At 74.1% G+C, this 103,956-nt stretch carries 85 protein-coding genes, 1 pseudogene and 1 riboswitch; of the genes and pseudogenes, 39 read left to right on the forward strand and 47 right to left on the reverse strand.

All coding sequences use genetic code 11. The annotated features are described in order from the left end of the window. Nucleotides 1–42: 42 nt before the first annotated feature. The 3 genes from ACI782_RS16210 to ACI782_RS16220 form a co-directional block, all read right to left on the reverse strand. Entirely contained in the window at nucleotides 43–489 is a 447-nt protein-coding gene (locus ACI782_RS16210) for a DUF7144 family membrane protein (RefSeq protein WP_456910997.1), read from the reverse strand. A 184-nt stretch (nucleotides 490–673) separates the two neighbouring features. Beyond that, nucleotides 674–1,069: a hypothetical protein gene (locus ACI782_RS16215; protein ID WP_456910999.1), complete on the reverse strand. Its 396-nt coding sequence runs from the start codon at nucleotides 1,067–1,069 to the stop codon at nucleotides 674–676. 100 nt (nucleotides 1,070–1,169) lie between these two features. Continuing rightward, complete coding sequence (locus ACI782_RS16220; RefSeq protein ID WP_456911001.1) at nucleotides 1,170–3,863, reverse strand: LuxR C-terminal-related transcriptional regulator; 2,694 nt, start codon at nucleotides 3,861–3,863, stop codon at nucleotides 1,170–1,172. Between the two features lie 306 nt (nucleotides 3,864–4,169). Here ACI782_RS16220 and ACI782_RS16225 point away from each other — a divergent pair, with 306 nt between their 5' ends. The 5 genes from ACI782_RS16225 to ACI782_RS16245 all read left to right on the forward strand — a co-directional run bounded on the left by ACI782_RS16225 (nucleotide 4,170) and on the right by ACI782_RS16245 (nucleotide 8,042). Beyond that, nucleotides 4,170–5,510, forward strand: coding sequence for a hypothetical protein (locus ACI782_RS16225; protein ID WP_456911003.1), 1,341 nt, complete (start codon nucleotides 4,170–4,172; stop codon nucleotides 5,508–5,510). Continuing rightward, entirely contained in the window at nucleotides 5,507–6,016 is a 510-nt protein-coding gene (locus ACI782_RS16230) for an RDD family protein (protein ID WP_456911005.1), read from the forward strand. Before ACI782_RS16225 ends, ACI782_RS16230 begins: the two co-directional genes overlap by 4 nt. Before the next feature lie 61 nt (nucleotides 6,017–6,077). Then, nucleotides 6,078–7,319, forward strand: coding sequence for an AI-2E family transporter (locus ACI782_RS16235; RefSeq protein ID WP_456911007.1), 1,242 nt, complete (start codon nucleotides 6,078–6,080; stop codon nucleotides 7,317–7,319). A gap of 20 nt (nucleotides 7,320–7,339) precedes the next feature. Continuing rightward, nucleotides 7,340–7,534, forward strand: a complete 195-nt coding sequence (locus ACI782_RS16240; RefSeq protein ID WP_456911009.1) for a hypothetical protein — start codon at nucleotides 7,340–7,342, stop codon at nucleotides 7,532–7,534. A 64-nt stretch (nucleotides 7,535–7,598) separates the two neighbouring features. Then, nucleotides 7,599–8,042, forward strand: coding sequence for a TIGR03618 family F420-dependent PPOX class oxidoreductase (locus ACI782_RS16245; protein ID WP_456911011.1), 444 nt, complete (start codon nucleotides 7,599–7,601; stop codon nucleotides 8,040–8,042). Nucleotides 8,043–8,054: 12 nt separating this feature from the next. Here the strand turns inward: ACI782_RS16245 and ACI782_RS16250 are convergent, their stop codons facing one another. Further along, nucleotides 8,055–8,879 carry a DUF5602 domain-containing protein gene (locus ACI782_RS16250; RefSeq protein WP_456911013.1) on the reverse strand — a complete coding sequence of 275 codons (825 nt, stop codon included), beginning with the start codon at nucleotides 8,877–8,879 and terminating at the stop codon, nucleotides 8,055–8,057. A 443-nt stretch (nucleotides 8,880–9,322) separates the two neighbouring features. Beyond that, nucleotides 9,323–10,852, reverse strand: coding sequence for an APC family permease (locus ACI782_RS16255; RefSeq protein ID WP_456911015.1), 1,530 nt, complete (start codon nucleotides 10,850–10,852; stop codon nucleotides 9,323–9,325). A 293-nt stretch (nucleotides 10,853–11,145) separates the two neighbouring features. Here ACI782_RS16255 and speB (ACI782_RS16260) point away from each other — a divergent pair, with 293 nt between their 5' ends. Together speB (ACI782_RS16260) and ACI782_RS16265 are read left to right on the forward strand one after the other, a co-directional pair. Further along, nucleotides 11,146–12,180, forward strand: coding sequence for an agmatinase (gene speB, locus ACI782_RS16260; protein ID WP_456911018.1), 1,035 nt, complete (start codon nucleotides 11,146–11,148; stop codon nucleotides 12,178–12,180). Beyond that, nucleotides 12,177–14,057 (forward strand): primary-amine oxidase, encoded by a 1,881-nt coding sequence (locus tag ACI782_RS16265; protein ID WP_456911020.1) that lies wholly within the window; start codon nucleotides 12,177–12,179, stop codon nucleotides 14,055–14,057. Before speB (ACI782_RS16260) ends, ACI782_RS16265 begins: the two co-directional genes overlap by 4 nt. 90 nt (nucleotides 14,058–14,147) lie before the next feature. Here the strand turns inward: ACI782_RS16265 and ACI782_RS16270 are convergent, their stop codons facing one another. Then, nucleotides 14,148–14,648, reverse strand: a complete 501-nt coding sequence (locus ACI782_RS16270) for an Lrp/AsnC family transcriptional regulator (RefSeq protein ID WP_456911022.1) — start codon at nucleotides 14,646–14,648, stop codon at nucleotides 14,148–14,150. Nucleotides 14,649–14,801: 153 nt separating this feature from the next. On the opposite strand from ACI782_RS16270, the gene ACI782_RS16275 reads away from it, so the two are divergent. Together ACI782_RS16275 and ACI782_RS16280 are read left to right on the forward strand one after the other, a co-directional pair. Beyond that, on the forward strand, nucleotides 14,802–16,193 hold the full coding sequence (locus ACI782_RS16275; protein ID WP_456911024.1) for an aspartate aminotransferase family protein: 1,392 nt from the start codon (nucleotides 14,802–14,804) through the stop codon (nucleotides 16,191–16,193). A 326-nt stretch (nucleotides 16,194–16,519) separates the two neighbouring features. Next, a complete protein-coding gene (locus tag ACI782_RS16280) occupies nucleotides 16,520–17,437 on the forward strand; it encodes an NADP-dependent oxidoreductase (RefSeq protein ID WP_456911026.1) in 918 nt (305 codons plus the stop codon). A gap of 286 nt (nucleotides 17,438–17,723) precedes the next feature. On the opposite strand, the gene ACI782_RS16285 is transcribed toward ACI782_RS16280, so the two are convergent. Next, the gene (locus ACI782_RS16285; RefSeq protein ID WP_456911028.1) at nucleotides 17,724–18,101 is read right to left on the reverse strand and encodes a response regulator; all 378 of its coding nucleotides are present in this window, start codon (nucleotides 18,099–18,101) and stop codon (nucleotides 17,724–17,726) included. Nucleotides 18,102–18,440: 339 nt separating this feature from the next. On the opposite strand from ACI782_RS16285, the gene ACI782_RS16290 reads away from it, so the two are divergent. Then, entirely contained in the window at nucleotides 18,441–18,902 is a 462-nt protein-coding gene (locus ACI782_RS16290) for a nuclear transport factor 2 family protein (RefSeq protein ID WP_456911030.1), read from the forward strand. Nucleotides 18,903–19,023: 121 nt separating this feature from the next. Further along, on the forward strand, nucleotides 19,024–19,239 hold the full coding sequence (locus ACI782_RS16295; protein WP_456911032.1) for a hypothetical protein: 216 nt from the start codon (nucleotides 19,024–19,026) through the stop codon (nucleotides 19,237–19,239). Between the two features lie 522 nt (nucleotides 19,240–19,761). On the opposite strand, the gene ACI782_RS16300 is transcribed toward ACI782_RS16295, so the two are convergent. From ACI782_RS16300 to ACI782_RS16330, 7 genes and pseudogenes are all read right to left on the reverse strand, one after another. Beyond that, on the reverse strand, nucleotides 19,762–20,493 hold the full coding sequence (locus ACI782_RS16300; protein WP_456911034.1) for a GAF and ANTAR domain-containing protein: 732 nt from the start codon (nucleotides 20,491–20,493) through the stop codon (nucleotides 19,762–19,764). A gap of 413 nt (nucleotides 20,494–20,906) precedes the next feature. Further along, complete coding sequence (locus ACI782_RS16305; RefSeq protein ID WP_456911167.1) at nucleotides 20,907–21,365, reverse strand: cupin domain-containing protein; 459 nt, start codon at nucleotides 21,363–21,365, stop codon at nucleotides 20,907–20,909. A 255-nt stretch (nucleotides 21,366–21,620) separates the two neighbouring features. Beyond that, on the reverse strand, nucleotides 21,621–21,938 hold the full coding sequence (locus ACI782_RS16310; RefSeq protein ID WP_456911036.1) for a hypothetical protein: 318 nt from the start codon (nucleotides 21,936–21,938) through the stop codon (nucleotides 21,621–21,623). A gap of 584 nt (nucleotides 21,939–22,522) precedes the next feature. Continuing rightward, nucleotides 22,523–23,137, reverse strand: a complete 615-nt coding sequence (locus tag ACI782_RS16315; protein ID WP_456911169.1) for an NAD(P)/FAD-dependent oxidoreductase — start codon at nucleotides 23,135–23,137, stop codon at nucleotides 22,523–22,525. Beyond that, nucleotides 23,083–23,694, reverse strand: a pseudogene (locus ACI782_RS16320) (NAD(P)/FAD-dependent oxidoreductase); the annotation flags it as partial. The gene ACI782_RS16315 and the pseudogene ACI782_RS16320, both read right to left, overlap by 55 nt. Nucleotides 23,695–23,704: 10 nt before the next feature. Further along, nucleotides 23,705–24,130, reverse strand: coding sequence for a universal stress protein (locus ACI782_RS16325; RefSeq protein WP_456911038.1), 426 nt, complete (start codon nucleotides 24,128–24,130; stop codon nucleotides 23,705–23,707). Further along, the gene (locus ACI782_RS16330; protein ID WP_456911040.1) at nucleotides 24,127–25,635 is read right to left on the reverse strand and encodes an APC family permease; all 1,509 of its coding nucleotides are present in this window, start codon (nucleotides 25,633–25,635) and stop codon (nucleotides 24,127–24,129) included. The genes ACI782_RS16325 and ACI782_RS16330 overlap by 4 nt, the downstream gene beginning before the upstream one ends. Before the next feature lie 109 nt (nucleotides 25,636–25,744). Here ACI782_RS16330 and ACI782_RS16335 point away from each other — a divergent pair, with 109 nt between their 5' ends. Both ACI782_RS16335 and speB (ACI782_RS16340) read left to right on the forward strand, forming a co-directional pair. Next, complete coding sequence (locus ACI782_RS16335; RefSeq protein WP_456911042.1) at nucleotides 25,745–26,953, forward strand: saccharopine dehydrogenase C-terminal domain-containing protein; 1,209 nt, start codon at nucleotides 25,745–25,747, stop codon at nucleotides 26,951–26,953. Nucleotides 26,954–26,993: 40 nt separating this feature from the next. Further along, the gene (speB, locus tag ACI782_RS16340) at nucleotides 26,994–27,947 is read left to right on the forward strand and encodes an agmatinase (protein WP_456911044.1); all 954 of its coding nucleotides are present in this window, start codon (nucleotides 26,994–26,996) and stop codon (nucleotides 27,945–27,947) included. Between the two features lie 50 nt (nucleotides 27,948–27,997). Here the strand turns inward: speB (ACI782_RS16340) and ACI782_RS16345 are convergent, their stop codons facing one another. Continuing rightward, nucleotides 27,998–31,141 (reverse strand): NAD-glutamate dehydrogenase domain-containing protein, encoded by a 3,144-nt coding sequence (locus ACI782_RS16345; protein WP_456911046.1) that lies wholly within the window; start codon nucleotides 31,139–31,141, stop codon nucleotides 27,998–28,000. After that, complete coding sequence (gene gabT, locus ACI782_RS16350; RefSeq protein ID WP_456911048.1) at nucleotides 31,138–32,496, reverse strand: 4-aminobutyrate--2-oxoglutarate transaminase; 1,359 nt, start codon at nucleotides 32,494–32,496, stop codon at nucleotides 31,138–31,140. Before gabT ends, ACI782_RS16345 begins: the two co-directional genes overlap by 4 nt. A gap of 134 nt (nucleotides 32,497–32,630) precedes the next feature. On the opposite strand from gabT, the gene ACI782_RS16355 reads away from it, so the two are divergent. After that, complete coding sequence (locus ACI782_RS16355; RefSeq protein WP_456911050.1) at nucleotides 32,631–34,145, forward strand: PucR family transcriptional regulator; 1,515 nt, start codon at nucleotides 32,631–32,633, stop codon at nucleotides 34,143–34,145. 114 nt (nucleotides 34,146–34,259) lie between these two features. On the opposite strand, the gene ACI782_RS16360 is transcribed toward ACI782_RS16355, so the two are convergent. From ACI782_RS16360 to ACI782_RS16400, 9 genes are all read right to left on the reverse strand, one after another. After that, entirely contained in the window at nucleotides 34,260–36,548 is a 2,289-nt protein-coding gene (locus ACI782_RS16360) for a N,N-dimethylformamidase beta subunit family domain-containing protein (protein ID WP_456911052.1), read from the reverse strand. Further along, on the reverse strand, nucleotides 36,548–36,949 hold the full coding sequence (locus ACI782_RS16365; RefSeq protein ID WP_456911054.1) for a hypothetical protein: 402 nt from the start codon (nucleotides 36,947–36,949) through the stop codon (nucleotides 36,548–36,550). Before ACI782_RS16365 ends, ACI782_RS16360 begins: the two co-directional genes overlap by 1 nt. Nucleotides 36,950–37,151: 202 nt before the next feature. Then, the gene (locus ACI782_RS16370) at nucleotides 37,152–39,470 is read right to left on the reverse strand and encodes a N,N-dimethylformamidase beta subunit family domain-containing protein (RefSeq protein ID WP_456911056.1); all 2,319 of its coding nucleotides are present in this window, start codon (nucleotides 39,468–39,470) and stop codon (nucleotides 37,152–37,154) included. Continuing rightward, nucleotides 39,463–39,861 carry a hypothetical protein gene (locus tag ACI782_RS16375; RefSeq protein ID WP_456911058.1) on the reverse strand — a complete coding sequence of 133 codons (399 nt, stop codon included), beginning with the start codon at nucleotides 39,859–39,861 and terminating at the stop codon, nucleotides 39,463–39,465. The genes ACI782_RS16370 and ACI782_RS16375 overlap by 8 nt, the downstream gene beginning before the upstream one ends. Before the next feature lie 161 nt (nucleotides 39,862–40,022). Further along, the gene (locus ACI782_RS16380; RefSeq protein ID WP_456911060.1) at nucleotides 40,023–41,399 is read right to left on the reverse strand and encodes a PucR family transcriptional regulator; all 1,377 of its coding nucleotides are present in this window, start codon (nucleotides 41,397–41,399) and stop codon (nucleotides 40,023–40,025) included. Between the two features lie 166 nt (nucleotides 41,400–41,565). Then, a complete protein-coding gene (locus ACI782_RS16385) occupies nucleotides 41,566–42,612 on the reverse strand; it encodes an LLM class flavin-dependent oxidoreductase (RefSeq protein WP_456911062.1) in 1,047 nt (348 codons plus the stop codon). Beyond that, complete coding sequence (locus tag ACI782_RS16390; RefSeq protein WP_456911064.1) at nucleotides 42,609–44,150, reverse strand: APC family permease; 1,542 nt, start codon at nucleotides 44,148–44,150, stop codon at nucleotides 42,609–42,611. The genes ACI782_RS16385 and ACI782_RS16390 overlap by 4 nt, the downstream gene beginning before the upstream one ends. A 157-nt stretch (nucleotides 44,151–44,307) precedes the next feature. Next, the gene (locus ACI782_RS16395; protein WP_456911066.1) at nucleotides 44,308–45,024 is read right to left on the reverse strand and encodes a cache domain-containing protein; all 717 of its coding nucleotides are present in this window, start codon (nucleotides 45,022–45,024) and stop codon (nucleotides 44,308–44,310) included. Next, nucleotides 45,021–45,794, reverse strand: a complete 774-nt coding sequence (locus tag ACI782_RS16400) for a FadR/GntR family transcriptional regulator (RefSeq protein ID WP_456911068.1) — start codon at nucleotides 45,792–45,794, stop codon at nucleotides 45,021–45,023. The genes ACI782_RS16395 and ACI782_RS16400 overlap by 4 nt, the downstream gene beginning before the upstream one ends. Nucleotides 45,795–45,923: 129 nt before the next feature. Here ACI782_RS16400 and ACI782_RS16405 point away from each other — a divergent pair, with 129 nt between their 5' ends. From ACI782_RS16405 to ACI782_RS16420, 4 genes are read left to right on the forward strand one after another with little or no spacing between them, the layout of a single operon-like run. Further along, the gene (locus ACI782_RS16405; RefSeq protein WP_456911070.1) at nucleotides 45,924–47,426 is read left to right on the forward strand and encodes a (Fe-S)-binding protein; all 1,503 of its coding nucleotides are present in this window, start codon (nucleotides 45,924–45,926) and stop codon (nucleotides 47,424–47,426) included. Nucleotides 47,427–47,428: 2 nt separating this feature from the next. Continuing rightward, the gene (locus ACI782_RS16410) at nucleotides 47,429–48,994 is read left to right on the forward strand and encodes an FAD-binding oxidoreductase (protein WP_456911072.1); all 1,566 of its coding nucleotides are present in this window, start codon (nucleotides 47,429–47,431) and stop codon (nucleotides 48,992–48,994) included. Next, nucleotides 48,981–49,337 (forward strand): hypothetical protein, encoded by a 357-nt coding sequence (locus tag ACI782_RS16415; protein ID WP_456911074.1) that lies wholly within the window; start codon nucleotides 48,981–48,983, stop codon nucleotides 49,335–49,337. Before ACI782_RS16410 ends, ACI782_RS16415 begins: the two co-directional genes overlap by 14 nt. A 40-nt stretch (nucleotides 49,338–49,377) precedes the next feature. Then, complete coding sequence (locus tag ACI782_RS16420) at nucleotides 49,378–50,823, forward strand: gamma-aminobutyraldehyde dehydrogenase (RefSeq protein WP_456911076.1); 1,446 nt, start codon at nucleotides 49,378–49,380, stop codon at nucleotides 50,821–50,823. Between the two features lie 100 nt (nucleotides 50,824–50,923). Here ACI782_RS16420 and ACI782_RS16425 read toward each other — a convergent pair whose 3' ends face one another. Continuing rightward, the gene (locus tag ACI782_RS16425; protein ID WP_456911078.1) at nucleotides 50,924–52,363 is read right to left on the reverse strand and encodes an aldehyde dehydrogenase family protein; all 1,440 of its coding nucleotides are present in this window, start codon (nucleotides 52,361–52,363) and stop codon (nucleotides 50,924–50,926) included. 394 nt (nucleotides 52,364–52,757) lie between these two features. After that, the gene (locus ACI782_RS16430) at nucleotides 52,758–54,299 is read right to left on the reverse strand and encodes an MFS transporter (protein WP_456911080.1); all 1,542 of its coding nucleotides are present in this window, start codon (nucleotides 54,297–54,299) and stop codon (nucleotides 52,758–52,760) included. Between the two features lie 74 nt (nucleotides 54,300–54,373). On the opposite strand from ACI782_RS16430, the gene ACI782_RS16435 reads away from it, so the two are divergent. Continuing rightward, nucleotides 54,374–54,949, forward strand: a complete 576-nt coding sequence (locus ACI782_RS16435) for a TetR/AcrR family transcriptional regulator (RefSeq protein WP_456911082.1) — start codon at nucleotides 54,374–54,376, stop codon at nucleotides 54,947–54,949. 12 nt (nucleotides 54,950–54,961) lie between these two features. On the opposite strand, the gene ACI782_RS16440 is transcribed toward ACI782_RS16435, so the two are convergent. Further along, a complete protein-coding gene (locus tag ACI782_RS16440; protein ID WP_456911084.1) occupies nucleotides 54,962–56,584 on the reverse strand; it encodes an amidohydrolase in 1,623 nt (540 codons plus the stop codon). 16 nt (nucleotides 56,585–56,600) lie between these two features. Next, nucleotides 56,601–58,079, reverse strand: a complete 1,479-nt coding sequence (locus ACI782_RS16445; RefSeq protein ID WP_456911087.1) for an APC family permease — start codon at nucleotides 58,077–58,079, stop codon at nucleotides 56,601–56,603. A 133-nt stretch (nucleotides 58,080–58,212) separates the two neighbouring features. On the opposite strand from ACI782_RS16445, the gene ACI782_RS16450 reads away from it, so the two are divergent. From ACI782_RS16450 to ACI782_RS16480, 7 genes are all read left to right on the forward strand, one after another. Next, the gene (locus ACI782_RS16450; RefSeq protein ID WP_456911089.1) at nucleotides 58,213–58,851 is read left to right on the forward strand and encodes a TetR/AcrR family transcriptional regulator; all 639 of its coding nucleotides are present in this window, start codon (nucleotides 58,213–58,215) and stop codon (nucleotides 58,849–58,851) included. 101 nt (nucleotides 58,852–58,952) lie between these two features. Next, entirely contained in the window at nucleotides 58,953–59,105 is a 153-nt protein-coding gene (locus tag ACI782_RS16455) for a hypothetical protein (RefSeq protein WP_456911091.1), read from the forward strand. Nucleotides 59,106–59,171: 66 nt separating this feature from the next. Next, on the forward strand, nucleotides 59,172–59,915 hold the full coding sequence (locus ACI782_RS16460; RefSeq protein WP_456911093.1) for a (2Fe-2S)-binding protein: 744 nt from the start codon (nucleotides 59,172–59,174) through the stop codon (nucleotides 59,913–59,915). After that, a riboswitch (cobalamin riboswitch) is annotated at nucleotides 59,913–60,085 on the forward strand. It overlaps the preceding gene by 3 nt. A 35-nt stretch (nucleotides 60,086–60,120) precedes the next feature. Beyond that, entirely contained in the window at nucleotides 60,121–60,324 is a 204-nt protein-coding gene (locus tag ACI782_RS16465) for a CbtB domain-containing protein (protein WP_456911095.1), read from the forward strand. A gap of 12 nt (nucleotides 60,325–60,336) precedes the next feature. Beyond that, nucleotides 60,337–61,101: a CbtA family protein gene (locus ACI782_RS16470; RefSeq protein WP_456911097.1), complete on the forward strand. Its 765-nt coding sequence runs from the start codon at nucleotides 60,337–60,339 to the stop codon at nucleotides 61,099–61,101. 247 nt (nucleotides 61,102–61,348) lie between these two features. Further along, nucleotides 61,349–63,067, forward strand: a complete 1,719-nt coding sequence (locus tag ACI782_RS16475; RefSeq protein ID WP_456911099.1) for a peroxidase family protein — start codon at nucleotides 61,349–61,351, stop codon at nucleotides 63,065–63,067. A gap of 11 nt (nucleotides 63,068–63,078) precedes the next feature. Then, complete coding sequence (locus tag ACI782_RS16480) at nucleotides 63,079–64,032, forward strand: UDP-glucuronic acid decarboxylase family protein (RefSeq protein ID WP_456911101.1); 954 nt, start codon at nucleotides 63,079–63,081, stop codon at nucleotides 64,030–64,032. 73 nt (nucleotides 64,033–64,105) lie between these two features. On the opposite strand, the gene ACI782_RS16485 is transcribed toward ACI782_RS16480, so the two are convergent. Further along, the gene (locus ACI782_RS16485) at nucleotides 64,106–65,023 is read right to left on the reverse strand and encodes a hypothetical protein (RefSeq protein WP_456911103.1); all 918 of its coding nucleotides are present in this window, start codon (nucleotides 65,021–65,023) and stop codon (nucleotides 64,106–64,108) included. Nucleotides 65,024–65,071: 48 nt separating this feature from the next. Further along, entirely contained in the window at nucleotides 65,072–65,950 is an 879-nt protein-coding gene (locus tag ACI782_RS16490; protein WP_456911105.1) for a sulfotransferase domain-containing protein, read from the reverse strand. 202 nt (nucleotides 65,951–66,152) lie between these two features. On the opposite strand from ACI782_RS16490, the gene ACI782_RS16495 reads away from it, so the two are divergent. Genes ACI782_RS16495 through ACI782_RS16515 form a run of 5 tightly spaced genes read left to right on the forward strand, consistent with a single transcriptional unit; the run spans nucleotide 66,153 to nucleotide 72,319 of the window. Next, entirely contained in the window at nucleotides 66,153–67,571 is a 1,419-nt protein-coding gene (locus ACI782_RS16495; protein WP_456911107.1) for a hypothetical protein, read from the forward strand. Beyond that, entirely contained in the window at nucleotides 67,568–68,950 is a 1,383-nt protein-coding gene (locus ACI782_RS16500; RefSeq protein ID WP_456911109.1) for a lipopolysaccharide biosynthesis protein, read from the forward strand. Before ACI782_RS16495 ends, ACI782_RS16500 begins: the two co-directional genes overlap by 4 nt. Next, nucleotides 68,950–69,876 carry a sulfotransferase family protein gene (locus ACI782_RS16505; protein ID WP_456911111.1) on the forward strand — a complete coding sequence of 309 codons (927 nt, stop codon included), beginning with the start codon at nucleotides 68,950–68,952 and terminating at the stop codon, nucleotides 69,874–69,876. The genes ACI782_RS16500 and ACI782_RS16505 overlap by 1 nt, the downstream gene beginning before the upstream one ends. Next, on the forward strand, nucleotides 69,873–71,078 hold the full coding sequence (locus ACI782_RS16510) for a glycosyltransferase (protein WP_456911113.1): 1,206 nt from the start codon (nucleotides 69,873–69,875) through the stop codon (nucleotides 71,076–71,078). The genes ACI782_RS16505 and ACI782_RS16510 overlap by 4 nt, the downstream gene beginning before the upstream one ends. Then, nucleotides 71,075–72,319 carry a glycosyltransferase family 4 protein gene (locus ACI782_RS16515; protein ID WP_456911115.1) on the forward strand — a complete coding sequence of 415 codons (1,245 nt, stop codon included), beginning with the start codon at nucleotides 71,075–71,077 and terminating at the stop codon, nucleotides 72,317–72,319. Before ACI782_RS16510 ends, ACI782_RS16515 begins: the two co-directional genes overlap by 4 nt. Here ACI782_RS16515 and ACI782_RS16520 read toward each other — a convergent pair. Both ACI782_RS16520 and ACI782_RS16525 read right to left on the reverse strand, forming a co-directional pair. Then, nucleotides 72,273–73,478, reverse strand: coding sequence for a glycosyltransferase (locus tag ACI782_RS16520; protein WP_456911117.1), 1,206 nt, complete (start codon nucleotides 73,476–73,478; stop codon nucleotides 72,273–72,275). The genes ACI782_RS16515 and ACI782_RS16520 overlap by 47 nt on opposite strands. After that, the gene (locus tag ACI782_RS16525) at nucleotides 73,475–74,398 is read right to left on the reverse strand and encodes a sulfotransferase family protein (RefSeq protein WP_456911119.1); all 924 of its coding nucleotides are present in this window, start codon (nucleotides 74,396–74,398) and stop codon (nucleotides 73,475–73,477) included. Before ACI782_RS16525 ends, ACI782_RS16520 begins: the two co-directional genes overlap by 4 nt. Before the next feature lie 149 nt (nucleotides 74,399–74,547). On the opposite strand from ACI782_RS16525, the gene ACI782_RS16530 reads away from it, so the two are divergent. The 5 genes from ACI782_RS16530 to ACI782_RS16550 all read left to right on the forward strand — a co-directional run bounded on the left by ACI782_RS16530 (nucleotide 74,548) and on the right by ACI782_RS16550 (nucleotide 83,540). Beyond that, the gene (locus ACI782_RS16530; protein ID WP_456911121.1) at nucleotides 74,548–76,068 is read left to right on the forward strand and encodes a sugar transferase; all 1,521 of its coding nucleotides are present in this window, start codon (nucleotides 74,548–74,550) and stop codon (nucleotides 76,066–76,068) included. 50 nt (nucleotides 76,069–76,118) lie between these two features. Then, nucleotides 76,119–77,717: a glycosyl hydrolase family 28-related protein gene (locus tag ACI782_RS16535; protein ID WP_456911123.1), complete on the forward strand. Its 1,599-nt coding sequence runs from the start codon at nucleotides 76,119–76,121 to the stop codon at nucleotides 77,715–77,717. A 165-nt stretch (nucleotides 77,718–77,882) separates the two neighbouring features. Then, nucleotides 77,883–79,445 carry a glycosyl hydrolase family 28-related protein gene (locus ACI782_RS16540; protein WP_456911125.1) on the forward strand — a complete coding sequence of 521 codons (1,563 nt, stop codon included), beginning with the start codon at nucleotides 77,883–77,885 and terminating at the stop codon, nucleotides 79,443–79,445. A gap of 240 nt (nucleotides 79,446–79,685) precedes the next feature. Continuing rightward, nucleotides 79,686–81,686, forward strand: a complete 2,001-nt coding sequence (locus ACI782_RS16545) for a multicopper oxidase domain-containing protein (RefSeq protein ID WP_456911127.1) — start codon at nucleotides 79,686–79,688, stop codon at nucleotides 81,684–81,686. A gap of 210 nt (nucleotides 81,687–81,896) precedes the next feature. After that, nucleotides 81,897–83,540 (forward strand): fibronectin type III domain-containing protein, encoded by a 1,644-nt coding sequence (locus tag ACI782_RS16550; RefSeq protein WP_456911129.1) that lies wholly within the window; start codon nucleotides 81,897–81,899, stop codon nucleotides 83,538–83,540. 232 nt (nucleotides 83,541–83,772) lie between these two features. Here ACI782_RS16550 and ACI782_RS16555 read toward each other — a convergent pair whose 3' ends face one another. After that, nucleotides 83,773–84,837 (reverse strand): EamA family transporter, encoded by a 1,065-nt coding sequence (locus ACI782_RS16555; protein WP_456911131.1) that lies wholly within the window; start codon nucleotides 84,835–84,837, stop codon nucleotides 83,773–83,775. A 70-nt stretch (nucleotides 84,838–84,907) separates the two neighbouring features. Here ACI782_RS16555 and ACI782_RS16560 point away from each other — a divergent pair, with 70 nt between their 5' ends. Then, nucleotides 84,908–85,792, forward strand: a complete 885-nt coding sequence (locus ACI782_RS16560) for a LysR family transcriptional regulator (protein ID WP_456911133.1) — start codon at nucleotides 84,908–84,910, stop codon at nucleotides 85,790–85,792. A 49-nt stretch (nucleotides 85,793–85,841) separates the two neighbouring features. Here ACI782_RS16560 and pabB read toward each other — a convergent pair whose 3' ends face one another. From pabB to ACI782_RS16580, 4 genes are read right to left on the reverse strand one after another with little or no spacing between them, the layout of a single operon-like run. Next, complete coding sequence (gene pabB / locus ACI782_RS16565; RefSeq protein WP_456911135.1) at nucleotides 85,842–87,665, reverse strand: aminodeoxychorismate synthase component I; 1,824 nt, start codon at nucleotides 87,663–87,665, stop codon at nucleotides 85,842–85,844. Then, complete coding sequence (locus tag ACI782_RS16570) at nucleotides 87,662–89,014, reverse strand: bifunctional folylpolyglutamate synthase/dihydrofolate synthase (protein WP_456911137.1); 1,353 nt, start codon at nucleotides 89,012–89,014, stop codon at nucleotides 87,662–87,664. Before ACI782_RS16570 ends, pabB begins: the two co-directional genes overlap by 4 nt. A 44-nt stretch (nucleotides 89,015–89,058) precedes the next feature. Continuing rightward, on the reverse strand, nucleotides 89,059–89,907 hold the full coding sequence (gene purU / locus ACI782_RS16575) for a formyltetrahydrofolate deformylase (protein ID WP_456911139.1): 849 nt from the start codon (nucleotides 89,905–89,907) through the stop codon (nucleotides 89,059–89,061). 10 nt (nucleotides 89,908–89,917) lie between these two features. Then, nucleotides 89,918–91,291 (reverse strand): L-serine ammonia-lyase, encoded by a 1,374-nt coding sequence (locus ACI782_RS16580; RefSeq protein ID WP_456911142.1) that lies wholly within the window; start codon nucleotides 91,289–91,291, stop codon nucleotides 89,918–89,920. A gap of 85 nt (nucleotides 91,292–91,376) precedes the next feature. On the opposite strand from ACI782_RS16580, the gene ACI782_RS16585 reads away from it, so the two are divergent. Next, the gene (locus ACI782_RS16585) at nucleotides 91,377–92,102 is read left to right on the forward strand and encodes a GntR family transcriptional regulator (protein ID WP_456911144.1); all 726 of its coding nucleotides are present in this window, start codon (nucleotides 91,377–91,379) and stop codon (nucleotides 92,100–92,102) included. Nucleotides 92,103–92,199: 97 nt separating this feature from the next. Here the strand turns inward: ACI782_RS16585 and folP are convergent, their stop codons facing one another. The 9 genes from folP to glyA all read right to left on the reverse strand — a co-directional run bounded on the left by folP (nucleotide 92,200) and on the right by glyA (nucleotide 103,434). Beyond that, a complete protein-coding gene (gene folP, locus ACI782_RS16590; protein WP_456911146.1) occupies nucleotides 92,200–93,060 on the reverse strand; it encodes a dihydropteroate synthase in 861 nt (286 codons plus the stop codon). Next, on the reverse strand, nucleotides 93,057–93,902 hold the full coding sequence (locus ACI782_RS16595; protein ID WP_456911148.1) for a bifunctional 5,10-methylenetetrahydrofolate dehydrogenase/5,10-methenyltetrahydrofolate cyclohydrolase: 846 nt from the start codon (nucleotides 93,900–93,902) through the stop codon (nucleotides 93,057–93,059). The genes folP and ACI782_RS16595 overlap by 4 nt, the downstream gene beginning before the upstream one ends. After that, complete coding sequence (locus tag ACI782_RS16600) at nucleotides 93,899–94,519, reverse strand: cyclodeaminase/cyclohydrolase family protein (RefSeq protein WP_456911150.1); 621 nt, start codon at nucleotides 94,517–94,519, stop codon at nucleotides 93,899–93,901. The genes ACI782_RS16595 and ACI782_RS16600 overlap by 4 nt, the downstream gene beginning before the upstream one ends. A gap of 99 nt (nucleotides 94,520–94,618) precedes the next feature. Further along, on the reverse strand, nucleotides 94,619–97,084 hold the full coding sequence (locus ACI782_RS16605) for a GcvT family protein (protein WP_456911152.1): 2,466 nt from the start codon (nucleotides 97,082–97,084) through the stop codon (nucleotides 94,619–94,621). A 27-nt stretch (nucleotides 97,085–97,111) separates the two neighbouring features. Beyond that, nucleotides 97,112–97,702 (reverse strand): sarcosine oxidase subunit gamma, encoded by a 591-nt coding sequence (locus ACI782_RS16610; RefSeq protein WP_456911154.1) that lies wholly within the window; start codon nucleotides 97,700–97,702, stop codon nucleotides 97,112–97,114. Further along, nucleotides 97,695–100,565, reverse strand: coding sequence for a 2Fe-2S iron-sulfur cluster-binding protein (locus ACI782_RS16615; RefSeq protein ID WP_456911156.1), 2,871 nt, complete (start codon nucleotides 100,563–100,565; stop codon nucleotides 97,695–97,697). The genes ACI782_RS16610 and ACI782_RS16615 overlap by 8 nt, the downstream gene beginning before the upstream one ends. Beyond that, nucleotides 100,562–100,840 carry a sarcosine oxidase subunit delta gene (locus ACI782_RS16620; protein ID WP_456911158.1) on the reverse strand — a complete coding sequence of 93 codons (279 nt, stop codon included), beginning with the start codon at nucleotides 100,838–100,840 and terminating at the stop codon, nucleotides 100,562–100,564. Before ACI782_RS16620 ends, ACI782_RS16615 begins: the two co-directional genes overlap by 4 nt. Nucleotides 100,841–100,855: 15 nt before the next feature. Next, nucleotides 100,856–102,109, reverse strand: a complete 1,254-nt coding sequence (locus tag ACI782_RS16625; protein WP_456911161.1) for a sarcosine oxidase subunit beta family protein — start codon at nucleotides 102,107–102,109, stop codon at nucleotides 100,856–100,858. Next, nucleotides 102,106–103,434 (reverse strand): serine hydroxymethyltransferase, encoded by a 1,329-nt coding sequence (gene glyA / locus ACI782_RS16630; RefSeq protein ID WP_456911163.1) that lies wholly within the window; start codon nucleotides 103,432–103,434, stop codon nucleotides 102,106–102,108. Before glyA ends, ACI782_RS16625 begins: the two co-directional genes overlap by 4 nt. Nucleotides 103,435–103,628: 194 nt before the next feature. Between glyA and ACI782_RS16635 the strand changes: the two genes are divergently transcribed. Then, nucleotides 103,629–103,956 (forward strand): alcohol dehydrogenase catalytic domain-containing protein (locus ACI782_RS16635; protein ID WP_456911165.1); only part of this gene is annotated, 328 nt, incomplete at its 3' end.

Below are 103,956 nucleotides of genomic sequence, written 5' to 3' on the forward strand. Positions count from 1 at the left end.
GCCCGTCCCCCCGGGGGGACGGGCACCCGCGCCTCCAGAGGTTCAGCGGTAGTCGCTCTTGAGCTCGCGCCCGTGGACGATGATCGCGTAGATCACGATCACGTCGAGCGCGATCAGGATGACCGACCACACGGGATAGGCCGAGATGAACGCCAGGTTCACCAGGGCGCTCAGGAACGCGATCCCGACACCGACGACCCGGGCCGCCATGTTCCCGGCCAGCAGGCCGATCCCGGCCAGGACGCCCACGACGCCGATGATGATGTGGGCCCATCCCCACGCGTTGTAGTCCACGTTGACCACGAGGCCGCTCTCGCGGACCAGGTAGAAGCCATCGTCGAACACGGCGATGAGCCCCTCGATCGCCTGGAACGTCCCCAGCATGATCAGCATGACGCCGCCGAAGACCACCCAGCCCGCCCAGGCGGTGGGTCCCCGTTCGTAGCTCTCGTCGGTCACCGGCGAGCGGCGGTTCGAGGTGTCCGTCATGTGCCTGTCCTCCTTGGTCCGGCCTCGGTTCCGGGCCGCCCCGGGAAGGGGGTGACGGGCGGGCGAGGTCCTGGGTACTGGTGCGTCAGCAGCGTGCGGCCGGTGAGGGCGGCCCGGCATCGTCCGGACCGCATGACCGGCGGTCCCACTGCGGGCGCTCTCCTCGCTCCGACGGCTCGACCGCTCACCCGGCCGGGTCGTGCGGAACCTGCCCGAGCACCGGGTGGGTGTCCTCGCCGGGCGACGAGGGCCTGGGGCGGCGGCGAGCCGGCCGCAAGGGGACGACGTCGGCCCCGGTGTCGGCGGGGCCCGGGACGTCGCGCTCGTCCCCGGGTGGCCGGCGACGACCGCCGCGCGGCGGCTCCGGGGTCCGGCGGATCTCCAGGAGCTCCACGTGCCGCTCGATCAGCCGGTGCACGACGTCGGTGAGGTCGCGGTCGGCGGGGACGCGGAGCCGGCGCACCGTGTTCCGCGGCACGCTGGAAGGTCTGACCGGCACCCGGAACGTCGCCAGCGCCGCCGGGCTCAGGAGTGTCCCGATCCGCAGCTCGAACCGGTTCCGCGCCTCCTCCATGGCCACCGCTCCCTCCTGGCCGGCCCCGCCGGCCACGTGCCGTGCGACCCTGACGACGATGGCGCGACCGCCGGTCGCACGCCTCGTCCGCCGGGCATGACCGTCCTCAGAGGAGGCCGCGCTCCCTCGCCCGGCGGACGGCCTGGTTGCGCCGGCTGACGGCGAGCTTGCGCAGGATGCTGCGGATGTGCGTGCGGACGGTGTTCACGGAGATGAACATCGTCGCCGCGATCTCCGCCGTGGACAGCATCCCGGCGAGGTGCTGGAGGACCTCCATCTCCCGGTCACTGAGGTCCTGGATCACCTGCGACTCATCGAGGTGCGCCGCGGTGCGGTGCCCGTCGGGGCGCGGCTGGGCGGTCGACGACGGGCTCAGCCACGCGGCGGGCTCCTGCAGCCGGGGGTGGGTGCGCAGCAGCCGGCGTGCCTGGGGCGGTGTGTCGATGAACGGCCAGCGCAGCAGCTCCGGTCGGGCGAGCTCCAGCGCCGCGGCGAGCTGATCCGCCGCGGTGGGCACGCGACCGGCCTCCAGGAGCTGGCACGCCTGGATCACCGCGGCCTCCACCGCGGCTGCGGGGACCGCGGGCGGTTCGTCGTCGGTCGGCGCCGTCGAGGCCGGGTCGCCGGACAGCAGCCCGACCGTCGCGCGCAGCCGCCGGCTCCACGGCTCGTCACCGCTGGTGTCCCGGAGGATCGCCAGGCCGTCGTCGACGTGCCCGCGCGCCACGGCGAGCCGGACCACCTCGGTGACCACCTCCTCGGCCACCCACCGGGGCAGTCGCGGTCCGCGCAGGTGCGGGCTCAGGCACTGCTCGGCCGAGTCGTACTCGTGCCGGAGCCGGAACAGCTGGCTCTGCAGCACCGACAGCAGCGCCGGTGTCGTGGAGGACCAGGGCGTCTCGTGGCCCCGGTCCCGCGTGCGGGCCCGCGCGCGGACCAGCCACTCACGCGCCTCGGCCAGGGCGTAGCGGCGCAGGTGGACCCACGCGAGGGCGGCTGCCGCGGCCGGTTCCCGGTCGGCCTCGTCCCGGCCCCCCTCGCTCGCGAGGGCGTCGGCCTCCTCTGCCAGGTGGGCCGCCCGGGTCAGGTGGCCCTCCAGCGCCTCCAGGACCCCGAGGTGGGCGAGGGTGCGGCTGCGCAGCCGGCGGGAGGCCGCCGTCTGGGCGGCAGCTGCCGCAGCGCGCAGCCCGGTGAGCAACTGAGCGGTCGGTGCGTCGGTGCCGAGGCACGCGATCGCGCGCAGGGTGCTCACCACCGCCACGCACTCCCGGTGCTCGCGCCGGTCTTCGTCGGGGAGCGCGGCCACGAGGGACGCGGCGGCGTCGGCCTCGGCCAGCAGCGCGACGGCGTCGGTGGCCGCTTCGGCGTCCGCCACGAGGCAGGTCAGCGCCGCCGAGACGCGCAGCGTCGTCGGATGGCCCTCACCCCGGGCGGTCGCCGCGACGGCGCGGTCGGCCGGCGTGGGTGCCGAACCCCCGGCCAGCGCGGCGGCGCTGCGGATGACGGCGGCCTCGGGGCCGGGGAACCCGGCCGGGAGCGCCTGGATCCCCCGGAGCGCGGGGTCGGACCCGTGGGCCAGCAGGCGCACGACCAGCAGGTCGTCGATGAGCAACCGGGTGACGAAGCCCCAGTCCTCCGCGGCGACGGCGTGGCCCACCGCCTCCGGGGACCGGCCCGCCTCGGCGTACCAGGCCGCGCAGGTGCGGTGCAGGCCGGCGACCTCGCCCGGGTGGTCGTAGGCCAGCTGGGCCTGGAGCATCTCCCGGAACAACGGGTGGATCCGGAACCCGCCGGGTGCCCCGGGTGACTCCTCGACGAAGGCGTTGGCCCGCGCCAGCCCGGCGAGGACCCGTCGGCCGATGGGCCGTCCACAGAGCCGGTCCACCAGGTCCGGCCAGCACTCCGCGGTGACGCTGACGCGCAACAGGAACCGTCGGACGCTGGCCGGCTGCCGCTGCAGCACCTCAGCGAACAGGTACTGGGCCACGCTGCCGTCGTCGTGCGCCAGCCCCGTCACCAGGTGCTCCGGTGGCGCCCCCTGCTTGAGCGGGGCGGCAGCCAGCCGCAGGCCGACCGCCCAGCCCTGGGCCTCGGCGCACAGCGCGCGGGCGACCTCCGGCGACACCGGGACGCCCATGGCGGTGAGCAGGTCGCGGGTCTCGTCCGGGGTGAACGCCAGCTCGTCGCCGCGGATCTCGGACACGGTCCCCGCCAGCCGGTACTGGTGGAGGGGCAGCAGCGGGTCGGCACGGGCGCACAGCACCAGCCGCAGCCGGCTCCCCCCGTGGCGGACGAGCAGGTCGAGACCCTGGGTGATCGCCCGGTCCGTCACGTGGTCGGCGTCGTCGAACACGAGCACCACCGGCCGGGGCAACGCGGTCACGAGCGCGGCCAGCTGCGGGACGAACCAGCTGGGCGGCGACTCGCCGGGCACGAGCGCGGGCAGGCCGGTGCACGGGACCCCTGCGGCGGTCAGCGCTCCCACGACGTAGTTCCAGAAGGTGGCGGGGTCGTCGTCGTAGTCGTCCAGGGTGAGCCAGGCCACCGGCCGGCCGTCCTCCCGGCTCTGCCGCCAGGTGGCCGCGAGCACGGTCTTGCCGGAGCCCGCCGGCCCGCTGAGCAGGGTCAGCGGGGAACGCTGCACGGCCCGGGACAGCTGGCTGACCAGGCGGGGCCGCAGCACGGTCGCGTGCGCGGGCTGGGGTGGGGCGAGCTTGGACGTGAGCAGCGCGACGCCCTGCCGGGTGGCCACCGGTGCCGTGGGGGACGGAGCAGCTGCGTGGTCCGGCGACCTCGCCATGGCTCCTCCTCCCGCCTGCGGACCGGGCCGTTCCCCGAACTCGCGCCCCTCCCCCCGCGATGCCGCCGGATGTGCGCTCGGCCCGCGCCTCAGCGTCGTCCGGTCGTGCGCAACCAATCAGAGCCAAAGGTCCCGGCGGATGCGCCGCCAGGTGAACAGCGCGCAAACGCCGTGGAGCATGCCGCGCCGCACGCGGTGACCGGCTCACCCGTTCCGGATGAGGGGCCACCCGCCGTCCTCGACGGATGCTGACTGCTCCGACGGCCGGGGAGGCCTCATGATCCCGACAGTGGACGACGGCCTCCGGTGGCCGTGAACCCGGTGGACCCGCCGGTCCGGAACCTCCGGCCGGTCGAGCCGCCCGACGCGCTCGGCGCCCCGCCGCCCTCTCCCGAGCCGGCCGCCCCCGAGCCGGCCGCCCGGACACGACGGGGCGATGACGCGGTACGGGACGCGGTCGACGGTGCCCTCGCCGTCCTCGCGGTCGCGGCGGCCCTCCGCCGGTACGTCCTGGACACGGCCGCCCACGCGCGTCGCGCCGTCGTCTCCCGCCTGCCGCTGGTCGGCCACCTCCCTGCGCTCCCGGACGGGCTCGCGCACCCGGCGTCGGCCGCCGTGCGCGCGCTGGCCGGGATGGCGGACCGCCTCCTCCCCGACGTGACCCGGGCCGTCCTCGCCCGCCTCGACGTCCTGGCGCTCGTCCGTGAGTACGTGGACCTGGACCGGCTCGCGGCGCTGCTGGACGTCGACGCGGTGGTGGCGCGGGTGGACCTCGACGCGGTCATCGACCGGGTCGACGTCCAACGGATCATCGACCGGGTCGACCTCGACGCCGCGGTGGCCCGGGTGGACCTCGACGCGATCATCGACCGGGTCGACGTCGGTCGGGTCGTCGACCGGGTCGACCTCGACGCCGCGGTGGCCCGGGTGGACCTCGACGCCGCGGTCGACCGGGTCGACATCGCCCGCATCCTCGACCGCGTGGACGTCGACGCCGTCGTCGACCGCGCCGACATCGACCGCGTCCTCGACCGGGTGGACCTCGACGCGATCGTCGACCGGGTCGACGTCGGTCGGGTCGTCGACCGGGTCGACCTCGACGCCGCGGTGGCCCGGGTGGACCTCGACGCCGCGGTCGACCGGGTCGACATCGCCCGCATCCTCGACCGCGTGGACGTCGACGCCGTCGTCGACCGCGCCGACATCGACCGCGTCCTCGACCGGGTGGACCTCGACGCGATCATCGACCGGGTCGACGTCGGTCGGGTCGTCGACCGGGTCGACCTCGACGCCGCGGTGGCCCGGGTGGACCTCGACGCCGCGGTCGACCGGGTCGACATCGCCCGCATCCTCGACCGCGTGGACGTCGACGCCGTCGTCGACCGCGCCGACATCGACCGGGTGATCGCCCGCACGGACATCGCCGGCCTGGCCCGGTACGTCGTCGCGGTGATCGACCTGCCCGCACTGCTGCGCGCCTCGAGCGACTCGCTCACCTCCGACATGGTGCGCACCGTGCGCGACCAGGGCGCGGACGCCGACCGGGCGGTGGAGCGGGTCGTCGACCGGCTGCTGCACCGGCACGGCCGCCGCACCGCGACGGCGGACCGGACGACCGAGCCCGACAGGCCGGGGGCGGACCGGTGACCACGGCAGGCCAGCGGCCCGTTCCCGACACCGGCCGTCCCTGGCACGACGCCCCTCCACCGGTCGTCGTCTCGGCGGCCCGCGCCGGCATCCGGGGGACCCGCGCCGGCCTGGTCACGCGGTCGCTGGCCAACGTCGTCGACCTGATCGTCGTGGCGGTGCTCGTGGCCGGCGGGTACGCGGGCGTCTCGGCGACCCGCTTCCTGCTGAGCCCGACCACCTTCTCGTTCCCGGTGCTGCCGTGGGCGACGCTGCTCCTGCTCGGCCTGGGCGTGCAGGCGGCCTACTTCACCGTCACCTGGGTGGAGGCCGGCGCCACGTACGGCGACCGGCTGCTCGGCCTCCGCGTGGCCGACGGCCGGGGAGCCCGGCTGCGCTGGGGCCGGTCCGCGGTGCGGGCGGTGTTCTGCGCGCTCGTCCCTGTCGGACTGGTCTGGGTGCTGGTGAGCCGGGACAACCGCTCGGTGCAGGACCTCCTGCTGCGGACCTCGGTCCTCTATGACTGAGCGGCCGGCTCGCCCACCCGACGGGCCGCCGGCGCCGGCGGCCGCGGCCGGCGACGGGGGCGTGCCGGAGCCCGAGGCCCGCCGCGCCCTGCCGCTGTGGCTCAGCGTCGTCCTGGGCGTCGCCGGTGCGGCCGGCGCGCTCTGGGGCATCTCGACCTACGCGGGGCTCCTCGCCCCCGTCCTGCTGGCGTTCGTGCTGACCGTCACCGCCTCCCCGCTGGTGGGCGCGCTGGTCCGCCGCGGCGTGCGGCGGGGCTTCGCGGTGGCAGTGACCGTCGTGCTCGTGGACGGCGGACTCATCGCGTTCGCCGTCGCCCTCGTCGTCTCGGTGGGCCAGCTGGCGACCGTCCTCCCGCAGTACGCCGACGAGTGGCAGCGGTGGGTGGACGACGTGCGCGGCGCCCTGGCCGCAGCGGGCGTCGGCCGGGACCAGGTGGAGCAGGTCGTGGGCTCGCTGGACCTGTCCTCGGTCGTCTCCGCGGTGGGTGGGCTGCTGGCCGGCGTGGCCGGGGCGGTCGGTGCTCTGGTCCTCGTGCTGGCCACGGTGCTGTTCATGTCGGCCGACGCCACCGGGATGCCCGAGCGGCTGGCCGCGGTGCCCGGCACCTGGCGGCTGCGCGCGGCCCTCGGCGACTTCGCCCGCAACACCCGACGCTACCTGGTGGTGACGACGGTCTTCGGGTTCGCCGTCGCCGTCGTGGACTACGTCGGGCTGGTGCTGCTTGGGGTCCCTCTGGCCCTGCTGTGGGGCCTGCTGTCCTTCCTGACCAACTACGTCCCCAACATCGGGTTCTTCCTCGGGCTGGCGCCGCCCACCCTGCTCGCGCTCCTGGACGGCGGCCCGCGGACGGCGCTCCTCGTCGTCGTCCTCTACTGCGCGGCGAACTTCGTGCTGCAGTCGGTCATCCAGCCGGTCGTCGTCGGCGACGCCGTCGGCCTGTCGGTCACGCTGACCTTCCTGTCCGTCCTGGTCTGGACGGTGGTCCTGGGGCCCCTGGGCGCGATCCTCGCGATCCCCCTCACCCTGCTGCTGGTCGCCGTGCTGGTGGCGCAGGACCCGGACCGGCGCTGGGCGCGGGTCCTGCTCGCGGGGGCGTCGGGCGGGTCAGCGGCTCCGGAGCGATCGGCCGGGTCCGGCCGTCGTCGCCGGCGTGCGGGCTCCCCCGCGCCGGCCCCGGCGCCGACCCCGGCGCCGCGGTCGTCTCCGGCGGACGATGACCGCACCGTCCTCGACGGGCCAGTCTCGGGTCGGGCGGGGACGCAGCCCGCTGGCCCGCCCGCACCCGGTTCGCCCGAGCCGTGATCAGCGGTGGGAGGCCCGCCATGACGACCCTCGCTCCCCCGTCCGACGGCTTCGCCGTCCTGGACGCCCAGATCGTGCGCGCCCTCGGCGAGCTGCGGGCGGCGCGGCTGGCCTGCACCAGGACGAACAGCCGGTTCGGCCTCGCTCGCCAGGAGCGAGCCGAGGCCGATCTCAACGCGCTGCTCGAGTACCGCCACGCCGCGCGGCACCGGTGACGGCGCGGCCGGGTCGACCGCGACCGGGTCGCGGGCGGGGCCGGTGCGGTGCCAGGGTCCGGGCATGACCAGCCTCGACGACGTCGCCGCCCTCGCCGCGCAGGAGTCCCACCTCGCGGTCGTGTCCACGGTCCGGGCCGACGCGACCATCCAGGCCTCGGTGGTCAACGCGGGGCTGCTCCCCCACCCGGCGACCGGTGAGCGGGTCCTGGGCTTCGTGACCTACGGCCGGGTGAAGCTCGCCCACCTGCGCGCCCGCCCCCAGGTCACGCTGACCTTCCGGCACGGCTGGCAGTGGGCGACGGCCGAGGGCCGCGCGCAGCTGGCCGGGCCCGACGACCCCCAGCCGTGGCTGACCGACGCCGACCGGCTGCGCCTGCTGCTGCGCGAGGTGTTCACCGCGGCCGGCGGCCGGCACGACGACTGGGACGGCTACGACCGCGTCATGGTCGAGCAGCGGCGCACCGCCGTCCTCGTCCAGCCGGTGCGGGTCTACAGCAACGCGTGACCTGCCCCGGGCCTACGAGGCGGTGCGCATCGTCAGGTCCTCGAGCGAGACGACGTACTCCTCCGTCTCCTCGTCCACGGAGACGCCGTAGGTGGTCGGGTAGTAGGCGGTCTCCTGGTAGGCCTCGGGCAGCTTCAGCGGCGCCTCGAGGTCGGGGCCGCTCAGGAGGTAGTCGCGGGTGATCATCGGCTCGGCGAACACGTACCGGCCGTCCCAGACGCCGTTGATGATGATCTGGGTGAAGTCGTACTGACCGGGGACGAGGCTGGTGTCGGTGGAGTCGACCAGGTGCACCCCCATGCCCGGCACGGCCTGCTCGGCGGCGGTCCCGCCGGGGGGCAGCACGTAGTCCTGCGGCACGTACCGCGGCTCCGGGAAGTGCTCGGCCTTGGCCGCGTACTCCGGGTCGGCCGGGGTGATGGCCTCGATCGTCGCCATGTCGACCGTGTCGAAGTGGAAGTCGAAGTGCGGGCGGCCGAACAGTCCGAGGGGTTCGTGTCCCTGCGGGTTCCAGTTGAACATCACGTGGTCGAACGCCGTGTCCGCCGCCTGGTCGGGGAAGTCGATCATCAGCGTGAGGCCCTGCTCGGGGAGCCCCTCCAGCGCAGCGGGCGTCATGCGGACACCCACCTCGCTGGGTGCGCCGTCGTCCACCACGACGTAGGTCGCGACGCTGCCGTTCCCCAGGGCCTGGGACGGGCTGGTGAAGGTGCCGCTGTCGGACGGCGGATCGGTGCTGGACTGCGCGGGCTGGACGGCGCAGCCGGTCAGGGAGGTCAGCCCGGTGCAGGCGGCCGCGGTGAGCACGACCCCGCGGAGGGCGCGGGAAGCAGCCATGGCCCTTCCCTTCCTGGGAGTGTCTCGGACGGGTGGACCGCCGCACCCGATCGCCCGATCGGGCGGGCGGGGCGTTCCCCGACCGCGCGGGCGGCCCTCCTCCCTCGGCGGGGAACCGGGCGCGGTCGGCCGCGGCGGGGCCGGCAGGTGCCGAGGGGTCGGTCATCGCCGCCCCGTCCGGAACGGCCCGGTCCACCGGTCCGGCGGGAGGACTGGCGGGTGCTGCGCCACGGCTGCACGAGGGATCGGGTGCCGGCTCGCCGGAGCCGTCCACGACGAACGCTGGACGCCCGTCCGCCGCGGGTCAACACGCCCGGACACGGCCCGCGCGGAGACGGACGACACGCTGCGCGTCGTCCGTCTCCGCGCACCACGGATGACCCCGGGTGCGGTGCCGGCCGCCGGGCTCCTGGGCGCCCGGCGGGACCGGCCGCACCCGGCGGTCACTCGTCGAACACGAGCGCCGGGGTGTCGTGGCGCAGCGTCTGCCCGCGGAAGAACTCCGGGTGCCGCGAGCGCCACAGCAGCATGAGCACCGCCCCGGCGAGCAGCAGGCCGATCCCGATGACGAACACGCTGCCCACCCCGAACACCGACGAGCCGCTGCCGTAGGCCGGGTCCAGCGTGTCGACCGCCGTCTGCACGAAGACGGCGGCCAGCGCCAGCCCACCGAGCAGCGGGAGCACGCCCTTGAACAGCAGGTCGCGGGCGCTGCGGCGCAGCTCCCGGCGGAAGTACCACACGCAGGCGAAGGCGGTCAGCCCGTAGTAGAAGCAGATCATCAGGCCGAGCGCGTAGATCGTGTCGATGAGGACGTTCTCGCTGATCAGCGTCATCCCCACGTAGAACACCGCCGTCCCGGCGCCGGCGACCAGGGTGGCGGTCGACGGGGTGAGGAAGCGGGGGTGCACCTCGGCCAGGCGCCGGGGCAGCGCGCCGTAGGCGGCCATGGCCAGCATCGTGCGGGTCGGCGGCAGGAAGGTCGTCTGCAGCGAGGAGGCCGAGCTCGCGACGACGGCGAGGAACAGCAGGAAGGCCAGCCCCGGGCCCATGACCGGCCCGGCGAGCGCGGCGAAGACGTTGTCGCTGGTGTCCGGGTTGCCCAGGCCCGTGCCCTCGGTCCCGACGCCCGCGTACATCTGCACCACGATCGCCACGCCCAGGTAGGTGACGATGATGACGAGCATGGTCAGCAGCGCCGCGCGGCCCGGCGTCCGGGCGCTGCCGGCGGTCTCCTCGTTCACCGTCAGGCAGGTGTCCCAGCCCCAGTAGATGAACAGCGACAGCGACAGGCCGGCGGTGAAGGCGCTGAACGAGCCGATGGCGGTCGGGTCCAGCCAGGAGACGTCGAAGGAGATGCCGCCGGGCGCGTCGCCGGCCTTGACCAGCGCGAGGACGGCGAACAGCGCCAGGACGGCCATCTGGAAGCCGACGAGCACGTACTGCAGCCGCTTGGTGACCTCCACGCCGCGGTAGGTGACCCAGGTGGCCAGCGCGACGAAGGCCACGCAGGTCAGCACGTTGACCAGCTTGTCGTCGCCGAGCGCCGCGACCGACTCCGAGCCGGTGAGCTCGCCGAGCAGCAGGTAGAAGAAGGAGACCGCGACCCCGGCCAGGTTCGACAGCACGATGATCGTGGCCAGCAGCGCGCCCCAGCCGCACAGCCAGCCGACGTAGGGGTTGAACGCCTTGGTCGTCCACGTGAAGGACGTGCCGCAGTCCGGCGCCTCCCGGTTGAGCTCCCGGTAGGCGTAGGCCACCAGCAGCATCGGCAGGAACCCGGCGAGGAAGACCGCCGGCATCTGCAGCCCCACCTCGGCCACCGTCGGGCCCAGCGTCGCGGTCAGCGCGTAGACCGGCGCGATGCTCGACACGCCGAGGACGACGCTGGCCAGCAGTCCCACGGAGTTCTTGGACAGGCCCTTGGCCCGCAGGTCGGTGTGGCCGGTCGCCGGCCGCTGGTCCAGCGTCATGCGGTCCTCCTCGTCGGCGCCGCCCGCGCGGCGCGCCCGACCCCGGCCGTGTGCCGGGGCTCACACTGGGAGCCAGCCAGGCGGCCGCCCCGCCGGGAAGGGTCCGTCGTGTACACCCGGTGCCGTCGGGGACGACGGTCCGGCACGGCGATACGCACGGATCCCGGCGTGCAGACTGTGGCAAGCGACTGTTTCGGGTGCGTGACGGGGACATGCCTTCTGTTTCCGTTGACCGCCTCCACGCCGGGTGGTGAGCTTCCCCCGGCACCACCCCCGACCCCAGGACGACGCACATGCCCCGCTACGGCGCCCAGTACGGGCCCGACATCACCTACCTCGGCATCGACCGCTGCGACCTCGACGACCCGGCGTCCTTCGCCGGCGCCGACGTCGTCGTCCTCGGCGCGCCCTTCGACGGCGGGACCTCGCACCGCCCGGGCACCCGGTTCGGCCCGCAGGCCATCCGGATGACCGACTACCTCGCCCACGACGGCTCGCGGCCGAGCCTGGCTCTGCGCACCGACGGGCTGCGCGACCTGCGGGTGCTCGACGCCGGTGACGTCGAGATGTACTCCGGGGACATCGAGACGGCGCTGCCCGCGCTCGAGGCCGCCGTGGAGACGGTGGCCCGCTCCGGTGCCATCCCGGTGGTCCTCGGCGGGGACCACTCGATCGCCTTCGCCGACGCCAAGGGGGTGGCCAACGTCCTCGGCCACGGGCGGGTGTCGATGATCCACTTCGACGCGCACGCGGACACCGGCGACATCGAGTTCGGCTCGCTGTGGGGGCACGGGCAGCCGATGCGGCGGCTGATCGAGTCCGGCGCGCTGCGCGGCGACCGGTTCCTCCAGATCGGCCTGCGCGGCTACTGGCCCCCGCCCGAGACGCTGGACTGGATGGCCGCGCAGCGGATGCGGTCCTACGAGATGACCGAGATCGGGCACCGCGGGCTCGAGGAGTGCTTGACCGAGGCCTTCGGCATCGCCACCGACGAGTGCGAGGGGGTGTTCCTCTCCGTCGACATCGACGTCTGCGACCCCGGGCACGCGCCGGGCACCGGCACGCCGGAGCCCGGCGGGCTCACCGCCCGGCAGCTGCTGGACTCGGTGCGCCGGATCTGCCTCGAGCTCCCCGTCGTGGGCGTCGACGTCGTGGAGGTCAGCCCGCCCTACGACCACGCCGACATCACCGCCGCCCTGGCCAACCGGGTCGTCCTCGAGGCGCTGTCGGCGATCGCCCGCCGCCGCCGCGACGCCCGCGACGGCACCCGCTGGAACCCGTCCCTGCCCCTGCTCGCCGACCGCCCGACCCCGGAGGAGAAGCCGTGAGCGCCCATCCCCTCGACCCGCTGACCGCCGACGAGTTCCGCGCCGCCGCGGGGATCCTGCGCCGCGACCGCGGGGTCGACGAGCGCTGGCGGTTCGCCTCGATCGAGCTGCGGGAGCCGGCCAAGGACGCCGTCCGCGCCTTCCGGCCCGGCGACCCGATCTCCCGCGCGGCCCGGGTCACCTGCTGGAGCCGCGACGACGGGACGCCGTACAAGGCGGTGGTCTCGCTGACCGACGACGCCGTCCTCTCGTGGGAGGCGGTGCCGGGCGAGCAGGCGAACATGACCCTCGACGAGTGGCACGAGGCCCACGAGGTGCTGATCGAGCACCCGGACGTCGTCGCGGCGCTGGCCAAGCGGGGCATCACCGACCTCGACCTGGTGCTCATCGACACCTGGGCCTACGGGCACTCGCTGATCCCGCAGGGGCTGCAGGACCGCCGGGTCGGCTGGACCGACGTCTGGCTGCGCTCGGCCCCCGGCGCCAACCCGTACGCCAACCCGGTCATGGGCCTGCACTTCGTCGTCGACCTCAACACCATGGAGCTGCTCCAGGTCGAGGACACCTCTGCGCCGGCCCGCCCGGACGTCATGGGCGAGTACCTCCCCGCCCTCGTGCCCGGGCTGCAGCAGCGCACCGACGTGAAGACGCTGGAGATCACCCAGCCCGAGGGCGTCTCCTTCACCCTCGACGGCAACGAGCTGCGCTGGCAGAACTGGACGATGCGGCTGGGCTTCAACCACCGCGAGGGCCTGGTGATCCACCGGGTGGCCTACGACGACCGCCCGATCGCGCACCGGCTCTCCTTCGCCGAGATGGTGGTCCCCTACCGCGACCCGAGCCCCGACCACCACCGGCGGACCGCCTTCGACATCGGCGAGTGGGGCCTGGGCTTCATGACCACCTCGCTGGAGCTCGGCTGCGACTGCCTCGGCGAGATCACCTACGTCGACGCCGTCCTGCACGACAGCCGCGGCGAGCCCTACGCCATCAAGAACGCCATCTGCCTGCACGAGGAGGACGACGGCGTGCTGTGGAAGCACGTCGACGAGCAGTCCGGGGCCGAGGTGCGCCGGTCGCGGCGGATGGTCGTCTCGTTCCACGCCACCGTCGCCAACTACGAGTACCTGACCTACTGGCGCTTCTACCAGGACGGCACGATCGAGTGCGAGGTCCGCGCCACCGGGATCATGGTCACCAGCGCGTTCGACGGCGCTCCCCCGCCGTACGGCACGGTGGTCGACGAGCGCACCTACGCGCCGTTCCACCAGCACTTCATCGTGGCCCGCCTCGACATGGAGGTCGACGGACCGGAGAACACCGTCGTCGTCTCCGAGAGCGAGGTTCTGCCGGTCTCGGAGGACAACCCGCACGGGCTGGCGCTGGTGCAGCGCACCCGGCCGCTGCTCACCGAGGCCGAGGGCCGGCAGGACGTCGACTTCGCCAGCCAGCGCAGCTGGAAGGTGGTCAACCGCCACCGGACCAACCGGCTGGGCACACCCACCGGCTACAAGCTCGTCCCCTCCGGCGCCCTCCCGGCGCTGGCCGACCCGAACGCGCCGTTCCGGCAGCGGGCGCAGGCCATCGACCACACGCTGTGGGTCACCCGGTTCGACGAGGACGAGCGCTGGCCCTCCGGCGAGTTCTGCAACCAGAGCCGCGCGGACGCCGGGCTGCCGGAGTGGACGAAGGCCGACCGGCCGATCGCCGACACCGACATCGTGCTGTGGCACGTGTTCGGCATCCACCACATCACCCGGCCCGAGGACTGGCCGGTCATGCCGGTGGACGTCGTGTCCTTCTCGCTCAAGCCGGTCGGGTTCTTCGACCGCAACCCCGCCCTCGACGTGCCCCCGTCCCCGAAGCGCTGCCACTGAAGGAGGGCCCCGTCCTCCCCGGCTCCCGCGAGCTCGGGGCGGACAGGGAGGACGGGGCCGCCGCGTGCGCCAGGGGGTGGGCTGCCCCGCTCAGGCGGTGTCGCCGGGCTCCGCGGCCAGCATCGGCGACCGCCGGGTGCCCCACGCGTAGGTCTGCTTGCGCAGGCCGAGGTAGAGGTGGGTCTCGGTGGACTCCACGCCCTGGACGGCGCGGATGCGGGTGACGGTGTCGAGGAGCTGGTCGTCGTCCTCGCACACCACCTCGACGAGCAGGTCGACCGACCCGGCGGTGATGACGACGTAGTCGACCTCGGTGAACTCGGCGATGCGGTCGGCGACGGCGCGGGCGTCGCCGCCGGTCCGCACGCCCACCATGGCCTGCCGGGAGAAGCCGACCTGCAGCGGGTCGGTGACCGCGACGATCTGCATGACGCCGGCGTCGAGCAGCCGCTGAACCCGCTGGCGCACCGCGGCCTCCGACAGCCCCACCGCGGTGGCGATGCGGGCGTAGGGGCGGCGGCCGTCCTCCTGGAGCTGCTCGATGATCGCGCGCGAGACGTCGTCCAGCACGAACTGTCCCCGGATGCTCACTCCCCGGCCTCCCCGCCAACGGTCCGTCGTCCCGGCGGCTCCGGGCTCTGCGGATCGTATCCAGGCTCGCCGCGGACGGGGTCCTCTGTCCGGGTGGCTTCTGGCTACGATTCCGCCACTCCGACCCCTCCCCCGACGACGGGATCCGCAGTCATGACCACCACGGCACAGGACGTCACCCCCCTCGGTCAGCCGGTCGGCGCGGACGCCACCGCCAATCTGTGGCTGCACTTCTCGCGGATGGGCGCCTACCGCGACACCCCGCCGCCGGTCATCGTGCGCGGCCGCGGGGCGGAGATCTGGGACGACCGCGGCCGGCGCTACCTCGACGGGCTGTCCGGGCTGTTCGTCGTCCAGGCCGGGCACGGGCGCCGGGAACTTGCGGAGGCGGCCGCGCGGCAGGCCGAGGACCTGGCGTTCTTCCCGCTGTGGTCCTACGCCCACCCGGCGGCGATCGAGCTGTCCCAGCGGCTGGCCGCCGCCGCGCCCGGCGACCTGAACCGGGTCTTCTTCACCACGGGCGGCAGCGAGGCGGTGGAGACGGCGTGGAAGGCGGCCAAGCAGTACTTCAAGCTGACCGGCAAGCCGGGCAAGACCAAGGTCATCAGCCGGGCGGTGGCCTACCACGGGACGACGCAGGGGGCGCTGTCGATCACCGGCGTCCCGGCGCTCAAGGAGGTCTTCGAGCCGCTGGTGCCGGGCACGTTCCGGGTGCCCAACACCAACCTCTACCGGGCGCCGGTGTTCGGCGACGACCCCGAGGCGTTCGGCCGGTGGGCCGCCGACCAGATCGAGCAGGCGATCCTGGTCGAGGGGCCGGACACGGTCGCGGCGGTCTTCCTCGAGCCGGTGCAGAACGCCGGCGGCTGCTTCCCGCCGCCCCCTGGCTACTTCGCCCGGGTGCGCGAGATCTGCGACCGGCACGACGTGCTGCTGGTCAGCGACGAGGTCATCTGCGCCTTCGGCCGGCTGGGCGCGACCTTCGCCTGCGACAGGTTCGGCTACGTGCCGGACATGATCACCTGCGCCAAGGGGATGACCTCGGGCTACTCCCCCGTCGGCGCGATGATCGCCTCCGACCGGGTCGTCGAGCCGTTCCTCCGCGGGACGGCGTCCTTCCCGCACGGCTACACCTTCGGCGGGCACCCGGTCAGCTGCGCGGTCGCCCTGGCCAACCTCGACCTGTTCGACGAGGAGGGGCTCAACCAGCGGGTGCTGGACAACGAGGGCGCCCTGCGCGCCACGCTGGAGAAGCTGCTGGACCTGCCGATCGTCGGCGACGTCCGCGGCGAGGGGTACTTCTACGGGATCGAGCTGGTCAAGGACGAGGCCACGAAGGAGACCTTCGACGCGGAGGAGTGCGAGCGGCTGCTGCGCGGGTTCCTCTCCGGCGCGCTGTTCGAGGCCGGCCTCTACTGCCGGGCAGACGACCGCGGCGACCCCGTCATCCAGCTCGCCCCGCCGCTGGTCTGCGGCCAGGCCGAGTTCGACGAGATGGAGCAGGTCCTGCGGGCGGTCCTGACGGAGGCCTGGGCCAGGCTCTGACCGACCGGAGGCGCGATGTGGTCGTCGCTCCCACCGCGTGGACGGATGGTGCACCCGGTCGGTGACGCGGTCGCCGTCCAGGCGGCTTCAGCCTCGATCGTCAGGAGGTCCTCCGCGGTGAGGACGTCGTCGCCCACGATCCGGTGTCGACCAACGCCCGCCCCCGCTGAGGCCCGGTCCGGCCAGCAGTCGTCTCGTTGCAGCGATCGACCGTACGGAGCTCCGAGGCAGGGTGTGGGTGCACCCCTCGCCACGCGGACGACGCTCGCGAAGACCGGGCAGGCCCCAGGGTGCAGCAGAGCGGACTGGACGCAGGGAGGTGCCTGATGAAGGCGATCGTCGTGACGGACCAGGCGGCGGGCACGGCCGGGATGACGCTGGTGGAGCTGCCAGAGCCGCGGGCAGCGATCAACGACGTCGTCGTCGAGGTCCATGCGTCGGGATTCGTCCCGACCGAGTTGGCGTGGCCCTCGACCTGGACCGATCGCCGCGACCGTGACCGAACACCGTCGATCCCTGGGCACGAGCTGGCCGGAGTGGTCACCGCCCTCGGCTATGGCACGACGGGGCTGTCGGTGGGACAGCGGGTGTTCGGCCTCACCGACTGGCATCGCGACGGCACCCTGGCGGAGTACGTGGCCGTCGAGGCTCGCAACCTCGCGCCGCTGCCGGGAGACGTCGACTTCACGGTGGGCGCGAGCCTGCCGATCTCAGGGCTGACCGCGTGGCAGGGCCTCTTCCAGCACGGCCGCCTCCAGGCGGGGCAGAGCGTGCTCGTGCACGGCGCGGCCGGCGCAGTCGGGGCGATGGTGACGCAGCTCGCGCGGGAGTTCGGGGCGCACGTCATCGGCACCGGACGCGCGGCCGACCGTCAGAAGGCGCTGGACTTCGGCGCGCAGGAGTTCGTCGACCTCGACGACGACGCGCTGGAAGACGTCCACGGAGTCGACCTGGTCTTCGATGTCATGGGCGGTGACGTCCAGCAGCGGTCGGCGGGTCTGGTCCGAGCCGGGGGAACGCTGGTGTCCGTCGTCGGACCGGCCGAAGCACGGCCCGCCGACGGACTGGCGGTCGATTTCGTCGTCGAGTCCGATCGAGCCCAGCTGGGTGAGGTCGTGCAGCGGGTGCGGGACGGACGACTACGGACGAACATCGGCAACGTCGCGACCCTCGACGATGCCGTCGCCGCCTTCAACGCGACCGAGCGACGCAGGGGGAAGACGATCATCAGCGTTCGTCCGTGAGGACTCGGGGACGGCGACCGGTCCCGCCCTCCTCGTGGATCGGCGTCAGCCGCGTGGATCGGCCGACCGCCGCCCGGCGATGGTCATCGACGAACCCCTGTCAGGACGTGGCTGTCCCTCAGTGGACCGCTGTGGGACAGCGGGCGGCCAGCCCGCCGTGAGGGCGGCTTCAGCGACAGCGGCAACGGCCAGCGCGTGCGACACCTCCGGTTGCCGCGTGCCGGCTGCCTCCGTCGCCGAGGGCCGATGTCCTCGACGGTAGGGGCCGAGAAGGTGCCAGACGGCATCACAGGCAGTAGGGACAGCCCGTGCCGTCGGCGGCGACCGTGCGCAGGCAGCGGAGCAGCGGACCGAGACGAGTGCCCTTCGGCACCAGGGCGCGAGCACCGGCAACCCCGGCCTGGAAGCGCGCCTCGGAGCCGTCGCCGGTCAGCATGATCACCCGGGCTGTGGATCGGGCGGCACGCAGCGCCTCCGTAGCCGCGAACCCACCCATCACCGGCATGGACAGGTCCATGAACACGATGTCGGGTCGCAGCCTCTCAGCGGCCTCCACGACCTGTGACCCGTCCTCGCACTCGCCGACGACGGTGAGGTCGTCCTCGTCGGACAGGGCTTCCGCCAAGGTCCTGCGCACCTCTGGATGGTCGTCGACGACGAGCACGCGGATCTTGGCGGAGGCCCCGCCGCCACAGCAGTTCCCGGTCACCCACGCACTCCTCGTCGGCACGAGGACCTGCCGAGATCTGCTCGCTCGGCAGGTCGAACAGTCGCCAGTATCGGTGCCGGGAGACAGTGGTGGCCACCGCGAGCCCGGCCGAGGGCGCCCCTGGCGATGGGTGTCCCACAGTGGGCCGCTCGGGGCCACCACCGCCGGCTCGCTCCGAGGGGCGACCTCACCACGGACGGATGCCTGAGGCCTCTACCCGCCACCGCCCACGCCGACTAGCTTCCGCTCCGCAGCGCCGGTCGCGGAGACCAGAACCCGGGATGGGTGGTCGGGATGGGCAGCAGTTCACGAGTACCCGCGGACCTGCCGGGATGGCTCCGGTCGTACACCGCCGCCTGGAACGCTCATGACGCAGGAGCGGTGACCGAGCAGATGACCGACGACGTGGTCTACGTCGACCTGGGCACCGGTGAGCGGTTCGAGGGTCGGGCAGCGGTACGCGCCTTCGTCGAGAGGCTGGACAGGGAGTTCTCCAGCAACTACCGACTGGAGCCTGGGCAGTTCCTCGTCGACGGAGGGTCGTTTGCTGCCGAGTGGCAGATGTCGGGTGTCAAGGACCGCGGCGGCGAACAGTTCCCGGCCACCGACAAGCCATTCGAGATCCGCGGCGTCTCGGTCGGTCGACTCCGGGACGGCAAGATCGCCGAGAACAGGAGCTACTGGAACCTGGCTGGGTATCTCGTGCAGGTGGGCCTCGTGCCTGGGCCCGTGGCGTCAGACCCCACCGCCGGCTGAAGACCCACCGGCAGCGGCGTGTCCGTGAGCGGGCCGGCTCAGGGGATGCACGGCCGGTTCGCTCCGAGGGCGGCTTCGGGGACAGTTGTCCGGCCGGACCTCGCGGGTGCAGTCTCGAGCCGTGACCATCCGCTGGTTCACCGACGGCGACCGGGCCGAGCGGGCGCGGATCGCGCGCGAGCTGCGCGAGCGGGATGAGCTGCTGCTGACGTTCGCCCGGTGGCTGAGTGATCGGGCGGGCCATGACGGGCCAGTCATCGTGCCGGATCTGGCTCCGGAAACGGAGGCCCGCTTGATCCGGCTGCTGCGGGAGGGAACGGCTCCGCCGACCGCTTGAGCGCCTCCCCGGCGCTGAACGGCCGGGCAAGCGCACTGGGTGTCCCACAGTGGGCCGCTCTGGGGGGCACCGGCGCTCGCCCTCGTGCCTGCTCGGCTGCAGATCCTCCGCGCAGAACTGGAGAAGGACTCGGAGCGATTCTTCGGCCGGCTTCCTCCAGCTGATGACGTCACTGCGACGCCTGATGGGCTCAGGGAGATGATCGACTGCATCCGGCGTGACCGGACCTGGCTCGATCTACGAGCTTCGGGGAACTCCGCATCGGCGCCGTCCGGGCCCGAGCTCACCGAACTGCAGGACGTGCTGACCGCTGGGGTTGATGGTGCAGTCATCGCCGAAGAGGCGCGGCAGACGATCACTGCACGACCACCCATGGGTGTTGTGCGGAACGAGCAGATGGGAGAGGTCGTCGAAGAAGTCCGAACCCGGATCGCCCAGGGGATCGAGAGCGGCGAGCTCGGATCGCCGATCGTCCTTGCAGGCACCCCAGCCCTGCCCCATGGTGGGTCGCGCACGGCGGCTTCAGGGTCGGGCGTCCTCGCGGAGTTGCGAGACCGGAATCCGGCCGGAGGTGAGATCGGCGGCAACGGCGTCGATCTCTCTGTCTGCGCCGTAGGCGTAGCACCGGAGCACGGCCAGCGCATCTTCAGCGGACACGCCGAGCGCCAGCATGACCATGCCCATGGCCTGCCAGACCTTCGCTCGCCGCTGTGCCGCTGGGCTGTTCATCCACGATGGGCCTTCGGTGTCCGACCACCCCGACCACGCAGCGGTGCACCGAAGCCGGGCAGTGATCAGTTGCGCGACCGCACGGGCCTCGAAAGCGTCGACGCTGACCAGGCCGTCCGAACGGCAGGAGTACAGACTCAGAACGCCCAGGCCAGTGAGTTCATCGCGGAGCGGCAGCGCGACGATGCTGCGGTAGGGCGTGTGCGTCATCAGCAGGTCGTGGAACGCCGGCCACCGCCGAGGGAGGACTGGGTCGACCCCGAACACCGGCCAGCCGGAATGCGCGGCGAGCAGGCAGGGCCCGCTGCCAACGGTGAACTGTAGGCGCTCGGCCGTCGCGGCCATCTCGTCACTGGCCCCCAGCGGGGTGCGCCACCCGCCGTCGCCCTGGACACCCACGCCCACGCCGTCGACCCCGAGGATCTTCGCTGCGGTCCGGGCGAGGTGGACCGGTAGCAGCTCGTCGAATGCGTCGTCGCCGGTCTCGACCGACAGGGCGTCGCTGAAGCGCTGGGCGAGGCTCAAGGTGGCACCTGGATTCCCACAGTGCGTGCCCCCGATCCGCCCCCATCCAAGCGCAGCCGTGCACGGGCTTGCACCCCGGGGGTGCTGTCCCACAGCGGGCCGCTGTGGGGCGCCCGGCCCGGGCTGGCCATGAGGGTGGCCCATGGGACACCGACCTGTACCGGACGACGAGAACCCCGCCCGATGACGTACCACGATTGTCCAGAGACGCTCTCTGCCGACACGGGGCGGGGGTGCACACACCTATACCGAAACCGACTCGAGCGCAATCGTGGGTGTCCCTGAGCGGGCACCGAGCCAGGCTCGCCCGGGAGGCGACTCCGGAGGCGTCGCCTGGCTCCATGTCCCGCCGATGACACGGGCACCGCACCCCAGCTGCCCGAGCCAGACGGGACAGCACGCCGGGGAGTCCTCTACGGGCCGGGATGGTCGCCCAGGATCTCGCTGCCGTACTCAGTCGCAAGCTGCAGCAGGCGCTGTGGGTCTGCAAGGAGCTGTTCTTCACCGACTCGGGCCACCGTGTCGAAGAAGCCCTGCAGTCCCGGCGGGGACACGACCGTGAGCATCCGCACCGGCGCGTCGGACACCCGGCGCAGGGCATGAGCCACACCGCGCGGCACGACGAGGAATGTCCCCGGCCTCGCCAGGGTCTCACCGTCGCCGATCCACGCCGCCATTTCTCCGGACAGTACGTAGAAGGCTTCTTCGGCGTTCGTGTGACGGTGAAGAGGGGTGGTCTCACCCCAGAACTCCTCCTCCACCAGGGAGTACGCTCCTGCGGTGGCGGAACCGTCGGTCTTCATCGTGTAGGTGGAACCGAAGGCGGTCACCTGCGCTCCGGTGCCCGGCGGCACGAACTGTGGCGAGGACATGCGGCTCACTCCCAGTTGATGCGATTCGAGCGATGTCGACGGTCTGGGGCACGCCGGCCAGAAGGGCCCAGCGACGTGGCGCCCCGACGCGACGACGGGGCGCCAGTCGTCCGCGGATCACCCGAAGGCGCACCGACTCAGCGAGTACCGCACCGGGTGTCCCTGAACGGGCCGCTCTGGGACGAAGGGCTGCTTCAGGGACAGGAGCCCGGCGGTCGGAGGGCCTCGTGCCGCGAGCCGACCCGATGTGCAGCGCTAGCCCTGAGCCGTCACGTTCGTCCACACGGTGCCGACGTTCTCTTCACCGCCACCCTGAGTCGTTGCGAGCAGGCAAGCGCTCAGTGAGGTCCCCGTGGCGGTGAACGAGAAGGTCTGGCTCACTTCGCTCTCGGCGCCCAGATGCACCGCCTGGGTGAACGGCCTGGACGTGCCTTCCTCGAGGAGGAAGAGCCCCTCGCCCCGGTTCAACCGGTCTGCCCCATCCCGTGAGGTCACGGTCGCGTTGCCTGACACCTCGTTCCCTGGCTCGAACGTGGCAACGGTGAGCGTGTGAGGACAGGTCGTGGTGACCACGGGCACGGTTCCCGCCGTCGCCGCAGGCGCGAGCAAGACCGCGGTCGCTGTCGTGGTGGTCGCCAGTGCCGCGACCGCCGGAACTGCTACGAGACGTCTCCTCAAGGCCATCGCCCCCTGGCGCTGTAGCGGACTGCCGCCCGTCGATGGCCAGCCTCGAGATCGTCCTTCGTTCGCGGTGGCACAGCTCACCGGCGACGGGACGAACACCGTACTAGCAGCGGCCCGGCACGTGTCCAGCCGGCCGTGCGTCGTCTGTGCACCGACTGTGCGTGCTCGGGTGGGGGGACATGGGGACGTGCACCATGTCCGGTCGCGACCTGGACGAGTGTCACCCTGATGGGAGAGGCACGGAGTCGGGCCGGACGCCGAGATGGGCCCGGCCTCCCCACGGACGCCGTCCGAGGACCGGTGGCGGTGTCGCCATCAGCGGCCGGGAGCGGATCGTCATAGCCTCGTCCTCCGCGAACTGTGCCCCTTCACCGCCGGGCGGTCCCGAGCCCTCCTCCCGGCCGGGCAGCACGGGTCCGCGCCCTGCTCGCCACCGGCGCGGGTGGCTCGTGCACACCGGACGACGGCCGAGGTCAGTGCCCCGTCAGGGCGGTCATCGCGCGGTCGAGCAGGCGGGCCGGGCGGCCGGTGCGCCGCTCGCGGTCGTCGATGAGCCCGGCCAGCCGGATCCCCGCGTTGACGCCCAGCCACCGCAGCGGCTCGGGCTCGAACCGGGATGAGCGGTGCCCCACCCACGGCAGCCGGACCACCTCGCTGTCCCGGCCGGTGACCAGATCGGCCAGCGTCCGACCGGCGAGGGCGGCCAGCGCCACGCCGTCCCCGCTGTAGCCGCCGGCGTGCGCGAGCCCGGTGGCCGGGTCGAAGCCGACCGACGGCCACCGGTCTCGGGGCACGCCCAGCACGCCGCCCCAACGGTGGGTGACGCGGACCTCGGCGAGCGCCGGGAACAGCTCGGCGAGGCTGCGCCGCAGCGCGTCGTGCACGCCGTGAGCCCGTTCGGCGGACGGGGAGGTGCGCGACCCGGAGCGGTACGGCGCGCCGCGCCCGCCGAACACGATCCGGCCGTTCCGGGTGCGCTGGGCGTAGACGAACAGCCGCCGCGCGTCGTTGAGCGTCTCCCGACGCCGCGCCGCTCTGCCGCCTCGGCCAGCCCGCGGACCAGCCGCGCCGGGTCGACCGCGGCGCAGTGCGGCGTGAACGTGGCGCCGAGGACCCCGTCGGCCGCGACCCGCTGCCGCGCCTCCGCGCGGGAGAGCCAGCGCAGGTCCTCCTCGGCGAACCCCCGCTGCCGTGCGGCCGCCACCTGCGCGCGCAGCCGGCCCGCCTGCGGCTGCGACACGGCCAGGCACAGGCAGCCGCCCTTGTCCGCCCGCGCGTCGATGCCCTCGGCCTCGGCCATCCGGAGCACGTCGTCGACGGTGGTCCAGGCGGCGCGCCGCCAGGCAGCGGCCGCGGCCGGGGACGACGTGGCGGCCACGGCGTCCTCCTCGACCGGCAGCAGGCCGCAGAGCCAGCCGCCGTTGCGGCCGGACGCACCGAAACCGGCGAACTCGCGCTCGAGGACGACGATCCGCAGCCCCGGGTCCCGGCAGGCGAGGTGGTAGGCGGTCCACAGCCCGGTGAACCCGGCCCCGACGACGGCGACGTCGGCCTCGGTCCGGCCGGTCAGCGCCGGGCGTCGCCGTTCGAGCTCACCGGCCGGCAGCGTGTCGTGCCAGAGCGACAGCGAGCGGGGCGGCCGCACCGCGATCGCCTCAGTCGCCGTCCTCGGTCGCGGGGACGCAGAGCACCGGGCGGTCGGACAGGTGCAGCAGCTTGTGCGACACCGACCCGAGGAACGCGCCGCGCAGCGGGCTCTCGCCCCGCGTCCCGACGACGATCACCCGCCCGTCGTGCCGGTGTGCGGCGTCGATCAGCGCCTGCGCCGGCTTCTCCGACAGCACCTCGACCTCCGTCGCGACGCCGGCCTTCTCGGCCTCCTCCACCGCGTGCGACACCGCCGTCCGGCCCAGCTCGGCGATCGCGCGCTGGTGGGCCTGGAACTCCTCGCCGACCCCGCCCGGCGGCTCGACGCCGTAGACCAGCACCAGCGGCTCGTCGAAGCGCGCGGCCAGCGAGATCGCCATCTCCAACGCCGGCCGGGACCCGGGCGACTCGTCGTAGCCCAGGACGATGCTCACCGCAGGTCCTCGTCGACCTCGATGCGGTCACCGGCGATCCCGGGGCGCTCCTGCCAGTACCGGCCGTCCCTGGCCCGCCAGACGAACATGAGGACGACGCCGACGAGGAAGATGCCCACCCCGATGACCAGCGGCGGTCCGACCCCCAGCCAGGCCTGCCCGGTGTAGGAGTTCTCCGGGTCGGCGATGTCGCGGATCGCGAGCACCAGCAACCAGATCAGCAGCCCCGCCCCGACCAGCGGACCCACCCCGATGAGCAGGAACGACGACACGCTGCGGGTCAGCTGCCGGCGGTGGTAGACCGCGCAGGCGATGCCGGTCAGCGCGTAGTAGAAGGCGATCAGCAGCGACAGCGCGGTGATCGAGTCGAACAGCGCGTTCTCGCTGAGCAGGCTGACCGCGACGAACCAGACGCTGGCGATGCCGCCCACCCACCAGGTCGACACGTCCGGCGTGCGGTGCCGCGGCGAGATGTGGCCGAAGCGGCGCGGGAACGCGTGCCGCCGCGCCATCGACAGCCCGGTGCGCGAGGCCGGGAGGATCGTCGTCTGGGTGGAGGCGATGGCCGCCGTGGCCACGGCCAGCAGGACCACCCAGTCCCAGCCGCCCATCACCTCGGTGGACAGCAGCGCGAAGATCGCCTCCTCCTCGTCGGCGTTCTCCGCCAGGTAGTCGGTGCCGGCGAAGGCGAGGACGGCGATGGCGACGCCGACGTAGGTGACCAGCAGGACGACCGTGGAGGCGATCGCGGCCCGGCCGGGGGTGGAGGTCGAGTCGCGGGTCTCCTCGGTGAGGTTGACCGCCGACTCCCAGCCCCAGTACGCGAAGACCCCGAGCAGCAGCCCTCCGGACAGCGCCGCGCCGCCGGCGCCGAACGGGTTGAGCCAGCTCCAGCTCGGGTCCAGGCCGCCGAGCGGGCTGTCGCCGGTGACCCCGCGGACGATCGCCACCGCGGCGAAGACCAGCAGGGCGAGGGTCTGGGCGATGATCAGCCCGTTCTGCAGGTGGGCCGAGAGCTCGGTGCCCAGCACGCAGATCCAGGTCATCAGCAGGATGAGCGCCACGGTCAGCACGAGGACGACCGCCGTGTTCTCCGCCAGCGCGTCCAGGTTCAGCGTCCGCAGCGTGAAGACGACGCCCACGTTGGCCAGCGACCCGATGATCAGGACGCCGGTCATGGTGATCGCCCAGCCGCCGATCCAGCCCGCCCACGGCCCCATGGCGCGCGTCACCCAGGAGAACGTCGTCCCGCAGTCGGGGTCGACCCGGTTGAGCGCGGCGAAGGCCGAGGCGATCAGGAGCATCGGCACGAACGAGGCCAGCAGCACGCCTGGGGCGTTGACCCCGGTGAGCGCCACCAGGGCGCCGATGATGGCCGCCAGCGAGTACGCGGGCGACGTGGACGCCAGCCCGATCACGAGGGCGTCGACGAAGCCGATCGCGCCCGGCCGGAGGGTGGCCTCCGTGTCCGGGCGGACGGCAGGGTCCGCGGGGTCCGCGCTCATGCGACGGTTATCGCAGCACAACCGCCTGTCGGCAAGGGTTTGCCGGGTTCAAACCTGTCGAAGCCACGGAAGCAGTGGCTAGGGTGGCCGCCACCTGTGGAGGTGGGAGATGCGCATCCTGCTCGTCGGCGCCGGCGGGGTCGGCAGCGCGGTCGCCGCGATCGCGGCCCGTCGGGGGTTCGTGGAGCGGCTCGTCGTCAGCGACTACGACCTCGCCCGCGCGGAGAAGGCGGTCGCCGCGACCGGGGACCCTCGGTTCGTGGCCGCCCGGGTCGACGCGAGCGACGAGGACGGCGTCCGCGCGCTCCTGGCCGAGCACCGCTGCGACGCGCTGCTCAACGCGACCGACCCGCGCTTCGTGATGCCGCTGTTCCGCGCCGCGCTGGCCGCCGGCGTCGACTACCTCGACATGGCCATGTCGCTGTCCCGCCCCCATCCGGACCGGCCCCACGAGGAGACGGGGGTGAAGCTCGGCGACGAGCAGTTCGCCCTGGCCGGCGAGTGGGAGGCGGCCGGACGGCTGGCGCTGGTCGGCATCGGCGTGGAGCCCGGGCTCTCCGACGTCTTCGCCCGCTACGCCGCCGACCACCTGTTCACCGAGATCGACGAGCTCGGCGTCCGGGACGGCTCGGACCTCACCGTCCGCGGCCACGTCTTCGCGCCGTCGTTCAACATCTGGACGACGATCGAGGAGTGCCTCAACCCGCCGGTGGTGTGGGAGCGCGACCGCGGCTGGTACACGACCGAGCCGTTCAGCGGGCCGGAGGTCTTCGACTTCCCGGAGGGCATCGGCCCCGTCGAGTGCGTCAACGTGGAGCACGAGGAGGTGCTCCTCATGCCGCGGTGGGTCGACGCGAAGCGGGTCACCTTCAAGTACGGGCTCGGCTCGCACTTCATCGGCATCCTCAAGACGCTGCACGAGCTGGGCCTGGACTCCACCACGCCCGTCCGGGTCCGGGACGTCGAGGTCTCCCCCCGCGACCTGGTCGCCGCCGCGCTGCCCGACCCCGCGGGGCTCGGCGACCTGATGACCGGCAGGACCTGCGCCGGGCTCTGGGTCAGCGGCACCGGCACCGACGGCCGCCCGCGGCAGGTGTACCTGTACCACGTCGTCGACAACGCCTGGTCGATGGCCGAGTACGGGTCGCAGGCCGTCGTCTGGCAGACCGCGGTCAACCCCGTGGTCGCCCTCGAGCTGCTGGCGACCGGGCAGTGGCGGGGCCGCGGGGTGCTCGGCCCGGAGGCCTTCGACGCGGTGCCCTTCCTCGACCTGCTCACCGCCTACGGCTCCCCCTGGGGGATGCGCGAGGGCGGGTAGGCATCAGGCCACCCCGCCCGACCTCCCTGGAGGCGACCCCGTGGAACAGCAGACCCCCATCGGCCCCGTGGACGCCACCCGGGTCCCCCGCTACGCCGGCCCGGCCACGTTCGCCCGGCTCCCCCGCCTCGACGAGGTCTCCCGTGCCGACGTCGCCGTCGTCGGCGTCCCGTTCGACTCCGGCGTGAGCTACCGGCCCGGTGCCCGGTTCGGCCCCGGACACGTGCGGGCGAGCTCCAAGCTGCTGCGCCCCTACAACCCGGCCCTGGACGCCACCCCGTTCGGCACGCAGCAGGTGGCCGACGCCGGCGACATCGGCGTCAACCCGTTCGACCTCGCGGACGCCATCGCGACCATCGACCGCGAGATGACCGAGCTGCGGGCGGGCGGCGCGCAGCTGCTCACCATCGGCGGCGACCACACCATCGCACTGCCCGTCCTGCGCTCGCTGGCCCGCGACTCCGGGCCGGTGGCCGTCCTGCACTTCGACGCGCACCTCGACACCTGGGACACCTACTTCGGAGCGCCCTACACGCACGGCACGCCGTTCCGGCGGGCCAGCGAGGAGGGGCTGATCGACCTCGAGCGCTCGGTGCACGTCGGCATCCGCGGCCCCCTGTACAGCGAGCAGGACCTCGAGGACGACGCCGTCCTCGGCTTCCAGGTGGTGCGCGCCGACGACTACGAGGTCGACGGGGTCCGCGGCGCGGTCGACCGGGTGCGCCGCCGGCTCGGGGACGGGCCGGTCTACGTCTCGGTCGACATCGACGTCCTGGACCCGGCGCACGCCCCGGGCACCGGGACGCCGGAGGCCGGCGGGCTGACCAGCCGGGAACTGCTGCAGACCCTGCGCGGGCTGGTCGGGGTCGACGTCGTCGGCGCCGACATCGTGGAGGTCTCCCCGCCCTACGACCACGCCGAGCTGACCGGCATCGCCGCCGCGCACGTCGGCTACGAGCTGCTGTCGGTGCTGGCGCTGAACCGGCAGGCCTGACGTCCGGGCCGTGCGGCGCCCGGGGCCGGACGCCGCACGGCCTGCGGTCCTCAGGCGGGCGCCCGCACCAGCCGGGCCAGCTCGGCCGCGGCCACGCAGGTGCGCGCCACGGCGTCGTCCCGGACGCCGCCGGCCTGGTCGCGCACCTGCGCGAACCGGGCGATGGCCGCGGACCGGCCGGCGGCGAACCGCTCGACGTCCCCGCCTGCGTCCCGCAGCAGCGCCTCGGTGAGCGCGACCCGGTGCTGGTCGATCTCCTCCCGCAGCGCCGCGCGGGCGGCGACCACCCAGTGCGAGTCGCCGGGCTGCTCGGCCGTCCAGGCGTGCAGCCGGGGCAGGTCGAGCAGCTCCCCCACCGCCGCGTGCGCCGCCACCACCCGGCCGATCCCCGCGCCGGTCTCGCGGGCCAGCGCCGCCAGGTCGACCAGGTCGGCCTGGGCGCCGAGGACGGCGACCCGCGCGGCGAGCTCCGGCGCGGCGCCGGCCGCGACCAGGTCGTCCCGCAGCGCGCGGGCGCGGTCGCCCTCTGCGCCCGGACGGTCCAGCCAGGTGGCCGGGGCCAGCTCGGCGACCACGGCGGCCAGCGCGGGCGCCGACGCGGTCAACCGCGCCGGGTCGGGGTGGGCCCGCAACAGCCGGTCGGCGGTGGACTCGGTCGCCGCCTGCAGCTCGGGCAGCGCCAGCCGCTCCACCGCCAGGGGCACCTCGCCGTCGACGAGCGCCCACACCGCGTCGAGGTCCAGGACGCGGGTGGCGACCGTGTAGGCGCGGGCCGCGACCGCCGTCGGGACGCCGTGCCGCTCCTCCAACCGCAGCAGGAAGCCCGGGCCCACGCGGTTGACCAGGTCGTTGGCCAGCTGGGTGGCGGCGATCTCCCGTGCCAGCGGGTGGGCGGCCCCCCGGTCCGGCCAGCGCTCGCGCACCGCCCGCGGGAAGTAGGCCGACAGCAGCCCGGCCGTCGACGGGTCGTCGGGCAGGTCGCTCGCCAGCAGCTCCTCGCGCACCAGGTTCTTCGAGTGGGCCAGCAGCACCGCCGCCTCGGGCCGGGTGAGCCCGGAGCCGGCCTGGCGCAGCCGTTCGACCTCCGCCTCGCCCGGCAACTGCTCCAGGCCGCGGTCGAGGCCCGCCTGCCGCTCCAGGTCGCTGATCAGCCGGGCGTGCCGGTCGAGCAGGAACGGGGCCTGCGCCGCACAGACCGACAGCGCCCGGGCCTGCAGCGCGTTGTCGGCCAGCACCGCGGCGGCGACCTCGCCCTCCACCGCGCGGAGCACCGTGTCCCGCTCGGCGCGGGGCACGCCCTGCAGCAGGACCTTGAGGTTGACCTCGCGGTCGGAGGTGTCGACGCCGGCGGAGTTGTCGATGAAGTCGGTGTTGAGCGCGACCCCGCGCCGCGCCGCGGCCACCCGGGCGCGCTGGGTCAGGCCCAGGTTGCCGCCCTCGCCGACGACCCGGCAGCGCAGCTCGCCCGCGGTCACCCGGACCGCGTCGTTGGCGCGGTCGCCGACCTGCGCGTCGGTCTCGTCGTCGGCCCGGACGTAGGTGCCGATGCCGCCGTTCCACAGCAGGTCGACCGGCGCCCGCAGCACCGCCCGGACCACCTCGGCCGGCGACAGCTCCGCGGCGTCCACGCCGAGCCGGGCCCGCGCCTGCGGGGACAGCGGCACGGTCTTGGCGTCCCGCCGGAACACGCCCCCGCCCGGGGAGAGGACGGCGCGGTCGTAGTCGTCCCACGACGAGCCGGCCAGCGCGAACAGCCGGCGGCGCTCGGCCGCGGACCGGGCCGGGTCGGGGTCCGGGTCGAGGAACAGGTGCCGGTGGTCGAAGGCGGCCACCAGCCGCAGCCGGTCCGACAGCAGCATGCCGTTGCCGAACACGTCGCCGGACATGTCCCCGATCCCGACGACGGTCAGCTCCCCGTCCGGGTCGACGCCGAGCTCGCGCAGGTGGCGGCGCACCGAGACCCACGCGCCGCGGGCGGTGATGCCCATGGCCTTGTGGTCGTAGCCGGTGGAGCCGCCGGAGGCGAACGCGTCGCCCAGCCAGAAGCCGCGGCGCTCGGCCACCTCGTTCGCCAGGTCGGAGAAGGTCGCCGTTCCCTTGTCGGCGGCCACGACCAGGTAGGGGTCGGGGCCGTCGTGCACGACGGTCCGCGGCGGGTGCACCACGCGGTCGCCGTCGCGGTCGTCGGTGACGTCGAGCAGGGCGTCGACGAAGGTCCGGTAGGCCTCGGCGACGCGGGCCTGCAGCTGCGGGCGGTCCAGGCCACGCAGGTCGCCGCGGACGACGAACGCGCCCTTCGCGCCCGCCGGCACGATGACCGCGTTCTTCACCATCTGGGCCTTCACCAGGCCGAGCACCTCGGTGCGGAAGTCCTCGGGCCGCTCCGACCAGCGCAGGCCGCCCCGGGCGACCCGGGCGCCGCGCAGGTGCAGTCCCTCCATCGCCGGTGAGCAGACGAAGGTCTCCATGTCCGGCCGGGGCGCCGGCAGCAGGTCGAGGTCGCGGGAGGCGATCTTCAGCGCCAGCGCCGGGCGGGGCGCGCCGTCGGCGTCCACCTGGTAGCGGTTGGTGCGCACCACGGCGGCCAGTACGTCGCGCAGGCCGCGCAGGATGCGGTCCTGGTCGAGGCTCGTCGTGCGGCTGAGCAGCTCGGCGAGGTGCCCGGCGGCCGACGCCGCGGCCGCGGGGTCGGCCGCGTCCGGGTCGTGCCGGGCGGCGAAGTGCGCCAGCAGCGCGCGGGCGAAGTCGGGGGCGGCCAGCACCGTCTCCTCGACGTAGCCGCGCGACAGGCCCAGGCCGACCTGCGCGAGGTAGCGGCAGGCCGCGCGGAGGACGGCGACGTCCCGGACCGGCAGCCCCGCCCCGACGGTGAGCCGGGACAGGCCGTCCAGCTCGGTCTCCCCTGCCCAGGCCGCGGCCAGCGCCGACTCCAGCCGGGGCAGGGCCGCGCCGGCCGCGCTGCCGGGCGGGAGGACCAGTTCGAGCCGGGACGCCGGGGCGCCGTCGTCCGCCGTCGCGGGTGCCGCGTCGGCCACCCGCACCCCGAGCCGGTCGAAGACCGGCACGACGTCGGCGAGCAACGGCCGCTCGCCGGGCCAGGTGACCAGGCCGCGGACCCGGTCGCCGCCGGGCGCGCCCGGCTCGGGCCGCAGGGTCAACCGCCGGCGGGTGCCGACGGTGGCCGGGGCGTTCACCGCGTCGCGGTGTGCTCGTCGAACACGGCGTCGAGGACGTCGAGCGCCTCGGTCAGCAGGTCCTGCCCGATGACCAGCGGGGGCAGGAAGCGCAGCACGTTGCCGAACGTGCCGGCGGTCAGCGTGACGACCCCCTGCGCGTGGCAGGCCCGCGAGACGCGGGTGGTCAGCTCGGCGTCCGGCTCGGTGGTGCCCGGCTTGACCAGCTCGACGGCGATCATCGCGCCGCGGCCGCGCACGTCGCCGACCACGCCGGTGCGCTCCTGGAGCGCGCGCAGTCGCGGCACCATCGTGGCCTCGATGGTGCGGGCGGCGCCGGCGAGGTCCTGCTCGCGCATGGTCCGGATGGTGGCCAGCGCGGCGGCGCAGGCCACCGGGTTGCCGCCGTACGTGCCGCCGAGGCCACCGGTGTGGACGGCGTCGAGCAGCTCGGCACGGCCGGTGAGCCCGGCCAGCGGCAGGCCGCCCGCGATGCCCTTGGCGGTGGTGACCAGGTCCGGGACGACGCCCTCGTGGTCGGAGGCGAACCAGTCGCCGGTGCGGCAGAAGCCGGTCTGGATCTCGTCGGCGATGAACACCGCGCCGGACCGGGTGCACCAGTCGGCGATCGCCGGGAGGAAGCCGGGCGCCGGGACGACGAAGCCGCCCTCGCCCTGGATCGGCTCGATGAGCACCGCGGCGACGTTGTCCGCGCCGACCTGCGACTCGATCACCGAGATCGCGCGGGCGGCCGCCTGGGCGCCGGTCATCCCCGGCTCGTCCCGGAACGGGTAGGACATCGGGACCCGGTAGACCTCGCCGGCGAACGGCCCGAACCCGTGCTTGTAGGGCATGTTCTTGGCGGTCAGCGCCATCGTGAGGTTGGTGCGGCCGTGGTAGGCGTGGTCGAAGACGACGACCGCCGAGCGGCGGGTGGCCACCCGGGCGACCTTGACCGCGTTCTCCACGGCCTCCGCGCCGGAGTTGAACAGCGCCGAGCGCTTCTCGTGGTCGCCGGGGGTGAGCCGGGCCAGCTCCTCGCACACGGCCACGTAGCCCTCGTACGGGCCGACCATGAAGCAGGTGTGGGTGAAGGCGGCGACCTGCGCCTGCACCGCGGCCACCACCTCGGGCGCGGAGTTCCCGACGCTGGTCACGGCGATCCCCGAGCCGAGGTCGATGAGCGAGTTGCCGTCGACGTCGACGACCACCCCGCCGCCGGCCCGCTCGACGTAGACCGGGAGGACGCTGCCCACGGCGGAGGTGACCACGTCCGCGCGGCGGGCGGCCAGCTCCCGTGACCGCGGCCCGGGCACCTCGGTGACCAGCCGCCGCTCCTGGCGGAGGGGTTCGGTTCCGGTGAGCACGTCAGTCATCTCCAGCTCCTCGCAGGCCGGCCGCCCCGGACGGGTGGCACCCGGCGTCCAGCGTGGGCCCCGCGGCCCGTCGGCGGTACTGTCCACTGCGGCGTCCCGAGAGGGCCCTGGTGTCCAATCCGTCGGAGGTTGCCGTGCCGGTCACCGTCGCGACGCTGCTGCGCACCGCCTCCCTGGAGCTGACGCTGCACACCCGCACCGCGGCGGTCGACCGCCCGGTCTCGTGGGTGCACGTCAGCGAGCTGGGCGACCCGACCCCGTTCCTCGCGGGCGGCGAGCTGCTGCTGAGCACCGGCCTCGGCCTCCCGCCCGACGGCGCGGGGATGCGGGACTACGTGCGCCGGCTGGCCGACGTCGGGGTGGTGGGCCTCGGCGTGGGCACGGGCCTGAGCCTCCCCGCGGTGCCCGAGGAGCTCGTCGCGGCGGCGGACGCCCACGGGGTGGCCGTGCTCGAGGTGCCCCGGCAGACACCGTTCATCGCCCTCTCGCGCGCGGTGTCCACCGCCCTCGCAGCGGAGGAGTACGCGGCGGTCGCCCGGACCTCGGCGGTCCAGCAGGAGCTGACCCGCGCCGCGGTCGCCCCCGGTGCGCCGGGCACCGTGGTCGACCGGCTGGCCCGCCACCTCGGCGGGTGGGCGCTGCTCGTCGACGCGGTCGGGACACCGCTGGAGGCCGCGCCGCCGGCCGCCCGGACCCGCGCCGGCGCCCTCGCCCCGGCCCTCGACCGGCTGCGCGGCACACGCCCCCCGGCCGGTGCGGCGCTCACCCAGCCCGGCGAGACGGTGCTGCTGCAGTCGCTGGGCACCGGGACGCGCACGCGCGGGTTCCTCGCCGTCGGGCGCCCCGGGCCGTTCCCCGCCGCCGACCGGCACGTCGTCAACGCCGCCGCGCTGCTGTTGACGCTGCGGTTGGAGCAGTCCCGGGCGCTCGACAGCGCCACCGCCGCGCTGCGGGCCGCGCTGCTGCGGCTGCTGCTCGCCGGCGAGGAGGCCGCGGTGGCCCCGGCGATCGCCGCGCTCGGCGACCGGCTGCCGACCGGACCGGTCCGGCCGCTCGCCGTGCTCGGCAGCGCCGAGCAGCGGGCCGCCGCCGTCGACGTGGCCGCCGACGCCGCGGCGCACGGCCGGGAGCCGGTGTTCTCCGCGGAGCTGGACGACGCGCTCGTCGTCCTGGTCGCCGCCGACGGGCCGCTGGACCGGCGGCTGGCCGTGCTGCCCGAGCGGGTGCCGGGTGCCGTCGTCGGGACGGCGCCGCCCGTGCCGTGGGGCCGGCTGGCCGAGGGCGTGCGGCAGGCCCGGCAGGCCGCCGAGCACGGGCGGGCGACCGGCCGGCCGGTGACCGCCTTCCCCGACCTGGTCGGCCGGGGCCTGGCCGCGCTGCTCGACCCGGACGCCACCACCGCGTTCGCCGAGGCGGCACTCGCCCCGCTGGTCGCCGCCGACCGGGCCGGCCCCGGCGACCTCGTCGAGTCGCTGCGGGTGTGGCTGGCCGCCCACGGCCAGTGGGAGCCGGCCGCCGCCCGCCTCGGCGTGCACCGGCACACGCTGCGCAAGCGCATCCACCGGGCGCAGGAGCTGCTCGGCCGCGACCTGGACTCCCCCGGCGTCCGGGCCGAGCTCTGGCTGGCCCTGCACCCGCCCACCGGCTGAGCACGCACGAGGGCCCGGCCGGCCGGACCGGCCGCGTGCGGACGGGACCGTCGGCGGTGCCGACTGCGCCGCCGGCGGTCCCGGATGGGCTAGGGCGACGAGGGCCCCGGTCGGTTACACCTCCTCGAGCGGACCGTCCATGGCGAACCGGCGGAGGACGTTGCCGGTCAGCACGGAGACGTTGTTGCGGTACTCGTTCCAGGAGAGGCTGGCGCACCACGACATGGACGAGGCGGCGAACATGGCCCCACCGTTCTTCGTCGAGAAGTACGTGATGTCGCCTCGGACCGCAGGGTGCTCGGGCCCGTTCATCCCGGAGTGCACGAAGTACTGCTCCTCCGGGACCAGACCCCAGTTGGGGCTGTGGCCGTACGAGCTCGCGACGAGGTAGGCGTTCGGTGGCGTCCCCAGGCTCTGGTCGTAGCGGTCGACCTCCAGGCCGGCGGCGCCACCACCGACGAGGCCGAAGTCCCCGATGACCTCGTCCGGGCCGATGCCCTCGAACATCCACTTCAGGCTCGGCTCCCGCGCGTCCGGCATCGGGACGAACCCGGTGGAGACGTCCAGGCCGTGCGAGGTGTAGACGACGCCCCACACCTTGGCGGAGGCGCGGGCCCTCATGCGCCACAGGCCGCCGCGCTCGCCGCTGGTGCTGTGGTGGAGCTCGCCCGGCCGGGCCCGCCAAGCCTGGTCTCCCGACTCCCCCTTCCGGATCTCCATGAGCCAGGGCTTCTCCGGGTGCTGGGAAGCGATCCAGTACATGCCGTTGCCGGCGAGGTACATGCCACGGCCGCCCTCGGCCAGGTAGTCCTCCCAGGCATCGATCATCTCGCGGGTGTAGTACTCCGGGTGCGAACCGGTGACGACGACGTTGTAGCGGCGGAACAGGTCCGTCCCCTCCGCCATGAGGTCGTGGTCGGTCGCGACGTCGAAGGTCAGACCCTGTGCGGTCAGCCAGTCGACCAGTTGCAGATCGGCGGGGAACTGCCAGACCGATCCGAACTCGTGGCGATAGCGCGGCCGCATGTTGAGGATCGGCCGGCGCCACGACGTGTACTGACAACCTCGGCCGTCCACGTGGTAGTCGTAGGTCGACAACCCGTAGACGTCGGGCCGCTCGTTCAGCTCCAGGTCCGTGTCTTCGAGCACCCCGACGTGGCCCATGATCGCCTGGGCGCTGGGGGCGTTCTGCATGACCTGCGAGTTCGCGTAGGCGAGGTAGCTGACCGTGGGGATGAGCAGGAGGACCTTGGCTGTCGCCGTGCCCCTGGGCGGGGTCACGAAGAACGGCACCTGATCCTCGTGGCGGCCCTGGCGGACTCGTACCGCGTAGCACCCAGAGGGCAGGTCGTCGGGGAGGCGGAGTTCGAAGTCCGGCTCCCACCGGCAGTCGTCCAGCGAGTCCTCGTGGAACCAGATCGCCCCGTACTGCTCCGGGGCGTGGACGAAGTGCTCGATGCGCCCGGCCCAGTTCCACCCGGTCATGCCACGGTCGGGCTGGTTGACGCACCTGCCGTGCAGCCCGTTGCCGGAGACGTCCCGGATGACGTCGGTCGGGACGCCGTCCGCACCGATGCCGGCCGCGAAGTCCCAGCGGGCCAGCACCGCTGAGGGCGTGATCCGCTCACCGGCTGCGAGCCGCGCGGCGGCCGCCGGATCGAGAGCTCCCCGGTAGACCGACGGCGAGTCGATCTTGCCGTTGAAGTTCCCCACGACCCACGTCCGGTCGGCTGAGGACGCCTCGGCCAGGCCGGCGATGAGCACGGGCACGTCCGCGGTCGCCGGCCGGACGGCGGTGGACGCGCTGACCGAGGTGTCGGAGTCCAGCGGGAAGACCTTCCCGAACCGGCTGTTGGTGCTCGTGACCACCGACCGTTGGTGGAGGCTCAGGGTCCCTTCGGCTGCGTCGTACGTGGCGGTCACCGAGTAGAACGTGTCGGGGAACAACGGCCGGTCACTGCGGACGACGTCGGTGGCGCCGGTGCCGTCCCCCACGACGAACGCGAGCGCACCGTCTTCGTCCACGACGAGCGCCCAACCCGCCTCCTGCTCAGAGTCCCACCGGGAGACGATGCCCTGCCGCCCCCGGGACGGGGTCATGGCACTGATGAACGCGTGGACACTCAGGCCGTCACTGCCGGCCAGGGCCCCGCGCAGGTCGGGCACCTCGACGTACCCGCCGACCTGGGTCCGCTGGTACCGCGCGGGATGGCTGCCGTTGATGTCGTGCGGGATCGCGTCCTCACGCGGTCCGGGGCCGACGGGGTTGAGGTCCCCGTTGATGAGGCGGACGAGTTCGGCCGTGTACTCGCCGGGCTCGTCCGAGGACACGTAGAACCGGAGCGACTCCCCCGGGGCCACGCTGGGGCGGTCGCAGTAGCCACGGATGCTCAGCACGCCCATCAGTCGTCTCCCTCGCCGCGATTGACCTGCAGAGCGGCGCGGAGCTTCTCGACGCGCGCCATGAAGACCGCGTGCACGGCCTCGTCCTCGGTTGCGTACGTCGTCTCGTCGAGCATCGCTGCCGGCCGGCCTCGGCCGGTGACGATGCCGATCGTGTACTGCTCGTAGGGCTTGACGGCGTAGACGAACTCCTTGCCGATGATCGGCGCGTTGCGGAAGTAGTTGAGCACCAGGTGGAGGGTCGCGCTGTGGTGCCCCTGGGCCTGCATGGGGTTGCGCTCGTGCTCGGCGATGAGGTCGTCGTCGATCATCGCGGCGATCTCGGCTCCACGTCTCCGGTAGAAGTACTCGACCCAGTCGGTGGCGTGGTCCCGGCACTCGGCCGGAGCGGTGACAGGCATGTGCTCCTCCATGGGTGTCGAACGGGTGTGGGAGGTGGCGGCAGGGACCAGGCGCTGAGGAGCCGCTGACGCGGGCTCCCAGGTCCGGCCGATCGAGAAGCCGGGCGTGCGGTCGCCCAGGGGGCGACGGTGCGCCCGGATGGTGGGAGGCGAGTCACGAGTGCGGGTGGCGTCCCGGCGAGGCGGGACGCCACCCCCCCGGTCAGACGAGTTCCTCCACCGGCTCGTCCGCAGCGAACTTCCGCAGGACGTTGGCGGTCATCCGGGAGACGTTGTTGTCACCGTTGCGGACCGGGAGGCTCCCGCACCACGTCATCGACGAGGCGCTGAAGACGGCGCCGCCCTGCGGGGTCGTGAAGTACACCAGGTCGGCCCGGATCCGGGGGTGTTCGATGCCGTTCATCCCCGCGTGCGGGAAGAACTGCTCCTCGGGGACCAGCACGGCGTTCACGCTGTGCCCGTGCGAGCTGCCCAGCAGGAGCGCGTGCGGCGGCGTGCCGAGACTGAGGTCGTAGATGTCCATCTCCAGACCCGCGGCACCGCCGTTTACCAGCCCGAAGTCGCCGATCACCTCGTCCGGGCCGATCCCCTCGAAGATCCAGGCCACCGCCGGGTCGCGGGCGTCGGGCAGCTGCACGTAGCCGGTCGAGACGTCCAGCCCGTGCGAGCTCATCCCGGTGCCCCAGGTCTTCTGCGGCGCCCGGCCGCGCATCCGCCAGATGCCGCCCCGCTCGGGGCTGAACTCGTGGTGGTACTCGCCGGGCCGGGCCCGCCAGGCCTGGGTGCCCGTCTCGCCCTTGCGGACCTCGATCATCCAGGGCTTGTCCGGGTGCACGGAGGTGACCCAGATGAAGCCGTTGCCTGCCAGGTACATCCCCCGGCCGCCGGTGGCCAGGTAGTCCTCCCAGGCGTCCATCATCGGGCCGCTGTAGTACTCCGGGTGCGTGCCGGTCAGCACCACGTTGTAGCGGCGGAGCAGCTCCAGACCCTCGGCATGCAGGTCGTGATCGGTGATCACGTCGTACTCGAAACCGGAGGTCTCCAGCCACCCGAGCAGTTGCATGTCCGCTGGGAACTGCCACAGCGAGCCGAACTCGTGGCGGTAGCGGGGCCGCATGCTCAGCAGGGGTCGGCGCCACGAGCTGTACTGCACGCCCCGGCCGTCCGCGTGGTAGTCGTAGGTCGACAGCCCGTACCGCGGATCGCGGTGCAGCTCGAGGTCGCGGTCCTCGATGCTGGTGAAGACGCCCATGATCGCCTGGGCCGTCGGCGCGTTCTGCATGTCCTGGCTGTTGGCGTACGCCAGGTAGCTCAGGGTCGGGATCAGGACGGCGATCCGGGCCGTCGCGGTGCCGCGTGGCGGCAGCACGAAGAACGGGATCTGGTCCTCGTGCTCGCTGGAGGTGACCACCAGCGCGTAGGCCCCGCTGGGCAACCCGTCGGGCACTCGCAGCTCCAACGGGTCGGTCCACGAGCAATCGTCGAGCGAGTCGTCGTGGAACCAGATCGCCCCGTACTGCTCGGGGCAGTGCAGGTAGTTCTCCTCGTGCCCGTCCCAGTTCCAGCCGGTCATCGCCCGGTCGGGCTGGTTGACGCAGCGCCCGTCCAGGCCGTTGCCGGACACGTCGGTGACGTCGTCGGAGGCCACACCGCCGGCGTGCACCTGCCGCGTGAAGTCCCAGTGCGCGATCAGCTCGGCACCTTCGGGGACACCGCCGGTGTGCAGGGCGTCCCGCTGCTCCCGCGGCAGCGCGCCGCGCAGCACCTTGGGGGCATCGATCTTGCCGTTGAACAGGCGGGTCACCCAGGTGCGCCCGTCGGCCACCTCCTCGGTGACCCCGGCGAGCACGACGGGCATCTGCGGGTCGGCGACCGACACGGTGCCGGTGGCCGTCGCGGCGGCGTCGGAGTCCAGTGGCACCACGTGGCCGAGCCGGCTGTTGGTCCGGGTCAGGCTGACCCGCTGCTCGAGGAAGAGCTCCCCCGAGCCGGGGTCGAAGCCGGCGACGAGGGAGTAGAAGACCTCCGGGAACAGCCGCCGGTCGGTGCGCACCACGGTGCGGGCCCCGGTGCCGTCGGCGACGGTGAGCGTCGGGAAGCCGTCCTCGAGGGTGAGGGCCCAGCCGCTGCCCGTCGCGTCGTCCCAGCGGCTCACCACGCCCTGGTCCTTCTGTGGGGTCGTGGCCCACACGAAGGCGTGCACGGTGAGCCCGTTCTCGCCGGCGAGCGAGCCGCCTCCGTCGGGGACGACGACGTGGCCGCCGATCTGCGTCCGCTGCGGGCGACCGGCGTGCTCGCCGTCGACGTCCGACCCCACTGGGGTGAAGGTCAGGTGGTCGACGTGGTCGCCGTCGGTGACGCGGGTCTGCCCGCCGTCCGCGGTGGGCTGGTCGGCGCAGCCGATGCGCACCAGTCGTGCGGTGTACTCAGCCGGCTCGTCGGTGCTGACGTAGAAGCGGACTACCTCGCCGGGCGCGACGCTCGGTCGGTCGCAGTAGCCCCGGATGAACAGCTCAGACATCCCCGTCCTCCTGACCGAGCGCGCCGTCGAGGCCGTGCGCCGCCAGACGCTGCAGGAAGACGGCGTGGACGGCCTCTGTCTCGCTCGTGTAGCGGGTCTCCGACAGCAGGGTCGCCGGTTCCCCACGGGCCGTCATCAGCGCGAGCCCGTAGTCGTCGTAGGCATGCCGCAGGTGCACGAAGGGCTTCTCGTCCATCGGGTACGCGGGACCGCGGACGAAGTTGAGCACGAGGTTCAACTCGTGGCTGTGCGGTCCTCGCGGGTTGGCCCGGTGGGCCTCGACGAGTTCCGGCGTGACCAGCGGCCGGAGGGCCTCGACCCGGCGCCGACGGAACTCCTCCATCCAGTCCTCGGACTTGTCCCGCGTCGTCGTGGGATCGGACAGGGGCATCGCTTCTCCTCACTCCCTCCGGGACAGGGGATCGCCGGCGCAGCCGCGAGGGCGCGCGGGCGTCGAGGAGGGATGTGAGAAGGCTAGGAACGGGTGCGCTGTGCCACATCGGCCTCGCTGCACGAACTGCCGCGCCGACTTGTGCGCAGCGCACACAGCGGTCAGGAGCCGGACGGCTGTCCCAGCCACTCGGTGATCAGCAGCGCGTTGTGCAGTTCCGAGCCGGTGTGGTGCACCGAGCGTCCGAGGAGCTGTTCGGCCCGCTGCACGCGGTAGCGCACGGTGTTGCGGTGGATGCCGAGCTCCTCAGCGGTCCGGGCATGACTGCGTCCGGTGTCCAGGAACACCCGGATCGTCCGGCGCAGTCGTCCCATCTCCGGGCTGTCCCCGCCGAGTTCTCCCAGCTGCCGACGGACGTAGTCCGCGGCGGCGTCCCGGTCCGCGGTCAACAGCGTGACGAGGGCGATCTCGGCGTAGTGCGTGATCGACGGGGCGGGGCGCCGGGCCTGCGCGACGGCCACCTGCACCCGCCCCGCGTCCTCGTGGGTGACGCGGAACCCCGGTACCCCCCGCGCGGCCTGGCCGATCGCGACGTGAACGTCCCCGACGTCCCCCAGCCCGAGCACGGGCCCGGGAGCTGTCGCCGGCTGGACGCCGTCCCCCGAGGTGACCTCGACCCATCCCCACGTCTCGTTCGGGCCCCGGTCCATCAGCAGGTAGCGCCGACCCAGTGCGCGGCACACCCGCTCCGCGACGTTGGTCGGGTGGAGGGCGGCGACGCCCAGAGGAGCGCGGGAGTCCCGCCAGACGACGACCGCCTGGTGGACCGACGAGATCGGATAGCCCAGTTCCGCGACCTGCTGGTCGGTGGGCACCCGACCGGAGAGGAGCTCCAGGACCGTCTGCTCCCGGACGTGCGGTCCCCACGGCCCTTGGGTCAGCAACTCGTCCTCGTACTCCGCGAGCACCTGCTGCGCTGCCCGGTCGAGGTACTCGAACAGCTCGGCCTCCGCGTGCTCGGCCGCCCGAGCCAGTTCAGAGGCGGGAAGACCCGCTGCTGCCAGGCGGGGGAACACCCAGCGCCGCCAGATGAGCTGGTGTCCGACGTAGTAGATGCGCTGCAACGAGTGCGGTGACACCCGGTCGTGCGCCAGCCGCCGCGGCCACGCGAGGGCGCTGGGCGGCACCGTGAGGCTCGCACTGGACACCCGGTGGGCGAGCATCCGGAACATGGTGTGCAGGTTGTCGCTCACACTCGCCTCGAGAGCCGCCGTCTCCTGACGGTCGCGAACGAGGTCGTCGCGGAACCTCACGAGCAACTCGCCGATCAGTTCGCGCGTCAGTCGCGGGACCTCGACGAGCAGCTCCGTCGCGACTGCCGAGACGACGTCGCTCCAGCCGTGCACCACCGGGGGCCAGCTGTCGTACGACCGGTCCAGGTCCGTGCTGAGGGACGCCGTCCCCCGCTCCCCGGCCGGGGCGTCAGCTGCCCGGACCGGCAGCAGCCGGCGGCCGGTGCTCGGACGGGGGTGGGACACGTCCGCCAGAGGGGACGTCGAGGCCTCCGGGCCGTACAACAGGCAGCTCCTTACAGGGACGTGTTGTCGGACCCGCACACCTCGGCGGGCCGGCCACGGAGCAGCCGCGGCCCGCCGAGGTGAGCCCCGCCGCCGCGCCCTGTTGCGGGCGGCAGCGGTACGGGGCTCAGGCGAAGGCGGGCATGACCTCGTCGTGGATCAGCCGGAGCTGCTCCTCCACGGTGGCGACGCCCGGGATCTCCCGCCCGGTGAACGCCTTGACGATCGAGGCGTCGTTGATGGCGGCGATGAGGTGGTTGACGCCGGCCGGCTCGATCGCCTTGATCTTCGCGGTCACCTCCTCCGGCGTGCCGGAGAACGACAGCTTGTCCGCGATCTCCGGGGTGGTCAGCTCGATGCCCCGCGCCAGGTCACCGCCGGCGATCGCGTCGACGATCGGCTTGAGGTCGTCCGGGTCCACGCCGTTGCGCTCGACCTGCTCGGCCGGCATCGACGAGGCGTAGATGCCGACCATGCTGCGGGCGGCGTCCTTCGCGGCCGCGGAGTCGCGCCCGACCGAGACGACCACCCACGCACCGAAGTCCAGCGTGGTCCAGTCCTTGCCCGCCTTCTCCGCGCCGGCCCGCAGGTGCTCGGCGGCGTAGTCGTAGGCCTCGCGGGTGTAGCTCAGCGCGTGGTGGCAGCCGTCGGAGTGCTCCGCCGCGGCGACGAAGGAGCGCGGGCCCCGCATCGCGCCCATCTTCACCGGCACCCGCTCCTGCACCGGCCGGGCGAAGGTGAACAGCCCGTCGTAGCGGAAGAACTCGCCGTCGAAGGTGATCGCGCCCTCGTCGAGCAGCGTGCGGACGACGTGCACGCCCTCGATCACCCGCGACAGCGGCTTGGTCTGCGCCCAGTCGATCTTGTACTCGGCGAGCAGGCCGAAGTTGCCGCTGCCCAGGACCACCTCGGCCCGGCCCCCGGTCAGCTCGTCGAGCGTCGCGGCGGCCTGCGCGATGAGCGAGGGCTCCCGCAGGACGACCCCCGACAGGCTCGGGCCCATGCGGATCCGCGACGTCTGCTGGGACGCGGCCGCGAAGAGCAGCCAGAGGTCCTTGTGCCAGGTCTCGTCCGCGGCGTAGACGGCGTGGAACCCCAGCTCGTCGGCCAGCCTGATCGCCCGCATCGACTCCTCGAGCGGGTAGTCGGGCAGCATCGCGTAGCTGAACCTCATCGGATCTCCTCCCTCACCGGGACACCGGCGTCCCTGCGGATCTGCTGGAGCTGTGCGGCCACCTCGCGGGCGTCGCCCTCGGGGATGTGCGCAGAGTGCCGGTCAGGGCGGGCGAGGAACAGGTACAGCAGCCCCGTACCGGCGACGATGACCAGGCCGATCGCCACGATCCAGCGGTCGAGGAAGGTCTCGGTGCCCGGTGCCGGCTTGATCAGAAGGACGATCGCGAAGATCCCGTAGGCCAGCGCCAGCACGTTGACCACCAGGCCGGCCGAGCCCAGGTTCCACAGCCCCGCGGGGCGCCAGCCCCTGAGCCGCTGCCGGAGCGCGGCGAGCACGACCGCCTGGAAGGCGATGTAGATGCCGAGGACGGCGAAGGCGGTGACGCGGGCGAGCGAGTCCGGCCGCCAGAAGACGAACAGGCAGATGAGGACCGGCACGACGCAGACGACCAGCAGCGCGTTGGTGGGGACGGCGTGCCGCTCCGAGACGTGGGACAGCCAGCCGCTGGCCGGGAGCATCCGGTCGCGGGCGAACGCGTAGAGCAGCCGGCTGCCGGCGGCCTGCAGGGAGAGCACGCAGGAGATGAACGCGACGACGGTGACGACGAGGAAGACCTTCGAGCCGGCCGTGCCGAGCGCGCCCTCGAGGATGGTCGGGATCGGGTCGACGTCCTCGCCGGCCATGATCGCCTGCAGCTGGGCGTCCGGCGCGGCCAGCACGTAGCCGGCGTAGGAGAGGAAGCCCGAGACCCCGCCGACGAGGATGGTCAGGATCATCGCCTTGGGGATCCGCCGGGTCGGGTCGGCGACCTCCTCGGCCACGTCGCCGCAGGCCTCGAAACCGTAGAAGAGGAACAGGCCGGAGAGGGCGGCGGCGAGGAAGGTGCCCAGGTAGCCGCTGCCGCCGCCGGCGCCGAGCGTGTCGAAGAAGATCGTGAACGGCTGCTCGCGGCGGAACAGCAGCAGGAACAGGCCCAGCGCGATGACCCCGATGAGCTCGGCGGCCAGGCCGATCTTGGCGATGCGCGCCAGCGTGCGGGTGCCGCTGTAGTTGATGGCGAAGGCGAGGACCAGCAGCGCGACGGCGGTGACCAGCGCGACGCCGGGCGTGGCCTCGATGCTGAACAGCGCCGCGACGAACCCGCCGCCGAACTCGGCCACCGAGGTGACGGTGACGATGATCGCCCAGATGTAGACCCACGAGACGATCCAGGCGTAGCGCCGGTTCCACAGCCGCCGGGTCCACGGGTAGATGCCGCCGGCCAGCGGGTACTGCGAGACCACCTCGCCGAAGACCAGCGACACCAGCAGCTGGCCGACGCCGACGATCACGATCCACCAGATCGCCGGCGGGCCGCCGATGGAGAGGCTGTAGGCGAACAGCGAGTACACGCCCACCAGCGGCGAGAGGTACGTGAAGCCGAGGGCCATGTTGGCCCACAGGCCCATGCTGCGGTGGAACTCGCCGGTGTACCCCAGCGCGGCGAGTTGTGCGTCGTCGGCGGTTCGGCCGGCGTGTGCTCCGGGTGGTGTCACCGGGTCTCCTCGGCTCGGTGGCCCGGCCGCGCCGACGGACGTCGGTGTGCCCCAGGCCACAAGGTCGGCGGAAAACCTATAGAGCCATAGTTCACAGGACAAGTCCCGTCGTGTTTCCCCGGGGTTGCGTCCCGGTCGCCGGCTCGCCGAGCGCAGGTCAGCCGGCGAGCCGCCGCCCGTCCTCGACCAGGAGCAGCCGCCAGGGCACCCCGGGCAGGGCCGCGCCGCCCTCCGCAGCGGGGGCGTCCGCGGGGAGCAGGCTGCCCACCACGAGGCGCGGCGCCGTCGACAAGACGACCCGGCCCTCGTCGTTGAGCAGCACGAACGGCGTCCGCAGCGGGCTGAGCGCCTGCAGGAGGTGGGACTCGAACCGGCGCACGGGGACGTCGGCGCCGGCCACGCCGACGAACCCGCTCCCGGCCAGGACCGGCTCGGTGAAGGTCAGCACGTAGCGCCCGGTGCCGTGGACGTCGACGTGGGGGCCGAAGGCGTGCCGCCGTCCGGTCCGGCGCGGGACGTCGTACCACTCGGTCGTCGTGTAGTCGTAGTAGCCCAGGCTCGTCGGCCGCAGATCCGGCTCGAGGGTGTGCAGCTCCCCGTCGTCCGGGTCGACCTGCCACCACTCCAGCCGCTGGGGCAGGCCCTCGTCGGGCCGCGGTGCCACGACCAGTCCCAGCCCGACGGCGAGCTGGCCGGGCTCGCGCAGCAGCTCCTGGACGCCGTCCGGCAGGACCCACCTCCGGGCCCGCAGCCCGTCGCGCTCGACCGAGTGCGACACCGCCTCGCGCACCCGGGCGACGGTGACGAACACCTGCTCCACCAGGTCGGACACCGCTGCGGCGACCCCCCCGACCTCGTCGGTCCCGGTGGTCACGAGACCTCCCGCTGCGGTGCGCCAAGGTCCCCGAGGCGCTGCAGTCGCAGCTCGATCGCCCAGAGCGTCCGCGTCTCGATGTGCGCCTCGGTGAGGGCCCGGGCCCGGGCGGCGTCCCGGTCCTCGATCGCGTCGATGACGGCCCGGTGGCCGGCCACGATGACGTCGAGCAGCCCGGGGGCGTGCGCCGGTGGCCAGGGCAGCTGGCCGAGCTCCAGGTGCAGGTCCATCTCCTGCATCGTCAGTCGCACCGACTGCGCGCAGGCCGCCAGCTCGATGTAGTACCGGCCGTCGGTGCGGCGCTGGCCGGTGACCGACCCGGCCGAGGCCAGCCGGTCGACGATGTCCCGCAGCCGGGTGATCTCCGTCCGCGACGCGCGGGACGCCGCGAGCCGTGCCGCCGCCGCCGCGACCGCGCTGTGGACGTCGCCGAGCTCGCGCAGGTCCGTGGTGCCCAGCTCGGCCAGGCGGGCGTCGGCGAGCTCGGAGAGGACGTCCTCCCGCGACCGCACGAAGCTGCCGCCGCCGCGGCCCCGGCGGGTCTCGACCAGTCCGAGCTTGCGCAGCTCGGCCAGCGCCTCGCGCAGCGTCACCGTGGAGACGTTGAGCATCGTGGCGAGGTCGGCCTCCGTGGGCAGCTGCTCGCCGTCGGCCAGGAGGCCCAGGGCGATGGCGCTGCCCACCCGCCGGACGACGGCCTCGCTGCGCAGGGCGCCGTCGTCCAGGGGCGCGAAGACGGCGCGCCGGGCGTCACCGCTGAGCAGTTGCACGCTCGCCTCCTGGAACCGGGATGACCCGAAGTGTTACACCTCGGAACCACCGGCTTAACCGTTGATTCCATAGGTTTTCCTCGTTAGCGTGACGCACGCCCCACCCGCCCCTGTGACGAGGAGCACGCAGTGACACAGGTCCAGCCCGACCGGGCGTCCGAGGGGATCCCCCGGGTCGACGCCCTCTCCGAGCCGTTCACCCCGGGCGCCCCGTCCAACCCGCCCGAGCTGGCGGACTTCCCGGAGACGCTCGCCGGTCCCGTCCCCCCGCCGCGCACCGACCCGAAGACGGCCGCGTTCGTCGAGCAGTGGCGCAACACCTCGTACAACTGCTTCTCGTCGGGGCACAAGTTCTGCCGCGAGGTCTGCCCGGTCACCCAGGTCGAGCGCAACGAGTCGTGGACCCCCACGGCCTTCCACGCCAACGTCGTGGCCATGGAGCGCGGCGAGCTCGACATCGCCGACATCGCCGCCGACTACGTCAACTGCACGCAGTGCGGCGCCTGCGAGCTGCGCTGTCCCAACACGCTGTTCACCGGCGACTTCTACCGGTTCCGCACGCGCACGGTCGACGTCGTCAAGGCGGTGCGGTCGCTCGCCGTGGAGAGCGGCGTGCACCAGCCGAACTGGCAGATCTGGAACGAGCGCACCGACCTGCGCACGCACGAGCCGGTGCTCGGCGAGACGCCGGTCAGCCAGGAGAAGGTGCGCGACTGGGCCGAGGGCCTCGACATCCCGATCGGTGGCGAGACGATCCTCTTCGTCGACTGCGAGGCGGCCTTCTACCGGACGTCGGTGCCGCGCGCGGTCGCCCAGATGCTGCAGATGGCCGGCTACGAGTTCGGCCTCATGGGCGAGCAGTGGTGCTGCGGCGGGCCGGCCGCGGAGATGGGCTACGCCGAGCAGGCGCAGCGCTTCGCCCGCCACAACCTGGACAACTGGCGCGCGACGGGCACCAAGCGCGTGCTGGTGCTCGACCCCCACGACTACATCAGCTTCACCGAGGACTACCCGAAGTACTTCGGCGAGGAGTTCGACATCGAGGTCGTGCTCGTCATCGAGGTGCTGGCCCAGTTGCTGCGCGAGGGCCGGTTGGCCCCGAGCGTGCCGGTGGACCGGGCGATCACGTACCACGACCCCTGCCGGCTCAACAAGCGCAAGGGCATCTGGGCCGAGCCGCGCGAGCTGCTCCGGGCCATCCCCGGCCTGCGCTTCGAGGACGTCGACCGGGTCACCCAGTGGTCCTACTGCTCCGGCGGCGGCGGTGGCCTGCCGATCGAGAAGCCCGAGCTCACGGCGAAGATCAGCGCCGCCCGCCTGGAGCGCGCCGCGGAGCTCGACGTCGACACCCTGGTCAGCGCCTGCCCGTGGTCGGAGCGGCCGCTGTCCGAGGCCGGCGACGCCGAGGACATCGACGTCGTCGACCTGCACGAGCTGTTCGCCCAGTCGCTCGGCATCACCGTCGGCGGCTCCCGCGGGGACGTCGGCGACCGGCGGCTGGCCCAGGAGCGCACCGGCGTCCCCGGCCGGGCGCGGCGGGCACACGGCAGCAGCCGCGGCGGCTGCGGTGGTGGCGGCTGCGGCGGTGGGTGCGGCAACGGTTCCGGCGGCTGCGGGTGCGGAGGGCACTGACCATGACGACCACCGACCCCACCATCGGCACCACCCCGTTCACGCGGGAGCCCCTCGGCGAGACCGAGCTCAACCGGCTGGTCGCGGCGCTGCGGCCGATCCTGGCCGACGACCAGATCCTGCTGGCGAAGACCGACCGCTACAACCGCGCCCGCGTCCCCGCCCCGTTCCCGGTGCACCGGTGGTCCGAGCGGGTGCCCGACGTCGTGGTGCTGCCGACCTCGACCGAGCAGGTGGCCGCGGTCGTGAAGGTCGCCAACGAGCTGCGCATCCCCGTCGTCCCCCGCGACGGCGGCACCGGCCTGACCGACGGTGCGGTGCCGCACCGCCGGGGGATCGTCGTCGACGTCAAGCGGATGAACCAGATCCACGAGCTGGACCTGGTCAACCGCACCGTCACCGTGGGCACCGGCATCAACATGCTCAAGCTCAACGAGCGGCTGGCCAAGCACGGGCTGTTCTACCCGGACGACCCGGCGTCCTACCCGTGCTCCCTGGTCGGCGGGCGGATCGGCACCAGCGGCTGGTCGCTGATCGGCTCCCGGTACGGGCACACCCGCGACCTGGTGCTCAGCTTCGACCACGTGCTGCCGACCGGTGAGGTGCTGCACGTCGGCGACGGCATCGGGCAGAAGATCAGCAAGAGCTCGAGCGGCTACCAGCTCAAGCACCTGTTCATGGGCCACCAGGGCACCCTCGGCATCGCCACGAGGGCCACGCTGAAGCTCTTCCCCAAGCCCGAGGCCGAGCTCTCGCCGTTCTGGGCGTTCGACGACTACGACGACGCGCACGCCTGCACCGGTGCGCTCGCCCGGGCCGGGGTGGCCACCTTCGCCGGCGCTGTGCTCTTCGACGAGCACAAGGTCGCCTACCTGCGCCGGGACGACGAGGCCTACATCCCGCAGCCCACCGACGTCCGCGCCCTGGTGTGCGCGGTGATGTACGGCTACGAGGACGAGGTGCGGGCTGGCGGCAAGCGGTTGTTCCGCATCGCCAAGGAGCACGGCGCCCGCTACCTGGGCGACGAGATCTCCGAGGGCGACTGGGCCGCCCGGCACGACCGGTACGCCACTCCCCTGCACGGGCGCACCAAGGACGGCCAGGTCATCCCGATGTCCTGGCACTGCGAGGACGCCGCGGTGAACTTCTCCGCCGTCCCCGCGGTCAGCAAGGCGTGGCATGAGATCCTGGCCGACCTGCGCCGCAAGACCGACGTCTTCGACGACTGGGGGATGTTCGCCTACACCTCGGCCGCCACCGGGGTCGACTACCTGACCGAGATCGACGTCGGCATCTGGGAGCAGCGCCTCGACGACGCCGCCTGGGCCGCCTGGGTGCAGGCCAAGCGGGACATCGCCGCGGTCGCCCTCGCCCACGGCGGGTCGATGAGCGCCTGCCACGGCTCCTGCCGCGAGGGCGAGGTCGACCTGCTGCCGCAGGAGCTCGGCCGGGGCTTCGACGTGATGCTCGAGGTCAAGCGGGCGCTGGACCCGAACAACGTCATGAACCCGGGCAAGTACCTGCTCGACCGGGCCTATGGGAGGGACACCACCGATGAGAACCGATGACCAGCCCGCCGGCCCGTCCGCGACCGCGCCCTACCGGTTCGCCGAGCAGCACACCCCGCCGGCGCCGGTCCGGGTGAGCGAGGTGGCGCAGACGACCTTCGAGCACGTCTACGAGGTCGACCCGCGCCTGATGCAGGAGCACGTGCTCCAGCAGGTGTTCCCCAACTGGGACACCCTGCGGATCATGCGCAGCCGGCACGACCACCTCGCGTGGATGCACCGCCACTTCGCCGAGAAGGTCGTCACCGGGTCCGAGCTCCTGGCGGAGGTCGAGGCCGAGTTGGGGAATCCGCAGCAGACGGCCCCGGAGGCTGGACCGATCAGCGGTCCGGCAGCAGGATGACGACGGGATCAGCACCGGAGACGGACGAGAGGGACCTGCCGTGAGCGAGAAGCTCGAGCTGCGCAACTTCGTCGGCGGGGAGCACGTCGACGCCACCGACGGCCGCCGCATGGACCTGGTGGACCCGGCCACCGGCGAGGTGTTCGCCAGCGCACCGGTGGCCAGGGCGGAGGACGTCGACCGCGCCTACACCGCCGCCGCGAACGCCTTCCCCGGTTGGCGGGACGCGACCCCGTCGGAGCGCTCGCTGGCGCTGTTCCGGCTCGCCGACGCCATCGAGGCACACGCCGAGGAGCTGGTGGCGCTGGAGAGCCGCAACACCGGCAAGCCGCTCGGGTTGACCGCGAGCGAGGAGATCCCGCCGATGGTCGACCAGATCCGGTTCTTCGCCGGTGCGGCGCGCAACCTCGAGGGCAAGGCGGCCGCCGAGTACATGGCCGGCCACACGTCCTGGATCCGCCGCGAGCCGGTCGGGGTCATCGGCCAGGTCACGCCGTGGAACTACCCGATGATGATGGCGGTCTGGAAGTTCGCCCCGGCGGTCGCGGCCGGCAACGCCGTCGTCCTCAAGCCGTCGGACACCACGCCGGCGACCACGCTGCGGCTGGCGGAGCTGGCCGCGGAGTTCCTCCCGCCGGGCGTGCTCAACGTGATCTGCGGGGACCGCGACACCGGCCGGGCGCTGGTCGAGCACCGCATCCCGCAGATGGTCTCGATCACCGGGTCGGTGCGGGCGGGCATGCAGGTCGCCGAGACCGCGGCGCGCGACGTCAAGCGGGTGCACCTCGAGCTCGGCGGCAAGGCGCCCGTGGTGGTCTTCGACGACGCCGACCTCGAGGCCGCCGCCGAGGCGATCGCGGTCGCCGGCTACTTCAACGCCGGGCAGGACTGCACCGCCGCCACCCGCGTGCTGGCCGGGCCGGGCATCCACGACGACTTCGTCGCGGCGCTGACCGAGCAGGCGAAGGACACGCGGACGACGTTCGACAACGGCGCCGGGGACGAGGACGCGATGGTGCCGCCGGTCAACAACGCCAACCAGCTGGCCCACGTCACCGGGTTCCTCGACCGCGCGCCCGACCACGCCGAGGTCACCGCGGGCGGGCGGCGGCAGGGCGACCGGGGCTTCTTCGTCGAGCCGACCGTCGTCGCCGGGCTGCGGCAGGACGACGAGATGGTGCAGAACGAGATCTTCGGTCCCGTCATCACCGTCCAGCGGTTCAGCGACGAGGACCAGGCGCTGGCCTGGGCCAACGGCGTCGAGTACGGCCTGGCCTCCAGCGTCTGGACCAAGGACTTCGGCCGGGCCATGCGGATGAGCAAGGCGCTCGACTTCGGCTGCGTGTGGATCAACACCCACATCCCGCTGGTCGCCGAGATGCCGCACGGCGGGTTCAAGCACTCCGGCTACGGCAAGGACCTGTCGATGTACGGGTTCGAGGACTACACCCGCATCAAGCACGTGATGGCCAACATCGAGTCCTGATGCCCGAGGGGCAGAGATGGCCGTCTCTGCCCCTCGGGAGACGGCGAGGCCCCGGTCCGGCGCGGACCGGGGCCTCGGCGCGTGAGGGGGCGGGCTGCCGTCAGACGGCGATGCCGGTGAGGACCAGCACGCGCTCCTCGGTGAGGTCCTCCATCGCCGCGTGCACGCCCTCGCGTCCGGTGCCGGAGTCCTTCACGCCGCCGTAGGGCATCTGGTCGGCCCGGAAGCTGGGGACGTCGCCGATCACCACTCCCCCGACGTCGAGCACCTGCGCGGCGCGGAAGGCCACCTGCAGGTCCCGGGTGAACACCCCGGCCTGCAGCCCGAAGCGGCTGTCGTTGACCCGCGCGAACGCCTCGTCGAGGGAGTCCACGGCGTCGAGGATGACGACCGGGCCGAACACCTCCTCGCGGGACACCTTGGCGTCGGCCGGGACGCCGGTGAGCACCGTGGGGGCGTACGCCGCGCCCTCCCGGGTGCCGCCGGTGAGCAGCGTCGCACCGGCGGCGACCGCCTCGTCGACCCAGCTCTCCACCCGGCGGGCGGCCGGCTCGTCGATCAGCGGGCCGACGTCGGTCGCGTCGTCGGTCGGGTCGCCGGTCACCAGCTTCTGCACCGCCTCGACCACGCGCTCGGTCAGCGCGCCGGCGACGTCGCGGTGGGCGAACGCCCGCTGCACCGAGATGCACGACTGCCCGGCCTGGTACATGGCGAAGGTCGCGATCCGGGAGGCCGCCCACGCCAGGGACTCCTCGTCGCCCTGGTCCGGGCCGACGACGACCGCCGCGTTGCCGCCCAGCTCCAGGGTCACGTGCTTGCGTGGCGCGGACTCGCGGATCGACCAGCCGACCGGGACCGAGCCGGTGAAGGAGACGACGGGCAGGCGCGGGTCGCGGACCAGTCCAGCGGCGACGTCGTTGGTCACCGGCAGGACCGACCACGACCCGGCCGGCAGGTCGGTCTCGGCCAGGAGCTCGCCGAGCAGCAGCGCGGTCAGCGGGGTCGCCGGGGCCGGCTTGAGCACGATGGGGGCGCCGACCGCGATCGCCGGGGCCACCTTGTGGGCGACCAGGTTGAGCGGGAAGTTGAACGGCGCGATGCCGAGCACCGGGCCGCGCGGCACGCGGCGCACCAGGGCCATCCGGCCGGTCGCGGCCGGGTCGGTGTCCAGCCGCTGCAGCGTGCCCGACCACCGGCGGGCCTCCTCGGCACCCCAGCGGAAGGTCGAGACCGCGCGGGCGACCTCCAGCCGCGCCCACTTCAGCGGCTTGCCCGACTCCGCGGTGATGAGAGCGGCGACCTCCTCGCTGCGCTCGGCCAGCCGCCGCGACACGGAGTCCAGCGCCGCGGCGCGGACGTGCGCCGGGGTCGCCGCGCAGTCCGCCCGGGCCTCGTGCGCCGCGGCGACCGCGGCCTCGACGTCCTCCGGGCCGGCGAGGGTCGTCCGGCCGGCCGGGGTGCCGTCGTGCGGCGACGTGACCTCGAGGACCTCGGTGCCGGTGGCGGGGCGGCCGGCGACCCAGTACGGGGTGGTGGTCATGCGTCCTCCTCGGGACGGGTGCGGGGACTCCGGCCGAATCTGCGGGACGCCGCCCACCCGGGACCAGAGCCGGTTCGTCCACCTCGGCCGCCGCGGCGCGCCGGACCGGCAGGAGCGCGCGGTCGGTCGTACGACGGAAGTCGGGGCCCGGCGAGCGGCCGTGCGGAGCCGGTCGTCGCCACGCTGAGCCGGGTGCGACCCGATGACGGAAGCGACCTGGTGACGTGGTCGAACTGCCCGCGGTGCGGCGGGGAGGCGGCCGTCGGCTGGCGGTGGGTCGGCGAGGAGGACGGCCCCGCGCGGGCGGTCGAGTACGACTGCCGGGGCGGCTGCCGGCTGAGCGCCGACGAGCTCGTCGACGTGGTCCGGGACGCCGCCCCGTCCGGCGACCGGATCAGCCGGCGTGCGACGAGCGCTTCCGGGCCGACGGCACCATCACCCACGCCGTGACCGCCGCGACCGCCAGCAGCGCCGCGGCCGCGACCGCGCTGACCTGCATGGCCCAGGTGAACGCCTCGCGGGCGGCCTCGAGCGCGGCGGTCGCACCGCCGTCCGGGCCCAGGACCTGGTCGGCCCGGGCCAAGGACTCCCGGACCGCTCCCCCGCCGAGACCGGCCACGTCCTCCGGCAGCGCGCTGCGGTAGAGCAGCGTCTGCAGCGAGCCGAGCAGCGCCACCCCCAGCGCGGCGCCGAGCTCGTAGGACGTCTCCGACAGCGCGGAGGCGGTGCCCGCCCGGCGCGGATCGACCGCGCCCACGGCCGCGTCGGTGCTCAGCGTGAACGCCACCCCGAAGCCGCACCCGAGGACGACGAGGGCGAGGGCCAGCCAGGCGTACCCGGACAGGGCCTCGGCCCCGGCCAGGCCGAGCATCCCGGCGGCGGTGACGGCGAGCCCGAGACCGATCGCCCGGCCCGTCCCCACACGCGCGACCAGCGGCCCCACCAGCGCGACGACGCCGAGCGAGGCCAGCATCAGGGGGAGCTCCCGCAGCCCCGCCGCCAGCGGGGTGTGCCCCCGCACCAGCTGGAGGTACTGGGAGAAGAAGAACAGCAGACCGGTCAGCGCGAGCAGGGCGATCAGCTGGCTGGCGAGGGCGCCGGAGAAGGCCCGGTTGCCGAACAGCCGGACGTCGACCAGCGGGTGGGTGGTCCGCCGCTGCCGGCGGACGAACACGACGGCGGCGACGACACCGGCCACCGCGGCCGCCACCGCCGCCGGGGTCGGCCCGTGGCCGACGACCTCCTTGACCGCGTACACGACCCCGAGGATGGCGACGATCGACTGGAGCGCCCCGAGGACGTCCAGCTGTCCCGACCGCGGGGCCCGGGACTCCGGCAGCAGGAACCAGCCGCCGACCAGGAGGACGGCCACCACCGGCAGGTTGACCAGGAAGACCGAGCCCCACCAGTGGCTCTGCAGCAGCACGCCGCCGACCAGCGGGCCGAGCACCGCCCCACCGGACGCGCCCGCGCTCCACAGCGCGATGGCGCGGGTCCGCTGCCGCGGGTCGGGGAACAGGTTGCGGATCAGCGACAGCGTCGAGGGCATGAGGGTCGCCCCCGCGACACCCTGGGCGGCGCGGGCCGCGACCAGGGTCGCGGGGTCGGGAGCGAAGGCCGCGACGGCGGAGGCCAGCCCGAACGCGGCGGTGCCGGTCAGCAGCACGCGCTTGCGGCCGAAGCGGTCGGCCAGGCCGCCCATGAGCACGAGCAGACCGGCCAGCGCGAAGCCGTAGACGTCGCCGATCCACAGCAGCTCCCCGGCGGTCGGCCGCAGGTCGGCGGTGAGCGCCGGGACGGCGAGCGCCAGCACGGTGCTGTCCACCGACAGCAGCACCACGGCCAGGACCAGCACGGCCAGCGCCGCCCACTCCCGTGGCCCGGCGCGACGGGTGTCCTCCCGGAGGGGTGCGTCGACGTCCATCGAGGTGCTCATGGGGACGTAGCCTACCGTCCAGACGGTCGGTTGGCGCGCGCCTAGGCTGCCGGAGCCGGGGAAGGGAGGGCGCAGTGGCCGGTCAGGTGCGGGACGCGGCGCGGACGCGCCGGGCCCTCCTCGACGCGGCCGCGCGGTCGGTGCTGGTCCACGGGCCCGGCGTCAGCCTCGACGTCGTCGCCCGCGAGGCCGGTGTGTCCAAGGGCGGCCTGCTGCACCACTTCCGCACCAAGGACGAGTTGCTGGCCGCCCTGGTCGACGACCTGTTCGAGCAGTTCGACCGGGCGGTGCGGGAGCGCGTCGACCCCGACGACGCCGCGCCCGGGCGGCTGCTGCGCGCGTACGTCCGCGCCACCTTCGACGAGCTCGCGCACGGCCAGGACGCCGTCGAGCAGACCACCCTCATGGCCACACTCAGCGCCTTCCCCGAGCTGACCCGCCGGTCGCAGGAGCGCTACCGGCGCTGGAACGAGACCCTCGCCGAGGACGGGGCCGACCCGCAGCGGGTGGTCGTGGTGCTCCGTGCCTGCGACGGGGTGTCCATCGCCCCGCTCTTCGAGGGGCCGCTCGGCGCCGACGAGCTCGCCGCCACCCGGGACCTCCTGCTCCGGCTCACCCGCGACCCGGGTCCGCTGGTGGACCCCGGCTGAGCCGACGGCGGGTCACGCGTCGACGGCCGCGCCCCGGTGCACGACGGCGCCGTCGACGACGGTCACCGCGATCGGCGCGTCGGCCAGCTCGTCGGGGTCGGCGCGCAGTGGGTCGACGGCGAAGGCGGTGAGGTCGGCCCGCATGCCGACGGCGATCCGGCCCGCCGCGGCGGACTCCCCCGCCGCGTCGGCGGCCTGGCTCGTGTAGCCCTGCAGGGCCATCAGCGGGGTCAGCCCCTGGTGCGGCTGGACGGGCGGGACGTCGGGCTCCCCCGCCGGGCGGCGCAGCTGCGCGTCGGCCAGCACCCGCCGAGGGTCGAACGGCGCGACCGGCCAGTCGGAGCCGAGGACCAGCGGGACCCCGGCGTTCCGCAGGTCGCGGCAGCGCCAGGCGCGGTCGGCCCGCTCGCTCCCCAGCCGGGCCGACCAGTTGTCCGTGTGGTCGGCCCGGGTGAAGTGGGTGCAGTGGGTCGGCTGCATGCTGGCCACGACGCCCTGCCGCACGAACCGGCCGATGAGCGGGCCCGGCAGCGTCTCGATGTGCTCGACGCGGTGCGGCCCGGACGGCGACGCGCCGAGCCCGTCGAGCGCGTCCAGCACGTGCCGCACCGCGGCGTCGCCGATGGCGTGCGTCGCCGTCGGGACGCCCGCAGCGGCCAGCGCGCGGACGGCGGCGGTGTAGTCGGCCGGGTCGGGCCAGAAGCTGTCGGTCGACTCCCCCAGCGCGTCCGGCTGCTCCAGCCACGCCGTCCCGTTGTCGATCGTGCCGTCGACCATGAACTTGACCCCGCCGATCGACCAGCGCCGCCCGCCCTGCCCCTGCAGGTCGACCAGCTCGGCCAGCCCGTCGGCGTCCACGCCCGGCAGGCACCACGGGGCGAACCGCAGCCGCAGCGGCAGGTCGCCGGCGTCCTCGGCTGCGGTGACGACCGCCCGGCTGTCGCCGAGCAGGTCCATCACGTGGCCGCCGGTCAGCCCGGTCGCGGCCATGTCGGCGAGCAGCGCGCGCAGCTGGGCCGCGCGGACCGGGACGGGGTCCAGCGGGACGTGCGCGAGCACCAGGTCCATGGCCGCGCTCTCCAGGAGCAGGCCGGTCGGCCGCCCGTCGTCGCCGCAGACCACGCTCGAGCGCTGGGCGAACTGCCGGGGCCCGTCGACCCCGGCGATGCGCAGGGCCCGGTCGGTGGCCAGGGCCGAGTGCGCGTCGAACAGCCGGACGAACGCCGGGCGCCCGCCCACCGCCGCCTCGACCGGTGCGCTGGTGACCGGGCGGCCCGCGAAGAGGTTGGGGTCCAGCCCCCAGGCCTGCACCCACTCGTCGGGGCCGCGCGCCTCGGCCGCGGCGGCCAGCAGCCCGGAGACCTCGTCGAGCGACCGGGCCGACGACAGGTCGACGTCCGCGGTCATCTGCAGGCCCATCACCGGGTGCAGGTGCCCGTCGGTCAGGCCGGGGGTCAGGACGGCGTCGCGCAGGTCCACGACCTCGGTGCGGGGACCGCGCCAGTCGGGCACGTCGGCGCGGGTGCCGGTGGCGACGACGACGCCCCCGGCGACGGCGACGGCCTGCACGGGACGGGCGCCCTCGGTCAGGGTGAGCACCGTGTCGGCGCACACGACCAGGTCCGCGGCGGTCACGCCGCACCCGCCGGGCTCACGGCGACACCGGCCGGCTCGACGCGTCCTGGCCCTCGCCGATCCGGGCGTAGGTGGCCGGACGGCGGCGCCGCAGCCACGTCGCCAGGCCGAACCCGACGACCAGCGTCAGGGGGACGATGCCGACGAGCACCGTGTTGACCGCCGGGGACGAGGCGGTGATCAGCTCGACGTTGTCGACGCTGACGTAGAGGGCGATCGCCAGCAGGACGCAGCTCACGACGCCGGCGGCGACCGTGACGCGGGTGCCGGCGGCGGGGTTGCGGCGCAGGAAGTAGACGACGGTGGCCAGGGCGGTCAGGAGCATCAGCACGAAGATGCCGGTCGCGCCCGGCGTGTTCACCCACAGCAGCAGCCGGGTGTAGGGGTCGGCGCCGGCCACCGCGAAGCCGAGGACGACCGCGGCGGCGAGCAGCGACTGCACCAGGCCGGCCCGGTAGGGCGAGCCGAACCGCGGGTGTGTCGTCCCGAACCAGCCGGGGAGGACACCGTCCTCGGCGAGGGCGAAGGCGTAGCGGTTGATCGCGTTGTGGAACGCCAGCTGCGAGGCGTACACGCTGCTGACGATCAGCAGGGACATCGCCGTCGCGGCCCACTGGCCGACGTACGTGGCGATGGCCGTGAAGAACATGCCGGCGAGGTCGCCGCCCGCCGCCTCCACCGCCCGGTCGCTGCCGAAGGCCTGCACGACCGCCCACACGATGAAGGCGTAGGTGACCGCCATGCCGACGACGGCGGCGTAGGTCGCCCGCGGGACGGTCCGCTCGGGGTCGCGCGCTTCGCGGCGGTACAGGGCGGTGGACTCGAAGCCGATGAACGCCGCGAAGGCGAAGGCCAGTGCCGCGCCCATGCCGGGCTGGAACGCCGCGGCCGGGGCGAACGAGGCGCCGTCGAGACCGGTGGCACCGTCCCGGAAGACCACGGCGAAGGCCAGCAGCAGCAGGATCCCGGTCTCCAGGACCAGCAGCACCCCGAGCACCTTCGCCCCGACGTCGATGCCGGCCCAGCCCACCAGGAAGACGAGGGCGATGGCCACGAGCGCGATGACCGGCCACGGCACGGTCACGCCGAAGAGGTCGGCCAGGGTGGCCTGCGTCTGCACGGCGAGCAGGCCGTAGACCCCGATCTGCAGCGCGTTGTACGACACCAGCGCCAGCAGCGCGGCCGCCAGGCCCCAGGGCCGGCCGAGCCCCTTGGCGATGTAGGCGTAGAAGGCCCCGGCGCTGCCCACGTACCGCGTCATCCGGGTGAAGGCGACCGCGAACACCGCGAGGGTCAGCCCGGCGAACAGGTAGGCCAGCGGGGCGCCGACGCCGCCGATGAGGATCGCCAGCGCTGCGATCCCGGCCAGGATCGTGAGCGGCGCGGCCGCGGCGACGACCATGAACACGATGCTCCCGGTACCGAGGACACCGGGCTTGAGGTGTCCCTGGCCGGGCGCGTCGCCGGCAGCGGCAGGGGGCTGGGGTGGGGTCACGGTGGGTCCTTCCACGGCTCTCCGGGGCGCCTTATCCGAACGGCGTTCGGTTAGTGTGGGTGTGCGACACCTCACGGTCAAGGCATCCGCGAGGATCCGTGTCGACGTGCCCGTGCCGACCTCAGGAGGAGACGTGGTCCAGCGCCGCCGGCGACTGCTCGACGTGGGGATGATCCTCGACGCCGCTCTCGCGCTGGTCGACGAGCACGGACGCCTGACGATGAGCGAGCTCGCCGGGCGGCTCGGCGCGAGCGCCTCGTCGATCTACCACCACGTCTCCGGCCGGCGGGAGATCATCGAACTGCTCCGCGAGCGCTTCGCGGCGCAGGTCGAACTGCCGCCGCTGGACGACACCGACTGGGCCGCGCAGGTCACCACGTGGATGCACTCCTACCGCCGGGGGCTGGCCGCGCACCCCAACCTGATCCCGCTGCTCATCGGCCAGACGATGACCGCGGGCGCCGCGCTGTCCGGCTACGACCGCGTCGCGACCCTGCTGGCCGCGGCGGGCTGCCCCGCCGAGGAGGTGATCCTGTGGGTCACGGTGCTCGACTCCTACGCCGTCGGCGCCGCGCTGGAGCTGGCCTCGCCGGCTGACGTCTGGCAGAGCGGTGGCGGCGCCACGCCCGCGCTGGACGTCGCGGTGCAGGCCGGACCCCGGGGCGGCACCCGCGCCGACGGGGCCTTCGAGCTCGGCCTGAGCGCCCTGCTGACCGGCATGCGGCAGCGGTTCGGGCACGCCGCCCGGACTCCGGAGGCGGCGGGTCAGTAGGGACCAATGGCCCTGTGGCCACCTTCGGGGAGGCGACGAGCATGCGCTCCACCGGGTGCGCCGCGCGCTCCGCGCCGGGCACCGGGGCGCGGGGAGGGGCCATGCGACTGCTGCGGGCCGTGGTCGTCGGTGCCTTCGTCGTGGCGTCCGTGCTGTTCTCGTCCGGAGCCGCCACGGCCGACAGCGGGACGGCCGGCCGACTGGACGACTGTGTCTGGATCTGGTGGATCCCCTTCCCGTGCCACCCGGAGTGACCGCGACGGCACCCCTGCGCCGGCCCGGAGCCGCGGCGTTCCCGCCGGACCCGGCATGCTGATCCGGTGACCCCGTCGCCGCCGAGCGCGACCGCGCTGGCGGCCGCCGGCGCGCTCGGGCCCTTCTTCCGCGTCGAACCGGGGGCGGGACCGGGCTGGACGACCTGGGCGCGGCTGTGCGACGACCCCGTCGTGCTGCGCGGCCGGCTGGCCGAGGTGCGGGCGGTGCTCGCCGCGGGTCCGGGACGACCGGACGTCGAGCCGGCCGTGGCCGCCTCCCTCACCCACCTCGGCCTCGTCGCGCGGCTGGTCGCCCCGGTGCTCGGCACGGCCCTGCTGACCGGGTCCCTGCCCGTGGCGCCGGCCGCGCACGTGCACCTCCGGCTGTCCGGCAGCAACCCGCTGCCGTTGGCCGTGTCGGCGACGGCGGCCGTCGACGCGGGGAGCGCCGAGGAGGTGGCCGGCTCGTTCGCCGGGCACTGGCTGGCCCCGGTGGTGGCGCCGCTGTCCGGTGCGGTGCGGGCCTGCCACCCGGTGTCCCCGCGGGTCCTCGCCGGCAACACGACCTCGGCCGTCGCCGGGGCGCTGCGGATGGCCGCCGAGGCCCGCCCGGACCTGGCCGGCCGGGCCGCGGCCGTGCTCGACGAACTGCTCCGGGCCGGGCCGCTGGCCGGCACCGGGCGGCGTCGGGACGACGGCTCGTTCGTCCGCCGCTCCTGCTGCCTGTTCTACCGGCTGCCCGGCGCCGGGACCTGCGGCGACTGCGTCCTCGAGCGGCCCCGGCCCTCACCCGGTCGCGGTTCCGAGTAACGTGCGCGGCGCCGCAGTGTCTGGGAAGCCGGTGGGAGTCCGGCACGGTCCTCGCCACTGTGACCGGGGAGCGGACCCCCACGGCACCACTGGCCACGCACGGCGGCCGGGAAGGTCGGGGCGAGCGTCGATCCGGGAGTCAGGAGACCGGCTGCGGCGCGCACCACGTCATTCCACGAGGCATGGAAGAAAGGCTCTGTCGCTCATGACCTCCGCTCCCCACGCGCACGCCCCCGCGACCCGCACCCGGGTCGCCGTCCCGACCTGGGCCTGGGCCCTCGCCCTCCTCGCGCTCTTCGGCCTCTACCTCGTCGCGCAGGACAACGGCGCGGTGCTGTCCTCCCTCGGCGAGACCGCGCACGAGTTCTTCCACGACGCCCGGCACTCGCTGGGCATGCCCTGTCACTGAGGGCGGCAGGTGATGGCCGAGGTCCTCGACCGTCCCCGGACCGAGCAGCCGCCCCGCTTCGGGCAGCTGTTCAGCCGCCTGGTGCTCGCCGGCCTGCTCGCCGGCGCGCTGGCCGGCGTCTTCTCCCTGCTGGTCACCGAGCGGGCCATCGCGCCCGCGCTGGCGCTCGAGGAGGCCCGCGCGGCCGCCGGGGGCGGGGGCCACGAGCACGGCGAGGAGCTGTTCAGCCGCGGTGAGCAGCTGGTCGGCGGGTTCCTGGGCACCGTGCTGGCGGGGATCGTCCTGGCCGTGGTGTTCGCCGCCGTCTACGGCGCCGTCCGCCACCGCCTGCCCGGGCGGACCGACTTCGCCCGGGTCACGCTGCTGGCCGCCATCGGCTTCGGCGTCCTGGCGCTGCTGCCGGCGCTGAAGATCCCGGCGAACCCGCCCGCCGTCGGTGACCCCGAGACCGTCGGCACGCGGACGGCGATCTACGGCGGCGTCCTGCTCTGCGGCGTCGTCGCCGTGATGCTGGTCTGTGCTCTGGTCAGCGCGCTGCGCAGCCGCGGCGCGGGGTACCCCGCCACGGTCACCGCCGCGGTGGTCGCCACCGCCGTGCTGCTCGCGCTGCTCGTGGTCCTGGTGCCGGGCAACCCCGACACCGTCGCCGCCGACGTCCCCGCCGCCGTGGTGTGGGACTACCGCCTGGCCTCCCTCGGCCAGCTCGCCGTCCTCTGGACGGCGCTGGGGCTGGCCGGCGGCTGGCTGCTCGACCGGCTCCCGGCGCGCCCGCGCTGAGCCGCCGCGGGCGCACCGCCCGCAGCGACCAGGACCCGTGCCACCACCGGCACGGGTCCTGGTCGCGTGTCGGGCTCCTGACCGGCGCCCGCTCCGGAGGCCCCCGCGACGTCCGCCTCGCCGGCCGGGTCCGCACCCCCACGGATTAGGGGTCCGCCGACCCCTCGGACACGTGTGCCCAGGTCAGGGGCACGACCCCGATGCTGGTCCCGAGACGGGCCGGGGGGTCCGGACGACGCCGGGGGCGATGAGAGTGGAACAGGACCACGGGAGTGCGGGCGCCTGCCCGTTCAGCGGCGCGAGGGCGACGGGCGGGATGGCCCGCCGGGGCTTCCTCGCCGGGGCGCTGGCCACGGCGATGGTGCCCGCCGTCGGCGGACTCGGAGGCACGGCGCGGGCGGCCGAGGACCCCGTCCCGACCACCGAGCCGACCGCGCCGCCGCCGACCCCCGACGCGCCCGCCGAGACGGGGGCGCACGCCGTCGGCGACCCGCGCGGCGCGGACGTCGCCGTCCGGGTGGACCGGAGGGTGCAGGCCCGCTTCGGCCTGATGTTCCCGGACCTGCCGGCCTTCGCGCCCAGCGACGGGCTGCTGCGGGGGCTGGCCACGAGCATGAACGACGGCCTGCTGCCGCTGTCCGACGTCCGCCTGAGCGACCCCGCCGCCGACAACCCGGGCATCCCGGCCGGCTACATCTACTTCGGCCAGTTCGTCGACCACGACATGACGCTGGACAAGACGCCGCTGAGCACGCGGCTGCAGGACCCGCTGGCCATGCGGAACTACGACACCCCGTGGTTCGACCTGGGCAGCGTCTACGGCAAGGGCATCAAGGGCAGCCCGGAGCTCTACGACCCCGACCGCTACGGCTACCTCAAGCTCTGGCACCACGACGACCTCGTCGACCTGCCCCGTGACGACGTCGGTGCGGCCTACCTCGGTGACCCGCGCAACGACGAGAACCTCATCGTCGCCCAGCTGCACACGGTGTTCATCCGGCTGCACAACAAGTTCATGGACCAGGGCATGACCTACGCCCAGGCCGTGCGGCAGACCCGCTGGCACTACCAGTGGCTGATCGTCAACGACTACCTGCCGCGCATCGTCGGCAAGTCCGTGGTCAGCAGCCTGATCAGGCGCGACGGGACGATCAAGTTCCTCGGGACCTTCTACAAGCCCGAGCACCCCGACAACCCGTACATGCCGATCGAGTACTCCGGTGCGGCCTACCGGTTCGGGCACAGCATGATCCGCGCCGAGTACGAGATGCAGGACGGCCACACCGTGCCGATCTTCGGCGCCGACGGCTTCGAGGACCTGCGCGGCAACCGGCCGATCCCGCACGACCTGTGGGCCGACTGGAACTACTTCTTCGACATCCCGGGCCTCGAGCCGCCGGACGACCGGAACTTCGCCCGGCTCATCAACACGCAGCTCTCGCTGCCGCTGTTCACCCTGCCGCCGACGGTCGTCGCCCGGACCGACAAGGCGATCATCGCCCTCGCCGAGCGCAACCTCCTGCGGGGCAAGCGGCTCGGCCTGCCCTGCGGCCAGGACGTCGCCACGGCCATGGGGATCACCCCTCTGACCAACCAGGAGCTGGGCCTCAAGCAGCCGGGCTGGGGTGGCAAGGCGCCGCTCTGGTACTACGTGCTCAAGGAGGCCGAGCTGCTCGGCAAGGGCCTCAGGCTCGGCCCGGTCGGCGGCCGGATCGTCGCCGAGGTCATCCTGGGCATCATGGCGCTGGACCCCGAGTCCTACTTCAACCTCAAGCCCGCGTTCCAGTGGCAGGAGAAGAAGACGGTCGGCGACGTCATCCTGCTCGCCGACGCCCTCGACCCGCGCTCGCGGATCGTGCTGCCCGACGACGAGGTCGAGGAGATCGGCGCGCAGCCCCTGGAGCCCGACGAGGAGATCAACCCCGAGGCGACCTCGCCGGTCGGCTCCCTGTCCCTGGCTGAGTGAGAGGACACCCCATGTCTCGTGCTGTCGTGACCGGCGGCGCCGGCTTCCTCGGGTCCCACCTGTGCGAAGCGCTGCTCGACCGTGACATCGAGGTGCTCTGCCTCGACAACTTCCTGACCGGGACGCCGGCGAACGTGGCGCACCTGCTGGAGCGGCCGGGCTTCCGGCTGGTCCGCGCCGACGTCACCGACTACGTGCACGTGCCGGGACCGGTGGACTACGTCCTCCACTTCGCCTCGCCGGCCTCGCCGATCGACTACGCCGAACTGCCCATCCACACGATGAAGGTCGGCTCGATCGGGACCCTGCACACCCTGGGTCTGGCCAAGGAGAAGGGGGCGCGGTACCTGCTCGCCTCGACGTCCGAGGCCTACGGGGACCCGCTGGTCCACCCGCAGCCGGAGACCTACTGGGGCAACGTGAACCCGGTGGGCCCCCGCGGCGTCTACGACGAGGCCAAGCGCTTCGCCGAGGCGATGACGTCGGCCTACCGGCGCACGCACGACGTCGACACCGCGATCGTGCGGATCTTCAACACCTACGGCCCGCGCATGCGGCCGCGGGACGGCCGGGCCATCCCGACGTTCATCCGGCAGGCCCTGTCCGGGGAGCCGCTGACCGTCGCCGGCGACGGCACCCAGACCCGCTCGGTCTGTTACGTCAGCGACCTCGTCGACGGGCTGCTCCGGGTCCTGACGTCGTCGGAGACGGGACCGATGAACATCGGCAACCCGCACGAGATCCCGGTGATCGACCTGGCCCGGCGGATCCGGGAGCTGACCGGGTCGGACTCACCGATCGAGTTCGTCCCCCGGCCGGAGGACGACCCCACGGTGCGCCAGCCGGACATCGGCCTCGCCCGCCGGGCACTGGGTTGGGAGCCGGACACGTCGCTGGACGACGGGCTCAAGCACACCATCGCGTGGTTCTCGCAGCACCCGGACGTGGGCGGCGCGGCCCGCTGAACCGGAGCCCCTCCCCCGGACCGCTCCGAGAGTCCGGGGGTGGGTGGCCCGGCCCCGTGCTCGGGGTCCGCGCTCAGCGGCGGCGCAGGGCCTGCGCCGCCGCGACGGCACCCCCGGCGAGGGCCAGGCCGGCGACGACGCCGACGAGCACACTCTGGGTCATCGTCCCGTTGGCCCGCTCCTCCGGGAGCTCGGCTGCGGTGCTGACGCGCGCGACGGCCTGCGGGTCCTCGAGCACACGGAGGTCGACCTCCAGCCCGGTGATCTGGCCGTTCAGCTGCCGGATCTGGGCCTCGAGCGGATCGAGCTCCCCGGCGAGGTTGCGCTGGATGGCCAGCCTCTGGTTGAGCAGGCGGGACAGCTCGATCGGGTCGGTCTCGGTGGCCACCGCCTCGTCGAGCGCGGCGACCGGAGCGAGGATCTCGATGCGCCGGGTGTTCAGCCCGTCCCGGTCACCGACCAGCAGGTCGCGCAGCCGTTGCGTTTGGCTGCGGTCGTCCTCGTGCCGGGCGGCCACGTAGGTCTCGGCCCACGTCTGCGCCGCGTCCCGCGCCGCCTCGGGATCGCCGGCATCGGCGGAGAAGACGAGAGCGCTCGACTCCGGCGACGCCCGCACCTCCACCTCGACGTCGTCACCGGCGGCCTCCTGCGCCCGGTCCTGGAAGGTGTCGCTCTCGGCGTACAGGAGCTCGGCCGCGGGCGTCCGGACCAGTGCGCCGCCGGAGGTGCGCGGGAACAGCTGCCGGCTGTCCTCGGTCCGGATGAGGACCGTGGCCTCGGAGCGGTAGACCGGGTCGATCACCGACACCGAGCCGACCGCCGCGCCGAGGACCAGCAGGAAGACCAGGAGCGCCAGCCACCAGTAGCGCCGCAGCGCGCCCAGGTACTCGGGCAGGCCCGGCCCCGAGTCGTACGGTGCGGCCTCCTGGCGGGGAGGGTGGGCACCGTCGGAGGGCGTGCGCGACGTCTCGTCGGCGGCAGTCTCGAGCACGGCGAGAAGGTACCTGGAGCGAGCAGATTTCCCGAGGATCTCCGAGCGTCACTCCCCCCAAGCGGTCAGTGACCGCCCCAGCATCTCGCCGAGGGCCGCGTTGGGCTCGGTGAACCGCTCGCGCAGGCGGGCGGCGGTCTGCGCGGCCATGGGCGGGAAGGACGCCGGCCCCTCGTTGAGCCGGTTGACCAGGTGGCGGGCGCGGTAGAGGGTGCGGCTCGGGACGCGCCCGGCGAGCCGGCGCAGGGGGCTGCCGGGCCGCTGCACCGCCAGGAAGGCCCGGGCGAACCGGGCCGAGCGGGGCGCCCGCGCCTCGTTGTGCCCCCGCGCCACGTCCGGCTCGTAGGGGGCCAGCCCGGCCAGCGCGAACAACTCGGCGCACACGTCCAGCGCACCGCGGCGCAGGTCGTCGGAGAGGTAGATGCGCAGTCGCTCCGGCGGCACGGTGTCGAGCACGGCCCGCACGTGCGGCGCGTAGACCCCGTTGCCGACGTACTGCATGTCCCGGGCCTGCGGCGGCGAGCTCTCCGCCCGGTCGGCCTCCCGGGCCAGGCCCTCCTCGAAGGTCCCCGCGTCCTCCCAGCCGCGCAGCCGGGCGTAGTGGAAGTGCGAGTACGCCCGCGGCACCGGGTTGCGGAGGACGACGGCCACGACCGCCTCGGTGGTGTCGACGACCCGGCGCACCGCGACGGGGTCGTACATCGCCATCGTGTGCTTGGCGACCAGCGGCGCCTCCCCCACGGACGGCGGGAAGTACTTCCCGACCGCGTGCTCCCAGCCGCGCGCGAACTCGTCGTCCCGGCCGAAGAAGGGCATCTCCCGGTGCACGTGGCTGCGGACGTCCGGGTGGTCTGCCAGGTACTGGAACAGGGCGGTGGACCCGCTCTTGGGGGCACCGATGATCATCAACCGGGGGCCTGGGCGCACCCGCGGGATCGTAGGCCGAACGCGGTCGGCGTCCGCCGCGCGGCGCGGCGGTCCCACCCGGAGGAGCGACGCCGTGTCGCCGAGGAGGCCCGGATCGGCCGTCTGCTGGGTTACCCTCGCCGCTCCGTGCCGCCGTCGGGGGACGGGGACGAGGACGGTCGGAGGGTGCGGTGGGTACCTCGCGTGACGTGGGGACGCGACGGTGATCGTGTCTCTGCTGGCCGTGGCCGCGTCCTTCGTCGTGTGGGCCCTGGTCTACCGCAGCCTCGTCCGCCATCCGCTCGACGCGATGGCCCTCACCCTCTACTACCTGGCGCTGCAACTGCTGTGGCGGCCGCTGGTGCTCGCGGCGGGGCTCGACACCCCCTTCCCCACCCTGCTGTTCGAGGAGCGGGACACCGGGGCGCTCCTGCTGCAGGGCCAGGCGGTCGTCGTCCTGTTCCTGCTCGCCCTGTGGGCCGGCGCCCGCCTGCTGTCCCCGCTGGTGCGGCCGGTGTCGGTGCTGTTCCCGCAGTCCCGCGGCCCGCTGTCGCCGCGGACGCTGGTCGTGCTCACCGTCGTCCTGACCGCCGCCGCCTTCGTCGCGACCGTCACCCTGTGGGTCCGCTACGGCGGGCCGGCCGGGCTGTTGCAGGCCTCGAAGGTCGACCGCGACCTCGCCGACAGCCGGGCGCTGCGGTCGATCCCCATGCTGGCCGCGCTGCTCGGCGTCGCCGCCTTCTTCTCCGTCCGCCGGGCGCCGCTCCAGCGCCTGACGGTCCTGGGGCTGATCGCGGTCGACGGCTACCTCAGCTGGACGTGGGGTGCCCGCGACGTGCCCGTGCTGTCCGTCGTGGCCCTGCTCGCCGGCTCGCTGGTGTTCGGCGCCGCCGGCCGCCGCGCAGCGCGCCGCCCCGACGGGCACTGGCTGCGCGACCCGCGCTGGCGCCGCCGCTTCCTCCTGGTCCCGGTGCTGGCCCTGCTGCTGGCCTTCTCGCTGCGGACCGCCCGTGACACCGTCCTCTGGGGCGATCTGGCGCCCTCGATCGAGGGGCAGAGCACCGTCCGGCAGGTGGCGGTCGCCACGAACAACACCTTCTACGACGCGCTGCTGCTCTACCTCGACGACTGGCCCGACCGGTTCGACTTCACCGGCGGCTCGGACTTCGTCGTCGGCTCGGTGGCCGCGGTGCCCTCGGTGCTGATCGGCGGGCAGGAACCGTTCTTCGCCCCCGCCGAGCAGCTCGCGCAGACCTACACGGACCGCAACAACGGGTACCCCGCGACCGCCGTCGGCGACTGGTACGTCAACCTCGGTCTCCCCGGCGTCGTCCTCGGCGGGCTGCTCAGCGGCCTGATCGCCCGCGCCGGTCAGTTCGCCTTCCGCCGGTTCCTGCACGACCCGCTGGTCTGGGGCTTCAGCCTGGTCTTCATGATCCGGGTCTTCCCGGGCGGCCTGTGGGCGACCTCGGCGCCGAAGTGGGTGGCGTTCGGGCTGCCGCTCATCGCCTTCACCGTGCTGGTCAACCTGTTCGTCCGGCGGGCGCGCGAGGACCGGGAGCCCGCTCCCCCACCCGCTCCCGCCCCGCGGCCCGCCGGCGGGGACGCCGCCGACGCGGAGCGGACGGCGTCCGCTCCGTGACGACCCCGCTCGCCCGGGACACGGGGGACGCGGGGCAGCGCCGCACCCTCCGCCGTGACACGGCCCTCGTCGCGGTCGGTCAGCTGGCCGCCGTCGCCAGCGCCTTCCTGGTCACCGTGGTCGGGGCGCGGGTGCTGCCGACCGACCAGTTCGGTGCCCTGTCGTGGGCGCTGAGCTGGCTCGCCTTCCTCGCGGTCCTCGCCCAGTTCGGGCTCACCCAGGTGGCGACCATCGCCTTCGCCCAGCAGCCCCGGCGGGCCCACCGGGCCCTGCTGCGGCAGCTGCTGCTGGCGCAGGCCGTCGGCGTCCTGGGAACGGCGGTGCTCTGGCAGTGGCTCGGTGGACCGGCCACCGCTGCGGCCGGCACCCCGCCGGAGGCCTACCGCCCGCTGGTGCTGCTCGTGACGCTGGGGCTGCCGGCCGCGGCCGTCGGGCCGGTGCTGGTGAACGCGCTGCGGGCGCGGGACCGGTTCGGACTCGCGCTGGTGTACGGCGAGCACGTCCGCCGGGTGGTCCTGGTCGGGGTCCTGCTGCTCGCGGCGTCCGGTGCGACGGCGGTGTCGGCGTCGGCCGCGCTGCGGTGGACCATCGCCGTGGAGGCCGTGGTCTACGCCGTCGGCGTGCTCGTGCTGGCCCGCGTCGTCTCCTCGGGCGGAGCGGGCGGGCACGCGGCCGACCTGCCGGAGCCGGGTGTGGCCGTCCCGCCGGCCGCGGCGTCGGCCGGTTCGTCGCCCGCCCGGCTCCTGCGCTCCGGCAGCACGTTCACCCTCGCCACGCTGGCCTCGGTGACCGTGCCCCAGGCCGGCGTCTGGCTGCTGGCGGTGGTCGCGCCGGTCGAGGAGGTCGCGGTCTTCTCCGTCGCGGTGCGGATCGCGGTGCTGGTCGCCGTCCCGACCGCGATCGGCATGCGCACCCTGGCCCCGCGCATCGCCGCCGCCTCCGGTGCCGGCCGGCTGACGGCGCTCGCGGAGCCGGTCCGGCGGTTCGCCGTCTGGTCGACCGCGGCGACGGCGCTGGCCGTGGTGGTGCTCGCCGCGGCGGGGCACGTGCTGCTGCCGGCGCTCTTCGGCGCGGGGTACGAGGCCGCCCTGGCGCCGGCGCTGGTGATGGGCGCCGGCGTCCTCGTCAACGCCTGGACGGGACCCTGTTCGGTGGTGCTCTCCCACGCCGGGCGGCAGCGCACCGTCGCGGTCAGCGCCCTGGTCGCCTCCTCGGCGTTCGCCGGGCTGGCGACCTGGTGGGGCGCGGTCTGGGGCGGCACCGGCGTCGCCGCGGCCGCGGCGGTGGCGATGAGCGTGCGCAACCTGCACCTGGCGTGGGCGGCCCACCGGACGCTCGGCATCCGTACGATCGCGCTCCCGGCGCGGAGAGGGAAGTGATGGTCGGACCGCAGTTCCTCATCATCGGTGCGGCACGGTCGGGGACGACCGCGCTGTACCAGTACCTGGCCGAGCACCCGGGGCTGTTCCTCACCGAGCCGAAGGAGCCGCACTACTTCGCGCTGGCCGGGACGACGCCGGCGTTCACCGGGCCCGGCGACCGGCAGACCATCAACCGGCTCGCGGTCACCGACCGGGAGGCCTACCTGCGGCTGTACCGGGACGCACGGCCGGACCAGGTCCGCGGCGAGGCGTCGGTGTCGACCATGTACTCCCCCGAGGCGATCACGCGCGTGCAGGAGATGGCGCCCGAGGCCCGGCTGGTCTGCCTGCTGCGCGACCCGGTCGACCGCGCCTTCTCCGCCTACGGCTTCATGCGCACCCGCGGCTGGGAACCGTGCGCGACCTTCGAGGAGGCGCTGGCGGACGAACCGCGCCGGATCGCCGCGGGCTGGCACCACATCTGGCACTACACGGCGATGAGCCGGTACGGCGAGCAGTTGCGGCACGTGCTGGAGGTCTTCCCGCGCGAGCAGGTGCTGGTGCTGCGGCACGAGGACATGACCGCCGACCCCGACGCCGTCCTCGCCCGGGTGTACGACCACGTCGGGGTGCCGCCGGTCCCCCGCACCGTCGCGCCCGACCCGCACCGCTCCGGCGAGCCGCGCAGCCGGTTCCTGGGCCGGGTGGTGAGCACCCACCACCCCCTGAAGAAGCTGGTCTCCCCGCTCGTCCCGGTGTCCCTGCGCCGTCGGCTGCGGCGGCAGATCGTCGCCCGCAACATCGTGCGGACCAGCTACCGGGCCGAGACGCGGCGCGCGCTGGTGGAGGCCTTCGCCCCCGACCTCGACGTGCTCGAGCGGGTCACCGGCCTCGACGTGGGCCCGTGGCGGGACCCCGAGCGACGCGCCAGCAGCCGCGCATGACCGCGCCCGACGGGCGCCTGGTCATGACCCTGCGGCGGCCCGACCGGACCGGCGCGCCCAAGATGGCGCTGGAGTTCGCGCGCGCGCTGCGTGCCGACGGCTTCGACGTGACCCTCGTGCACGGCCGCGTCCCCAGGAACGGGCCGAGCATCCTGCCCGACGTCGCGGAGCGCGGCATCCGGACCGTCCTGGAGCCCCGGCTGGAGCGGCCGTGGGACCCCCGCCTGGTCCGCGCCCTGGCCGAGCGGGTGCGCCGGGACGGCGGACGGTGCGTCATCGGGGTGAACCAGAGCGACCGCGTGCCGGCCCTGCTCGCCGCCGCCCGCGCCGGCGTGCCCGGGGTGCTCATGGTGCAGAACCAGCACCGCTTCTGGGGCCCCCGCCCGCTGGCCGCCCTGAAGCGGCGCAGCTACGGAGCCGTCGTCGCCCGCAGGACCACACTGGCCGTCTGCACCTCCACCGTCGTGCGCGAGGAGGTGACCGGCTTCGGCGTACCCACCGAACGCACCGTCGTGCTGCCCAACGGCATCTCGGTGACCCCTCCGATCGAGCTGACCGGGGCCGAGCGCGCGCGGCTGCGCGCGGAGATGGGCGCCGGAGAGGGCGACCTCCTGCTGCTCAACGTGGGCCGGCTGGACCCGCAGAAGGGGCAGGACCTGCTGCTGGCTGCGGTCGCCGGCCTGGACGCGCCGGTGCACGTCGCGCTCGTCGGCTCCGCAGGGGATCCCGCCGCCGCCCGGCGGACGGCGGACCACGCGGCGTCCCTGCACCGGCAGGTCGCCGACCTCGGCCTGGAGCGCCGGGTCACCTTCCTCGGCTGGCGGGACGACGTCCCCCGGCTGCTGGCCGCGGCCGACGGCTACGTCCACACCGCCCGCTGGGAGGGCCCCGCGCTGCCGCTCGCGGTGATGGAGGCCATGGCCGCCGGCCGCGCGACGGTCTTCACCGACTGCTCGGGCCGGCCGCCGGTGTTCGAGGAGCACCGGGACGGGCTGCTGGCCCGCACCGGGGACCCTGCGTCGATCCGGCAGCGGGTGGCCGAGCTGGCTGCCCTCCCCCCGGCCGATCGCGCGGCGATGGGTGCCGCCGGCGCTGCGCTCATCCGGCAGCACTACCGGGTCGAGGACCTCGGCCGCGCCTTCAGCCGGCTCGTCCGTGGCGTGCTCGACGCCGGGCGGCGGTCCCCGGAGCGGACCGCGTGACCGGCGGCTCCGGGCGCGTGCACATGACGCTCCGGCTCCCCGACCGCACCGGGGCGGCCAAGATGGCCCTGGGTTTCGCGCAGGCGCTGCAGGGTGCGGGCTTCGACGTGACGCTGGTCCACGGCACCCTCCCGGCCAGCGAGCCGTCGATCATCCCGGACTTCGCGGCGCTGGGCGTCGAGACCGTCCTGGAACCCCGGCTGGAGCGCCCGTGGGACCCCCTGCTCGTGCGCGCCCTGGCCGGCCGGGTCCGGCGGGACGGCGGTGCGTGCGTCATCGGGGTGAACCAGCGGGACCGCATGCTGGCGCTCCTCGCGGCGGCCCGTGCCGGGGTCCCGGGTGTGCTGGTGGTCGGCAACCAGCACCACTTCTGGGGCCCCCGGCCGGTCGCCGCGCTGAAGCGGCTGAGCTACACCCGCGTGGTCGCCCGGCACACCGCGCTGGCCGTCTGCACCTCGGCGGTCGTCCGGGACGAGCTCGTCGCCTTCGGGGTGCCCGCGGAGCGGGCCGTGGTGCTGGCCAACGGCATCGACGTCGCGCCGCCGGTGCGGCTGTCCCCCGGGCAGCGGGCGCGCCTCCGGGCCGAGATGGGCGCCGGGGACGACGACGTCGTCCTGGTCAACGTCGGTCGGCTCGACCCGCAGAAGGGTCAGGACGTGGTGATCGCCGCCCTCGGCGGGCAGGCGGCGGCCGCGCCGGTCCACCTCGCCCTCGTCGGCTCGTCCGGGGACCCGGCCGCCGGGCGGGACACGACCGCCTTCGCGGCCTCCCTCCGCCGGCAGGTCCGGGCCCTCGGCCTCGACGGCGTCGTCTCCTTCCTCGGCTGGCGCAGCGACGTGCCGCAGGTGCTCGCCGCGGCGGACGGCTACGTGCACTCCGCCCGGTGGGAGGGGCCCGCCCTCCCGCTCGCCGTCATGGAGGCGATGGCGGCCGGGCTGCCGACGGTCTTCACCGACTGTTCCGGTCCGCCCCCGGTCTTCGAGGAGGGACGCCACGGGCTCATGGCCCGCAGCGGGGACCCGGCGTCCCTCGCCCGGCGCATCGGCGACCTCGTCGCACTGGGCGCGCAGGGCCGCGCCGCGATGGGCGCGGAGGCCGCCGCCCTGATCCGGACGCACTACCGGCTGGCCGACGTCGGCCGCACCTTCGTCGGACTCGTCCAGGACGTCGTCGCGGGCGCCGCCGGGGAGCGGCTCACCGACGACCGCGCGGGCGACGGCGACGGCGCCGTCTCCCGCTGAGCAGCCGCTCGTAGAGCTCGACGTGCGCCTGCGCCATCCGCTCGGGCGTGAAGTGCTCGACGAACCGGCACCGTCCCGCCTCGCCCAGGCGGGCCGCGAGCTCCGGGTCGGTCAGCACGCGGACCAGGTCGCGGGCCAGCGCGTCGACGTCCCCGGCGGGCGACAGGAGCCCGGTCTCGCCGTGGACGACGACCTCCGGGATCCCCTCGACGGCGAAGCCGACCACCGGCTTCGCCGCGGCCATCGCCTCCAGGTTGACGATGCCGAACGCCTCCCAGCGCGACGGCAGGGCGAGGACCTCCACGGCGCGCATCACGTCGGCCAGGTCGTGCCGCCACCCGGTGAAGTGCACCCGGCCGGCCACGCCGAGCTCGGCAGCCAGCGCCTCGGCCTCCGCCCGCCGGGTGCCGTCACCGACGACGAGCACGTGCGCCCGCGGCACCTGGGCGACCACGGTCGGGACCGCGCGGACCAGGAGGTCGACGCCCTTCTGGTCCTCGAGCCGGCCGACCAGCGCGATCAGCAGCGCGTCGGCCGGCAGACCGAGCTCCGCGCGCAGGCGGGCGCGGTCGGCGCCCGTGGCGTCGCCGATGGTCATGCGGCTCGAGTACGGGATGACCGTGACGTCCCCGGCCCGGAACAGCCGGGCGCGGACGCCGACGTCGCGGATGAACCGCGAGCCGGCGACGTAGTGCGTGGTGAGCAGCCCGAGCGCCCGCTCGACCAGCCGGTACAGCGAGCGCTTCGGCTGCGGCACGCCGGCGTGCCCGGCGTAGGCGTGGAGCATGTGCAGGCGGACCGGCGTCCCGGCCGACCACGCCGCCACGCGCCCCATGGCACCGGCCACCGAGGTGTGGGTGTGGACGACGTCGTAGCGGTGCCGGCGGATGTGCGCCCGCACCCGCAGGAACTGGCGGGCCAGCTCGAGCGGCCCGTCCGGTGTCGCCTGCTTGAAGTGGCCGGTCCCGTGCGAGGGGGCGTAGTCGAGCACGGGCAGCCCGCTCGCCCGGATGGCGTCGTCCAACGGGCCGCCGCCGGAGAGCGCGATCGTGGTCTCGAACCGGTCCGGCGGCAGCAGGCTCGCCAGCTGCAGCAGGTGCTCGGCCGAGCCGCCGACGGTGATGCCGGTAAGCTGCAGCACCCTGATCCGCTCGCTCACGGCCGCCCCTCCGCGCTCACGGCGGTCGGCCACATCGTCAGCCGGCGGCCCAGCAGGTCCTGCAGGTCCCGGACGTCGTCGGCGAGGAGCTCGGCCAGCCGGGCGCGGGTCCCCGCAGCGACCGTCGTCCGGTCCAGGTTGGCCGTGCGGATCCGCTCCCGCTGCCGCTGCGGCACCGCCGCGGTGACCAGCCGGCGCAGGGCCGGGGAGCGGCGGAGGGTGTTCATCGCGGAGGTCACCGCGCGGCTGCGCGGCAGCCCCGAGGCGTTCACCTGCCGGGAGGGGTCGATGTCGACGTCCGGGTCGACGTCGAGGAACTCGAGGACCCGCCGCAGCTGACCGGTCGGGTCCGCCGCGAACTCCTCCTGGACGACGACCAGCAGCCGGTCCCCGAAGGCGGTCACGAACGGCGCGAGCTGCTCGGCGTAGCGGCTGAGCCGGGCCAGCTGCCACATGTGGCTCCACCCGGCGCGGGTGCGTTCCCCCTCCGCGGCCAGGCACTCCTCGAAGGAGCCGGCGTCGAGGCCCCGCGACCGCAGGTACAGCCAGCTGGAGAACGCCCGGTCGACCGGGTCCCGCAGCATGACCACCAGCCGGCACCCCGGTGCGCAGAGGCGCTCGATGGCCGGGATCGACGCGTCGGGGTGGGCCAGGGTGGTCACGGACCCCTCCCCGCGGCGCCGCTCGGCGCGGCCTCGGAACAGATCCCGCCACGCCTGCTCGTCGCGGACGGCGCCGCGGTTGACCAGGTCGTCGTCGCCCAGCCCGACGAACCGCGGCGCGCCCCCCGGGAAGGCCAGGAAGTGCGGCTCCTTGGGGGTGGAGACGAAGACCTCCGGGTGCTCGCCGAGGAACGAGGTGAGCGCGGTCGTCCCGCTGCGCGCGGCGCCGATGACCAGGAAGTCCGGAGCGTCGGTCACCGGCCGGATGCTACGGCGCTCCGTCGGCATCCCCTGCCGACGCCGCCGCACATGCCCCCGGATTGGGGTGGGGCGGGACCCACGGGCGGGAGTGCCTCCGCCCGGTGGTCGACCCGCACGCTGTGGCTCCTACGACGGAGGCGGGGGCGATGACCGAGGTGATCCAGCAGGAGGACCGGGACGGCCGGCTGCCCGTCGCGCGCACGCTCTCGCGCGCGGCCGCCCGCCAGGTCCCGTCACGGGGACCCCTCGTCGCACCGGACCTGCACCTGCCCGAGCGCGAGCCGCGCGCCCACCGTCCGCTGGTCCGAGCCGGGCTGCTCGCGCTGGACGTCCTCGCGCTGGCCTCGCCGATGGCCTGGCTGGGCGGTGCAGACGCCGCTGCGGCGGCGTTGGTCGCCGTCACCGTCCTGGTGCTGGCCGTCGCCGGCGCCTACCGCCCGCGGATCACCCTGAGCGCCCTGGACGAGGCGCCCCGGCACCTGCCGCGGCTGGGCCTGGCCCTGCTCCTGGTGGCCCCGTTCGCCTCGTTCGCCGGTGGGGACCTGTCCCTGGCCGTGCACGCGCTGTGGGGCGTGCCGTGCTTCGTGGCGGGCCGCAGCCTCGGCTACGCCGCCGTCCGCAGCGCCCGCCGGCACCGGGTCGTCGAGGAGGCCACGCTGGTCGTCGGTGGCGGCCGGCTGGGCATGGACCTGCTGGCCACGATGCAGGAGCGCCCCGAGCTCGGCATGCGCGCCGTCGGCTTCCTCACCAGCGGCGACCCGCTCGACGAGCGGGAGCCCCTGGGCCGCATGGAGGACCTCGACCTCGTCCTCGACACCTACGGCGTGCGCAAGGTCGTCGTCGCCTACGGCCCGACCCGCGAGGCCGAGCTGGTCGGCCTGGTGCGCAGCGCCGCGCTGCGCGACATCGAGGTCTACGTCGTCCCCCGGTTCTTCGACGTGGGCACCACCCCCAGCGGTCCGGACGTCGAGGACCTGTGGGGCATCCCGCTGCACCGGGTCCGCCGGGCCGCGCTGCGCCGGGGCGTCTGGCCGGTCAAGCGGCTGATCGACGTCGTGGTCTCCGGGGTGGCCCTGCTCGTGCTGTCCCCGGTCCTGCTCGCCGTCGCCGGTGCGGTGCGGCTGAGCAGCCCCGGCCCGATCCTGTTCCGGCAGCCGCGCACCGGGCACGACGGCGCGGAGATCTCGATCCTCAAGTTCCGCACGCTGCGGGTGCCCGCGCCCGAGGAGTCCCCCGACCGGCCGGCCGGCAGCGGCTCGACGCGGAGCACGATGCACGCCCGGCAGGTCGACGTCGAGCGCCGGCAGACCCGCATCGGCAACCTGCTGCGCCGGACCAGCCTGGACGAGCTGCCGCAGCTGTGGAACATCCTGCGCGGCGACATGTCCCTCGTCGGCCCGCGGCCGGAGGAGCGCGCCTACGCCGCCCAGTTCGCCGACTCGGTCTACGGCTACCGGGACCGCCACCGCCTGGCCGTCGGACTCACCGGCTGGGCCCAGGTCCACGGCCTGCGCGGCGACACGTCGATCGAGGAGCGCGCGCGCTTCGACAACTCCTACATCGAGCACTGGTCGCTGTGGCGCGACCTGGTGATCCTGATCCGGACCGCGGCGGCCGTGCAGAGGCAGGTCCTCAACACCGCCGTCCGGACGGCGACCAATCGCTGACCTCCAGACAAGTCCCCGCACCCGACGCACCCGTTCGAGGCGAGAACCCCATGGCGCACCGCACCCCGGACTCCCCCTCCCCTGACCAGACCGCGACGCAGCGGAGCGGGCCGCAGGTCAGCCGCCGGAGCCTGCTGCTCCTCGGCGCGACCGGCCTGGCCGCCATCCCCGTGCTCGGCTCGGGGCCGACGGCCGGCCCGGGGCCGAACACCGCCGCGCCCCTCTCGCCGGCGGGGAGGGACGGGGCGGTGCTCGACCTCCGGGACTTCGGCGCCCGGGGCGACGGCGTCAAGGACGACACGGCGGCGGTGCAGCGACTGCTCGACGCCTCGGCCCGGCGGGGCGCCGTCGCGCTGGTGCCCGCGGGGACCTACCGGTGCACGAGCAGCCTGCTGCTGCGGTCGGACGTCCAGCTCCAGCTCGACCGCCGGGCCCGCCTCGTCAAGGACTGGGCGGCGCCGCCGGGGATGGGCGAGGCCTTCCTGCGCAACGCCGACTTCGCGGTGAAGGCCAACCGGGTGCGGATCAGCGGCTCGGGCACCATCGGGGCGGCCGACCACAGCCGCACCGGCGTCGTCCTCGCCCTGTACGGGGACGACGTGGCGGTCCGTGGCATCACCATCGACACCTTCGCCGGCGGGCAGGCGGTCATGTTCGGCGGTGACCGCGGCCGCTTCCACGCCGTCACGGTGCGCAACAGCGCGGCGGAGTTCGGCACGGGTGGCATCCGGGTCATCGGCGGGCAGGACTTCCTCGGCACCGACTGCCACGTCGAGTCCGGCGACGACTGCCTGCAGTTCGTGCCGATCGGCAACCCGGACGCCGAGCCGACCCTCTACAACCAGAGCATCTCCGGGGGCCGCTACGTCGGGTGCACCGGCGCGAGCTCGGCCAGCCGGTTCATGGTCGCGGGCCTCGAGTTCACCGGCGGTGAACCGGGGACGACCGACATGGACGCCTCGGTCGTCGACTGCTCGTTCGTCGACTGCCACGGCTCGGGGGCCAACCGCGGCATCGTCATCAAGAACACCCACAGCTCGGGTGCCATCGAGCGGCTCGCGTTCACCGACTGCACCGTCGACATGTCCGGCGCCGAGGACGCGTCCACCCAGGAGATCCGCGTGCAGACCGACCCGGCGTCCCAGGGCGCGATCCGCGACGTGACCTTCCTCCGGACGAACGTCACGTCGGCCGTGAACAGCACGCTGCGGGTCGGGGGCCCGAACATCAGCGGCCTGACGTTCGACGACTGCACGTTCACCGCGCCGTCGGGCGCGGCCCCCACCGTGGCCGTCCTGGACGGCACCGACCAGGCGCGGTTCCGCGGGTGCACGTTCGTCGGCGCGCCCGGCAAGCGGCTGCTCGTGGCCGGGCCGGCGGCTCCGGTGACCTCGCTGTCCGTGGAGGACTGCCGGTTCACCGAGCTGGCCGGGCCCTGGGCCGTCGACGTCCTGGCTGCCGACGGGGCCCGGGTGACCGGCTCCACCTTCCAGGCGGCCGCGGGGGCCGTGACCGCTCGCGCGATCCGTGTGTCGCCGGAGGCCAGCGGGGTGGTCATCGAGGGCAACGACGTCACGGGCATCGGCAACGCGCAGCCGATCCTGGACCGCGGCGTCGGCACGGTGATGGCGGCCAACACCGGCGCCTGACCGGTCCTCACGCTGTGTGGTCCCGCGGGCGTCACCCGCGACGGATCGCGGGGCGCCGTCCTCGCCGTGCCCGCCGGCTGCCGGACGGGCCCGTTCCGCTGCATCCTCGTCCGCACCATGCACCGGGGCGGCGGGGGCGCTCCCCGAGTGGAACGGGCCTGCCCCATGGACGTTGCCGCCGGCGCTCCCTCCCGCCCCACCGCCCCTGGGGCCCCGGCGCGGCACGGCCGCCACTGGGCCGGCGACCTGCCGCTCCGCCGCCGCGACGTCCTCGCCGTCGGGGGCCTGGCCACCCTCCCGCTCCTCGCTCCGTGGGGCCTCCCCCGGGCGTCGGCGGCCACCATCAGCCTCAGGGACCACGGCGCCGTGGGGAACGGAGTGGCCGACGACACCGCCGCCGTGCAGCGGTTCATCGACGCCACGGCCCAGCAAGGGGCGATCGGGGTGGTGCCGGCCGGGACCTACCGCTGCACCCGCAGCCTGCTCCTGCCGGCCCGCGCGCAGCTGCAGCTGGCCAGTGGCGCGCGGCTGCTGAAGGACTGGGCGGCGGCCCCCGGCCTGGCCAACGCCTTCCTCCGCAACAGCGACTTCGCCGTCCGGTCCCACGGCGTCCGGATCACCGGCCCGGGGAGCATCGGGGCGAGGGACCACAGCCGCACCGGCGTGATCGTCGCCCTCTACGGCGACGACGTGCTGCTCAGTGACCTCACCATCGACACCTTCGCCGGCGGGCAGGCCGTCCTGTTCGCCGGCGACCGCGGCCGCATGGACCGGGTGCGGATCCGCAACAGCGCGGCGACGACCGGGACCGGCGGCATCCGCGTGATCGGCGGCGTGGACTTCCTCGCCACCGCGTGCGACGTCCGGTCCGGGGACGACTGCCTGCAGTTCGTGCCGATCGGCGACCCGCGCGCGCTGCTGTTCGACATGAGCATCAGCCGCGGCAGCTTCGTCGGCTGCACGGGCACGAGCTCGGTGAGCCGGTTCATGGTCGCCGGGCTCGAGTGGACCAGCGGGGAGGGCGGCATGACCGCCTCCGTCAGCGACTGCAGCTTCAGCAACTGCCGTGGGGCGGGCTCGAACCGGGGCATCGTCGTGAAGAACACGCACAGCACCGGGGCGATCGAGCGGCTGCGGTTCACCGACTGCGCCGTCGACATGGCGCGCGCGGTGAACGCGGAGACCCAGGAGATCCGCATCCAGACCGACCCGACCTCCCGCGGGTCCATCCGCGACGTCACCTTCACCCGCACCAACATCACCCGGCCGGTCAACGGCGTCCTGCGGATCGGCGGACCCGACATCAGCGGGATCACGTTCGACGGCTGCACGTTCCCCGCCCCCTCGGGCACGGCGAACGCCGTCGCGGTCGTCGACCAGGCCGACCGGGTGCGGATCGTGCGGTCGACGTTCGCGGGCGCACCGGGCAAGCGGCTGCTCGTGGCCGGGCCCATCGCCCCGGTGACGGCGTTCTCCGTGGAGGACTGCCGCTTCGCCGCCATCGGGAACGGGTTCTGGGGGGTGGACCTCGTCGCCGCCGCCGGAGCCCGCATCGCCGGCTCCGTGTTCGGCCAGGCCCCCGGCGCGACGACCGCCCGTGCGGTCCGCGTCTCCTCGGCCTGCCGCGGCGTCGTCATCGAGGGCAACGACCTCACCGGGCTGACCGCCACCACGAAGATCACGAACAACGCGGCGGACACGATCATCCGGGACAACCGCGGCGGCTGACCGCCCGTCCACGGCTCGGTCCTCCGCGGCCGCTCGAGGGGCCCGCACGACCCGTCCGCGAGGTGCTCGGCCGCATCCCGTCACCGCGTGCAACTGTGCCCTGACCTGCAGCGATCACGGCGAGTGACGCTCCCCCAGTTGAGGGTCCCCCGCTCCCCCCTCGCTGCGGCTGTGCCGTCCGAGGCCCGACCGGGAGTCTCATCCCCAACATCCCGGGGAACAGGTCGAGGAGCCTCTCTGATGGAAACGCCCAGCGTCAGTCGACGCGACGTCCTCAAGCTGTCGGCGGCCGGCACGGCAGCAGTCGCCCTCCCGCTGCAGGGGGTCCTGTCGGCGGCGACGGCGTCCGCGCTGCCCACGAGCAAGATGCCCAAGCCGTACACGGCGGCCTTCAAGGCCCCGCCGGTGCTGGAGCCGGTCGTGACCGACGACGTCCGGAGCAACGTCTACGGGCACGTGCCCGACGACTACGTCCCCCCGGCCGGCGGTGGCCACCAGCCCGGGGAGCCGATCCTCGGCAGCGAGTACCTGGGCACCGACTACTACCGGATCACCCAGACCAACGTCGCGGTCCAGCTCATCCCTGGCACGTGGACCAAGATGTGGGGCTACAACCGGTCCGTCCCGGGGCCGACCATCCGGTCCTACTTGCAGCCCGACCCCGACAACCCCGGCAAGAAGATCAGCCGGCGCACCGTCATGCAGGTGCTCAACGAGCTGCCCAAGCGCCACCCCACGCTCGGCTACGTCCCCTGGACCTCGACCCACCTGCACGGGTCGCCGTCCAAGCCGCAGTTCGACGGCTACGCCGGCGACCTGACCAACCCGGGCGAGTGGAAGAACTACCAGTACCCGAACAACTGCACCCCGCGGACCCTCTGGTACCACGACCACGGCGTCCACCACACCGCGCAGAACGTCTACATGGGCCTGGCCGCCCAGTACCACCTCGTGGACGAGGAGCTCGAGATCGGCCTCGAGATCCCGCGGTGGGACCGGCAGAAGGCCGCCGAGGGCAAGCCGCAGTACGAGTTCCCGCTCATCCTCAGCGACGTCATGTTCACGGCGGACGGCCAGCTGCAGTGGGACGACGACGGCGAGTCCGGGCTCTACGGCGACGTGGTCCTGGTCAACGGGGTGCCGTGGCCGAACATGAAGGTCGAGCCGCGCAAGTACCGCTTCCGGGTGCTCAACGGCTCACTGGCCCGCGGCTACCGGCTCCGGCTGAGCAACAACATGCCGTTCAAGGTGATCGCCACCGACGGCGGCTTCATGCAGGCCGCCCAGCAGGTGACCACCTTCACGATCGGCATGGCCGAGCGCTACGAGATCATTATCGACTTCAAGGACCTCAAGGGCACCAAGGTCCAGCTGGTCAACGACGGCGTCCCGAACGCCCGCGACTTCGACCACACCGGCAAGGTGATGCAGTTCGAGGTGGGCAAGGGCGTCACCAGCTTCGACGGTAACCAGTGGCCGAACACCCTGGGCGCTGCCCATCCGGTGATGACGCTCAAGGCCGCCGACCGGGCCGCCGTCCGGAACATGCGCCTGCACCGCAGCAACGGCCTGTGGAAGATCAACGACACGACGTGGGACGACGTCGTCCGGTCCAACTACGAGAACGTCTTCGCCACCGTGGCCCGCGACTCCATCGAGATCTGGGACGTGGAGAACTCGTCCGGTGGCTGGTTCCACCCGCTGCACGTGCACCTGGTCGACTTCCGGGTGCTCAGTCGCACCGTGAGCGGGGTCACCCAGCCGCCCCGGCCGGAGGAGCGCGGTCCCAAGGACGTCGTCTACGTCGGCGAGAACGAGACCGTCCGCCTCATCATGCGGTTCGAGCACGAGGACGGGCGCTACATGATCCACTGCCACAACCTGTCGCACGAGGACCACGACATGATGTTCCAGTACCAGGTGGGACACCACGACATCGACTGCGACTCGATCAACAGCGACCCGCCGAAGCCGCTGCCGGCTCCGGACCTGGTGCCCCAGCAGCCGCCGGTTGCCGAGACGCCGGCGCCCGAGGCGTCGGCGCCCGAGGCGTCGGCGCCCGAGGCCCCGGAGGCCGAGACGGGCACGGACAGCTCGACCTCCGGCACGGACACCTCGACGTCCGGCACGGGGACCCCGGCGCCGAGCACGGACACCACCACGACGACGACCGCGCCGGCCGACCAGTCGGCTCCGGCGCCGGCGTCCGACGCACCGGCGGGCACCTCCGCCGGAGCCTGATCCACCCGCCTGGGCCCCGGAACGGCCACCGGCCGCTCCGGGGCACAGGCGTGCCCTGCCGCAGGTGGTGCCGGGGGTCCCGGTCCGGCCGTCGGTGCAGGTGGTCCCCCGGGTTGGGGGTGGATCCGCCCCCACGGAGCGGCTGTCTGCCCGCGCGCACAGTGACCAAGGTCCTTCGAAGACGAGCCGTTTCACATGGGGAGGAACGAGATGAGAAGCCCGCAACAGGAACCCGGCGGCCGGCGACGGCGCCTCCGGGGCTGGGCCCGCCGACTGGTGGTGCCCGCCGCCGCGCTGGCCGTGCTCCCGCTGGCACTGGCGCCCACGTCGCAGGCGGCGACGGTGATCACCGTGCCGAACCCGGGCGGACTGACCCAGGCCGGGCCGGTGAACCCCGCGAACGGGTTCCCGGCCTGGTACGAGGACAACGCCGGCCGGCGGCTGGAGGCCTGCTTCGACCACCAGGACCCGCTGTGCAACATCCCGGTGGCCGAGGTGCCCAACGCGTCCGCGCCGGTCTCCTTCCCGGACAACTGGCCGGCCGAGTTCTTCTACCAGCTCGTCGAGGCCGATCTGCCCCTGCGCGGCGGCGGCACGGCCACGCTCGTCCTCGGCCTGGAGGGCGCGTGGCTCAACGAGGTGGTCAACCCCGGCGACCAGACCGTCTTCGCCCGCGTCCGGATCGACGTCGAGGAGGCCGTGGCCAACACGACCTACCGTTTCCGGCACCCGTTCGGTGAGCTGACCGTGGACACCGACGAGGACGGCGAGGGCCGGTTCGTCCAGGACGTCTCCCCGGCGCTGAACAACTTCGACACCGCGCTCGCCGGGAACTTCGGGCCGTTCCTGCGCTGGCGGCCGGGTGTGCTGCCCAACCCGCCGGCCGGCTACGTGGGTGACCCGAACGTCCTGCACCAGGTCACCGGCAGCCCGATCGGCTTCAACCGGTTCACCGCCTGGCAGGGCCCGCTGCAGGAGGGCACCACCGACCTGTTCAGCATCTCCGGCAAGATCGCGACCAACACCGGGCTGACCGTCGACCGGGCCAGCGTCAACGGCGAGTTCCTCGACGTCTTCGCCACCAGCAAGGGCACCACGCTGGAGGTCTCGGGGCAGGACGGGCGGTTCGCCACCACGCCGATGGTGAAGGACCCCGGCAGCGACCGGTTCTACGCGCGAATCGCGCTGCAGGCCGGCGCGGCGCTGCCCACGGAGGTCGTCGTGCGCAACACCGGTGACAACCCGGTGAGCACGAAGACGTACAAGATCAGCGGTGTCACGGTGAACCAGGCCGGCTACGACGGCACGAACCTGACCGTGGCGGCCACGGCCATCGCCCCGGCCACCTACCCGCTCGAGGTCGTGGGCGTGAAGGACGCCGCCGGCGCCGCGGTCAGGCTGACCTCGGCCGCTCCGGTCACCGTCCCCGTGCTCGCGCCGCCGGCGACGGTGACGGTCAAGGACGCCGCCGGCACCACGGCCAGTCTCCCGGTGACCATCCTCGGCGGCCAGGCCACCCCGAGCGGCCCGCCGACCGGCGGCGGCACGCAGCCCGACCCGGCCGCGCTGCCGGGCGCCCCGACGGGGGTGCAGGCCACGGCCGGGGACGCCCAGACGAGCGTCACCTGGGCCGCGCCGGCCAGCACCGGCACCTCGCCGCTGATCCGGTACGTCGTGACGGCGACCAGCCCGACCGGCGTCCTCTACCGCGCGAACGCCACGCCGGACACCCTCCAGGCGGTGGTCGAGGGCCTCGTCAACGGGGAGCGGTACGCGGTGCGGGTGCGGGCGGTGAACAGCTCCGGTGTGGGTCCGCCGTCCGCGCCGGTGAACGTCACCCCCGTGGCGCCATGAGCCCCACCGGGAGGCCGGGAGACCCCGGCCGGGAGTGAGACAGGCCGAGGGCCCGTCACCAGCCGGTGGCGGGCCCTCGGCCTGTCCGGGACGGGCAGGTCACAGCGGGGTGCCGGGGGTGCGTGAGCCGTCGAGCCGGGCCCGCCCCTCGGCGTGCAGGCCCTCCCCCGCTCGAAGCCCTCCCGGCCGACCGCGACGAACGCCTCGGCCGGGCCCGGGAACCACGTGGCGGTCATGTGGCCGTCGGGGTGCCGGACCGTGCTGGAGCGCGCCCGGTCACCGGCGTCGCGCCACACCGCCCGGCTCCCCACGACCTCCCGGACGGCGGCCTTCGCCTCGCTGCTGCCCCTGGGTGCCCTCCCCGTCCCGCCGGTTCTGCCCGCGGCGGATCATCGCACCCGGGCCCGCTCGCCTCCGCGCGACGGCCGGACCCGGCGACCGCGGCGGCGTTGGCCCCGACCACCACCGCGATGCCGAGCCACTCGTGCGCGGCCAGGAGCTGGCCGAGCAGCACCGTGCCGACCAGCGCGGCGAGCACCGGGTGGACGCTCATGAAGACGCCGAACGAGCGCTGGGGGACGACGCGCAGCGCGATCAGGTCGGCGGCGTACGGGACCACCGACGCCAGCACCCCGGCGGCCACCGCGTGGCCGAGCGCCGCCCCGTCCAGCCGCCCGGCCCGGAGGAGCAGGACGAGCACCGGCAGGTAGGCCAGCGCGCACAGGGCGGTGGCCACCGCGGGGGCCTGCAGGCCGGGCAGCCGGGCGCCGGCGACGCGGTTGAGCACGATGTACGCCGCCCAGCACGCGCCGCCGAGCACGCCGATCCCCAGGCCGACGAAGTCGCTGGACGGGCCGGGCAGGACCAGCAGGTACACCCCGGCGGCGGCGGCGACGGCGATGAGCAGGTCGCGCCGCGAGCGGGAGCCGGCGAGCGCCACCGCGAGCGGGCCGAGGAACTCGAGCGTCACCGCCAGGCCCAGGCCGATCCGGTCGATCGCCGTGTAGAGGGCCAGGTTCATGCAGCCGAAGACGACGGCCAGCAGCAGCACCGGCCACCACTGCGCCCGGGTCATCCGCCGCAGCGGCGGGCGGGCGACCGGCAGCAGCACGGCCGCCGCGACCACCTGGCGGACGGCCACGACCCCGGGCGGGCCGATCGCCGCGAACGCGTGTGCGCCGAGGGCGGCGCCGACCTGGTTGCTCAGGGCACTGCCCAGCATCGTCCCGACACCGCGCAGCACCGGTCGTCGGCGTCCGTCGGCGGCAGCCCGCCTGCCCGTTCCCGCAGTGGTCACTCGCCCGAGTGTGGACACGAACCGCTCATGAGGGAAATGTGCGCCCCGTTCCCGGCGATACGCTCACCGTATGGATCCGGAGGTCCGGCAGCTGCGGGCCCTCCTCGCCGTGGTGGACGCCGGCACGTTCACCGGGGCCGCCGACACCCTCGGCACCTCTCAGGCGTCGGTGTCCCGGACGATCGCCGCGCTGGAGCGCGCCCTGGGCACCCGGGTGCTGCAGCGGACCACGCGGGAGGTGTCGCTGACCCCGGCCGGCGCCCGGGTCGTCGGGCACGCCCGCCGCGTCCTGGAGGAGGTCGCCGCGATCCGGCGGGCCGCCGAGCAGGGTGGCGGGGACCTGCGCGTCGGGTACCACTGGTCGGCGCTCGGCCGCCACACCACCGCGGTGCAGCGCCGGTGGGCCCAGGACCGCCCGGGCGCCGCGCTGGTGTTCGTCCACGCCGACACCGCCACCGCCGGCCTGAGCGAGGGGGTCGCCGACGTGAGCGTCCTCCGCCGTCCGGTCAGCGACCCGCGGCTGCGGACCGCCCTGCTCGGCGTCGAGCGGCGCTACGCCGCCGTCGCCGCCGACGACCCGCTGGCCCGCCGCCGCAGCCTGAGCCTCGACGACTTCGCCGGCCGGACCGTCGCGGTCGACCCGCTGACCGGGACCACCACCGAGGAGCTGTGGTCGCCGCCGGCGGCGCCGGCCGCCACCCGGGTGGTGCGCGGGATCGAGGACTGGCTCACCGTCATCGCCGCGGGTCAGGCGGTGGGCATCTCCGCCGAGGCCACCGCGGCCCAGCACCCCCGGCCCGGCGTCGCGTACCGACTGGTCCGCGACGCCCCGCCGATCCCGGTGTGGCTCACCTGGTGGGCCGACAGCCCGCCGGCCGGCCTGGACGCGTTCGTGCACCTCGTCTGCGAGCAGTACGGACGGCGCGGCCCGGAGGCACGCGGCGGCGCCGGGTGACCGTCCGCGACGACCGGACCGCCCAGCCCGCCGGGGCCGACGGCCCGCGTCAGGGCACGCGTGCGAGCACCCGGTCGGCCGCCGGGACCCGGCCGCGCGGGCCGGCGTCGCCCAGCACCGCGGCGCGCCATCCCCGCAGCGAGCTGAGCACCGCCACCCCGTCCGCGCGCTCGAGGTCGGCCACGGTGAGCACCCGCTCCCGCAGCCGGCCCGCCTCGAGCAGCCGCGCGCGCTCGACGCCCGGCAGACACCCGGACTCCAGCGGCGGCGTCCACCACGACCCGTCGAGCGCCACCGCGAGGGAGGCCCGGGTGGCCTCGGTGAGCTCCCCGCTCGTGTTCACCATGACCACGTCGTCGACGTCCGGCCGCCGCTCCCGGCGCCGGTCATAGGGCTCCCGCAGGCTCGTCTTGTGGTGGAGCCAGGTCTCCCGAGGATCGACCGGCTCGTCGTCGACCGCGAGCAGCACCGGGCCGGCGGAGGTCGGTGGCAGCGCCGCGACGTCCACGGCGAGCGTCCCGTCGCGGCGGAGCCGCAGCCGGACGCGGGCCGCCGGCCCCCCCGCCAGCCGCTCGTCCAGCACGCGCCGCGCCGTTGACGGGTCGAACCGGAACCCCAGGTGCTCGGCGGAGGCTGCCATCCGCTGCAGGTGCCGGTCCCGGTTGCGCAGGCCGCGCCGCGGGTCGTGGCGCATCGTCTCCAGCAGCTCGAACTCGCGCGGCCGCGCGGCGAGGACGGCGGTCTTGGCGAGGACCTCCGCGTGTTCGGCGGACGCCTCCGACCCCCAGGTGATGCCGCTGCCGGTGCCGTAGACCGCCTCCCCGGAGTCCCTGTCCACCACCGCGGTCCGGATGGCCACGCTGAAGCGGGCCCGGACCGGCGCGTCCGGGGGGCCGACCAGGCCGATGGCCCCGCAGTAGACGCCCCGCGGGTCGGGTTCCACGGACCGGATGATCGCCATGGAGCTCACCTTGGGCGCCCCCGTGACCGAGCCGCAGGGGAACAGCGCCCGGAACAGCTCGACCAGACCGGTGCCCGGGCGCAGGCGCGCGGTGACGTCGGAGGTGAGCTGCAGGACGGTCTCGTAGCGCTCCACGGTGAACAGCGCGGGCACGTCGACGCTGCCGATCTCCGCGACCCGGCCGACGTCGTTGCGCAGCAGGTCGACGATCATGACGTTCTCCGCCCGCTCCTTGGGGCTCGCGCGCAGCCGGTCGGCCAGGCGCCGGTCCTCGTCGCGGGAGCGTCCCCGCGGCGTCGTCCCCTTCATCGGGCGCAGCAGCACCGAGTCCCCGCGGCGCTCGAAGAACAGCTCGGGGCTGGCGCTGGCCACGGCGAAGCGGCCGAGGTCGAGGTAGGCGTTGTGGGCGCCGCGCTGCCCCAGCGCCAGGTCCCGGTACAGGGCCATGGGGTCCCTGGTCACCGCGCCGGACATCCGCACGGTCAGGTTGCACTGGAACGTGTCCCCGGCGGCGATCCGCTCCCGGATCTCGCCGACGCCGCGGGCGTGCCCGGCCGGCGTCCACGCGGGCCACCACTCGGCGGCCGCGACCGACCCGACGTCGGCTGCCCGGAGCGGCGGCACCGGCAGCGGCTCGTCGCAGAGCCCGAACCACACCAGCGGCATCCCCATGGGCGTGCACCCGTGGACGGCCAGCCGGGGGTCGAGCCCGGCGGCGGCCTCGTAGGCGACGTAGCCGAAGGCCCACGACCCGGCGTCGGTGGCCCGCTCGACCTCGGCCAGGACGTCGACGACCTGCTCGGGGCGCTCGGCGACCAGCACCCGGCGCGGGGCCGGACACCGGACGGCGGTCCCGGCGCGGAGGTCGTCGAACCGGGCCCAGGGCGCCCCCGGCCAGCTGCCGCGGCTCACGGGGCCGTCGTCCCCGGACGCACCGCGGCGACCAGGTGGAACGAGCCGCTGACCACGACGGGCAGTCCGGCCCCGGCCCGCTCGGCGGCGCGGTCGACCGCGACCAGCGGGTCCTCCTGGACCTCGACCGCGATCCCGCACTCCCGCGCCGCCGCGGCGACCTGGTCGGCCGGGACGGACGTGCCGGCGGGGTGGTCGCCGTCCCCGGTGGCGAACCGCGTCGCGACCACCAGCGTGGCCGCGGGAGCGATGACCCGCAGGGCCGCCCGCAGGTCCTTGTCCTGCTTGACCGCGAGGACCCACGGGAACCGGGCGCCGGGGTGCACCTCCTGCAGCGTCGCCACCAGCGCCGCGAGCTTCATCGGGTTGTGCGCCCCGTCGAGGACCGCGGGCCGGCCGCCGACCACCCGGCGTTCGAACCGGCCGGGCAGCGTGGCGCTGCGCAGCCCCAGCCAGACGGCGTCCGGGTCGAGGGCCCACCCGTCGCGTGCGGCCAGCGCCTCGACGGCACGCAGCGCGAGGTGGGCGTTGCCCGCCTGGTGCCGCCCGGTCAGCCCCAGGGACAGGGGCGGTTGGCCCCGCAGGCGCAGTTCGGTGCCGCCCGGCCCGGTCCAGGCCCGCACCGCCGGGGGTCCCTGGTCCACCCAGGAGAGGGCGCAGCCCCGGCGGGCCGCCTCCGCGCGGAGCACGTCCTCCACCTCGGGGTCCCGTGGGCGGGCGGCCACCGCACGACCGCCGATCGGCAGGATGCCGGCCTTCTGGGCCGCGATCTCGCCGAGCGTGGACCCGAGCAGGTCCTGGTGGTCCAGGCCGATCGGCGTGACGACGGCGAGCTTGTCCGCCCGGGAGATCGTGTTGGTGGAGTCGAGCAGCCCCCCGACCCCCGTCTCGACGACCCCGTGGTCGACCCGATCGGCGAACAGGCTGAAGGCGACGGCGTTGGTGACCTCGAAGAAGGACGGCCGGCCGTGCCCGGCCCGCTCCACCGCCCCGACCGCCGGCCGCACCCGGGCCAGCGCGGCGTCGACGAGCTCGGCGGGCGCCGTGGCTCCGTCGAGCTGGAACCGCTCGAGGAGACAGGAGACGTGCGGCGACAGGTGGGCGCCCACCCGGAACCCGTGCGCCCGGAGCAGGCTCGCCACGAAGGTGCTCACCGACCCCTTGCCGGCGGTGCCCGCCACGTGCACGGCGCGGAACCGGTCCTGGGGGTCGCCGAGGGCCGCGAACAGGGCCCGGGCGCGGGCGAGCCCCGCGCCGGCCGGGCCCTGCTGGGGCCCGAGCTCCTCCAGCAGGTACCGCAGCACCCGGTCGAGCGCCGCCGGGGACGGCGGAGCCCCCACGGGCGTCACCCGGCCCACCACCCCGGAGGACACGACCTCGTCGACGTCCCGGCTCAGCGGAAGACGACGGTGCTGTGCCCGTTGAGGAGCACCCGCCGCTCGCTGTGCCACCGGACGGCCCGCGACAGCGCCAGCGCCTCGGCGTCCTGGCCGACCGTGGCGAGGGCGCGCGGGTCGTAGGTGTGGTCGATGCGGATGACCTCCTGCTCGATGATCGGCCCCTCGTCGAGGTCGGGGGTCACGTAGTGGGCCGTCGCGCCGACGAGCTTCACGCCGCGGTCGAAGGCCTGGTGGTAGGGCTTGGCGCCCTTGAACCCCGGCAGGAACGAGTGGTGGATGTTGATCGCCCGGCCGTGCAGGGCGGCGCACGTCTCGTCGGAGAGGATCTGCATGTAGCGGGCGAGGACGACCAGGTCGGCCCGGTACTCGTCGACCAGCTCGAGCAGGCGGGCCTCGGCCTCCCCCTTGGTCGCCGGCGTCACGGGCACGTGGACGAAGGGCAGACCGGCCGCCTCCGCCATCGGGCGCAGGTCCTCGTGGTTGGAGACCACGGCGACGAGCTCGGCGCCGAGGCTGCCGGCGCGCCAGCGGAAGATCAGGTCGTTGAGGCAGTGGCCGAGCTTGGAGACCAGGACCAGGACCCGCTGGGGCTGGTCGCCGGTCAGCCGGTAGCTCATGCCGAAGTCGTCGGCCACCGCCCGGAAGTCCGCCGACAGCAGGTCGGCGTCGGCGTCCTGCGAGCAGACGAACGACGTCCGCAGGAACAGCTGGCCGCGGGTGGGGTCGTCGAACTGCTGGTGCTCGACGATGTCGCAGCCGTGCTCGAACAGGAACGAGCTCACCGCGTGCACGATGCCCGGGCGCTCCTGGCAGCTGAGGGTGAGGGTGAAGGGGTGGGACACGGGTGCCTCCTCAGCACTCGACGATGTTGAGCGCAAGCCCGCCACGGGCGGTCTCCTTGTACTTGTCCTTCATGTCCGCGCCGGTCTCGCGCATGGTCTTGATCGCCTTGTCCAGGGGGACGTGGTGGCGGCCGTCGCCGCGCACGGCCATGCGCGCCGCGGTGATCGCCTTGACCGAGCCGACGGCGTTGCGCTCGATGCACGGGATCTGCACCAGCCCGCCGACCGGGTCGCAGGTGAGCCCCAGGTTGTGCTCGATGCCGATCTCCGCGGCGTTCTCCACCTGCTCCGGGGTCCCCCCGATGACCTCGGCGAGGCCGGCGGCGGCCATGGAGCAGGCCGAGCCGACCTCGCCCTGGCAGCCGACCTCCGCGCCGGAGATGGACGCGTTCTCCTTGAACAGCAGGCCGATCGCGGCGGCGGTGAGCAGGAAGCGCACCACGCCGTCCTCGGAGAAGGTGTCGACGAAGTCCCGGTAGTAGTGCAGGACGGCGGGCACGATGCCGGCGGCGCCGTTGGTCGGCGCGGTGACCACCCGGCCGCCGGCGGCGTTCTCCTCGTTGACCGCCAGGGCGTAGAGGGTGACCCACTCCATCGCGCGCAGCGGGTCGGCCTCGTCGTGGGAGGCCTCGAGCTGGGCCCGCAGCGCGGCCGCGCGCCGTCGCACCTTGAGCCCGCCCGGGAGGACGCCGGTGGTCCGGGTGCCGCGCTCCACGCACTCCTGCATCACCGACCAGGTGTGCAGGAGGCCCGCGCGGACCTCAGCCTCGCTGCGCCAGGCCAGCTCGTTGGCCAGCATCACGTCGCTGATGCGCAGCCCCGTCTCGCGGGTGCGCGCCAGCAGCTCCTCGCCGGTGCGGAAGGGGTACCGCACCGGCGTGCTGTCCTCGACGATCACCGGGTTGCCGGCCTCGTCCTCGTCGAGGACGAACCCGCCGCCGACCGAGTAGTACTCGCGTCGGCTGACCTCGTCGCCGGCCGCGTCCAGGGCCCGGAAGAGCATGCCGTTGCTGTGGAACTCCAGCCGCCTGCGCCGGTGGAGCACGACGTCGTCGTCCACCGAGAACGCGACGAGGTGCTCGCCGGCCAGCCGGAGCTTGCCCTCGCGGCGGATGGTGTCGACCCGGGGCTCGGCCGCGAGGGGGTCGACGAGGTCGGGCTGCTCACCCTCCAGCCCGAGGACGACGGCCTTGACGCTGCCGTGGCCGTGCCCGGTGGCGCCGAGCGATCCGAACAGCTCGCACCGGACGCCGGCCACCCGGCCGAGCAGCCCTTCCTCCCGCAGGCGCGAGACGAAGGTGCAGGCGGCCCGCATGGGGCCGACGGTGTGCGAGCTGGACGGACCGATCCCGACCTTGAACAGGTCGAAAGCGCTGATCGTCACCCGGTGCCTCCTCGTCCCGCGGATTTGACGGACACCAACCGCGGGTTCAGGTACACAGTTGGTATATCAGATGTACAGTGAAGGTATGTCGGTCCCTCTGAAGAGGCAAGGCCTGGCGGCCATCAACCTCTACGATCTGCTCGTGACCCTCGCACCGCTCGAGCTCGACCCGTCCGCCGCCACCTCCCTGGCGGACAAGGCCTACGTGGCGATCCGGGACCGGCTGATCATGCTGGCGATCCGCCCCGGTGACCCGATCGACGACGACGAGCTGGCCAAGGACCTCGGCGTGGGCCGCACCCCGGTGCGTGAGGCACTGAAGCGGCTGGAGGGCGACCGACTGGTCGTGTCCTACCCGCGGCGCGGGACGTTCGCGACCGGCATGGACATCTCCGATCTGGCGCACATCTCGGAGATCCGCGCCCAGCTCGAGCCGCTGGCCGCCCGTCGGGCCGCCGAGCGGGCCACCCGGGTGGGCCACGACGAGCTCGACGACCTGGCCACCGGGATCGAGCAGCTGGACGTCACCGGGATCGACCGCACCGAGCTGATGCGCTGGGACCTCGCCGTCCACCGCGCCATCTACCGGGCCGCGGGGAACCCGCACCTCGAGGACGTCCTCATCCGCTACGACAACCTGGCGACGCGGATCTTCTGCCTGTTCCTGGACCGCCTGCCCACGGTGGACGAGCACGTCGGCGAGCACGTGGAGCTGCTCCGGGCGATCGCCGCCGGTGACGCCGACCGGGCCGACGCCCTCGCCCGCGAGCACGTGCTGGGCTTCGAGCAGGCCATCCGGGCGGTCATCTGAGAGAGGACCCTCTGCCCCCCGCCACTCGCAGGCTCGCGGCGGGGCCCTACAGGGGGGCCGTTCCAGCACGTCACCAGGCCGGCCGCGGTCGCCGAACTCAGCCGACGGCGTCCAGGACCGTCAGGACGTCCCGGGTGGCCGCGACGTCGTGCACGCGGAGCACGGACGCTCCCCGCTGGACGGCGACGAGCGCCGCGGCCAGGGAACCGGGCAGCCGGTCCCCCACGGGGCGGCCGGTCAGCCGCCCGAGCACGGACTTGCGGGACAGCCCCACCATGACCGGCACGCCGAGGCCGGTGAACGCGTCGAGCGACGTGAGGAGCGCGACGTTGTGCGACAGCGTCTTGCCGAACCCGAACCCCGGGTCGACCACCAGGTGCTCGGGGCGGACGCCGGCGTCGAGGCAGGCGACCATGCGCTGGGCGAGGAAGGTGCGCACCTCGGCGACGACGTCCCGGTAGCGGGGGGCCTCCTGCATCGTCTCGGGCGAGCGCTGCATGTGCATCAGGCACACCGGCACGCCGAGCTCCGCGGCGGCCTCCAGCGCGCCCGGCCGCTGCAGCGCACGCACGTCGTTGACCATGCTCGTGCCGGCGGCCACCGCCTCCCGCATGACCTCGGGCCGCGAGGTGTCCACGGACAGTGGGACCGGGGTCCGCCGCGCCAGGGCCTCGACGACCGGGACGACCCGGTCCAGCTCCTCGCCGAGGGACGGCGGGCGCGAGCCCGGCCGGGTCGACTCCCCGCCGACGTCGATCAGGTCGGCGCCCTCCTCGGCCAGGCGGCAGCCGTGCTCGACGGCCCGCCCCAGGTCGTCGAAGCGCCCCCCGTCGGAGAAGGAGTCGGGGGTGACGTTGAGGATGCCGCAGACCAGGGGCCGCCCCGCGCCGAGGACCCGGCTGAGGGGGGAGGCGGTCCCGGTCGAGTGCGGGGCCTCCGCCGACACCGTGCCCGTCACGACGCCCCGCGCGCGGAGGCGACCGTGTGCTGCAGGAGGAGCGCGGTGGTGACGGGGCCGACCCCGCCCGGCACCGGGGTGAGGCCGGCGGCGTGCCCGGAGACCGAGCCGGCGTCGACGTCCCCGACCAGTCCGCCCTCGGGCTTCGGGTTGGTCCCGACGTCGACGACGACCGCGTCCTCGGCGACGTGCTCGGCCGTGATCAGCTCCGGCCGCCCGACGGCGGCGACGAGCACGTCCGCGGTCCGGGTGACCGCGGCCAGGTCCTTGGTGCGGCTGTGGCAGACGGTCACGGTGGCGTCCCGCTGCAGCAGCAGGTGCGCCACCGGCTTGCCGACGACGGTGGAGCGGCCGACCACGACGGCGTGCGCTCCCGACAGCGGGACCCCGTGGGCGTCCAGCAGCGCGAGCACGGCCGCGGCGGTCGCCGGCGGGTGCGCGGGCAGGCCGGCGGCGAGCCGTCCCAGGCTGAGCGGGTTGGCGCCGTCGACGTCCTTGGCCGGGTCGATCGAGGCGGCGAGGTCCTCGAACACCGCGCCGTCCGGCAGCGGCGTCTGCAGGATGATCCCGTGCACCGCGGGATCGGCGCTGAGCGCGGCCAGCTCGGTGCGGATCCGCTCCGGCGTCGCCGTCTCCCCCACGTCGACGACGGAGCAGGCGATGCCGGTCTTCTCCGCGGCCCGGGCGATGGAGCGGACGTACCAGGCGCTGGACTCGTCCGCCGTCGCGACGACCACGGCCAGCCGGGGCGGCGACCCGGCCGCGGCCAGCTCCGCGGCCGCGGAGGTGACCTGGGCGCGGATGGCGGCGGCCAGGCCGCTGCCGCTGAGGTCCGCCGTCATCGGACCAGCCCGTCCCGGACGGCGGCGGTGACCTTCTCCGCGCGCAGCACCAGGTCGTCCACGGTGTCGACGACCGCGGCGAGCTCACCCCAGGTCGTCGGGTCCGTGATGCCGCCGAGGTTGACCTCGACGTTGACCCGCGCGGTCGTGGCCGCGGCCCGGGCCGCCTCGGCGGCGGCGGCGACGTCGCTGACCACGTTGCGGTTGCCGATCGGCAGGAGCCGCTCGGCCAGGCCCAGCACCTGCTCGGCGACGGCGATGACGATGGCGGGCACGTGCGCCGCGCCGACCAGCGCCCGCGCGATGGCCGCCGACCGGGCCGCGGCCTCGTCCTCGGTCCCCTTGGGGAGCCGGTAGGCCTCGGTGACCGCGGTGAAGGCGGCGGCGTCCTCCTCGGCCAGACCGAGCGCGTTCTGGCGCAGCCGGTCGGCGGTGGCCGTGATGGTGGCGATCTCCTCGGCGGAGTCGGCGTACTTGGCCGAGTCGCTGTAGCGGGCGACCATCGCCACGAGGGCAGCGGCCTGGGCCGCGTGCAGTGCGGCGGTGGCCCCTCCGCCCGGGGCGGGCACCCTGGCGGCGAGCTGGGCCAGGAAGGTCTCGATGGTGTCGGTGCGCATGCGCGGGGTCCTCCGGGGTGGGCGTGTCCACGGGTGGTGGGCAGGCTCTCTCCGGGCCCCACCCCGAGCGGGCGCGGGGTGGGGCCCGGAGGGACTTCTTCAGCCGCGGATCCGGGTCATCTCCGGGTCGACGAGCGGCTCGGCGGCGACGGTGGCGGCGATGCGGGTGCCGAAGTACTCGATCTCGACCCCGGTGCCGACGGTCGCGGTGGCGGGCAGCCAGGCGTAGGCGATCGGCCGGCCGACGGTGTGCCCGAAGGCCGCGCTGGTCACGTAGCCGGCCGGGCGGCCGTCGACGAAGACCGGCTCGTGGCCGAGGACGACGCTGCGGCCGTCGTCGATCGTCAGGCAGGACAGCCGGCGGCCGACCGTGTCGGCGCCGAGCCCGGCGACGGCCGAACTGCCCACGTAGCCGTCCTTCTGCTTGCGGACGGCGAAGCCGAGACCGGCCTCGTAGGGGTTGTGCTCGGTGGTCATGTCGTGACCCCAGGCGCGGTAGCCCTTCTCCAGCCGCAGGCTGTTGAAGGCCGCCCGGCCCGCGGCGATGACGCCCAGGTCCTGGCCGGCCCGCCACAGCACGTCCCACAGCCGCTGACCGTTGTCGGCGCTGGTGTAGATCTCCCACCCGAGCTCGCCGACGTAGGACAGCCGCATCGCCGTCACGGGCACTCCCCCGATCCGGGCCCGCTTGGCGCGGAAGTACTTGAGCCCGTCGTTGGAGAAGTCGTCGGTGGTGAGCCGCTGGACGAGGTCGCGGGCCCGCGGGCCCCAGAGGCCGATGCAGCACGTGCCGCCGGTGACGTCCCGGATCTGCACGCTGCCGTCGTCCGGCGCCTCTCGCCGGAGGTGGTCGCGGTCGAGCGGGCCGTTGGCCCCGATCTGGAACAGCTGCTCGCCCAGCCGGGCGACGGTGAGGTCGCTGCGGATGCCGCCGGCCTCGTCGAGGGCCAGGGTGTAGGTCACCGACCCGACCGACTTGTCCATCTCGCCCGTCGTCAGCCGCTGCAGGAGGTCAAGGGCCCCGGGACCGCTGACCTCGAGCCGCTCGAGCGGCGTCATGTCGTACATCGCCACGGCGGTGCGGGTCTTCCACGCCTCCGCCGCCGCGATCGGGGACCAGAACTGCCCCGCCCACGCGTCGCGCTCCGGCGGCACCCACTCCGCGGGCAGCGCGTCCACCAGGCCGGCGTTGGCCTCGTACCAGTGCGGCCGCTCCCAGCCGGCTGCCTCGAGGAAGACCGCGCCCAGCTCCTGCTGCCGGGCGTGGAACGGGCTGACCCGCAGGTCGCGCGGGGACAGCCGCGGCTGCAGCGGGTGCAGCACGTCGTAGATCTCCACGAAGTTCTGCTGCGAGGTCTCGCTCACGTACTCGGGCGAGAGCTGGACGTCCTCGAAGCGGTGGACGTCGCACCCGTGCAGGTCGACCTCCGACCGCCCGTCCACGAGGAGCTGGGCCACCGCACGGGCCACCCCCGCGGAGTGGGTGACCCAGACCGCCTCGGCGATCCAGAAGCCCTGGACGTCGGCGGACTCCCCGATCAGCGGGCCCCCGTCCGGCGTGAACGAGAAGACGCCGTTGAAGCCGTTGTCGATCTTCGACGAGCGCAGCGAGGGCAGCAGCAGCTGGCTCTGCTCCCACGGGCCGGCGAAGTCCTCCTCGGTGAAGGGCAGCATCGAGGGCATCGACTCCTCCCGGACGCCGTCCCCCTGGGGGAGCTCCCGCAGGTCGACCGGCATGGGCCGGTGGGCGTAGGAACCGATGCCCAGGGTGTCGCCGCGCTCCCGGTAGTACAGGTCCTGGTCCTGGTGCCGCAGGATCGGCAGGCTCGCCTCGCTGAGCTCGTCGTTGCGGCCGACGAGGTCGGGCACCTGCCCGGTCCAGACGAACTGGTGGGCCAGCGGCAGCAGGGGCACGTCCATCCCGACCATCGCGCCGAGGTCCTGTCCCCAGAAGCCGGCGCAGGACACCACGATGTCGGCGGGGATGACGCCGTCCGGCGTCCGGACGCCGGTGACCCGCCCGCCGGTCTGCTCGATGCCGGTCACCCGGGTCGAGCCCTGGAAGCGGGCGCCGCGCGCCTCGGCGCGGCGGGCGAGGGCGACGACCGCCCGGGACGCCTTGGCCAGGCCGTCGGACGGGATGTGCAGGCCGCCGAGGATGCGGTCGCGGTCGACCAGCGGGTGCAGCCGCACGCACTCGTCGACGTCGACCACCTGCGCCTCGACGCCCCACGAGGTGGCCCAGCCCTGCTTGCGGTGCAGGTCCGCGAGCCGCTCCGGGGTGGTGGCGACCTCGAGGCCGCCGACCTGGTTGAAGCACCAGGCGCCGTCGACGTCGATGCTCAGCAGCTTCTCGACCGTGTAGCTGGCGAACGCGGTCATCGTCTTGGAGGCGTTGGTCTGGAAGACCAGGCCGGGCGCGTGCGACGTGGAGCCCCCGGTCAGCGGGAGGGGCCCCTGGTCGACGACGGTGACGCGGTCCCAGCCACGGGCGGTCAGCTCGTCGGCCAGGTTGGCGCCGACGATCCCCGCTCCGATGATGACCACACGAGGGGTGCTGGACATGTCTGTTGCTCCTGACTGACGGGCCGGTCAGCGGTCGTGGGTGGGGGTGGAGGTGAACTCGAGGGCCGCGTCGAGCAGCCAGTCGGCCAGGTAGCCGGCGAAGGACGACCGGACCAGGACGACGACGTCGTCGCCGGCGTCGGACAGGGCCAGCAGGACGACGCCCGCCTGCCCGAGCATCGTCTGGGCACTGCTCCCCCGGCCGAACACCCGCGGGTGCAGGTCGATCGAGCAGCCCTTGGCCAGGACCTCGCGCACCCGCGCACCGGTCAGCCGGAGGCCGATCCGCTGCGCGGAGACGTCCGTCGCGGACCCGCCCAGCGGGAGGACGGCGGCGCGGACCCGCGCCTCCAGCTCCTCGGGCGCCTCGGTGGTGCTGGTGAGCAGCCACTCGTCGGGACCCAGCCAGACCGCCCGTCCCGTGCCGGCCGGCACCCAGGTGTTGGGCGTCGTCGGCAGGTCGACGCCCAGCGCCGCCGACGCCTCGGGGCCGACGGTGCCGAGCCGGACGTCGGCCATCGCCACGAACGGCTCGGCGGCGATGCCGACGGTGTCGGGCAGGCTCTCGAACGCGGTGCGCCACCCCTCGAGCGGGTGGGTGCGCAGCAGCTCAGCCATCGCGACGGGCTCCTTCGGGATCGACCAGCACCGAGCCGGTCACCTCGACCGGGACGAGGGTGCCGTTGACGGGGACGTGGACGGTGTCGCCGATGCGCTCCCGGCCGCCCTTGACCAGGGCGAGGGCGAAGGGCCGGGCGAGCTCGGCGCTGCGGTAGCTGGAGGTGACGTGGCCGAGCATCGGCACCGGCGGGGGCGGCAGCTGGCCGTCGGCGGCGAACTCGACGATCTGCGACCCCTCGGGCAGCACGGTCTGCCGGTCGACGGGCAGCAGCCCGACCAGCTGCTTGCGCAGCGGGTCCTGGTTGGCCACGCGGGCGAAGGACCGCTTGCCGACGAAGTCGGGCTTCTTCTTGGACACCGCCCACGACATCCCGAGGTCCTGCGGGGTGACCGTGCCGTCGGTGTCCTGCCCGACGATCGGGTAGCCCTTCTCCGCGCGGAGCACGTGCATGGTCTCCGTGCCGTACGGCGTGATGCCGTACGGGCGGCCGGCCTCGAGCAGCCGCTCCCAGACCGCGACCGCGTACCAGGCGTTGACGTAGACCTCGAAGGCGAGCTCGCCGGAGAAGCTGATCCGGGCCAGCCGGACCGGCACGCCGTCCAGGGTGGTGTCCCGCCAGGTCATGAACGGGAAGGCCTCGTTGGACACGTCCACGTCGGGGAAGACCGCGCGGACGACGTCGCGGGAGCGAGGGCCGACGACGGGGAAGGTGACCCACTGCTCGGTGACCGAGGTGCAGTGGACCCGCAGGTCCGGCCACTCGGTCTGGACCCACTCCTCCATCCAGTCGAGGATCTTCGCCGCCCCGCCGGTGGTGGTGAGCACGAGGAAGCGGTCCTCGGCCAGGCGCAGCACGGTGCCGTCGTCGATGACCATGCCGTCGACACCGCACATGACGCCGTAGCGGACCGAACCGACCTTCAGGCTGCTCATCAGGTTCGTGTAGAGCCGGTCGAGGAGGACGGCGGCGTCCGGGCCCTGGACGTCGATCTTGCCGAGGGTGGAGCCGTCGAGGATGCCGACGCCGGTGCGGGCCGCGGCGCACTCGCGGAGGACCGCGGTCTCCATGTCCTCGCCGGGCTGCGGGTAGTAGCGGGGACGCTTCCACTGCCCGACGTCCTCGAAGACCGCCCCGGCCGCCACGTGCCACTCGTGCAGGGCGGTGACCCGCTCGGGGTCGAAGAGCCGGCCCCGGTCGCGGCCGGCCAGCGCGGCGAAGGCCACCGGGGTGTAGGGCGGCCGGAACGTGGTGGTCCCGGTGTCCTGCACCGGGACCCCGAGCAGCTCGGCGACGATCCCCGAGGTGAGGACGCCGGAGGTCTTGCCCTGGTCGTGCGCGGTGCCGATGGTCGTGTAGCGCTTGACGTGCTCGATCGACCGCAGTCCGGCGCCGACCGCGCGGGCGATGTCGGCGACCGTCGCGTCGCGCTGCAGGTCGACGAACGAGGTGCTCCCCTCGGCGCCGGAGGTGTCCGGCACCCGCCACAGCACCAGGGGCGCGGTGGGGACGACGGGCTCCGGGGCGGCGGGCAGCCGGTCGTCGTCCGCCGGCGCGATCGACAGCGCGGACAGCGTCGCGCGGGCCACCCGCTGACCGTCGGCCAGGCACCCGGCCAGGTCGAGGACCCCGGCGGCCGAGCCGGTGACCGACAGGCCGTCGAGCTCGTCGCCGGGCAGGAACGCGCCGAGGCCCTCGTCGTAGCGCAACCGGCCGCGGGCCTGGCTGAACAGGTGCACCGCGGGGTTCCAGCCCCCGCTGACCAGCAGCAGGTCGCAGGCGATCGCGCTGCTCGCGCCGACCTCCCCGCCGGCGAACGGGGCGACGAGGGCGTGCGTGACCCGCTCGACACCCTGCGTGCCCGTCACGACGGCCCCCGGGAGCACCCGGATCCCGGCCTGCTCGCACTCCTCGCGACGGCGCGGCGAGCCCTCCGGCCGGGCGTCGACCACCGCCTGCACCCGCACGCCCGCGCGGGACAGGACGAGGGCGGCGTCGTAGGCGCTGTCGTTCGTGGTGAAGACGACGGCGTCGCGGCCGGGCAGCACGCCGTAGCGGTGCAGGAACGTCCGGGCCGCGCCGGCGAGCATGATCCCCGGGCGGTCGTTGTCGGCGAACACGACCGGTCGCTCGTGGGCTCCGGTCGCGACGACCACGGAGCGGGCCCGGATGCGCCACACCCGCTGGCGGGACACGTGCCTGGGCGCGGTCGCGCCGAGGTGGTCGGTGCGCCGCTCGAGCGCGAGGACGAAGCCGTCGTCGTAGCTGCCGAACGCCGTCGTGCGCTGCAGGTGCAGCACCTCGGGGTGGCGGGCCAGCTCGGCGACCGCCTCGGCCACCCAGGCCGACGCGGGAGCGTCGTCGAGCCGGTCGGTGCCCGACAGCAGCGAGCCACCGGCCTCCGACTGCTCGTCGACGAGCGCGACGCGCGCACCGGCCCGGGCGGCGCTGAGCGCGGCGGCCAGGCCCGCGGGCCCGGCCCCCACGACCAGCACGTCCGCGTGGTGGTGGACGGCGTCGTAGCGTGCGGAGTCGGGGACCTCGGCGAGGCGGCCCTGCCCCGGCAGGCCGTGGGCCACCAGCCCGTCGTGCAGCTCGACGGTGGTCGCCAGCAGCATCGGCTCGGGGAAGGGCTCCTCGATCTGCACCAGGCCGCCCGGGTCCTCGGCCCACGCCGCGGCGATCCCGCGGGGACGGCCGAGCTTGATGCTCGTGGCGAGCTGGTGGCGGCCGGAGGCGAGCAGGGCCGAGGCCAGCGTGTCCCCGGGGTGACCGGTGTGGGTCTGCCCGTCGAAGGTGAACTCGACGGTGGTGGCGCGGTCGATGCGGCCGCCCTCGGGCGTGCGGAACGGACTCGTCATGGGGTCACCGGCTTCGGGTCATCGAGGCGGTAGACGCGCTCGAAGCGGTAGGTGGCGGTGTCGCGGATCGCGTTGAACCAGCGGCGGCAGCCGACGCTGTGGTTCCAGCGCTCGGCGAAGCGGCCCTTGGTGTTGTCACGGAAGAAGACGTAGTGCGCCCACTCCTCGTCGGAGAGCTCGGCGGGGGCGTCCGGGTACGGGACGTGGGCCTGGCCGCCGTAGGAGAACTCGACCTCCTCGCGGGGGCCGCACCACGGGCATGCGATGAGTTGCACGGGAGACTCCCTGGGTCAGTGGGCGACGGCGGCCGCGCCGTGCTCGTCGACGAGCGCGCCGGTGACGAAGCGGTCCAGGCCGAACGGCGCCACGGTGGGGTGGACCTCGTCGTCGGCGATGGTGGCGGCCAGGCACCAGCCGATGCCCGGCGTGGCCTTGAAGCCGCCGGTCCCCCAGCCGCAGTTGAGGTAGAGGTTGTCGTAGGGGGTCCGCCCCACGATCGGTGAGGCGTCCGGGCTGACGTCGACGATCCCGCCCCAGGTGCGCAGCAGGTGCGCCCGGGCGAACACCGGGAACAGCTCCACGGCCGCGGCCATCTGCCGCTCGATGACGTGGAACGCGCCGCGCTGCCCGTAGCCGTTGTAGGAGTCGACGCCGGCGCCCATGACCAGCTCACCCTTGTGCGCCTGCGAGACGTACACGTGCACCGCGTTGGACATCACGATGGTCGGGTGCACCGGCTCGAGGAGCTCGGAGACCAGGGCCTGCAGCGGGTGGCTCTGCACCGGCACGCGGAAGCCGAGCATGTCGGTGAGCACCGTCGTGTGCCCGGCGGCGCACAGCGCGACCTTCCCCGCGGCGATGTCCCCGCGCGTCGTCCGCACCCCCGTGACCCGGTCGCCCTCGGTGGTGAACCCGGTGACCTCGCAGTCCTGGATCAGGTCGATCCCGGCCTCGTCGGCGCGCCGGGCGAAGCCCCAGGCCACGTAGTCGTGCTTGGCGATGCCCGCGCGCGGCTGGTAGGTGGCCCCCAGCACCGGGTAGCGGATGTCGCTCGAGGTGTTGACGATCGGGCAGACCTTGCGGACCTCGTCGGGCTCGAGCCACTCGGCGTCGACCCCGTTGAGCTTGTTGGCCTCGACCCGCCGCACGCTGTCGCGGACGTCCTGCAGCGTGTGCGCCAGGTTCAGCACGCCGCGCTGGCTGAACAGGATGGGGTAGCCCAGGTCCTCCTCCAGGCCCTCCCAGAGCTTGAGGGAGTGCTCGTAGATGGCCGCGCTCTCGTCCCAGAGGTAGTTGGAGCGGATCAGCGTCGTGTTGCGGGCCATGTTGCCGCCGGCCAGCCAGCCCTTCTCCAGGACGGCGACGTTCGTGATCCCGTGGTTCTTCGCCAGGTAGTGCGCGGTGGCCAGGCCGTGCCCGCCGCCGCCGACGATGACGACGTCGTAGGACTTCTCCGGCTCCGGGTTCCGCCACAGGGCGTCCGGGTGCTCCGGCAGGTCCGCGCCGGGGGTGCGGGGGGTGCGGGTGGCGGGGGCGGAACTCATCGGGCGACCTCCGTCAGGTCGGGGTAGAGCGGGTGGCGGTCGGCCAGCCGGGTCACCCGCGCGCGGAGTGCCGGGAGCTGGCCGTCACCGGTCGAGGGCCGCAGCGCGGCGGCGATCACGTCGGACACCTCGGCGAAGTCGTCGAGGTCGAAGCCGCGGGCGGCCAGCGCCGGGGTGCCGATGCGCACTCCCGAGCTGACCATCGGCGGGCGAGGGTCGAAGGGCACGGCGTTGCGGTTGACGGTGATGCCGATGGCGTGCAGCCGGTCCTCGGCCTGCCGGCCGTCGAGCTCCGACTCCCGCAGGTCCACGAGGACGAGGTGGACGTCGGTGCCGCCGCTGACCACGTTGATGCCGGCCGCGCGGGAGTCGGGGGCCAACAGCCGGTCGGCGAGGATCCGGGCTCCGGCGAGCGTGCGCTCCTGCCGCTCGCGGAACGCGGGCTCGCCGGCCAGCTTGAAGGCGACGGCCTTGGCGGCGATGACGTGCTCGAGCGGGCCGCCCTGCTGGCCGGGGAAGACCGAGGAGTTGAACTTCTTGGCCAGGTCCCCCGTCGCGAGGATGACGCCGCCACGCGGGCCGCCGAGGGTCTTGTGGGTGGTCGAGGTGACCACGTGCGCGTGCGGCACGGGCGACGGGTGCAGCCCGGCGGCCACCAGCCCCGCGAAGTGGGCCATGTCGACCATCAGGTGGGCGCCGACCTCGTCGGCGATCCGCCGGAACTCGGCGAAGTCCAGCTGGCGGGGGTAGGCCGACCAGCCCGCGACGATCATCCGGGGTCGCCGCTCGTGGGCCAGCCGCTCGACCTCCGCCATGTCCACGAGGTGGTCGTCGGCCCGCACGTGGTAGGCCGCGACGTCGTAGAGCTTGCCGGAGAAGTTCAGCTTCATCCCGTGGGTCAGGTGGCCCCCGTGCGCCAGGTCCAGGCCCAGGATCGTGTCGCCGGGCTGCAGCAGAGCGGACATCGCCGCGGCGTTGGCCTGGGCGCCCGAGTGCGGCTGCACGTTGGCGTACTCGGCACCGAAGAGGGCCCTCAGCCGGTCGATGGCCAGCTGCTCGATCACGTCGACGTGCTCGCAGCCGCCGTAGTACCGCCGGCCCGGGTAGCCCTCGGCGTACTTGTTGGTCAGGACGGAGCCCTGGGCCTGCATGACCGCGACCGGCGCGAAGTTCTCGCTGGCGATCATCTCCAGGGTGGACTGCTGGCGGGTCAGCTCGGCGGAGATCGCCTCGTGCACCTCGGGGTCGGTGTCCGCCAGCGACCGGTCGAGCACGCGGTCCGGAACGGCCGGAGCCGCCAGAGCTCCTTCCAGCTGGACGACCATGCCGGGGTCCCTTCTGTCATGAAATGAAGCGGATGACTGGTATATCAGTCGTGCAACACCGTAGGGTGAGGGTCAGGCAGGGTCAAGGGGTGCGGTGAAAGGACCTCCCTGCCCCCACCGCTCGCACGCTCGCGGCGGGCCCCTGCAGGGAGGCCTGCCGCGCCCGCCATTCCCACGAGAGGAGATCCAGCGCCATGGCCCATGAGGTGAAGGGCGTCGTCGCCCGTAGCAAGGGTGCTCCGGTCACCGTCGAGACGATCGTCGTCCCCGACCCCGGCCCGGGTGAGGCCGTCGTCGACGTCCAGGCGTGCGGGGTCTGCGCCACCGACCTGCACTACCGCGAGGGCAACATCAACGACGAGTTCCCGTTCCTGCTCGGCCACGAGGCCGCCGGGGTGGTCTCCGCCGTCGGCGCGGGCGTCACCAACGTCGCCGTCGGCGACTACGTGGTCCTCAACTGGCGCGCGGTCTGCGGCCAGTGCCGCGCCTGCCTCAAGGGCGCGCTGCAGTACTGCTTCAACA

Source organism: Geodermatophilus sp. SYSU D00703 (assembly GCF_054050155.1).

Bases quoted from the DNA above. Each gene is read 5' to 3' on its own strand.
- ACI782_RS16210 (WP_456910997.1), bottom strand. From the start codon at position 489: ATGACGGACACCTCGAACCGCCGCTCGCCGGTGACCGACGAGAGCTAC.
- ACI782_RS16220 (WP_456911001.1), bottom strand. From the start codon at position 3,863: ATGGCGAGGTCGCCGGACCACGCAGCTGCTCCGTCCCCCACGGCACCG.
- ACI782_RS16240 (WP_456911009.1), top strand. From the start codon at position 7,340: ATGACGACCCTCGCTCCCCCGTCCGACGGCTTCGCCGTCCTGGACGCC.
- ACI782_RS16245 (WP_456911011.1), top strand. From the start codon at position 7,599: ATGACCAGCCTCGACGACGTCGCCGCCCTCGCCGCGCAGGAGTCCCAC.
- ACI782_RS16250 (WP_456911013.1), bottom strand. From the start codon at position 8,879: ATGGCTGCTTCCCGCGCCCTCCGCGGGGTCGTGCTCACCGCGGCCGCC.
- ACI782_RS16255 (WP_456911015.1), bottom strand. From the start codon at position 10,852: ATGACGCTGGACCAGCGGCCGGCGACCGGCCACACCGACCTGCGGGCC.
- speB (WP_456911018.1), top strand. From the start codon at position 11,146: ATGCCCCGCTACGGCGCCCAGTACGGGCCCGACATCACCTACCTCGGC.
- ACI782_RS16275 (WP_456911024.1), top strand. From the start codon at position 14,802: ATGACCACCACGGCACAGGACGTCACCCCCCTCGGTCAGCCGGTCGGC.
- ACI782_RS16280 (WP_456911026.1), top strand. From the start codon at position 16,520: ATGAAGGCGATCGTCGTGACGGACCAGGCGGCGGGCACGGCCGGGATG.
- ACI782_RS16290 (WP_456911030.1), top strand. From the start codon at position 18,441: ATGGGCAGCAGTTCACGAGTACCCGCGGACCTGCCGGGATGGCTCCGG.
- ACI782_RS16305 (WP_456911167.1), bottom strand. From the start codon at position 21,365: ATGTCCTCGCCACAGTTCGTGCCGCCGGGCACCGGAGCGCAGGTGACC.
- ACI782_RS16330 (WP_456911040.1), bottom strand. From the start codon at position 25,635: ATGAGCGCGGACCCCGCGGACCCTGCCGTCCGCCCGGACACGGAGGCC.
- ACI782_RS16335 (WP_456911042.1), top strand. From the start codon at position 25,745: ATGCGCATCCTGCTCGTCGGCGCCGGCGGGGTCGGCAGCGCGGTCGCC.
- gabT (WP_456911048.1), bottom strand. From the start codon at position 32,496: ATGACTGACGTGCTCACCGGAACCGAACCCCTCCGCCAGGAGCGGCGG.
- ACI782_RS16360 (WP_456911052.1), bottom strand. From the start codon at position 36,548: ATGGGCGTGCTGAGCATCCGTGGCTACTGCGACCGCCCCAGCGTGGCC.
- ACI782_RS16365 (WP_456911054.1), bottom strand. From the start codon at position 36,949: ATGCCTGTCACCGCTCCGGCCGAGTGCCGGGACCACGCCACCGACTGG.
- ACI782_RS16370 (WP_456911056.1), bottom strand. From the start codon at position 39,470: ATGTCTGAGCTGTTCATCCGGGGCTACTGCGACCGACCGAGCGTCGCG.
- ACI782_RS16375 (WP_456911058.1), bottom strand. From the start codon at position 39,861: ATGCCCCTGTCCGATCCCACGACGACGCGGGACAAGTCCGAGGACTGG.
- ACI782_RS16385 (WP_456911062.1), bottom strand. From the start codon at position 42,612: ATGAGGTTCAGCTACGCGATGCTGCCCGACTACCCGCTCGAGGAGTCG.
- ACI782_RS16410 (WP_456911072.1), top strand. From the start codon at position 47,429: ATGACGACCACCGACCCCACCATCGGCACCACCCCGTTCACGCGGGAG.
- ACI782_RS16415 (WP_456911074.1), top strand. From the start codon at position 48,981: ATGAGAACCGATGACCAGCCCGCCGGCCCGTCCGCGACCGCGCCCTAC.
- ACI782_RS16425 (WP_456911078.1), bottom strand. From the start codon at position 52,363: ATGACCACCACCCCGTACTGGGTCGCCGGCCGCCCCGCCACCGGCACC.
- ACI782_RS16430 (WP_456911080.1), bottom strand. From the start codon at position 54,299: ATGAGCACCTCGATGGACGTCGACGCACCCCTCCGGGAGGACACCCGT.
- ACI782_RS16455 (WP_456911091.1), top strand. From the start codon at position 58,953: ATGCGACTGCTGCGGGCCGTGGTCGTCGGTGCCTTCGTCGTGGCGTCC.
- ACI782_RS16465 (WP_456911095.1), top strand. From the start codon at position 60,121: ATGACCTCCGCTCCCCACGCGCACGCCCCCGCGACCCGCACCCGGGTC.
- ACI782_RS16470 (WP_456911097.1), top strand. From the start codon at position 60,337: ATGGCCGAGGTCCTCGACCGTCCCCGGACCGAGCAGCCGCCCCGCTTC.
- ACI782_RS16475 (WP_456911099.1), top strand. From the start codon at position 61,349: ATGAGAGTGGAACAGGACCACGGGAGTGCGGGCGCCTGCCCGTTCAGC.
- ACI782_RS16480 (WP_456911101.1), top strand. From the start codon at position 63,079: ATGTCTCGTGCTGTCGTGACCGGCGGCGCCGGCTTCCTCGGGTCCCAC.
- ACI782_RS16505 (WP_456911111.1), top strand. From the start codon at position 68,950: ATGGTCGGACCGCAGTTCCTCATCATCGGTGCGGCACGGTCGGGGACG.
- ACI782_RS16510 (WP_456911113.1), top strand. From the start codon at position 69,873: ATGACCGCGCCCGACGGGCGCCTGGTCATGACCCTGCGGCGGCCCGAC.
- ACI782_RS16530 (WP_456911121.1), top strand. From the start codon at position 74,548: ATGACCGAGGTGATCCAGCAGGAGGACCGGGACGGCCGGCTGCCCGTC.
- ACI782_RS16535 (WP_456911123.1), top strand. From the start codon at position 76,119: ATGGCGCACCGCACCCCGGACTCCCCCTCCCCTGACCAGACCGCGACG.
- ACI782_RS16540 (WP_456911125.1), top strand. From the start codon at position 77,883: ATGGACGTTGCCGCCGGCGCTCCCTCCCGCCCCACCGCCCCTGGGGCC.
- ACI782_RS16545 (WP_456911127.1), top strand. From the start codon at position 79,686: ATGGAAACGCCCAGCGTCAGTCGACGCGACGTCCTCAAGCTGTCGGCG.
- ACI782_RS16550 (WP_456911129.1), top strand. From the start codon at position 81,897: ATGAGAAGCCCGCAACAGGAACCCGGCGGCCGGCGACGGCGCCTCCGG.
- ACI782_RS16560 (WP_456911133.1), top strand. From the start codon at position 84,908: ATGGATCCGGAGGTCCGGCAGCTGCGGGCCCTCCTCGCCGTGGTGGAC.
- ACI782_RS16585 (WP_456911144.1), top strand. From the start codon at position 91,377: ATGTCGGTCCCTCTGAAGAGGCAAGGCCTGGCGGCCATCAACCTCTAC.
- ACI782_RS16595 (WP_456911148.1), bottom strand. From the start codon at position 93,902: ATGACGGCGGACCTCAGCGGCAGCGGCCTGGCCGCCGCCATCCGCGCC.
- ACI782_RS16600 (WP_456911150.1), bottom strand. From the start codon at position 94,519: ATGCGCACCGACACCATCGAGACCTTCCTGGCCCAGCTCGCCGCCAGG.
- ACI782_RS16605 (WP_456911152.1), bottom strand. From the start codon at position 97,084: ATGTCCAGCACCCCTCGTGTGGTCATCATCGGAGCGGGGATCGTCGGC.
- ACI782_RS16610 (WP_456911154.1), bottom strand. From the start codon at position 97,702: ATGGCTGAGCTGCTGCGCACCCACCCGCTCGAGGGGTGGCGCACCGCG.
- ACI782_RS16615 (WP_456911156.1), bottom strand. From the start codon at position 100,565: ATGACGAGTCCGTTCCGCACGCCCGAGGGCGGCCGCATCGACCGCGCC.
- ACI782_RS16625 (WP_456911161.1), bottom strand. From the start codon at position 102,109: ATGAGTTCCGCCCCCGCCACCCGCACCCCCCGCACCCCCGGCGCGGAC.
- glyA (WP_456911163.1), bottom strand. From the start codon at position 103,434: ATGGTCGTCCAGCTGGAAGGAGCTCTGGCGGCTCCGGCCGTTCCGGAC.